Source organism: Janthinobacterium sp. BHSEK (assembly GCF_056174685.1).
Genome location: NZ_JBWBYV010000001.1, coordinates 1 through 111,125 on the forward strand (window position 1 = coordinate 1; position 111,125 = coordinate 111,125).

Genomic DNA, 111,125 nt, shown 5'->3' on the forward strand with positions numbered 1-111,125 from the left:
GGACCTGCGGATGCTCGCGTGCTTAGGTTTTTTCGGGCTTTGCGATGAGAAGCCAGGGAATGGCAAACGGGCCTGTCAGAGCGACTATCATGTCCCTGACCGCAGGTCTTTTCAGAAGGCGTCGTGTGGCAATCAGGTGGCAAGCCACTGCCGAAAGCAGCCAGATCAAAGCGGGTATGTATGCCGTCACTGTGAACTCCGATCATAGTTGCGTTGCATGCAGGCGATGATAGCAGGCTCATCTTGGCGGTGCAATTCGGGACCGGACATCGTCCTGGCTGTTGGCTCCTGGCCGGACCCGCTTCTTAATCAAAGACAAGTCGCTGCCCTACCTCGAATGCATTCTCATGGCAATAAAATACGATAAGAGGCGTGTCGTTCGAATAGACCATCGCGTCGTCACGCGAAGGGACAAAAATATCCGACCAATTCTCGACCAGGAACACACTGCTGCATACGAAGCATTCGTCTTCTCCAAACACAACTACGACCTGCTGACTTCCCTGCATACGGGCACGTAACCATTTGGTCGCGCTGGCCACATCATCGCCGAATGCGAACCGTTCGATGGAGCCAACGGTGTTAGCGTCCAGGCCGGGATGCGTCTTCGAATCATGAAGGCGCACTACATCATAGGCACGGCGAGCACCCTCGGTATCAAGCCAGACGATATCCGCCGCGTGATGTTTTAGCTCTTCAACCCTCCAGTGTGTTGCTTTCATCATTTCTCAATATTCAAGGTGCTCACGGTCAGCGTTTTTAGGATAGCATCGTGCCCAGGTGTAAATGCATGCATTGTCATTTTTTATCAGGTGCGCGCCTGCTTAATGGCATGCCGGTTCAGCCTGGCTCGTCATGGCCCCGCTCTGTCTGTGGCAAGTACCGCCAGAATTCAATGATATTGATATGAATAGGGAGAATCCCCATTGATGCAAATCGAAGAAACCATCCACATTGCAGTCCCGCCCACGGTTATCGACCAAATCTGGAGCGAGGTCGACCGATGGCACCTGTGGGATCCGGATACAAAGCAAGCCCGGCTCGATGGGCCGTTCGCAGTTGGCACACACGGCAGGATAGTTCCCAGCAAGGGGATGGGGATTCCGCTGCTGGTCACGGAGCGCTCCGCAGGCCGCTCGTTCACCGTCGAGGGCTACATCCCGCTGTTCCGCATCCACTTCGAGCACACGGTTACTGCCGCAGATGGCGGATCGGAAGTCGTTCACCGCGTGTGGTTCACTGGAGCGCTTGTCTTTCTGTTCGGCCCAGGCGTTGCCAGACAAGTTCGGGAAGGCCTTCCGAAAACGATGCGCTCGCTCAAGGCCTATGCCGAGAAGCGCAACGAAACGCTCCATGATGGCGAGGCGGGCAGGGCTAACGCGGCAATAGCCTGATAGATAGTTTCCCTTAGTCAATTCCTTGCAAGGCACCGCGTCAAATTAACGTGCCGTTCCCGTCATGATGGAATACAATTCTTGCGTGGCAGCCAGCTTGCCTGGCAAGGCCGGGCACGGCGTCACGTTTTGACCTCGGAAAGATGTTGGCTTATGACTCTGCAGTTCCCCCAGCGAACGGCGCCCTGCGCGCCATCCACGCTCCGCCTTTCACGCAAGCCCCTCGTTTCCCTGTTCGTCCTGACGTTTTCGGCTCTGCTGCTCACGGCGCCAGTCATGGCTGCCGCGCCTGCCAGCAGCAGCGTGATGCTGGAAGAGCTGACCAGCACGGAGCTGCGCAGCCGTATCGACCATGGCGCCACGACCGTGCTGGTGCCGATCGGCGGCGTCGAGCAGAGCGGGCCGTATATCGCGCTGGGCAAGCACAATGTGCGCGCCGGCTTGCTGGCGCGCCAGATTGCGCAAAAGCTGGGCAATACCATCGTCGCGCCCGTCGTTTCCTACGTGCCGGAAGGCGCGATTTCGCCGCCGGCCGGGCACATGCGCTTTGCCGGCACGATTTCGATACCGCCCGCCGCCTTCGAAGCCGTGCTGGAAGGGGCCGCCGCCAGCCTGCGCCAGCACGGTTTCCGCGACATCATCTTCCTCGGCGATCACGGTGGTTACCAGAAGAACGAGCAGAACGTGGCGAATAAACTCAACCGCGCCTGGGGCAAGACACCTGCGGGCAAGGAAGCGCGCGCCTACGCCTTGCTCGACTACTATGACATCACGCAATCGGCCTATATTGCCGAACTGCAGAAGCGCGGCCACAGCAGCGCCGAGATCGGCCTGCATGCGGGCTTGGCGGATGCCGCCTTGATGCTGGCGACGGACCCGTCGCTGGTGCGCAGCGAGGCCATGGCCCACGGAGCGAAGCCCGGCGTGGCGGACGGCGTGCGCGGCGACGCGACGCGGGCAACAAAGGAGCTGGGCCAGATCGGTATCAAGCTGCAGGTGGACACCTCGGTGGCCGCCATCAAGCAATTGCTGCAACGAAATAAGTAAATCTTCCGCTGGGAGTGTCGAACTTCCGGCTTTTGCAACGAAATGACGCGAAAACACATGAAAACATCTCAACGACGCACCATCGTCACCTTGTCCGCCCTGGCTGCCGCACTGGCCGGCCTGGGCGTGGCCAGCCAGGTCATCGGCGCCAGCACGCCGGCCCCGGCCGCTGTCGCCGCGGCGCCGGCGGCAGTCTATTCTCCACTGCCGGGCATGCCGCCGCTGGCGGACCCGAAAAACGTGTACGGCAGCATCGGCAGCAGCAATATGAGCCCCGTCGTCAAGGATCACTTGCGCCGCGTCTATGTGCCGAACCTGCGCTCGAACGACGTCTACGTGATCGATCAGGACAGCCTGAAAGTGGTCGACAAGTTCAAGGTCGGCAGCGGCCCGCAGCACGTGGTGCCGTCGTGGGACTTGCGCACCCTGTGGGTGGCGAACAATGCCGAGCGCACGGACAAGGGCAGCCTGACGCCGGTCGACCCCTTGACGGGCAAACCGGGCAAGGAAGTGCCCGTCGACGATCCCTACAATATGTATTACACGCCGGACGGCAAGTCGGCCATCGTCGTGGCCGAAGCGCGCCACCGCCTCGATTTCCGCGATCCGAAGACCATGGCCGTGCAGTATTCGATCGACACGCCCCAGTGCGGCGGCATCAACCATGCGGATTTCTCGAATGACGGCCGCTACGCCATGTTCACCTGCGAGTTCGACGGCACCATCGCCAAGATCGACCTGGTGGGCCGCAAGGTCGACGGCTACCTGAAACTGCAGATGCCGGCCAAGCGCTTTGCCGAGTCCGGCCCCGTGGGCGGTCCGGCGAATGAAATCTGCAGCGTCAAGAAGGGCATGCCGCAAGACATACGCATCTCGCCGGACGGCAAGAAATTCTTTATCGCCGACATGGACGCGGACGGCGTGCACATCGTCGATGGCGCCACCCTGAAGGAAATCGGCTTCATCCAGACGGGCGTGGGCGCACACGGCCTGTATCCGAGCCGCGATGGCAAGAAATTGTACGTGGCCAACCGCGGCACGCACCGCATCCACGGCAAGCCGAAGGGCAAGGGCAGCGTCAGCGTGATCGATTTCGCCACGGAAAAAGTCGTGTCGAACTGGCCGATTCCCGGCGGCGGCAGCCCCGACATGGGCAATGTGAGCGCCGATGGCAAGTATCTGTGGCTGTCCGGCCGCTTCGACGATGTGGTCTACCGCATCGATACGAACAGCGGCGACGTGTCCAAAGTGAAAGTCGGGCAGGAACCGCACGGCCTGACCGTCTGGCCGCAGCCGGGCCGTTATTCGCTGGGGCATACAGGCAACCTGCGCTAGACATCCGCATGGCGCTCCCTGGAGCAAGTGGGCCGGATATGCAGCGATGATTGCCTAAAAGGCAATGTTGATGCATACTGCATTTTCTATTTCACGACCTCCAGGGAGCGCCATCATGATTCTTGATCACATCGGTTTGAATGTCAGCGATGCACAGGCCAGCAAGGCCTTCTTTTCGGCCGCCCTGGCGCCCCTGGGCGTATCGGTGGTGATGGAAGAGCAGGGCTGGATCGGCATGGGCAAGGATGGCAAGCCCGATTTCTGGTTCGGCGTGGGCGGCACGCCGCATGCCGGCATGCATCTCGCCTTCGCGGCGGACAACCGCGCCCAGGTCGATGCGTTTTACCAGGCCGCGCTGGAAGCGGGCGGCAAGGATAACGGCGCCCCCGGCATCCGCGCCCTGTACCACCCGAATTACTACGGCGCCTTCGTGCTGGGACCGGATGGCCACAATGTCGAAGCCGTTTGCCACCACCCCGAGCCTTGAGGCCGGTCATTACCTGAAGAGAGCAGCATGAAGCACAGCGCCACCCTGTTTGCCGACGATGCCGGCCGCTATGCCTACGTCAAAGCGGGTTTTTCCTGGCCGGCCCTGTTCCTGGGCTCGTTCTGGGCCGTCGCCAAGCGCCGCTGGTGGCTGTTGCTGCTCATGCTGGCGATGGATGCATGCCTGTGGTTTGGCAGCCATCTGGCCAGCGAATTGCGCATCGGCCCGATGATGCTGCTGATGGCCGGCGCGGAACTCAGTTACCTGCTGGCGCGCGGCTGGTACGGCAACCGCTGGCTGGAAGCGTCGCTGCGCAGCCATGGCTACAAGCCTGTCGTGCCGGGCACGGGCACGGGCGCCGCTGGCTGAGCCTGCCTGGCACAGATTTTCCTTTCCGTTACTGACGTTTGCCAAGAGCAAGCCGTCCAGCCCAAACTTTTTGCGCAGCCTCGCGCACCTTTGATCCAGATCATGCCTCACCTGCGGTGCTCACGTAGCCTTGGGACTCGCGTTGCAAAGCATCTTCCCACCAATCGGATATGTTTTTTCGCGTTTCGTGGCGTAGCCCGGCCGTCTGCCTCACCGTTCGACAGCCGGTGGTGTCGCCATCTGTTTATGTCCACCCAACCGCTATTTAATGAGGAACTCCATGTATCCATATTCCCGTAGTGTTACCCCCGCCGCCAAGAACCACCTGGAAGCGCAACTGGCTTTCTTCAATGGCCTGTCGAAGTCGCTGTTTCAGTCGATGCAGCACTTCAGTGACCTGAACATGCAGCTGGCACAAGGCTTGCTGGAAGAAAGCACGGTCACCAGCCAAAACCTGTTGACGGTCGAGCGCGCTGAAGATGTGTTCCAGGTGGCTGCCGCCTCGGGCCAGCCTGCCGCCGAGCAATTGCGCAAATACCAGCAACAGGTGTCGCGCCTCGCGGCCGATACGCAGGTCGAACTGGCCAACGTGGCAGAGCGTCATGTGAATGAAACGAGCCGTACCGCCAAGGCCCTGGCCGAAGAAGTGGCCCGTACGGCGTCGGAAGAAACGGAGAAAAACGTGCGCAAGCAGCAGGAAGCGATGCAGCGCATGGCCGAACCGTTCCAGGCCTACCAGCAAAACGGCGCCAGCCGCGACCAGCAGCGTGGTGCGCAAAGCCGCGACGGTCAAAGCCTGCAAAGCGCCAGCCACCAGGGCAGCCAGCAGTCGTCCGGCAGCGAAAGCTCGGCCAGCGGCAGCGCCTCGCAAGCAGGCTCCGCACAAAGCAAGAGCAGCAGCGCCAGCCGTAAAGAGTAAGCACGAGACTGCTTGCGGCTGATGGCCCACTCCGGAGGCCGAGCTCCGGGGGAAGGCCAGCAGCGTCATGCGGCATCATGCAGGCTGGTTTGGGCAGAGCGCCCGCCCTTCACGGGGCGGGCGTTTTGTCGTATGCGTGCAGCTCTGGGGCCGGTGTGGCCGCGCCAGGTGCGCGAGGCGGCAAGGCTATGCTTGCCGGCAAGGCCGTATCGGAAAAGTCCGCAGACGAGACGGCGTCGCCGCTCCCGCTGTTGGCATCGATGAAAGCGCTGACGGCATCCAGCGTGGGTGCCAGCCTGCGCAACGGTGCAGCCAGCGTGGCGACCAGGGTGGCGTGGCCCACGTGGTCGAAATAGGTTTCCGTCACGGGCCGGTGCAGCGCGCGCAAGGCGCTGGCCAGGCCACCCGTGTTGCGTCGCGGATCGACCAGCTTGTCCTGGCCGGGCTGGGGGGCGATCAGCAGGACGGGCGGGGCATCGGCCGTCACGTGGTGGATGGGCTGCGAAGAGGCGGGCGTGTCCGGGTAAAAGAAGACGGGGCGGGTCGTGGTGTTTTCGATGGGCAGGAAATCATACGGGCCGGCCAGGCCTATCCAGCCCCGCAAGTCCTGCGGACGCATGCCGTGGCGCGCCAGCAGGCTGGCGTCGAGCGCCAGCATGGCCGCGTTGTAGGCGCCGGCGCTATGGCCCATGACGAACAGACGCGCGGGGTCGCCGCCATGGCGGCTCGATTCCATCGCGGCCCAGGCCACGGCGCGGGCCGCATCCTGCAGGATTTCGGGGTAGTGCACGTCCGGATACAATCGGTAGTCGACGATCACGGCCAGGTAGCCGCGCGCGGCGAGCGCGTGGCCAACGAAGGCATAGTCGGCGCGCTCGCCCGTCGTCCAGTTGCCGCCGTAAAAGAACACCACCACGGGCACGGGCCCCGTGCGGGTCTTGGGAGCATACACATCGAGCTTTTGCCGTGGCAGGGGGCCGTACGCCAGGCCCTGCGTCACGTGCGAGGCGTTGCCGGAAGATAAGGCATTGATGGCCATCAAGGGCGAGCAGGCGGCCAGGCCGGCAGCGAGCGGGATGGCCGCCAGCAAACCGAGCAGGGTGGTGCGCAGGATCGTCATGCGGGCTCCCGATGGTGATGGTGGATGCTTGCAGTGTAGGCCAGGCTGGGCAGGGCGCACATGGGGACGTTGCTCTTTATCATAGATAACTGTCGCATGCGTCAATCAATCCTGCAACAGCCATTTGCGCGCAGTGGCGATGACGGCGTCCGACAGGGTGCGCGTGAGCGGCGTCTGGATATCCCAGGCATGCCAGGTCAGGGGCACGTCGAGCGCTTGCCCCGCCGCCACATCGACCAGCCGGCCGGCGGCCAGCGCCGTTTCCGCCTGCAGCAGGGGCACCATGCCATAGGCATAGCCCGCTTCGATGAAACGCACGAAGTCGCGCGCCGAACCGAGCACATGGTGCGGATAGCGGCCCGTGTAGCCGAGGCGGTGCTGCAGATAGCGTTCGTGCAGCGCATCCTTGCTGCCGAACGTGATGGCGGGCGCCTGGCTGACGGCTTCCACCGTAAAACCATGGGGAAACCATTGCCGGGCGAATGCGGGCGAGGCCACGCACAGGTAGCGCATGCCGCCCAGCGGCGTGGCCGTGGTGCCGGCCACCAGGTCGTTGGCGCTGGTGACGCAGGCAAACACGCGCCCTTCGCGCAGCTGGCTCAAGGTATGGTCCTGGTCGTCGAGGCGGATGTCGAGCAGGCACGAGGGAGGCGAGAGCAGCGGCCCCAGCGCTTCCGGGATCCAGGTGGCGGCGCTGTCGGCATTGACGGCGATGGCCAGCGCCGGCAGGTGCGTCGTGGGTCCGGGCTGGGCATCGAGCGCCGCTTCGAGCAGCTTGACTTGCCGGTAGTGGGCGATCAGGCGCTGGCCCGCTTCTGTCGGCAGGGGCGGGTGGCTGCGGATGATCAATAAAGTGCCTTCCAGGTTTTCCAGGGTGCGGATGCGCTGCGACACGGCCGGCTGGCTGATCGCCAGCGCCTGCGCGGCCTTTTCAAAGCTGCCCAGGCCGATCACGGCGTCGAGGGCGGCCAATCCACGGTAATCGACGACGCGCATAAGTTTCTCTTATATATGGTTAGAATCATTCATTATACTTATATTTACTTTTTCTTTACACTGTTGAAATAGGGTAACAACTCCACTCTCCCGCGCGGTCCCCCAGGTTCCGCACCACCCTCCACCTACCTCTGATGACTTTGCCGTTGCCGGCAGAGCGTGGGCGGCCGTGCGCGTGATGGAAAGCAATGGAAAGGAATCGGTATGGACAGCGCAATTTTCTTGAAAGGCATGGGGCTCGGGGCGAGCCTGATCGTGGCCATCGGCACGCAAAACGCCTTCTTGCTCAAGCAGGGCTTGAAGCGCCATTACGTGCTTACTTGCATCCTGGTCTGCCTGGTGTGCGACGCGATTTTGATCACGGCCGGCGTGGCCGGCATGGGCACCTTCATTGCCGACAACCCCAATTTCCTGCTGTGGGCCAAGGCTGGCGGCGCCACCTTCCTGATCGCCTATGGCTTGCGCGCCGCCAAGTCGGCCTGGCGCCCGACGGCCATGACGGTGTCGGCCGCCAAGGCCCCCGAAGGCTACTGGGCCGTGATCGGCGCGGCGCTCGCGTTCAGCCTGCTGAACCCGCACGCCTTCCTCGACACGGTCATCCTGCTCGGCTCGATCGGCGGCCAGCATGAAGGCGTGGGACGTTTCTACTTCGCCGGCGGCGCCATCATGGCCTCGGCCCTGTGGTTCTTCCTGCTGGGCTTTGGTGCCCGCTACCTGGCGCCCGTGTTTGCCAAGCCCATGGCCTGGCGCGTGCTCGACGGCATCATCGCCCTCGTCATGTGGGCCATCGCCGCCTCGCTGTTCCTGTAATCAGCGGGTCAGGAAGTTCAATACCCGGCTGGCCAGCTTGCCGTAAGGCGGCCGCAGCAGCGTCAAAGGGCTGTAGCGTGCCTGGTAGAATACGGGCCGCAGCTTGCTGAAAGTGTGAAAACCTTCGACGCCGTGGTAGTGGCCCATGCCGGACTCGCCCACGCCGCCGAAGGGCAGGTCGTGCTGGCCCACGTGGAACAGCGCGTCGTTGACGGACACGCCGCCCGACATCACCGTGTCGATCAGCAGCTGCACGGTCTGCTTGTCGTTGCTGAACGGATAGATGGCCAGCGGGCGCGGCCCCCCGTTGATACTGGCGATCACGGTCTCCAGCTTCGTATAGCCGCGCAGCGGCAGGATGGGGCCGAAGATTTCCCGTGTCAGCAGCAGGCTGTCTTCGGGCGCGCCCAGCACGATGTGCGGCGCAATCTTGCGCGTGGCGCGGTCGTACGCGGGTCCCGGCAGCAGCGAAATCACTTGCGCGCCCCGTTCCCGCGCTTCGTCCAGCGCCTGCAGCAGGCGCTCAAAGGCGGCTTCGTCGATGATGGAAGTATAGTCGGGCGTATCGAGCCGTGGGTAGCGCGTGGGCACGATCCGGCGCGCATGCTCGACGAAGGCTTCGATGCCGGCCTCGGGCAGCCAGGCGTGGTCGACGCTGGTGCAGATCTGGCCCGCATTCAGGTACTTGACGAACAGGATGCGCTCGGCAGCCGTGCGCAGGTCGAAATCGGCGCAGACTATGGCCGGCGCCTTGCCGCCCAGTTCCAGGGTGACGGGGCACAGATTCTGTGCGGCGGCCGCCATGACGGCCCGGCCCGTCTGGCCGGAACCCGTAAACAGCAGGTGGTCGAATGGCAGTTGCGAAAAAGCCATGCCTACGCCGCCCGTCTCGTCAAAAAACTGCAGCTTTTCCGGGGGGAAATAGGCGGGCATGGTGTCGATCAGCAGCCGCGCCAGGTGGCGCGAGTTTTCGCTCATCTTGACCATGGCGTGGTTGCCGGCGGCAAAGATGTAGCTCAGGGGCACCAGGCTCAGGTTGACGGGGAAATTCCACGGCACGATGACGCCCACCACGCCCAAGGGCTGGGGCAGCACGCGGTTGCGGGCGCCAGGGAAACTGCGCCAGTCCACGCTGCGGCGCTGCGGCTGCATCCACTTCTTCAATTTTTTCAGTACGTGATCGATGCCGTCGATGGCGGGGAATATCTCCGCCAGCAAGGTTTCGTGGTGAGAACGGTTGCCATAATCGGCGCTGATCGCCGCGCACAGCGCTTGTTTGTGGTCGCGCAGGTAGCGCCGCAGGGTTTGCAGGTCGCGCTTGCGCTCGGCGAACGTGGGCACGGGGTGGGCCAGACAGGCGGTGCGCTGCAAGGCCAGGGCGGCAGCGAGTTCGGCGTTCTGCGCCATGTTTATGGTGACATCAGGCATGTTTCTCCTTGGCTGGCCGGGCAATATGCGCACCGTTCCAGCGCACTATAGGCGAGTATGTGCAAATGTGCCGCCAGCGAGCCGGCGCTGCCGCGCGATACGCCGTAAAATGTCCGTCAACTTGATGCTACGCTTTCCAGGAATGCCATGACCCCGACCACGCCAGACTCCCTGCACATCGTGTGCCCCCATTGCGACGCCGTCAACCGCCTGCCGGCCGCCCGGCTCACGGAGCAGCCCACCTGCGGCAAGTGCCAGAAGGAGCTGTTCACGGGCCAGCCCGTGGACCTGGCCAGCGCCCGTTTCCTCAAGCATATCGAGCGCAGCGACATTCCCGTGCTGGTGGACTTCTGGGCGCCGTGGTGCGGTCCGTGCCGCAGCATGGCGCCATTCTATGTGCAAGCGGCCAGGATGCTGGAACCGGCCTTTCGCGTCGTCAAGGTGAATACGGAAGCGTCGCCGGACCTGGGCAGCCGTTTCAATATCCGCAGCATTCCCACCCTGGCCCTGTTTTTGCGCGGCGTGGAAGTGGCGCGCCAGCCGGGTGCCGTCGACGCCAACGCCATCATTGCGTGGGCGAGGGACAAGGCCCGCTTCTGAGTCCAAATGGAAAACCCCTGAGGTTTTCCATTTGACATTTAATATGGCGCCATATTATATTGCGCCATATGATAGAACTCGAACAGAAATACACGGCCTTGCTGGGCGACGTGCAGCGCCGCGCGCTTGGCCCCGACATGCCGGCATCCATCGGACGCCTGCGCCTGTGCTTTGAAGTGCTGGGCCTGGCATCGGCCATCGATGGCGATTGCGCCGCGCGCCTGGGCCGGCATGGCTTGTCCGAAGGCAAATTCGTGCTGCTGGCCCTGCTGCGCGACGTGCCCGATGGACTCTCTCCGCACGAGCTGGCCGAGCGCGCCGGCGTGACGCGCGGCACCATCACGGGCTTGCTCGATGGTCTCGAGCGCGACGGCTTCCTGGCACGCCACGCGGACCAGCTCGACCGGCGCAAGCTGCTGGTGCGCCTGAGCGCCAAGGGAGCAGCGGCGGCCGCCACCCTGGTCGACGAGCACGCGCAATGGATCGCCAGCCTGTTTGCCGATTTCACGCCGGACGAGATGCAGTTGTTGAGTGGATTGCTGGAAAAAGCCTGGCGCAAGACGGATAAGGGTGAAATGCAGGGTGCAGCATGAGCCGTGGCGTCGCCGATATCGCCCCCGCCCGCCTGGCCCTGCTGAACCAGGGCGCGGTGGCCAGCGCCACCCTGACGGAAGGGCTGGCCATCGATTTTGCCCAGCTGCTGGCTGCGGCCGTGCCCGCTATCGGCGGGGCCCGGCTGGAACAAATGCGGGCCCAGGCCGCCGCCGGCATCACCGGGCGCATGGTCTTGGCGGCGCAATTGCTGCTCGATGCCGACGCCGACCTGGCGTTGCTGCAAGCGCACCCGTCCGACACGGTGCGGGGCTGGGCCTGCTTTGCCATCGCCGCCCAGGCGGGCTGGCCCTTGCCGCGGCAGCTGGCCGCCATGCGGCCGCTGGCCGACGATGGCCACTTCGGCGTGCGCGAATGGGCCTGGCTGGCGCTGCGGCCCCATCTGGCGGCGCGTCTTGACGCAGCCATTGTCTTGCTGGCGCCATGGACGGCGGACCCGTCGGAAAGAGTGCGCCGCTTCGCCTGCGAGGCGCTGCGCCCGCGCGGCGTGTGGTGCGCGCATATCGCCCAGCTAAAGGAAGAGCCGCAGCTGGCCTTGCCCCTGTTGCAGCCCTTGCGCGCCGACCCGGCCGTCTACGTGCAGGATTCCGTGGCCAACTGGCTCAACGATGCGGCCAAGAGCCGGCCGGACTGGGTGCGCAGCCTGTGCGCGCAATGGCTGCTGGACAGCCCCGTTGCCGCCACGGCACGAATCTGCAAGCGGGCGCAGCGCTCGCTGGCCTGACGTTTCAGCGCCAAGCCGATTGCCTGGCGCTGAAGCGGCGCTTTTCCCGCGCATAGGGTAAAGTTTGCTGTATTGCCACAATTACTTGACTGTCATGCCGTTCAAACTGCTGTCCACTGTGTTATTTGCCTTGTTGCCATTGGCGCTGCACGCCGCGCCGGCACCCGGCCCGCAAGCCCTCGTCGCCGCCGCCCGCAGCCAGGTGGGCGTGACCCTGCAGTACGACCCGCGCTACGAACGCCTCGCCTATCCGGGCGGCGACGTGCCGCTCGAGCGCGGCGTGTGCACGGACGTGGTCGTGCGCGCCTACCGCCAGCTGGGGCAGGATTTGCAGGTGCTCGTGCACGAAGACATGCGCAAGGCGTGGCAGGTGTACCAGCAGCAGGGACGCTGGCAGATGAAGGGGCCGGACCGCAATATCGACCACCGCCGCGTGCCGAACCTGGGCACCTACTTTGCCCGCCACGGCACCAGCCTGCCGCCAAGCAAGGAAGCGAACGCTTACCGCGCGGGCGACATCGTCACCTGGCGCCTGCCGCGCAACCTGACCCATATCGGCATCGTCAGCGACAAGCAGTCGTGGAGCGGCGTGCCGCTGATCATCCACAACATCGGCGAGGGCGCGCGCGAGGAGAATATTTTATTCAGCTATCCGATCACGGGGCACTATCGCTGGCAACCCCGTTGAGGGGCAGGGGCGCCATCTCTTGCAGGATCGCCAGCACGATGGCCAGCGCCGTGTCGATATCGAGCTTGTCGATGGCGCCATAGCCGAGAAACAGGCCTTCGTGGCGGGCGGGGCCATGGTAAAAGCTGGCCAGCGCATACAGGCTGACGTCGGCCAGGCGCGCGCGGCGCAGCAATTCGGCGATATCGAGTGGCGCCTGCGCCAGCGCCGCCACGTGGAAGCCGGCGCTGGCCGGCACCAGGCGGAACCATGGGGCCAAGGGGCCGTTGAACCAGTGCTGCAGCCGCTCGCGCCGCCCCACGTAGATATCGTGGCAGCGGCGGATATGGCGCAGCAAATGGCCATCGCCGATGAATTTGGCCAGCGCATGCTGGCCCAGGCTGGCCGTATGGCAATCGCTCAGGTATTTCACCGTCTGCATGGCGGCCACGATGGCTTGCGGCAGCACCACATAGCCCAGGCGCAATTCCGGCAGCATGATCTTGGAAAAGCTGCCCACGTGCGCGACGATGCCGTAGCGGTCCATGCTTTGCAGCGCATCCTCGGGCCGGCCCTCGTAGCGGAAGGCGCTGTCGTAATCGTCCTCGATGATGATGGCGCCCAGCTGCTGCGCCCGTTCCAGCAGGGCATGGCGGCGCGCCATGCTCATCGGCATGCCGAGCGGAAATTGATGGGCGGGCGTGACATAGATCAAGCGCGTGCCGTCCGGGATTTGCGCGACGATCATGCCATCCTCGTCCACTTCGACGCCCACCACGCGCGCGCCCTGGCTGGCGAACACGGCGCGTGCCACGGGATAACCGGGTTCTTCCACGGCAACCGTGTCGCCCGGCTCGAGCAGGGTCAGCGCCAGCAGATGCAAGGCTTGCTGCGCGCCGCTGGTGACGAGCACTTGCTCCTCGGTGCAATGGATGCCGCGGCTGAAGGCGGCATGGCCGGCGATCGCCGCGCGCAAGGCGGGCAAGCCTTCCGCGGGGCCATAGCGTCCCCGCGCCTGACCGCCCTGGCGCAGTGCATGCAGCATGCAGGCGCGCCATTCATCCTGCGGGAAGTGCGCGGGCGTGGCGCGTCCGCCGATGAAGGCGTAGCGTGCCGGCGTTTCCTGGCTGGCGCGGCGCAGGGGCGTGGGCGTCGCTTCCCAGCGGGCGATGCGCTGCGCGCTGGCCAGCGGCGCGCTGGCATGGCGGCGCTGCGGCGAGGCATGCGGCGTCTGCACGAAGCTGCCCACCCCGACTTTTCCTACCAGCAGCTTTTCATAGCCCAGCTTGTCATACACATCGGACACCGTCTTGCGCGACAGGCCCAGCTGGCTGGCCAGCAGGCGCGAGGGCGGCAACTGCTGGCCGTCCGTCAGCCGACCCGAGCGGATGGCTTCGCTGAGCTGGCGGTACAGCTGGCCACCCAGGTCGCGCGTGCCGTCGATCAGGATATGTAATTCCATGGTGTGTCTGCTGGTGGTCTGCTGTTTTTCGGTGAGATTGGCCTGCCGCGCGCTGTTGTCGCGCTTCTACAATGATGCATCTCTCAACATCAAGGAATGCATCATGACACAGCAACGACTCGATTTTACACAAGCTTCGCCGGACGCCGTCAAGGCCATGTATGCGCTGGAAGCGGCGATCGCCAAACTGGGCGTGGAACACGCACTGCTCGAGCTGATCCGCCTGCGCGCGTCGCAAATCAATGGCTGCGCCTTTTGCGTGGACATGCACACGAGCGATGCGCGCAAGGCGGGCGAAACGGAGCGCCGTCTGTATGCCGTGTCCGTCTGGCGCGAAACGCCGTTCTTCACGCCGCGCGAGCGGGCCGTGCTGGCCTGGACGGAGGCGCTGACCCTGCTGCCGCAAAGCCAGGCGCCCGATGACGTGTATGCGGCGCTGGCGGAGCAATTGACGCCGGCGGAAATGGTCAACGTCACCCTGGCCATCGGCTCCATCAATACCTGGAACCGCCTGGCCGTGGGTTTCCGCAAGATGCCTGAATAAGCTCTTTGTTCGTTCGCGAACAGACGATAGGCTGGTCCCTGCGTAGGCTGGCAGGACGATTGATCAGCCAGGGAGCAGCCGTGCAAGTACATATCGGGGAAGGCGCCGAAAAGACGCCGCAGCAGGAGGAAGAGGCGCGCCGCGAATTCATCGCCGAACTGTGGCGGCGTTTCGAAGCCTTGCAGGAATGGGCCGTCAGCCACTGGCCCGATCAGCAGCATCCCCTCAGTTCCGCCGACTTCGTCGAGACGCGCAAGGAGATATTGAGTTTGCGTTCGCCGGCCGGTTCCTTGAACCAGCCATCGCAGAACAATGAAGCGGAACCGGAGCAGGGCGGGGCGCAATACCAGGATGTGACGCCTGCGCCGTGGCCGTAGGTCGGATTAGCGCTTGCGCGTAATCCGACGTCACCCGCCAACAATGTTGTCGGATTACGCGCTTGCGCGCCTCGGCGGCCCCGCTAATCCGACCTACGTTTCTGCTTTGCCCTGTGCAAACACCCAGCAAACCAGACTCACCAGCAGCCCCGCCATCACGCCATACGCCAGATTCAGGGCGCTGTCGAACAGCAGCGGCGCCACCAGGCCCGACACCAGCGCGAACAGCAGCATCTGGATGAACGACTGCATCGACGACGCCAGGCCGCTGTTGTTGGGGAAGTGGTTCAGGGCCATCAGGGTCATCGGCGGCATGGCGATCGACAGGGCGAACGAGTAGAAGAACAGGGGCAGCACGGCCCACGGCACTTCTGCGGCAAAGAAGTAGTTATAGCCGATATTGGCCAGCGCGGCGACCAGCATCAAGATGAAGCCGGCCCAGATCATCTGGCGCTGGCTGTAGCGGTGGGCGATCTTCGCCGACAGCGCCGAACCGAACACCATGCCGCTTATCAGGGGAATGAACAGCCAGGCAAACGCCGTTTCGGGCAAATGCAGGATGTTGATGATGAAGTAGGCGGCCGAGCCGATGTACAGGGCGAAGCCGCCAAACGCGGCGCCGATGGCCGTCGACAGCAGCAGGAACTGGCGGTGGCACAGCACTTTCCAGTAATTGACGGCGATGTCGCCCAGGTGGAAGGCGTGGCGCTGCTCCTTCGGCAGGCTTTCCGGCAGCGCGCGCCAGACGACGACGAACATCAGCACGCCGAAAGCCGTCAGGAACCAGAAGATCGCCCGCCAGCCCAGGCTGACCTGCAGCCAGCCGCCCAGCACGGGGGCGATGGCCGGCGCCAGCGCGAACACCATCATGATGTGCGAGAGGATTTTCTGTGCGGCGGCGCCCGCATAGCGGTCTTGCACGATGGCGCGGCCGATCACGGAACCGGCGCCCGCGGAGAGTCCCTGCAGCACGCGCCAGGCCAGCAGCCAGCCCAGCGACGGCGCCAGCGCGGCGCCCACGGAGGCGATCACATACAGCAGCAGCGAGACCAGAATCACGGGACGGCGGCCGAACGAGTCGGACAGGGTGCCGTAAAACAGCATCATGAAGGCGAACGTGAACAGGAAAAAGCTCAGGGTCTGCTGCACCAGCAGGGGGCTGGCATTCAAATCTTGCGCGATGGCGGGGAAAGACGGCAGATAGGTATCAATTGCAAGCGGTCCGACCATCGCCAGGCCCGCCAAAATCCAGGTTAATAATTTAGTCATGTTGAAGAGTGTTTTTGTTAGTCCGTCATTTTACGCTAGTGATAGCAAACGGGTTGGCGGCCGGGATAGTTCTGCATGTATATGCGTTTTTCGCATATGCAAGCTTGAAATTCTTCGTTTGCATCGCTTGCCGCCACCGCTAAGCTGGGGCGACCCGGCCTGTTTGCCGTTTTTTGGAAGTGATACGCCATGCACAGCATTTATCCCGCGGCGCCCGCCGACGACACGGCCCAGTGGAACCTGGGGCCCGTGATCCAGGCCTTGCGCAGCTCGCGCGAAGACAAGCACAAGATCCGCCATAACGGCAGGGTGCGCGAATTGCCGTCGCGCGAAGCGCTCACCACCATCGTCAACGGCCTGTCGGCGGCCCTGTTCCCCACGCATTACGGACGTCCCAACCTGACCGATGAAAGCATCGATTACTTTGTCGGGGATACGCTGAACACCACCCTGAACCGCCTCAGCGAGCAGGTGCGGCGCGGCTTGCTGTTTTCCGCTCCGGCGCACGCCGTGCCGGCTGGCGAAGAAGGCGAGGGCGCCGGCGACGACGCGGCCCTGGCGCAGCAGGCGCGCGACATCACGCGCGCGTTTGCCGCCAGCCTGCCCGACATCCGCGCCCTGCTGGTGTCGGACGTGCAGGCCGCCTATGCGGGCGACCCGGCCGCCACCTCGGTGGCCGAGATCATGCTGTGCTATCCGGGCACCATCGCCATCCTGTACCACCGCCTGGCGCACCAGCTGCACGCGCTCGGTGCGCCGTTCCTGGCGCGCCTGATCGCCGACATCGCGCACACCCTGACGGGCATCGACATCCACCCGGGCGCGCGCATCGGCGCGTCGTTCTTCATCGACCATGGCACGGGCGTGGTGATCGGCGAGACGGCCATCATCGGCCAGCGGGTGCGCCTGTACCAGGCCGTCACCCTGGGCGCCAAGCGTTTTCCGGCCGATGCTTCCGGCGCGCTGATCAAGGGAACGCCGCGCCACCCCATCGTCGAGGACGACGTGGTGATTTACGCGGGCGCGACCGTGCTGGGGCGCATCACCATCGGTGCGGGATCGACCATCGGGGGGAATGTGTGGCTGACGCAGAGCGTGCCAGCGAATAGCAATGTATCGCAGGCGCAGATGCGCAACGATTGAAGAGTGGCCGAGAAAACGTCCATGGCGGCGTTACAGCGCCTGGCCGTACTAGCGTACTGCCTGCGGCGCTGCGCCTTGCCCTGAACGTTTTTCGGGCACTCTTCAAGCCGGGCGTGGCGCCTGGCTTTGCAAAAACCTTACTTCACCGTCAGCGCTTCATACCGCGCCACGGGCACGCCATCCTTCAGCAGTAGCAATTCCTGGTCCGCGTAGCGGTAGCCATTGACTTCGCCCAGGGTGGTCAGGAGTTCGCGTTCGAGGTCCATGTCCTGCGGCTGGCACATCATCATGGTGCCGGCCAGCTGCGAGAAGGCCAGGGTGCTGACGCCATCGCTGGTATAGCCCCCCATCATCTGGTTGCAGCCGCTGTTGCCGCTGGCGCGGCCTTCGGCCAGCAGCAGCGTGACTTCGCGCTGCTCGGGCGCCTTGCGCACGATCTTCTTGCCCTTCAATTCCTTCAGTTTCCACTGCGTGCCCGTCAGCTTCGGCGCCGGCTTGGCGGGCGAGGTGGCGCCTGGCGCGGCGGCGGCAGCATCGCTGCGCACGGGCGTTTGCGCGCAGCCGGCCGTGATGGCGACGATGGCGGCGAGGGGGATCAGTCTGGCGATCTTGAACATGGCATTTCCTTCTTCAAATGAATGGCGCCAGATTAGCAGATACGCGCCGCGCCGGCGTGCACGGTTGACAAGTTCACGGCTGCTTTTCCTGCTCCAGCCGCGCCTCGAGCAGGGTGCGCGCCGCCGCTACGTAGACGCGGCAGGCCTGCGGGTCGACAAAGGCGTCGCTGCCGGCCGTGGCGCTCGCTTCCAGGCGTTCCCACAGCTGCGACGCTTCCGGATGCGCCGAAATGAGCACATCGCAGGGCAGCTTTTCCAGGGTCTCGAAGCTGTGGCGCAGGTCCGCCACCGCGTTCGGATACTCGCTGCTGGCGCTGAACCTGAAGCCGGGGCGCGAGACGGCGTTGATGCTGTCCGCGTAGACCATGTTCAGGCAGCGGGGGCCGTCGCACGATTGCCACGTCCAGCTCAGGCCCCCGGGCGTGTGGCCCGGCGTGGCGTGCGCCGTCAGTTGAATGGGGCCGACGTTGAACTGGCCGCCGTCGCGCGCCAAACGCATGTCCTTCACGGGCGGGTACTTGGGCAGCGCGTGGTATTGCGGGTCGTCCGGCCCCACTTCGCCCGACGCCAGATCCAGCGCGGCCGACGGGCTGGCGGCCACCAGCGCATTGCTGCGCCGCTGCAGTTCGGCCAGGCCGCCCGCATGGTCGATATGGCCGTGCGAATTGAGGATCAGCTTGACGTCCTCGATGCGAAAACCCAGCGCGCCGATATTGGCGATGATTTTCGGCGCCGATTCCGGCAAGCCGCCGTCGATCAGCACATGGCCCTGCGGCGACGTGATGAGCACGGAACTGAGGCCCTTCACGCCCACATAATAGGTATTGCCGAAGATGCGGAACGGCGCCTGGTCGGCATTCCAGGCGGCGCAGACTTCGCAGCCAGGCGTCGGCGGCGTGCCCAGCGCCGGTGAACCATGACCGGCCAGCAGCAGGCCCAGGGCCAGCGCGCGTAGGGGAGTGGGGGGCATTGCAGTCCTTATCCGTGTTGCCAAGGTGGCGTATGCTGACACGGAACGGGCCTGGATGCAAATGCCCGCGGGGACGCGGGCGGCGTTCAGGCCGCGGCGAGCGTGGCCTCTTCTGGCGCGATGCTGACCTGGCGGCCCGCGTGATCGGCGGGCAGGCGCGGGCCCTGGCCGAAGACCTTGTGGCGCAGGCTGCCTTCCTCGTAGCTGGTGCGGTAGCGGCCGCGCCGCTGCAGTTCCGGCACGATGTGGGCCACCACGTCGGCCATGCTGTCGTGGGCCACGGCGAAGGCGAGGTTGAAGCCGTCGATGTCCGTTTCGTCCAGCCAGCTTTCCAGCTGGTCGGCCACCTGGCGCGCATCGCCGACGATGACGGGGCCGCGCCCGCCCAGGCCGATGTATTCGGCTGCCTCGCGCACCGTCCATTGCCGGTCCGGGTCGGCCTGGCTGAACGAGGCCAGCGCCGAGCGGCCGGCCGGGGAATCGATGTAGTCGATGGTGGCGTCGAGCGGGTAGCGGCTGAAATCGACGCCCGTCCAGCCCGACAGCAGCACCAGCGCCGCCTCGATGTTCACGTGGCGCAGATAGTCGGCGTGCCTGGCGCGCGCTTCCGCTTCCGTGGCGCCCGTGATGACCAGCGCCTGCGCGTAGATCAGCAGCGCATCGCCATCGCGCCCCGCTTGCCGCACGGCGGCGCGCAAGTCGTCCGCGTAGCGTTTGACGACCGTCTTGCTGGGGCCACTGACAAACGTCGCTTCCGCGTGGCGCGCCGCGAAACGCGTGCCGCGCGGCGAGGTGCCCGCCTGGTACAGCAGCGGCGTGCGCTGCGGCGACGGCTCGCACAGATGGATGCCGGGCACCTTGTAGTGGCGCCCGGCATGGTTGATCGGATGGACCTTGGCCGGATCGGCATAGATGCCGCGTGCCTTGTCGTTGACGACGGCGTCGTCGTCCCAGCTCTTTTCCCATAGTTTGTAGACGACGTCCAGGTACTCGTCGGCCAGGTCGTAGCGCTCGTCGTGGCCCAGCTGCTGTTGCAAGCCCAGGTTGCGCGCCGCGCTGTCGAGATAGCCGGTGACGATATTCCAGCCGATGCGCCCGTCGGTCAGGTGGTCGAGGGTGGAGATGCGCCGCGCGAACGTGTACGGGTGTTCGTAGGTGAGGGCGCAGGTGACGCCGAAGCCCAGGTGCGTGGTGGCTTGCGCCATGATGGGCACGAGGGCCAGCGGGTCGTTCAGCGGTACCTGCACGCCGTGTTCCAGGGCCGCATCGAGGCTGCCCCGGTACACGTCGTACACGCCCAGCACGTCGGCGAGAAAAACCGCGTCGAACAGGCCCGCTTCCAGCAGCTGCGCCAGTTCCGTCCAGTGCGCAGGATCCGTGTAGCGGTGGCTGCGGTCGCGCGCATGCGTCCACAGTCCCGGTGACTGGTGGCCCACGGTATTCATCTGGAAGGCGTTGAAGCGTATCGTCTTGGCCATGGCTTATTTTGCCGCCGTCTGCAAGGCTTGCTGGTAATCGGGTTTCGAGTAGCCGGCAAAGTGTTTGTTCGTGATGTCGAGGAATTCGCGCGAACGGTAGGCGGCCGCCAGGTCCTTGGCGAACGGCTTGTCCTTGTCCGCCGTGCGGATGGCCACCAGGTTGATGTAGTTGGGCGAGATCTTCTCGGCCACCAGCGCGTCCGTCAGTTTCAGCCCCGACGCCAGCGCGTAATTGCCATTGATGAAGGAGTAATCCGTGTCGCCCAGCGAGCGTGGCAGCTGCGCCGCTTCCAGCGGCAGCAGCTTGATTTTCTTCGTATTGACGGCGATATCCTTTTCCGACGCGCGCACGGGGTCGAAGCTGGCGCGCAGCTTGATCCATCCCAGCTGGTCGAGCAGCACCAGCGCGCGCGCCTGGTTGGTCGGATCGTTCGGCAAGCCCACCGTCGTGCCTTCCTTCACGTCGTCCAGGGTCTTGTGCTTCTTGCTGTAGATGGCAATCGGCGCCGTGGGTATCGTGATCAGGTCCGTCAGGGCCAGCTTGTGCTCCTGCGCGAATTTCTTCAGGTAGACGATGTGCTGGAACACGTTGGCGTCCAGCGAACCCTCGGCCAGCGCGAAGTTCGGCTGGATGTAGTCATTGAATTCCACCAGCTTGACCTTGTAGCCCTGCTTTTCCAGGATAGGCTTGATGCCCAGCTTGATCTGGTCCGCGTACGGCCCGGCGCTGGTGCCGATGGTGATCTCTTTCGGGTCTTTGGCGTGGGCGAAGCTGGCCGTCAAGGCCAGGGCCAGGGCGGTGAGGACGATGCTGCGGCGGGCGATGGTCATGCTGGCTCCTTGGTGTGTGAATTATGAATATGCCGTCGGCTCGGGCACCGTGCCGGTCAAGGCAAAGCGTCCCAGGTCGCGCAGCTTGTAGTCGATGGGGTCGTGCAGGGTATGCACGCGCACGTTGCGCCAGTAGCGGTCGAAGCCATATTGGGCCGAGGTGGAACGGGCGCCCGTCAGTTCGAACATCTGGCTGCTGATCTCCAGTCCCGCCTTGTGCGACAGGCATTTGGCTTCGGCCACGGCCACGGCCAGCAAGCCCCGTTCGCGCGCCGTGACCAGCGCGCCCTTGCGGAAGACCTTTTCCAGTTCCTGCGCCGCCGCGTCGGCCAGCACCTGCGCGGGGCGCAGCAAGAGCCACAGCTGGCCGTAGCGGTGCTGCACCAAAGGGTCATCCGTCGCTTGCGCCACGCCCGAGGCAAACCAGGCTTTCGCCTGCTCGTCCGTGTAGCGGCGCGCCGCCTCGAACGCGCCTTCGGCGATGCCCAGGTAGAGATTCGCCATGATCAGCTGCGCGATCTGCGAGCGCACGGTGGCTTGCGGCGTGGCCGCCTGCGCGGGCGCCTGCAGCACCAGCTCGCGCGGCAGGGCGACTCCTTCAAAGTGGACATTGCCGCTGTCCGTCTGGCGCTGGCCGAAGGCGTCCCAGTCCGCCTGCACGGTCACGCCGTCCTGGCGCGTGGGCAGGGCGGCGATCAGCGCCGTCTGCGTGGGCGCATGCCAGGCGGAGACGGTCAGCCAGTCCGACCCCACGGAACCGGAAGAAAAGCTCTTGATGCCGTCGAGGAGATAGCCGTCATCGCTGTCGCTGGCCGTGACCCGTTTGTCGAGGGGATTCAAGGCATTGCCCCAGAACAGGCGTTCGTCGACGGTCAGGGTGAGCAGGCGGCGCTGCTGCTGCGCGCTGCCGTACAGCTGCAGGCCCGCCAGTTGCAGATGGTGGAAGCCGAAGACGTGCGCCAGCGCGCTGTCGGCCCGCGCCAGGATGCGGATCACCTGATACACGAGGGGCCACGACGCGCCCTGGCCGCCGAATTCCACGGGAATCGACAGGGTCAGCAGACCTGACTCACGCAGCCATTCGCGTTCCTGCGCCGCATGGCCGCCGGCCTGGTCGCGGGCATTGGCCGTTTCGGCCAGGCGCGCGGCCAGCGACGTGGCGATGCTGATGGCGTCCCGCAGGGGTTCCTGCACAGGCGGCTGGGGACGGGCGGCATGGAGAAAAACGCTAGACATGAGTGACATTCCAGAAAGACGATGAGGCCGATATTGCACCGCTTCGCGTGCGCCGTACACGAAGAAAACCGCGCATGGATATGCGAAAAAAGCCGCGCGGCTGCCGGCGCCATGGCGTGCGGGGCGTCAGGCCCGGATAGACAAAAAACGCATATCGAAGCGCGAAAGCATTCGTTTTATCGGGCCGCTGATGGCGATAGGCTGCAGGCATCCAAGTAGCCAAATCAAACCATCACGTACAGGGACGGGCATCACATGAGCATCTTGTTATTGGGCGGCAGCCCGCAACTCCCATCGAGTTCCAGCCGCCTGCTGCTGCATATCGGCGAACAGCTGGCGCTGCAGGGCCACAGCTACGCCAAGCTGCATGTGCGCGACCTGCCGGCGCGCGCCTTGCTGCTGGCCGACTACGACGACGCGGCGATTGCCCGCGCCGTGCGCGCCGTGGCCGATGCCGACGCCATCGTGATCGCCACGCCCATCTACAAGGCGTCGTATACAGGATTGCTGAAAGCCTTCCTCGACCTGCTGCCGCAAGATGGCCTGGCCGGCAAGCTGGTGCTGCCGCTGGCCACGGGCGGCGGCCATGCCCACACCCTGGCGCTCGACTATGCGCTGCGTCCCGTACTGCATGCGCTGGGCGCCAAGCAGGTGTTTACCAGCATTTATGCCAATGCGCAGCAGCTGGCGTGGCACGAAGAAGGGGGCCTGAGCCTGGACGCGCCGATCGCCGAACGCGTGCAGGCCGGCATCGAGGAGCTTTCTGCCGGCCTGTTCGTGCTGCAGGACCGGCGTCCGCCCGCGCCGGCAGAAGTCCCGCACCCCGTGCGTTCGCTGCAAGACCAGCCTTACGCGCGCCACTATCAAGCCGCCTGATTATTCACCGACCAAGGAACCGCCATGACACACCGCCACGCACAACGCCTCTCGCGCCGTACCACTCTGGGCCTGCTGTTTGTCGCCGCCGCCGGCGTGATGGCGGCCGGCATGCCGGCCGCTGCGCAGGCACAGGCCAAGGAGGAGATACAGGTGCAGGTGCGTATCGGCTACCAGAAATACGGCACCCTGACCTTGTTGAAGGGACGCGGCACGCTGGAAAAACGCCTGGCAGCGCAGGGCGTGGGCGTGAAATGGACGGAATTTCCGGCCGGCCCCGTGCTGCTGGAAGGCCTCAACGTGGGCAGCATCGATTTCGGCACCGTGGGCGAGGCGCCGCCGATCTTCGCCCAGGCGGCCGGCGCCAACCTGGTGTATGTCGGCAATGAGCCGGCGTCGCCCGCCAGCGAAGCCATCGTCGTGCCCAAGGGTTCGGGCCTGCGCACCCTGGCCGACTTGAAGGGCAAGAGGGTCGCCCTGAACAAGGGCTCGAACGTGCATTACCTGCTGTTGAAAGCGCTGGAAAAGGCCGGTGTCGCCTATGCCGACATCCAGCCCGTCTTCCTGCCTCCGGCCGATGCGCGCGCCGCCTTCGAGCGGGGCAGCGTGGATGCCTGGGCCATCTGGGACCCGTTCCTGGCGGCCGCCGAAAAGCAGCTGGGCGCCCGCGTGCTGGCCGACGGCAAGGGCCTGGTGGCGAACTACCAGTTTTACCTGGCCTCGCGCACGTATGCGGAAAAGCATCCCGAGATCCTGCGCATCGTGCTCGATGAAGTGGCCAAGGTCGATGACTGGGGCCGCAACAACCCGGAGGAAGTGGCGACGATTTTGTCGGCACAGACGGGGCTGGGCAAGGAAGTCGTGGCGCTGGCCGCCTCGCGCTACGCGTACGGCGTCAAACCCGTGTCGCCCGACGTCATCGCCTCGCAGCAAAGGGTGGCCGATGCCTTTTCCAGTCTGAAGCTGATTCCGAAACCGATCGTCGTCAAGGATGCGCTGCTGCCGGCGCGCCAGCTGGCTACCAGCTCCAAATAACGAAAGAAAGAAACGTCATGTCATTGAATGTCTTCTGGTTTATTCCCACCCACGGCGACAGCCGCTACCTGGGCACCTCGCAGGGCGCGCGCCCCGTCGATGCCGATTATCTGCGCCAGGTGGCCGTGGCCGCCGACACGCTCGGCTACGATGGCGTGCTGCTGCCCACGGGCCGGTCCTGCGAAGACGCGTGGGTGGTGGCGTCGTCCTTGATCAGCGTGACGCAAAAACTCAAGTTCCTCGTGGCCGTGCGGCCCGGCCTGTCCACGCCCGGCCTGGCCGTGCGCATGGCGTCCACCTTCGACCGCCTGTCGAACGGGCGGCTCCTGATCAACGTCGTCACCGGCGGCGACCAGGGCGAGCTGGAGGCGGACGGCCTGTTTGCCGACCACGCCAAGCGCTATGAAATTTCCGATGAATTCATCAAGGTGTGGCGCGCCACCCTGGCGGGCGAGGGCGGCGCGGCCGGCTACGATTTCGAGGGCAAGCATATCCAGGTGAAGGGCGCGAAAACCCTGTATCCGCCCGTGCAGAAGCCGTATCCGCCCCTGTATTTCGGCGGTTCGTCGGAGCCGGCGCATGAACTGGCGGCCGAGCAGATGGACGTGTACCTGACGTGGGGCGAGCCGCCCGCCGCCGTTGCCGAGAAGATCGCCGACATTCGCGCGCGCGCCGAAAAAAAGGGCCGCACAGTCCGGTTTGGCATCCGGTTGCACGTGATCGTGCGCGAGACGAACGAAGCGGCCTGGCGCGCGGCCGATGAACTGATCAGCCACCTGGACGACGACATCATCGCCAAGGCGCAGGCGGCGTTCGGCAAGATGGATTCCGTCGGCCAGCAACGGATGGCGGCCCTGCACGGCGGGCGGCGCGACAAGCTCGAAGTGTCGCCCAACCTGTGGGCCGGCGTGGGCCTGGTGCGCGGCGGCGCGGGCACGGCCCTGGTCGGCGACGGTCCGACCGTGGTGGCGCGCATGCAGGAATACGCGGACCTGGGCATCGACACCTTCATTTTCTCGGGCTACCCGCACCTGGAAGAGTCGTACCGTTTCGCCGAACTGGTGTTTCCGTTGCTGGGCAAGGGCAAGGCCGTGGGTGAACAATCATTGAGCGGCCCCTTCGGCGAAGTCATGGCCAGCAATATCGTGCCGGCCGCGCCGCAGAAGAAGGCGGCCTGACATGGCGGCCAGTATCGTCAAACGCGCGCCCGGCACGCCCTGGGGTTACGCGCTGGCGCCATGGGCCTTGCCCGTGGCGCTGCTGCTGGCCTGGCAACTGGCGGCGCAGTGGGGCTGGCTGTCGAGCCGCATCCTGCCCGAGCCGTGGGCCGTGGTGAAGGCCTTCTGGCATCTGGCCGCATCGGGCGAACTGTGGCTGCACCTGAAAACGAGCTTGTGGCGCGCGACCGTCGGTTTTGCCGTCGGCGCGGGCCTGGGCTTGCTGCTGGGCTTATTGACGGGCAGCTTCCGCCATGCGGAAACCCTGCTCGACACGACATTGCAAATGGTGCGCAACATCCCGGCATTGGCCCTGATTCCGCTGGTGATCCTGTGGTTCGGCATCGACGAGACGGCCAAGCTGTTTCTGTTGGCCGTCGGCGTCTTCTTTCCCGTCTACCTGAATACCTTCCACGGCATCCGTTCTGCCGACCAGGGCTTGATCGAAATGGCGAAAAGCTACGGCTTGTCCGGCTGGCCCTTGTACCGCGACGTGATCCTGCCGGCCGCCATGCCCTCCATCCTGGTCGGCGTGCGCTTTTCGCTGGGCCTCGTGTGGGTGCTGCTGATCGTCGCCGAAACCATCTCGGCGCAGGCCGGTATCGGCTACATGACCATGAATGCGCGCGAATTTTTGCAGACGGACGTGGTGCTGGTGGGGATACTGCTGTACGCCCTGCTGGGCAAGCTGGCCGATCTGTTCTCGCGCCGGCTGGAACGCCACTGCCTGCGCTGGAATCCCGCCTACCGCTAATGAGGAAAGAAAATACCATGCTGCTCGCCCCCATCCAGATCGAAACGGACTTTTTGTCGCATTTCGTGCAGTACGACCCGGCCAGCGCGCCGCCGCAGGCGAAGACGGCGCCATCCGCTCCTTTGCAACGGCGTGGCGTGCCGCTGGAACTGACGAAGCTGAGCAAATCCTACACCAGTCGCCCCGTGCTGAACAACGTCGACCTGCAGCTGGAAGCGGGCGAATTTGTCGCCATCGTGGGGCGCAGCGGCTGCGGCAAGAGCACCTTGCTGCGCGCGATTGCGGGCCTGGAAAGCGCCGATGACGGCAGAATCGCCATCGGCAGCGGCATCGGCGCGCCGGACATCCGCATCATGTTCCAGGAACCGCGTTTGCTGCCGTGGAAGACGGTGCTCGATAACGTGGCCCTGGGCCTGCCCTGTTCCGTCGGCGCGGCGGCCGCCTCGCTGTGGACGGTGGGCCTGGCCGAGCGGGCGGACGACTGGCCATCGGCCCTGTCGGGCGGGCAGAAGCAGCGCGTGGCGCTGGCGCGCGCCCTCGTGCACGAACCGCAGTTGCTGCTGCTCGACGAACCCCTGGGCGCGCTCGACGCCCTGACGCGCATCGAGATGCAGCAGCTGATCGAGTCGCTGTGGCTGGCGCGCGGTTTCACGGCCGTGCTGGTGACGCACGACGTGGCCGAAGCCGTGGCCATGGCCGACCGCGTGCTCTTGATCGAGGATGGGCAGATCACCATGGACGTGAGGGTGGACTTGCCGCGCCCCCGCCAGCGCGGCCATGCGGCTTTCGCCGCGCTGGAGCAGGCTATCTTGTCGCGGGTGCTGCAGCCGCAGGGTCAGATGACTGCGCCAGCACGATGAAGCCGTCGCCATCGACGGTCGCCACGATGCCTTCGTAGCTGGCGATGGCCGGGTGGCGCGTGGCCAGCGGGTGCGCATGCGTGGCAGTGACGACGATGACCTTCGCGCCGGCCGCCTCGCCCGCCTCGATGCCGACCGAGGCATCCTCGAACACCAGGCAATCCATGGGCGCCACGCCCAGTTTTTGCGCCGCCAGCAGGTAGCAATCGGGCTTTGGTTTACCCGCCTTGACGTCTTCCGCCGTCACCATGATGGCGGGAATGGGCATGCCGGCCGCCTTCAGGCGCGCCGTCGCCAGCGCGCGCGGCGCCGAGGTGACGATGGCCCATTGCGCCGGCGGCAGCGATTGCAAAAAGCGCAGCGCGCCCGCGATTTCAATAATCCCTTCCACGTCGATGATTTCCGCATCCGTGATGCCCTGCGACTCGCGCTGCGCATCGACGCCGGGCAAGCGCAGTTTGGCGATGGTGTCGACCGAGCGCGCGCCATGGATGGTGGGCAGGAAGGCCGCCACGTCGAGGCCCTGGCGCTGCGCCCAGGTGCCCCAGATGCGTTCGGCGGCGGCGATGGAATTGATGACGGTGCCGTCCATGTCAAAAAGAAAAGCCCGGTAGCGGCCGGCGGCCGATGGTGTTGGGGATGACGACGGCGAGGGCAGTGCGGACATGGCTTCCTTCCAATTGATGGGCTGGAAGCCATTGTAACGGCAGCCGGTTTTTATTTCACAGGTAGACCGATTCAAACTTGGCCACGGGCGCGCCATCCTTGAGCAGGATCAGGTACTCGCCTTCGAAACGGTAGCTCGTCACGCCGTTCAAATTGGCCAGCACGGCGCTTTCCAGCTGCATCAGCGGCGGCGGGCAGGCCATGCGCGTGCCGGCCAGCTGCGTGAAGCGCAGGGCCGTGCCGGCCAGCGTGTAGCCGCCCATCACGCGGTTGCAGCCCGTAAAACCATGGACCTTGCCATCGTCGGTGAGGGTGATGCGCACTTCGCGCTCCTGCCCCGGCGCCATCGTCATGTCGGCGCCAGCGAGCTGCGTCAGCTTCCAGTAGGTATTCGTCAGGCTGTACGTGGGCGTCAGGCCCGTGTCCGGCTTGGCGCTGCCGGAGGTGGCGGCGCAGCCGCCGGCCATGGCGATGGCGGCGGCGAGGGGCAGGTATTTGAGGTGATGCAGCATGGAAGGCTCCTGTGAGGGGTGGAATGCCCGCAGACTAGCAGGTTTTCCGTGCCGTTCAGCGCACGGCAGCGGCGATTGTTTCCATTTTGCCAGCACTGGTATTAAACTCATGCTTTCTATTGTTTTAACCTTGATCGGGGAGCCGGGCCGATGTTGCAAGCGCAAGCGCTGGATAATCGACTGGTCGCCACCAGTGCCGACGACGTGCTGGTCGACCGCATCGTGCCCGGCGCGCCGCTGGTCATCGCCTTCGGCTTCGTCTCATGGACCACGCGTCCCGCCTTCGATTTCTACGGGCGCCTGAGAAAGCTGGAGCAGGCCAGCGGCCAGCATCTGAACAAGATCCTCGTGCGCGATTCGGGCAATGCCTGGTATCACCGCCGCATCGCGGGTCTGGGCAGCCATGTCGATGAATCGGCGCAAGCCTTGCGCGATCTCGTGCGCCGCATCGCGCCAGGTACCGTCACCACCCTGGGCCAGTCGATGGGCGCGTACGCGGCCGTCATGTATGGCTTGCTGCTCGATGCGCAGCAGATCGTCGCCTTCGGCCCCTTGTCCTTCCTCGACGTGCAGCAGGCGCGTTTGTACCACGAGCTGCGCTGGTTGCCCGTGATGGAATCGCTGGCGCAGGACCCGCCAGCCTCCGGCTATTACGACCTGGCGGCCCTGTGCCGCGCCAGGGCGACGGAGCATACTCAGCTGCACCTGCTGTTCGGCACGCGGCCCGACGCGGTCAATCCGGGCGCCAGCGCCAGCGAATCGGTCAACCTCGATGCCATGCACGCGCAGCGCCTGGCACCGTTCGGCCGCTGCACCCTGCATCCGTTTCCCCAGTCGGGCCACGCGGTGGTGCAGCACCTGATCGACACGAAGCGCATCAACGGCTTGCTGGCCAGCTGCATACTCGGTCTCACGCTGGAAGATGAACCCATGCCGGAGATCGGCGCCGCCTGGCTGGACTGGGTGGCGGAAAACCTGCGCCTCGGCTGCGCCGGCGAACAGCTGGTGGCGGTGCTGCAGCAGCACGGCTTTTCGCTGGCCAGCAGCATGGCGGCCGTGGATGCGGCCCGCGCCAAGGCCATATGACGCTGCGGTTCGAACTCGACACCCTGAAGATCCGCCTCGCCGCCCCCGAACTGGCGGCGCTCGACTTGCGCGTGCGCGTGCAGCGCGCGCTGCGCCAGCTGATACTCGACGGCGTGCTGGCGCCCGGCCTGCGCCTGCCGGCCACGCGCGCGCTGGCGCAATCGCTGGGCGTGTCGCGCGACACGGTGGAAATGGCGTATGCGCAGCTGCGCCTCGACGGCTATCTGCGGCGCCAGGCGGGATCGGGCAGTTTCGTCTCGCCGACGATAGGCGCGAGCTTGCTGGGCAAGCCTGCGACGACGCTGCAACCCTTGTCCGCGCAGCCGGTGGCGCTCAGCGCGCGCGGCGCGCACATTCTCGCCAGCGGCGGCGTGGCCGACCAGCAAAGCGTGCAGGCCTTCGCCACGGGCTTGCCGGAAACGCGGGCCTTTCCGCTCGATGTGTGGGAGCGCCTGCGGCGCCAGGCCGCCGGCGAACACCATGTGCTGCTGCACGGCGACCCGCAAGGGGCCGAGCCGCTGCGCCAGGCCATCGCCGACTATGTGAACCTGGAGCGGGGCGCGCGGGCCACGGCCGGCCAGGTGCTGGTGCTGAGCAGCACGCGCCAGGCCCTGTACCTGTGCGCGCAGGTGCTGGCCGACGCGCATGGCCCCATCCTGATGGAGGATCCCGGCTATTTCGGCGCGCGCAAGGCGTTCGAGATGGCGCAATTGCAGGTCGTGCCCGTGCCCGTCGATGCCGATGGCTTGTCGATCGATCACCTGCGGGCCGACCGCAGCGGGGCCAACACGGTGTACGTCACGCCGTCGCATCAGTATCCGACGGGCGCCACCCTGGCGCTCGGGCGCCGCCTCGCCCTGACCGCCTGGGCCGCCGAGCGCCAGGGCTGGATCATCGAGGACGACTACGACAGCCAGTTCCACTATGCCGGCTTGCCGACGGCCTGCGTGCAGGGGCTCGACACGCGGCAGCGCACGATTTACCTGGGCACCTTCGCCAAGTCGCTGTACCCGGGGCTGCGCATCGGCTACATGGTGCTGCCGCCCGCGCTGGTGAAACCGATGACATATGCGCGCAGCATTCTCGATGGACACACGCCGCAGCTGGACCAGCTGACACTGGCCCGTTTCATCGCCGATGGCCATTTCGCGGCCCATGTGCGCGCCATGCGCAAGGTCTACGCCGTGCGCCGCGATGCGATGGCGCAGGCCGTGCAGCGGCATTTGCCGCACGTGGTCACGGCGCAGCTGCCGCCGGGCGGCTTGCAGATGCCATGTCTGCTGCACGAGGGCAGGGACGAGCTGGACACGATACGCCTGGCGGCGCAGGCGGGCATCGTGCTGCCGGGCCTGAGCCGCCTGTACGCGACGCCGCCGGCGCGCGGCGGCTGGCTGCTGGGCTTTGCGGCGCTCACGCCGCACGAGATCGACAGCGGCATCGTCCGACTGGCCCGCGCGCTGGGGTGAGCGCACAAGTGGTCTGTTGTATGTGAGTAAATTGGCCTGCCTGGGCAGTCCATGCGCCCATTAAGATGCTTCCTTTCAATGGCAGGGGCATACACATGACAGCAACCAACACCACCACCGCGATGGACGACCGGGCGCGCTGGCGCGACCTGGCGCCCCCCATCATGGCGGCCTTCATCTCCGTCCTCGTCAACTATGGCGGCACCTTTGTGCTGGTGTTCCAGGCGGCCCAGCTGGCCCAGCTGAGCGCGGCGCAGACGGCGTCCTGGGTCTGGTCGCTGAGCATCGGCGTGGGCGTGACGGGCATCTGGCTCAGCTACCGCTACCGCGCGCCCGTCATCACGGCCTGGTCCACGCCCGGCGTGGCCTTCCTGGCCACCGTCATGCCGCACACGCCGTATGCCGAGGTGATCGGCGCCTATATCGTGTCCGCCATCGCCTTCATTCTGCTGGGCATGTCCGGCGCATTCGAGCGCCTCGTGCGGCTGATACCGGGCGGCATCGCGGCGGGCTTGCTGGCCGGCATCCTGCTGCAGTTTGGCGTCAACGCCTTCGGCGGCGCCAGCGCCGACCCGGTGCTGGTGGTGGTCTTGCTGCTGTCGTACGCCGTGCTGCGCCGTTTCACGGCACGTTTTGCCGTCGTGGGCATCATGCTGGCCGGCCTGGTGCTGCTGCTGGCGCAGGGGCGCATCGATGTCCAAGGCATCGAACTCGCCCTGGCCGCGCCCGTGTTCGAGATGCCGCGCTTTTCCATGGCGTCGCTCCTGGGCGTGGCGCTGCCCCTGTTCCTGATCACCCTGACGGGACAATACATGCCCGGCATGCTGGTGCTGCGCAATGACGGTTACCAGGTCAGCGCCAATCCGATTTTGACGGTGACGGGGCTCGGCTCGCTGCTCATGGCACCTTTCGGCGCGCACGCCTTCAACGTAGCCGCCATCACGGCAGCCATCTGCACGGGCAAGGATGCGCATGCCGACCCGTCGAAACGCTACGTCGCCGGGCTGGCGTGCGGCGTGCTGTACATCCTCGTGGGCATCTTCGGCGTCACCCTGGCCAGTCTGTTCATGGTCTTGCCGCGCAGTTTTATTACGGCGCTGGCGGGACTGGCCCTGCTGGGCGCCATCGGCAACAGCCTGGCGCAGGCGATGGCGGACGTGCGCATGCGCGAAACGGCGCTGATCACGTTTCTCGCGACGGCCGCGAACGTGACCCTGCTGGGCGTGGGCGGCGCCCTGTGGGGGCTGGCGGCGGGACTGGCCGCGCATGGGCTGATGCATGGCTGGCGCAAGGCGGCTTGACAGCGGCATCGTCAGATAGCTTGCCCATGTTGCCAGCCGCCGCATACAATTGCTGCGCCCGTGCCCGTCGGCACCACCGAACGATATGACCGATGCCCGGGATCACTTCCCTGGCCCATGGCCTGGCGATTTTTGCGCCGGCCGCCGGCCGGGTGGGAAACCTGTTGTTTAATATTGAAGAAACGAGAAGACGATGCCTGTCAGTTCCTACCTGAATACCCGCCCCGTGCTGGGCGAACGAGTCTACCTGCATGACACGGCGCAAGTGATCGGCGATGTGCGGATCGGCGACGACTGTTCCATCTGGTGCAACAGCGTGCTGCGCGGTGACGTCAACCGCATCGTCATCGGCGAGGGCAGCAACATCCAGGACTTTTCCATGGGCCATGTGTCGCACAAGAATGCAGCCAAGCCCGACGGGTCACCTTTGACCATCGGCAAATACGTGACCATCGGCCATTCCGTGATCTTGCACGGCTGCACGATTGGCGACGAGTGCCTGATCGGCATGGGCAGCATCGTCATGGATGACGTGGTGGTGGAGAAACACGTGATGCTGGGCGCGGGCAGCCTGGTGTCGCCGGGCAAGGTGCTGGAAAGCGGCCACCTGTACGTGGGCCGCCCCGCCGCCAAGGTGCGCGCACTGACGGAGGCGGAAATCGCCTACCTGCGCTATTCGGCCGAGCACTATGTGCGCGTCAAGAACAATTACCTGGCCGGCGGCGACGCCGCCTGACCGCCAGCGCCATCAAGGCGGCGCAGTTCCGGCCGCGGCGCCAGGTCCTGCGGCAGGCGCAGGGCGGATACCAGGCCCAGGCGCCGCAGGAGCAGCAGCATCCACCAGCCCGGGTCCCATTCGCCCGGCAGCAGGCCCAGCCTGGCCGAGCCCGGATACGCATGATGGTTGTTGTGCCAGCATTCGCCCATGGTCAGCAGCGACGTCAGGCGGATATTCTTGCCTTGTGCGGCGGCGCCGTCGACATGGAAGTGCATTTGGCCATGGTTGTGGGCGAAATAGCCGATCAGCCAGTGGCCGAGCACGCCGGCGCTGACCCGCGCGCACACGCCCCAGCAGACGAAGCCCCAGCCGCCCCAGACGAAGCACAGCATGGCCCACGGCAGTTGCTGCAGCATCCAGGTGGTTTCCAGAAAACGGTAAAAGCGGTCGTGCGCGATGCGCGGCTCGATGGCGATGTGCGGCGGATGGTCGAGGTCGAGGCGGCAGTGCAGTTGCCACCAAGCATCGCGCCAGAAACCGGCGCCGTGGCGCAGATAGGCATGGCAAGCGGGCAGGCGCTGGGCGTAGTCGCGCAGTTCGTGCTGGCGCAGCAGGCCCAGCGGGCCGCTGAGTCCCACCAGCACGCCCAGGTAGACGAGTACATATTCCAGCCATGGCGGGCAGGCAAAGCTGTCGTGGATCAGTTTGCGGTGGCTGCCCAGCGAATGGCCGAACAGCAGGACGCTGGCCGTGCCGGCCGCAAACAGCAGCAGGCCGGCCCAGCTGAAGAAGCACAGGGCGCCCGTCACGGCGCCGGCCAGCATGGCCGTCAGCCACGCCGATTGCAGCGGCGCGTAGCGCACCGTGCCGTCCAGCACGCTGCCCGCGTGGGTGGCGCGGGCGCGGTGGCCGTCCAGGCTGGCTGTGGACATCAACCCTTGGGGGCCGACGACGGTTGCGTGTACTTGTCGAAGTTGGTGATGTAGTCGTTGAAGTTGTCGGTCAGCATGCGCTTGTACTGTTCCGTGAAGAAGGCCACGGCGCCTTCCTTCTCAGCTTGCATCTTGGCCACGTCGTTGCTCTTGCTGGCGACGAGGAAGGCGTTGAAGCGGGCGGCCGCGTACAGCAGCGAGGTGGCCACTTCATTGCCGCCGCTATGCATGCATTGTTCATTGGCCAGGGCGATGACCTGGTCGGCGCGCTCCCAGAATTCCGGGCCCGGTGCTGGTTTTGTCGTTGGTGTGCTCATAGAAATCCCTAATGAAAGTGCGCGCCAGTCTACACAGGGGGCCGCGGGCTGTCCAGCCGCGCGGCTGCCTGTCAGGGCGCTTGCAGGATCTGTGCGACCAGCACGGCTAGCGGCTGGCGGATGTCGAGCACGATGCCGGCTTCGTCCGCCTGCAGGGGCTGCAGGGTGGCCAGCTGGCTGTCGAGCAGGCTGGCCGGCATGAAATGGCCGGGGCGCCGCAAGCGGCTTTCCAGCACGGCGCGCGGGCCGTCCAGGTGGGCAAAGCGCAGGGCCGGATCGCCCTCGCGCAGCACGTCGCGGTAGGCGCGTTTCAGGGCCGAGCAGGAGACGACGAGGCCGTCGCCCTGCGCGCGCGCCGTGGCGATGCGCTCGCGCAGGGCGGCCAGCCAGCCGGCCCGGTCGGCATCGTCGAGCGGGATGCCGGCGGCCATCTTGGCCACGTTTTCCGGGGAATGCACGTCGTCGCCTTCCACGTAGGGCACGTGCAAGGCGTCTGCCAGCAGGCTGCCGGCGGCGCTCTTGCCGCAGCCGGACACGCCCATCACGACCCAGCGCACGGCGGGCACGCCCATGTTCAAGGCGCCGAAACGATGACGGTGACGCGGCGGTTTTCCGCCTTGCCCGTCTTGCTGGCGTTCGAGGCCACCGGTTTGCTCATGCCCAGGCCCTTGACGCTGATGTTGTCGCGTGGAATGCCCGATGCGCTCATGGCGTCGGCCACCACGTTGGCGCGCGCCAGCGACAGCTTGTTGTTGTACGCTTCCGTGCCTTCGTTATCCGTATGGCCTTCCACGCGCATGTGCGTGATGCCCACTTTCAGCAGGGCGGCGCTGATTTTCTGGATGGCGTTGCGGCTCGGCGGCGTCAGCTTGGCGGCGTCGAATTCGAACAGCAGCTTGTCGGTAAAGCTCAGCTCCCAGCCTTCGTCCGTCTGGTTGAAGCCTTGCTCCTTCAAGGCGGCGACTTGCTCGGCATTGAACAGCGGTTTGGTCTCTGGCGTGCTCTGGCAGGCGGCCAGCAGGCCCAGCATGAACAGGCCGAGGATGCCGCGGCATAATTGCTTGTAGATAAATTGCATGGTGTTGCTCCTTGGTTCAGGGGTGAGTGTGGGGGTGCGGCAGGCGCGCCACCTGGCGCGTGCCGCGCTGCGCCTGCTTGGCGCGGTACATGGCTTCGTCCGCCGCACCGACCAGCGAGACGGCGTCGATGGCGTGATCGGGGAAGACGGCCACGCCGATGGTCAGCGAGCTGACGATGCTGTTGCCGGTGGGCAGTTCAATGGCTTGCGCCATGGCGGCGATGATGTTGTCGGCGATGTGCATGGCGTCGCTGCTGTTGCGCAGCGGCTTGAGCAGGATGGCGAATTCGTCGCCGCCCAGGCGCGCCACCAGGTCGCCCTCGCGCAATTGCTGCTTGATGCGCGCGGCGATCGTCACCAGCACGCGGTCGCCCGAGGCGTGGCCGAAGGTGTCGTTGATGTATTTGAAACGGTCGCTGTCGAGGAACAGCACGGCCACCTTGCCATTGCCGACCCGCGCTTCGAGGATGGCGCGTTCCAGTTCCGCTTCCATGAAGGCGCGGTTCGACAGGCCCGTCAGGCTGTCGTGGTTGGCGCGGTGCGACAGCGAGGCGTTTTCCTTTTGCAGATGGCTTTGCCATGCTTCCAGTTCGTCGAGCAGGGCGTTGAAGTCGTCATTGATCTGGTTCAGTTCGGCGATGTTGGCAGGCGGCACGCGCAGTTCGAACGAGCGGTCGCGCCGCACGCGGTGGGCCGTTTCCGCCAGGTGGCGCAGGGGCGACGTGATCTCCGTTTCCATGCGGCGCGACAGGCGCACGGCGACGACCAGGCTCAGCACCAGGCAAGCCAGCAGACAGGACAGGCCGCTGAGCAGGAAGGGCAGCAGGCTGCGGCTGTGCGGCACCAGGGTGATGCTGCCGATGGCCTGTTCATTGCGCGTGATGGGGAAGGTCAGCGAATCGGGCAGCATCCAGCCCGTCAGCGCGCGTTCGATGTAATAGCGGGTGCCATGCTGGCCCCGTTCCCAGCGGGCCAGGACCTTGCCGGCCGTGTCGCTCACCTGCGCCTGGTCGATGTCCTCATTGACGCCGATCAGGGCCAGCGCTTCCTTGGCGGCCATGGAGTCGCCAAAGACGACGGCCCCTTCCACCGTGTAGCTCATCGAGCGGGCCACCAGGCGCAGGTTCTGGTCCGAATACACGCGCAGGGCCAGCAGCGCCACGGCCGTCAGGGTCAGGCCGGCCGCCAGCACGGCGATCAGCGACACGCTCAGGTGGGCGCGCCGCAGCACGCTGTCGAGCGTGCGCCGGGGCAGGCGGGCAGGCTTGTTGCTCATGCGGGCGTTCATGGCGGCGGTCCCTTGCGACGTGCAATTTGCAAGGCGTTCGGATGCACGCGCAGGCCGCTGCGGGCAATGGCGTCGAGGTTGACGTCAAAGCCGATCTGCGCCTCGTTCAGGCGCAGGCAAAACATGGTGCCCACGGCGCACGACGTGCCGGGCTCGGCGACCGAGAGGATGGGTTTGCCGATGATCTGCGCCAGCAGATGCTCGCGTTCGCCCTCGGGCAGGCTGCCCAGGTAGGCGACGTCGCATTCGCTGGCCGCGCTTGCCGGCGCCGGGATTTTCACGCGGATGCGCGGTCCCAGGCTGGAAGCGGGCGTGTCGACGATGGCCGCCCCGTAGCGTGGCGTACCGAGCATGCAGATGCGCACTTCCTGGCGCGCCACGGGCCAGCGTACATAACTGATGATGCCAAACAGGACCTGGGCCACTTCGGCGGGACGCCTGGCGTCGGCCGCCGCGCCCGTTTGCGCCCACGCCGCGCACGGCGCCAGCGCACTGCAGGCGAGCAGCGAGGCCAGCAGCACAACGGCAAGCAGGACGGGCGGCGCGGAGCGCTGCCGGTGGCGGGGGAAGGAAGGCACGGCGTCGGTGTCTTTATGCAGGTGGGGTGGCTATTCAAATAGTTACTCAACAACACAGACTGTACGGAAGTCCATGTTGAAAGTAAATCACGGCATGACGCCATCAACCTTGCATTATAAACACGAATGTGAAAACTTGCATTCTTTGCCATGAGAATTACTTACCAACACTGCGGTGGCGCGCCAATGTGTTGCTATTCTTCCAGTGTCGCCTCCAGCAAGTCGATTTCGCGCAGCAGGCGCAAATGGATGGTGTCGTCCAGTTCGCCCGAAATGCGGCGGCGGAACAGCTCATCGCGCTCCGCATTGAGCGCTTCCAGGCGCAGCGCCCGCTCGGCCTTGGCCAGTTCCTGCAGCCGCATCGCCTCGTCGTTGCTGCTTTCGCCATACGCCAGGCGGCGCCGGTAGGCTTCGATCAGGCGGTTGGCCGCTTCCGTGACGACTTGCTGCTTGTCATTCTTGTCGATGCCTTCGCACACTTTTTCCAGCCGCGCGATGGCCGCTTCGGCGGCGGCGGCGCGGGCATTGCGCTCTTCCGTCGAACGGCGCGCGGGCGGCGCGAACACCAGGCCCTTGGTCAGCAGGGGCAAGGTGACGCTGGCCAGCAGCAGCGACAGCAGAATCACGCCCATGGCCAGGAAGATGACGAGGTCGCGCGCCGGAAAGCGCGTGCCGTCGGGCAGGAACAGCGGCAGGGTCAGGATGCCGGCCAGGGTCAGCGCGCCGCGCACGCCCGCGAACGAGGCCACCAGCAGCAATCGCAGGCTGGGGCGCGCCAGCAGCGCCGCATCCTTCGCTTCGCCCGCCACCTTCTTGTGGTGCTTGAACAGGGTCAGCTTCATCGAGATGAAGACCCAGAGGAAGCGCATGAAGGTCAGCCCCACCGTGATGGCGATGACGAACAGGGGCAGCTTCCAGGCGCTGCCGGCGCCCACTTCCATGGAGGCGGCGGGCAAGCCGGCCACGGTGGCGGGCAGCTGCGCGCCCAGCATGACGAAGATCACGCCGTTCAGGACCAGTTGCACGGTATCCCACACGGCCTTGCGCTGGGTGCGCGTGGCGGCCAGCGGGCGGCCGATCAGGTCGGCGTAATGCATGGACACGCCCGCCGTGGCGGCGGCCAGGATGCCCGAGCCGTGGATTTGCTCGGCGCCCAGGTAGGCGGCGAACGGGATCAGGATGCTGATCAGGATTTGCAGGCCCGGCTCTTCGCCGACCTTGCTCACCAGCCATTTATTCGCCAGGCCCACGCCCCACGAGATGGCCAGGCCGATGACGATGCCGCCGCCTGCTTCCTGCAGGAAACTCAGCGAGGCGGCGCCGATGGAAAAGCCGCCCGTCATCATGGCGCCCACGGCAAACGTGAAGCAGACCAGGCCCGAGGCGTCGTTCAGCAAGGACTCGCCTTCGAGGATATGCATCAGGCGCGGCGGGATCGGGTTGCCGGCCGCGATCGCGGAGACGGCCACGGGGTCCGTCGGCGACAGGATGGCACCGAGCGCGAAGGCGACGGCCAGCGGCACGCTGGGGATCAGCCAGTCGATGAAGAAACCCATGCCCAGCACGGTAAACAGCACCAGGCCGATGGCCAGCATCAGGATCGAGCGCGCGTCGGAAAAGAAGGCGCCCTTGGGAATGCGCCAGCCATCGAGAAACAGCAGCGGCGGAATGAAGAGCAGGAAGAAAATGTCGGGATCGAGCGGCACTTGCACGCCAAACACGGCCAATCCCGTGCCGCCGGCGATCTGGATCAGCGGCAGCGGCAGCTTGACCCAGCGCGAGCGGGCGAGAAAGCCGCACAGGACGACGGTCAACACGAGGATGAGGATGATGGTAACGGTATGCATGAAGAAGCGGCGGCGTGCTGAAACGCTGATTATAAGGCGCAGCCCGCCTGCGGCACGACCTGCGTGTCATTGCGTACATACAACAAGTCACAATCGCGGTAAGATTGTCGCAATCGCCTGCCGCCGCCGTCCGTGCGCGGCAGGTGCGTACCCAGCCTTTTACCGGACTCCTGTTTTGCTCAAGAAAATCTTCACCGGCCTGCTGCTGTCGCTGGCATTGCTCGTCGTGGCGGCGCTGGCCGCCTACCTGTATTACTGGCGCCCCGCGCTGGCGCCCATCGATCCGCCCGCCGCCACGGCCTTTTCCCCGCAAGCGGTGGAGCGGGGCCGCATCCTGGCCGGCATGGGCAATTGCGCCGCCTGCCACACGGCCAAGGGCGGCGCCGAGTACGCGGGCGGCCACGGCCTGGCCACGCCGTTCGGCACGATCTATGCGACGAACATCACGCCCGACCGGCAAACGGGCATCGGCCGCTGGTCGCCGGCCGCCTTCCAGCGGGCCATGCGCGAAGGCGTGGGCCGCGATGGCGCGCATTTGTATCCCGTCTTTCCGTACACCCATTTCAACCTGGTCTCGGACGCCGACCTCACGGCCCTGTACGCGTATTTCATGACGCGCCCGCCCGTGTACGCGGCCGCGCCCGCCAACAGCGTGCCTTTCCCTTTGAGCCTGCGTCCCTTGCAGGCGGGCTGGAAGCTGCTGTTTTTCAAGCCGGCCAGCTATCAGCTTGATCCCGCTCAAGGGCTGGACTGGAACCGGGGCCGCTACCTGGCCGAAGGCCTGGCCCATTGCGCCGCCTGCCACACGCCGCGCAATGCGCTGGGTGCCGAGCTTGCCGGCTCGGCCTATCTGGGCGCGTCCATCGACCACTGGTATGCGCCGGCCTTGACCAGCGCCAATACGGCGCCCCTGCCGTGGACGCAGGACGAGCTGTACGCCTTTTTGCGCACGGGGGCGACGGCCCTGCACGGCGTGGCGGCCGGGCCCATGTCGGCCGTCGTGCACGAAGGCATGGGCGCTGCGCCCGATAGCGATATCCGCGCGCTGTCCGTGTATTTTGCCGGCGTGGCCGGGGCCGAGCAGCGCAAGGTGGATGCGGATGCCGTGATCAAGGCAGGCATCGAACGCTCGCAGCGCGTCAGCCTGGTCGACAACGACCGTGGCGCCAGCCTGTACGTGGCCGCCTGCGCGGCGTGCCATTCGAACAGCGATGGCCGGCCTGTGGCCCTGCGCCCGGAACTGAGCCTGAACAGTGCCGTCAGCGCGCCCGACCCCGCCAACCTGATCCAGGTGATATTGCACGGCATCGGCAAGGACGCCGCCATGCCCGGCGTGCTGATGCCGGGTTTTGCCGCTTCGCTGACGGACAACGACGTGGCCAACCTGGCCGCCTATCTGCGCCGCAGCCGTAGCCACCAGCCGGCCTGGACGAACCTGGAAGCGGCCGTGGCGCGTACGCGCGCCGGCAAGTAAGCATGAAAGTTTCTTATGTATGATACTTATCTATAACATTTATGTATAACATCACCGTGAATGGCCAGCCCTTCGGCACCGAGGCCGATGCCGGGACGCCCCTGCTGTGGGTGTTGCGCGACGAAGTCAACTTGAAAGGCACGAAGTTTGGCTGCGGCATCGGCATGTGCGGCGCCTGCACCGTGCACGTGGATGGCCGCGCCATGCGCTCGTGCATCACGCCGATTGCCGCCGTGGCCGGTTGTGCCATCACCACCATCGAAGGCCTTTCGCCGGACGGCACGCATCCGCTGCAGCGGGCGTGGCTTGCCACGCAGGCGCCCCAGTGCGGCTATTGCCAGTCGGGCCAGATCATGCAGGCGGCCACCTTGCTGCGCGACTATCCGCAGCCGACCGACGCGAATATCGATGCCGTCATGAGCGGCAACCTGTGCCGCTGCATGGCGTATGTGCGCATCCGCAAGGCCATCAAGCTGGCGGCCGGCATGGGGGAGACGCCCGGTGTTTAAGTTGCCTAAAGAAAATTCTTCCGCTCGTCCCCCGTCGCCGGGCCGGCGCGGTTTCCTGATCGCCGCCGCCGGCACGGGGTTTACGCTGGCTTTCCTGCGCGCCGACAGTACCTTGGCCGCCGGCAAGGCGCCGCCTGCGCCGCCCGCCAAATCTGCCGCGCCCGTGTTCGATCCGACCATCTGGTTCGAGATCGACCGCGACGGCATGATCACCGTCAATATCGCCAAGGCGGAAATGGGCCAGCACATCGGCACGGCCCTGGCGCGCATCGTCGCCGAGGAGCTGGAAGCGGACTGGAGCAAGGTGCGCCTGCATTACGTGGACACGGATCCGAAATGGGGCTTGATGGTGACGGGCGGCAGCTGGTCCGTCTGGCAGAATTTCGATCCGCTCAGCCGAGCCGGCGCGGCCGGCCGCCTCGCGCTGGTCGAGGAGGGCGCGCGCCTGCTGCGCGTGCCCGTGTCCGCCTGCCACGCCCGGCTGGGCGTCGTGCATGGCAGGGGGCGCTCGATCGGCTATGGCGACATCGTGCGCCGTGGCAAGCTGGCGCGCCAGTACACGCCCGGGCAACTGAACGCCATCGTGCTGAAAACGCCGCAGCAGCGCAGCCTGATCGGCCAGCAGGTGCCGGCGCTCGACATCCCCGCGAAAATCAATGGCACCGCCGTGTACGGCATCGATGCGCAGGTGGAGGGCATGCTGTTTGCGCGCCCGAAGATCCCGCCCACGCGCTACGGCGCCAGGGTGCTCTCCATCGACGACTCGGCGGCAAAAAAGGTGAAGGGCTATTTGCGCTCGTTCGCCTTGCAGGACCCCAGCGGCACGGTGCCCGGCTGGGTCATGGTGGTGGCCGACACCTATGCGGCCGCCATGCGCGCGGCCGACCTGGTGCAGGTGAAATGGCGGGCCGGCGCGGCGGCCCACGTGTCGGAGCAGGATATCGTCAGCTATGCGGGCAAGCAGCTGGCCGACGCCAGCCTGGGCGCCCGCGTGGTCGACGATGATGGCGTGGAGCAAGCGTTCAAGGATGCCAGCCTGCAATTGGAACGCCATTACACGACCAGCACCGTGCTGCATTTCCAGCTGGAACCCGTGAATGCGCTGGCGCAGGAGATCGACGGCGTCTGGCATATCCATGCGGGCAATCAATGGCAATCGCTGATCCTGCCCGTGCTGGCGCAGGCGTTGAAGGTGCCGGAGAGCAAGGTCATGCTGCATACCTATCTGCTTGGCGGCGGCTTCGGGCGGCGCCTGAACGGCGATTATTGCGTGCCGGCCGCGTTGGCGGCGCAAGCCGTGGGGCGCCCCGTCAAGATGATCTGCACGCGGGCCGACGATGCCCGTTTCGATTCGCCCCGTTCGCCGTCCGTGCAGCATGTGCGCATGGCGTTCGACGAGGCCGGCAAGGTGTCGGCGATGGTGCACGAGGCCAGCGCGGGCTGGCCCACGCAAGCGCTGATCCCCGCCTTGCTGGCCAAGGATAGGCAAGGCCATCCATACGACCCGTTCGCCATCGCCGGCGCCGACCACTGGTATGCGGTGGGCGCGCAGCGCGTGCGGGCCGTGTCGAACGACCTGGCCAACAGCAGTTTCCGCCCCGGTTGGCTGCGCTCCGTGGGGCCGGGCTGGACGAATTGGGCTGTGGAAAGTTTCATGGACGAGGCGGCGCAGGCGGCCAAGGTCGACCCGCTGGCGTTTCGTTTGTCCTTGCTGCAGGCGACGGGCCGCAATGCGGGCAGCGCGCCGAACGCCGTCGGCGGCGCTGCGCGCCTGGCCCACGTGCTGCGGCGGGCGGCGGACAAGGCGGGCTGGGGCACGGCCATGCCGCCCGACACGGGGCTGGGCATCGCCGCCACGTTCGGCCAGGAACGCGACATGCCCACCTGGACGGCGTGCGTGGCGCGGGTGAAAGTGGACCGCAGCACTTGCATGGTGAAAGTCGAAAAACTGTTCATGGTGATCGATGCGGGCAGCATCGTCGACCCCGATGGCGCGCTGGCGCAGGCCGAAGGGGGCGCCCTGTGGGGCGTGAGCATGGCCTTGCATGAAGGCACTGCCTTCCTGAATGGCGAAGTGAAGGATACCAACCTGAACACTTACACGCCGTTGCGCATGGCCGACGTGCCCGAGCTCGACATCGAATTCGTGGCCAGCACGGCAACTTCGACGGGCATGGGCGAGCCGCCCACGACAGCCGTGGCGCCGGCCATCGGCAACGCCATCTTCGCCGCCGTGGCCTCGCGCGTGCGGCATTTGCCGATCCGCCCGGAAGCGGTGCTGAAGGGGCTGGACCGGCACGGCGCCGTCTGATGCGGGTGTGTGGCGAATTTGACGTGCGCCGCGCATGAACGGACGCAGGCTGGTACACTGAGGTCTGCCGCTCAGGGCGCGCAGGCGGTGCCCGTTCCGGCAAGATCAACGCAACAGCAGCTTGATGTCAGTCCGATTTCAGCTCGATAGCGGAGGCAGCCATGCAAGAACAATTTGTCAGCATCACGGCCGATGAACTTCAAATGGACGGCGTGCTTGAAATGCCCGAGCGGCCCGTGGGCATCGTCCTGTTCGCCCACGGCGCGGGCGCCGACAGCGACTACCTGGGCGCCTCCAGCCATGCCACTTCCCAGGATTTTCTGCGGGCGGGCATCGCCACCTTGCGCTTCGACCAGGGCGGTGTCGGGCCTGGCGGCGGCAGCAATGGCCATGCCTATTTCGTGCGCAGCGATATCGTGCTGCTGGCGCGCCAGCTGGAAAAAGCCCTGGGCTGGCTGCAAGTCGACCCGTCCACGCGGCGCTTGCCCTGCGGCCTGTATGGCTATGGCACCAGCGCGGCCGTCGTGATGCAGCTGGCGGCCTGGCGCAGCGCGGAGATCGCCGCGCTGGCCGTCTGCGATGGCCAGGTGGAGATGGCGGGCAAGGCGGCGCTGGAAAACGTGCGCGTGCCATCGCTGCTGATCGTGGGCGGGCGCGATCCCGACGTGGCGGGCCTGAACCGCATGGCGTTTGCCACCTTGCGCTGCGACAAACAACTGGAACAAATTGCCGCCCCTGGCGGCCCCGACACGCGCCACCAGGCGGCCCTGCTGGCCACGGACTGGTACATGCGCCATTTCAACGGGCATACCAGCACGGCGCAGTAGTTCAATCAGGCAGGTGCGTCAGGCAAGTGCGTCAGGCAAGGGCGCGCAGATTCCGCGCATGGAAGCGCACGTGCTCGTCCATGAAGCTGGCGATGAAGTAATAGCCATGGTCGTAGCCGGCATGGCGGCGCAGCCGCAAGGGCTGGCCGGCGTCGCGGCACGCCGCTTCGAATACCTCGGGGTACAGTTGCTCGGGCAGGAATTTGTCGGCCAGGCCCTGGTCGATCAAGATGCCTTCGGGGAATAGTGGCGGCCGGCCCCGCAGGCCGCGCATCAGCGCGCTCGCGTCGTACTGCTGCCAGCTGGCCGCGTCGCTGCCCAGGTAGCCCGTAAACGCTTTCTTGCCCCACGGACATTGGCTCGGCGCGGCGATGGGGGCGAAGGCGGAGACGGAGCGGAACAGCGCAGGATTGCGCAAGGCCAGCACCAGCGCGCCATGGCCGCCCATCGAGTGGCCGAAAATGCCCGTGCGTTGCGCATCGATCGCCAGTTCCTGCTCCAGCAAGGCGCGCAATTCCAGGATATAGCTGTACATGCGGTAGTGGCTGCTCCAGGGCGCCTCGGTGGCGTCCACGTAAAAGCCGGCGCCCGCGCCGAAATCCCAGGCATCCGTCTCGCCCGCGATATTCGCGCCACGGGGGCTGGTGTCGGGGGCGATCAGGATCAAGCCTTCTTCGGCCGCCACGCGCTGCGCGCCGCCCTTGATCATGAACGTTTCTTCCGTGCAGGTCAGGCCCGCCAGGTAAAACAGGGCGGGGCGTTTGGCGGTGACGGCGCTGCCCGGCGCCGTGTCGGGAATGAAGGCCGAGAAACGCATGGGCAAGCCGATGGCTTGCGCGTCGTGGCGATAAAAGCGTTGTACGCCGCCAAAACAGGCGTGTTCACTCAACAGTTCCAGCATGAATTCTCCTCGTTAATTGCACAGTATAGCCAGAGCGGCGCGCGGCCGGCACGCACTCAGCCCAGCATGGCCGCTAATGCAGGCAGGATGTCCTGTGCCGGGGCATCGGTCTTGAATGCCAGCAAATGGTCGGCGCGCGTCTTGCCCATGTTGATGGCGGCCACGGGCTTGCCCGTTTCGGCCGCCATGCGGCACAGGCGAAAGCTCGAATACACCATGACGGACGAACCCACCACCAGCAGGGCGCTGGCCGCATGCATCTTGCTTTCGGCCTCGGCCGCGCAGGCGGCGGGTACGCCATCGCCGAAAAACACCACGTCGGGCTGCAGGGTGCCGCCGCAGCGGGGACACGCAGGCACGTGGAAGGTGGCCAGCTGCGATGGCTCCAGCAAGGCGTCGCCGTCGGGCGCCGGCGTGGCCGTGGCGCCCAGCATCTGGGGATTGTCGCGTTCGAGCTGATCCTGGATCAGACGGCGCGTGTGGCGGGCCCGGCAATCGAGACAGATCACACCATGTATGCTGCCATGCAACTCCGTGACGGCGGCGCTGCCTGCCTGCTGATGCAGGCCATCCACGTTTTGCGTGACCAGGCCGCCGATGCACTGGCGCTGCGCCAGTTGCGCGATGGCCAGGTGGCCGGGATTCGGCGTGGCGCGCGCCAGGGTGGGCCAGCCCACCATGCTGCGTGCCCAGTAGCGGCGGCGCACGGCTTCCTGGCGGCGAAAATCGGGGCCTTGCACGGGGGCATTGCCGCGCCGCACGCCGTCCGCGTCGCGGTAATCGGGTATGCCGGACGCCGTGCTGATGCCGGCGCCCGTCAGCAGCAGCACGTCGGGATGGCGCCGCAGGAACTGCGCCAGCTGCTCGAGGGCGGCATCGTCGCTGGCGGGCTGCTGGCTGGATGAAGGAAAGTTGTGCATGATGCGCCATGCTAACCGAAAAGCGCGGCGCCGTTGCATGGGCAACATTTACTCCAGCTTCATGCCGAAACGCTGCAGCCGCGGCTGCCAATGCTCCTGGATATCGGCCGAGACGAGGATGCGCTCGGCCTTGCCGATCAGCAATGCACGGGGCACGAAGCCGAAGTAGCGCGAGTCGGCGCTGTTATCGCGGTTATCGCCCAGCATGAGGAAATGGTCGGCTGGCACCGTCACGGGGGCGAAGCTGCGGGCGGCGCCTGTGATTTGCGGCAAGACCTGGATGCGGTGCTGCTCGGTTGCGTTGCGCTCGCTGATGCGCTGCGCCGTCAGCTGGCCCAGGTGGGCGATGGTTTCGGGCGCCGTGTCGAGCGCCGTGTACTGGGCGGGCTGGCCATTGATGACCAGCTGTTCATTGCGCATTTCCACCGTGTCGCCGGGCAGGGCGATGATGCGCTTGATCAAGCGCGTGCCGTCTTTCGGCGAGGAAAAGGTGACGATATCGCCGCGCTGCGGTTCGCCCAGGCGCTGCAGCACGATATCGGTAAGCGGCACTTTCAGGTTGAAGGCGAGGCGGTTGACGAAGACCACGTCGCCCTCGAGCAGGTTGGGACGCATGGATGCCGACGGGATGGGATTCCAGTCCGCCACGGCCGTGCGGAACACGCCGAACAGCAGGAGAAACATCAAAAAACCTTTGTTGGCGCGCATCCATGTGCTCATGTCGGCTCTTTCGCTGGGCTGTGCCCGTGATGGGGAAGGAAGGCGCCCTTGCCGCTGGCGCCATATCACGATGCACGGCGAGACTGAAGCCAGTCTTAAATGCGCCGCATGCGCTGGCCGATGTTGCGTGCAGGCGTCACCCCGTCAGTCTCATGGGTGCCGGCATGGCGCATGCGTGTCGTCGCTGCCGTTGTGCAGGCGCTTGCCGTGCATTTCATCCCACAGTTCGCCCAGCGCCACCAGCAAGCCGCCGGCCACGAAGGGGATTGCCACCAGCCATGGCATGCTGTCGAGCCAGGGGCCCAGCAGGATGGCCGAGGCCACGGCGATGACGATGGCGCTGTACCAGAAGCGGTGCGGGTGCTGCAGGGTCAGCAGGTACTGAAAGTTGTTCATAAATCCTCCTTGGTGAGCAAGTGGAACAGCCTGACGGCCAGAATGGTGCTGACGGCAACGACGATGCAGCCGTCCAGAAAAAACAGCACTTTGCCAACCAGATGCATGCCCTGCACGAGATAGGCCGGCAGTTCCTGCGTTTCCGCCCACAGTGTGATGCGTGCCAGCACGATGGCGGCGAAGAAGATGGCGATGGCCAATGCCAGTATCAGCAGCACATGTGCGAACAGGTGTCGATGCAGTTTCATGTTGGACTTGGCAAGATATTAAAAATTCCCGAACCTTGACGTTATCAGTCCAATATCGTCCTGCTTTGCGCTGTGACAAAGTCGCGCCCAATAGGGGGAAAGTCGCGTTGACGCAGGAAAATGCCGCGTGTCAGCCCTTGGCGTTGTCGTTGCGCCGTTCAAAATACAGCAAGTCCGACCAGTCGCCCTGGAAAAGCATGGCTTTTTCCGAGCGCCCGTACTGGTGAAAGCCGTTGCGCTGCATGACGGCGACCGAGCCCAGGTTTTGCGGCCGCGCCGTCGCTTCCAGGCGCCACAGTTCCAGTGGGCCGAACGCTTCTTCCAGCAGCAGGGCCACGACGCGCGTGGCGTAGCCGCGTCCGCCGAACCGTTCGCCGATGCGGTAACCGAGCGCCGCCTTGTTGAAATAGGGACGCGTGACGGCCGTCAGGTTGACCCTGCCGATGATCTGCCCGTCCAGCTTGGCCAGGTACTGGTAGGCGCGGTCTTGCTCGCGCTCGCGCTGCGCCTGTTCAATGGCGGCGGCGATGGCTTCCTCGTGGTAGTAGGACGGCGCGCGGGCCGTGACCCAGGATTCAAAATAGGCGCGGTTGTCCAGTTCGAAGGCGAGCAAGCCGGGGAGGTCGGCGCTGGTAGGGGGAAGCAGTTGGAGGCGGTCGAGGTCTGGCATGGGATCTGGTCCGAAAGAGATGCGCCATTATAATCAGCTGGCGCATTCCGCCGCACACCCGCTTGCATTCATGAAGGAGCAGCATGCTATCCCATCTCTGCCTTGGCACCAACGACTTTCCCCGCGCCTACGCCTTCTATACGGCCTTGCTGGGAGAACTCGATCTGATCGAAAAATTTCATGATCCGGCCAAGCCCTGGGCGGGCTGGATGGCGCGGCAGGCGCCGCGTCCCCTGTTCGTGCTGACGGCGCCGCACGACGGCTTGCCGGCTACGTCCGGCAATGGCCAGATGACGGCCTTGCTGGCCGCCAGCCGCGCGCAGGTGGACCGCTGCTACCAGGCCGTGCTGGCGCTGGGTGCCGTGTGCGAGGGGCCGCCCGGATTGCGGCCCCATTATCACGCCCATTACTATGGCGCCTACTTCCGCGACCTCGACGGCAACAAGCTGTGCGTCTGCTGCCACGCCGAGGAGTGACTCAGCGCGGGCCCCACACCTCGTCTTCCGTCCAGCCCAGTTCCGCAAAATCCTGCGCCCGCTCGTGCGCTTCGCCGGCGCAATAGAACTCGTCGAGCTGGGGCGGCGCGACGCGCGTGCCGGCCAGCATGGCGTGCACCTGCCCCCGGTGGTGGATCTGGTGCTGGAACACATGCGCCAGCAGGCGCAGGCGCGTGTCCACTTGCGGCGTGTCGCGCAGGATCGTCACGTGCCGCGCCAGGTCCGCGTCGCACAGACTGCGGCAATGGGCGATCAGGCGCAGGTCCGAGGCCCGCTGCGCCGCGTGCAGGGCCGCGCAATCCGTGTACGGCTCGTCCTGTGCAAAGAAGACATAGCAGTCGGCATGGGGCGCTTCGCCGCGCAGCTCGCGCTCGAGCGCGTCGAGATAAAACCAGTCGCATGTGAGGATGTGGTTCAGCGTGAACTGGATGGTGGGAAAAAAACTGACGCGCGTGGCCTGGAACTCGGCCAGGGTCAGCTGCCCGCACGCTTTCAGCAGGCGGTGGTTGGCCCAGGCGTTGTTGTACGCCTGGCTGGTGAGGTAGTGCGCAAATGGATTGTTCATGCTGGATCGCTGGTTGGGCAGGGCAGGGTTCATGTCGTGCCACTTTAGCATGTTGCGGCAGATGGACAAGGCCGGCCACGCCCGCCGCACCGGCGCTGCCGTCATCAAGTAAAATCGCGCAGCGGATTTCGCGATAGTGATGCACATAGGGCTGGAAGAATAACATGGGTTGGATAGGAAAATTACTGAACGGCGGCGACGACAAAAACAAGGCGGCGCCCCTCACGGCAGCGGCGGCGCCCGAGATGGCGCGGCAGCCGGCGACCATCGCCGAAATCGATGCCGTCTACTACCGCTGGCTGGCGGCCGCCGGTTCGGCGCAGGCGCCGGCGGAGGCGGAACGGCAGATTCTGGACGAATTGGCGCGCCTGGTCCGTGAACCGGTCGCCGGCGCCGCGCTGATACCGCGCATTCCGGCCATCATTCCCCAGTTGATGCGGACCTTGCAAGATGAAAACATGAGCGCGGCCAAGCTGTCGGCCCAGCTGGCCCAGGACGTGCTGCTGGTCGCCGAGGTCTACCGCGAAGCGAACCGGCCCTGCTACCATTCGCGCTACAACGCCAGCCCGTCGATCAACAACATGGAAGGCGCCATCATGCTGCTGGGGCAAAACGGCATGCGCATGCTGCTTGCCCGCGTCGCCTTCCGTCCCATCGTCAGCATGCAAAGCGGCGGCCTGACCATACGCACGGCGCCGCTGATCTGGCGCCAGTCCGAGAAATGCGCGCTGGCGGCCAACCTGGTCGCGCCGGCCATGCAGGCCAACGCCTTCGACGCCTATCTGGCGGGATTGATGGCCAATGTCGGCCTGGTGGTGGCCTTCCGGCTGATCGACCAGATGCATGCGCCGGATGCCTTTCCGCAATCGGACGCCTTCATTGCCCAGGTATTTGCGCAAGCGCGCATCCTGTCGGTACGGATCGCCGAACTATGGGAGTTTCCCGAGTCCGTGACGCGCGCGATCGGGCAGGCCGACGCCGATCCCCAGGCGCAGGCGCTGGCGCTGGGCGAGCGCTTGAGCAAGCTGCGCATGCTGGTCGATACGGGCCGCTTTCCCGCCGATGATCCCTTCGTGATGACGGGACTGAGCAAGGCCGAGCTGCAGGTGTTTGACAAGCTGGCCGACGACGAGGACGACGACGAGGAGGAGTGATGGCCGCAGGCCGCTCAGTGCGCGAAATACAGTGCATGCAGATGTTCGAGGTCGACATCAACCGCCGCCTGCGACAGCGCCACCTTACCGCTTTGCATCAGGTAGACGTGGTCGGCCACGCCGACGGCGCGCGCCGTGTTCTGCTCCACTAAAATGATGGTGCGCTTGCCATCGTTCAGGCGCGCGAGGATCTCGAACAGCTCGTTGACCACCAGCGGCGCCAGGCCCAGCGACGGTTCGTCGATGATCAATAATGACGGGTCCGACATCAAGCCCCGCGCCATCGCCAGCATCTGCGCCTCGCCGCCGGAGAGCGAGCCGGCCAGCTGGCGGCGCCTCTCGTGCAGGCGCGGGAACATGGCGTAGGCTTCGGCCAGGCGCGCCGGCATGCGGCTGCGGTGCTCCTTCGGAAACGCACCCATGATCAGGTTTTCTTCCACGCTCATGTCGCGGAACGTCATGCGGCCTTCCGGGATCATGGTGACCCTCGCGTCGCTCATCTTCCACGTGGGCGTGCCGTTGATGGCCATGCCGTCGAGCGCGATGCTGCCCGCGCCCACGGGCAGCAAACCCATGATGGCGCGCAGCAGGGTCGTCTTGCCGGCCCCGTTCGGTCCGATGATGGTGGTCAGCTTGCCCTTCCGGATCGACAGCGACACGTCCCACAGCACGTTGATGGCGCCATAGCCGGCGCGCAGATTTTCTATGTTAAGCATGCGCTGCTCCCGTATAGCTTTCGATGACGGCCGGATCGCGGAAGACGGCATCCGGCGTGCCGTCGGCGATCAGCTGGCCAAAATTGAGCACGGCCACGCGCTGGCACAGATTGCTGATGGTCTCGATATCGTGCTCGATCATGACGATGCCCACGCCAAAGGCGGCATGCAAATCCTTGAGCATGCCCATGAAGCGGCGCTTGCCGTTCGTTTCCAGGCCGGCCAGCACTTCATCTAACAGCAGCAGTTTCGGATTGGTGGCCAGCGCCTTGGCCACTTCCAGCGCTTTGAGTTCCGTCAGCGCCAGTTCGCTGGCCGCGTCGCGCCCGGCCTTGTCCGCCAGGCTCGTAAAATCGAGGATTTCATCGATCTTGCGCATGTCCACCTTGCCGGTGCCGAAGCGCTGCGCCACGACGAGGTTTTCGCGCACCGTCAATTCATGCATCGGCTGCGGAATCTGGAAGGTGCGGCCCAGCCCCAGGCGCGCGCGCTGGTACATGGGCGTGGCCATGATGTCGCGTCCCTCGAAGCGGATGCCGCCGCTGGTGGGACGCACCAGGCCGGAAATGGCATTGAACAGGGTGGTCTTGCCGGCGCCGTTCGCGCCCACCAGGCCGATCACGTCGTGGCTGCCCACGTTCAGGGTGACGCTGTCGACGGCCGTCAGGCCGCCGAAGCGCACGGACACATTATCGAGTTCAAGCATGTGCTTTCTCCTTACCCAGCGCTTTTTTCAGCAGCGGCAGCAAGCCGTTCGGACTGAAGACGATCATCGCCACCAGCAGCACGCCCAGCACCAGCTGGTGCCCGGTGGGGATCAGCGACTTGAAGATCAGCTGGTCGACCAGGTAGACCACGACGGCGCCCAGCACGGGGCCGAGTATGGTGCGGTAGCCGCCGAAGATGGCCGCCACGATCGGCAAAGTCACCCACAGGCTGTTGAAGGCGTAGTCGGGCTCGAGGAAGTTGATGTAGTGGGCGTTGAAGGCGCCGAACAGGCCCGCCATGAAGGCCGACACGAGCAGCATCGCGCCTTTCAGCAAGGTGCTGTTGACGCCGACGACGCGCGTGGCGTCTTCGCTGTCGTGCATGGCGCGCAGGGCGATGCCGTAATGGCTGGCGCGGATGCGGCCGTAGGCAAAGGCGCACGCCACCACCAGGGTCAGCACCACCAGGTAGGCGCCCGTCTTGCTGGCCAGGTCGAAGCCGAAGACGGTGGGTAAAGCCGGGATATTGTTGATGCCGCCGGCGCCGCCCGTCACGGCACTCCATTCCGTGGCCAGGATGCGGAAGATGTGGGCGTAGGCGAGGATGGCCAGCGCAAAATACGGCCCGCGCAGCCGCAGCACGGGCAGCATGATGACGGCGGCGATGGCCGCGCCCGCGCCGCCCAGCAGCATGGCGGCAAACACGGGCAAGCCCAGTTTCACGGTGGCCAGCGCGGAGACATACGCGCCCACGCCGAAGAACGCGGCATGGCCGAAGCTGACCATGCCGCCCAAATTACCGAGCAGGGCCCAGGACATGGCTACGCCGCCGATGATCAGCGCCGCCACCACCATGCTCATCACATACTGGTTTGCGCCCAAGGCCAGCGGCACGGCGACATACGCGGCCAGCAGCAGGCCGGCCGTTGAAATCAGTGTCGAGCGCTTCATCCGCGCCTCCGTTGTGCGCCGAACAAGCCGTTTGGCATGATGAACAACACCAGCAGGAACAGCACCATGCCGGACAATTCCTGCAGCGCGGAGCTGGCCAGGGTGACGGTCAGCGCTTCGGCCACGCCCAGCAGCACGGCGGCGATCAGCACGCCCGGTATCGAGCCGATGCCGGCCAGCACCGTGATGATGAAGGCTTTCACCGTCAGCGCGCCGCCGTAGGCCGGCTGGATCACGCCATAGCTGAACAGGGCCACGCCGGCGAAGGCGGCCAGGATGCCGGCGACCAGGAACGAGACCAGTTCCGTGCGGCCCGGATCGATGCCCATCAGCTTGGCCGCGTCGCGGTTGCTGGACACGGCGCGCACGGCGCGGCCATACCAGCTGGTCGACAGCCAGCGCCACAGGGCCGCCATCAGCACCAGGCTGACGCCAAAGAAGATCACTTCGCTGCGCATGCTGAAAAACGGGCCGATCTCGAAGCCTTCCTGCAGCCAGCTCGACGAGGTCGAGCGGATGTCGGCCTTCCAGACCAGCAAAATGAAATTGGTGAGGATGACGCCGATGCCGTAGGTGAGGATCAGCGAATTGATTTCGCGGTCCTTCTTGATGCGGCTGACGATCAGGTAGACGCCGACCGATGTCAGGCTGACGATCACCAGCGCGATGGGAATGGCGAACATGGGGCCCAGGCCCAGGCCCGATTCCACGCTGTAGGCGATGTAGGCGGCCAGCAGCACCAGTTCGCCGTGCGCCAGGTTGATCACTTTCATGGTGCCGAAGACCAGCGCCAGTCCCAGTGCGATCAGGGCGTAGGAGCCGCCCTGCAGCAAGCCCGAATACAGGGCTTGCAAGATTAATTCTGTCATGTCGTCATCCCGTCAGACAGCCCTGGTGCGTCGCGAAGAGGCACCAGGACCGCCGTTCATCGGTGCGCGTCCTGCGGGCGCGCGCGTGTGCAGCGGGAGGCTGCCTACCAGGGCAGGGCAGGGTAGGCCAGTTTGCCCGTCGCGTGCTCCTTCGGCCAGACGATCACCACCTTCTTGTCCTGGTGCTGCGCCATGCGGTGCACGAAGTTCTGGTTGTCGCCGTTGGCGGCGAACTGCACGCGGCCGATCAGGGTTTCGCGGTCCGTCTTGCGCATCTCGTCGGCCACGCCGCCTTTCTTCAGCGTGCCCTTGTCGGCCGCGCGCGCGATCGCCTCGAACAGCAGCATCGACTGCACGTAGCCGAACTGGCCCAGGTAGTCCGGCTCCTTCTTGTACAGCTGCTTGTAGGCGTCGCTGAAGGCCTTGCCGTCGGCCGTCTTGAATTCGGTCGGGAAGGGCAGCAGGGCCGTGCCGAAGACGTTCGGCATCAGGTCGGGGAAGTCGGACGCCATCTTCGGCGTGGCCAGCGACCACACGCCCACCATGGCCTTGATCTTCGGTTTCAGCACGCGGGCGGCGCGGATGATGCCCACGTAATCGTTTTCGTAGCCGACCATGGCCACCACTTCGGATTTATCCTGCAGCTTGATCTTGTTGATGATGGGCTTGAAGTCCGTGATCGCCGGGTCGAACGAGTGCGTCGTCACCTTCACGCCCTTGGCGGCCAGGGCCTTTTCCACGTCTTTCGCCAGGCCCGTGGTGGCGTCCTTGGTCGAATACACGATGGAAACGGATTTTGCGCCCACGTCCTGCAGCAGTCCCAGCATGGCTTTTTCGTAGCCGGCCGTGTTATTGATGCGGAAAAAATTCTTGCGCCCGCTGGTCACCAGGCTGTCGTCCACGCCGCCCGAGGTGATGTAGACGAGGCCCAGTTTATTCGCCGTGTCCGAGGCGGGCGAGATATTGTTCGAGCCGTAGCCGCCCGTGATGGCCACCACGCCCTGGCTGGCCAGCTTTTCCACGGCGGCGATGGCTTTGGCGGGCGCCGATTCGTCGTCGACGGTGATGATCTTGATGGTGTGCTTGCCGTTGGTCTTGTTGAATACCTCGGCCGCGACCATGATCCCTTCCTGCATGCCGGCGCCGACCCGCGCCAGGTTGCCCGTCAGCGGAATTTCCGCGCCGACCAGGAATTCGTCGGCGCTGGCGTGTGCCATCCAGGCGCTGGCGACCAGCGCTGCCATGGCGATGCGTGTGTAGGTGCGTTTCATCGTGTCTCCTCCGGTGATGTGGCTTGGTTTTATTGTCGGGTCTGGTACTGCATGGTCAACTTATCGTGCATTCTGCGCCATTTGCCGCAGCTGCCCCTTTAAAATCTTGCCCGTGGCGGCCGCCGGCAGCGCTTCCATGACGATGATGGCGGACGGGCACTTGTACGGCGACAGGGTCTGCGCCAGCCAGGCCTGTAATTCTGCCACGCTGGCAGGCTGGCGCGGGTCCAGCTCCACGTAGGCGATGACGTCCTCGTTGCCATCGGCCAGGGTGCGTCCCACCACGGCCGACTGCACCACGGAAGCGTGGGCGTTGAGCGCCGTTTCCACTTCCAGCGGATACACATTGAAGCCGGAGCGGATAATCAGTTCCTTGGTGCGTCCCACGATGAACAGCGCGCCGTCCGGGCCCTGGCGCGCCATGTCGCCCGTGTTGAGCCAGCCGCCGTCGCGCATGGTGGCCGCCGTCATGGCCGGCTCGCGGTAATAGCCGGCCATGATGTTCGGCCCGCGTATCCACAGTTCCCCCGGCTCGCCCGGCGCCACATCCTTGCCGGCCACGTCCACCACGCGTACTTCCACGCCGGGGATCGGCATGCCCACGGAGTCGTCGCGGCGCGGCGTTTCCAGGCGCGTCTGGCTGATGGTGGGGGCGCTTTCCGTCATGCCGTAGCCATTGTGCAGCGCGATGCCCAGCAGTTTCTCCACCTCGCGCTTGAGCGACGGCGCCAGCGGCGAGCCGCCCGCGTACGCAAAGCGCAGCCGGGTCGGCAGCGGCGTGTCGGCGCCGCCCAGGGTTTGCAGCAGCTTGGCGTACATGGCGGGCACGCCCTGCACGATGGTCAAGCCGTCGTCCTTCAGGGCCGAGAGCAGGCCGTCGACGGAAAAGCGCGGCACCAGGTACAGCGCGGCGCCCGCATACAGGGTGCCCAGGGCCACCGATGCCAGGCCGTACACGTGGGAAATCGGCAGCACGCCGTAGGCGCGGTCGGTGCTGCTCAAGCCGCGCAGGGTGCTGGAGACGGCGGCGATGAACAGCAGGTTGCGGTGCGTGAGCATCACGCCTTTTGATTGCCCCGTCGTGCCCGTCGTGTAGATCAGCGCGGCCACCTGTTCGTTGCCGGGCACCGTGTCTTCCGCGATGGCCGCCTCGTTCAAGTCGCCCGCCAGCAGCTCGCCCATGCCGTCGACCGTGGCGCTGGCCGCGCCCAGACGCGCCGCATGCGTGGCCGCTTCCGGCGAAGCGCTGGCCAGGAACAGCACGCGCCGCGCGGAACTGTGCGCGGCGATGGTGTCGATCTCGCGCGCCGACAGCCGTGCATTGACGTTGACGATCCAGGCGTCGATGCTGGCGGCGGCAAAGATCAGCGCCACCTGCAGCGCACAGTTCTCGCCCACCACCATCAGGCGGTCGCCGGCGCGCACCTCCAGTCGGCGCAGCAGCTGCGCGGCGCTGTCCACACTGTGCCGCAGCTGGGCGTAGGTCCAGCTGCGGCCCCCTTCATGCAGCGCGGGCGCGTCCGGCGCGCGCGCCGCCCAATAGATGGGGATGGCCGACAGGCGCGCCGGCAAGTGGGCCAGCAGGGCGGGAATGTCCATCGCGGCCTCCTTCACTTTTGCGCTGCCTTGATCATGTTGCGGGCGATGACGATCTGCTGGATCTGCGTCGTGCCTTCGTAGATGCGGAACAGGCGCACGTCGCGGTAGAAGCGTTCGGCCGCGTATTCGCTGATGTAGCCGGCGCCGCCGTGGATCTGCACGGAGCGGTCGGCGACTCTGCCGCACATTTCGGAAGCGAACAGCTTGCAGCACGACGCTTCCGTCGAGATGTCTTCCTTGTTGTCGCGCCGGCGCGCCGCGTCGAGCACCATGCTGCGCGCCGCATAGATTTCCGCCTTGCTGTCGGCCAGCATGGCCTGGATCAGCTGGAATTCCGCGATGGGCTGGCCGAACTGCTGGCGCTCCATCGCGTAGGCGAGGGCGTCGGCCAGCATGCGTTCGGCCGCGCCCACGCAGACGGCGGCGATGTGCAGCCGGCCCTTGTCGAGCACCTTCATGGCTGTCTTGAAACCCACGCCTTCCTTGCCGCCGATGATGTTCGCGGCGGGAACGCGGCAATTTTCGAAGATGACGTCGCAGGTATGCGCGCCTTGCTGGCCCATTTTCTTATCTATTTTGCCCAGGGAAAGGCCCGGCGTATCCTTTTCCACGATGAAGGCGGAGATGGCCGAGGCGCCGCGCTTGACGGGGTCCGTGCGGGCCATGACGGTAAAGATGCTGGCCTCGGGCGCATTGGTGATGTAGCGCTTGCTGCCGTTGAGGATATAGAAGTCGCCGTCGCGCACGGCCGTCGTGCGCAGCGAGGCGGCATCCGACCCCGATCCCGCTTCCGTCAGGGCGAACGAGCCGATGATCTCGCCGGCCGCCAGCTTGGGCAGATAGTATTGTTTTTGCGCTTCCGTGCCGTCGATGACGATGCCTTGCGAACCGATGCCGTTGTTCGTGCCGATCAGCGAGCGGAAGGCGGGCGAGGTGCGGGCGATTTCAAAGGCCACGCGCACTTCCTCTTCCATGCTTAGTTCCAGGCCGCCGTAGGCTTCCGGGATGGACAGGCCGAACAGGCCCAGTTCGCGCATCTGCGCCACGATGGCGGGCGGGATCGTGTCCGTTTCGGCCACCTGCGCCTCGTTCGGTACCAGCACTTCGCGCACGAAACGGGCGATGCTGTCGAGCAGGATGTTCAGGGTTTCTTCGTCGCGTATCATCGGTTTCCTCGGCGCTTTGAGTTGATCTATCGTTGAGAGGGGGCGCGCAGTCTAACCGCGGCCCAGGTTTTTTTCCACTGTCTTGACCAGGGCCACCAGACGCGGTCCCAGGTCGGATTCGAGTTTTTCGCGCGACAGCAAAAAGGCGGGGCCGCCGCAATTGAAGGCCATCACCTGTTCGCCGTCGGCACCCAGCATGGGCACGCCCACGGCATGCACGTCGTTCTGCCATTCGCCGGCCGAGATGCAAAAGCCCCGGTCCTGGTAATCCTTGAAGCCTTGTTCGATGCCGGCCTTGATGCGCGGCCAGCGCTCCGTCTCGTGCACGCGCGCATGGTCCATCAGGTAGTCGCGCTCGGCCTGCGGCAGGATGCACAGCAGGGCCTTGCCCATGGCCGTCGTCATCAGGGGAATGCGCGAGCCGACGTCGAGGCGCAGGGTGACGTTGGCGCTGCTGCGGCACGTTTCCACGTAGACCATGCTGAGGCGGTCGCGCGTACCCAGCGACACGGACGCCTGCGCATGTTCGGCCAGTTCCTCCATCAGCGGACGCGCCATCTTGCGCACGTCGAGGTTCGACAGCATGCGGTAGCCGAGGGCCAGCACGCCGGCGCCCAGCTGGTACTTGCCCAGGTTGTCCGAATAATTGAGGTAGCCCAGTTTGGTGAGGGTGTAGGTGAGGCGCGAAATGGTGGGCTTGGGGATGCCCGTGCGCTTGGCCATGTCCGCGTTCGACAGATAGATTTCGCCGGGACGAAAGCACCTCAGCACTTCGAGGCCGCGCGCCAGCGCGTTGACGAACTGGCGGTCCTTGCCTTCCTCGTCATCGCTGAAGACGATGATTTCCGGATCCGTTGCGGCCTGAATATTTGTCATATTTGCATTCATTTTCGAACTCCCTGGAAATCAGTTTGCCTAGCCGCATCCTGCATGTCAATCGTTTTGTGAAACATTCGTTCGCACAGCGAAATGCTGCAGTGCATGAAAAAAACGTGAGGAATTGACTTGCGCGAGGGCTTTTGCCCTTGCCGCTTGAGTATCGCTATATACATCTGTATATTGCGCCGTTGGATGACGGCCGCCGCATGCGTGGCCGCTTTTTTTGCATATCGCTATATAAGACGATATATAACGGAAGAGAGCAAGATGACGATGGTGAAACAGGTATTGGCAGGCGCCGTGATGCTGGCGCTGGCGCAGATGGCGCAGGCGCAGCAGACAAGCGGCAAGGATGAGGCGGCGGCGTTCGTGCTGGGCACGGTGACGGTGGTAGGCCAGCGTGAACAGGCAGGCCAGATGGAACAGCAGGTGGGCGCGCAAGTGAGCCGCGCCGAGATGCGCCGCTTTAACCGCGACAACGTGGGCGACGCATTGAATTTGCTGTCCGGCGTGTCGCTGTCGACCAATGCGCGCAACGAGAAAACCGTGGCCATCCGCGGCTTCGATGCGCGCCAGGTGCCGCTGTACATCGACGGCATTCCCGTCTACGTACCGTATGACGGCTACGTCGATTTCAATCGCTTCACGACGTCCGACCTGGCCGCCATCCAGGTGGCCAAGGGCTTCAGTTCCGTGGCCTACGGCGCCAATACCCTGGGCGGCGCCATCAACCTGGTGTCGCGCAAACCGACGGCTTTGATGGAAGGCGATGCGTCAGTGGGATTCGGTTCGGGCAGCGAGCGCCAGGTGTCGGCCAACGCGGGCACGAACCAGGGCCTGTGGTATCTGCAGGCGGGCGTGTCGTATATCGACAGCGACGGCTTTCCTCTGTCGTCCGATTTCCGCCCCACGGCCACGGAAGGCGGCGGCATGCGCAATAACGCCTATCGCAAGGACCACAAGCTGTCGTTCAAGGTGGGCTACACGCCCGATGGTGCGCAGGCGGGCGACGAGTATGCGCTCAGTTACTACAAGCAGCATGGCGAAAAGGGCCAGCCGCCATCGACGAATCCCGTTGGCGCGCGCTACTGGCAATGGCCATACTGGAACAAGGAAAGCGTGTATCTCGTCTCGCAGACGCGCCTGGGCCGGCAGGAACGCCTGAAACTGCGCTTGTACCACGACAGCTATGACAATGAAATCACCTCGTTCACCAATGGCAGCTACAGCACCATCAAGACCAGCGGCCAGGGCAGCGTCAGCGGCGGGAGCAGCATCTATAACGACTGCACGAACGGCGGCGCGGTGGAGCTCGAATCGTTCCGCCTGGCCGCGCACAGCCTGCGCCTTGTGGCCAGCTACAAGGCCGACGAGCACCAGGAACGCGATGGCAAGGGCGTGCGCACCACCTGGTACAAGGACGCGCTGTGGACCCTGGGCGCGGAAGACAGCATCGCCCTCAATGCGGCGACGGAACTGTCGCTGGGCGCCTCGCGCAACGCACTGCGTCCGGACACGGTCTACAGCGCCGGCAATGCCTACACCTTGCCCGATAATCAATCGGCCACCGACCTGCAGGCGGGATTGTTCCACAAGACCGGTCTTGACTCGCGCGTGTATGCCACCGTGGCGCGCAAGTCGCGCCTGCCGACCCTGAAGGACCGCTACTCGCAGCGCCTGGGCACGTATATCGAAAACCCGGCCTTGCGCGCCGAGCAGGCGATGAATTACGAGCTGGGGTATCAAGGAAGCATGCAGGGTGCCAGCCTGGAAGCGGCGCTGTTCTACAGCGACGTGAAGGACAAGATCCAGAGCGTGGCGAACGTGGCGGGCGTGCGTTCGCAGATGCGCAACGCGGGCAGGGCGCACATCAGCGGCGTGGAACTGGGCGTGCGCGGCCGCGCCGGCGCCTGGCTCGATTTCGGCGGCAATTACACGTACACGGAGATGAAGAACGTCAGCGACCGCGCCATCCGCCTGACGGACGTGCCGCGCCACAAGCTGACGGCGCACGCCGTGCTGCACGCGGCGCGCCAGGTCGACGTGGTGGCCATCGCGGAAGCGAACAGCGGGCGCTGGGTCTCGAACACGCTGGAGCTGGGCGGCTTTGCGGCAGTGAACCTGAAGGCTGTGTACCGTCCCCTGCCTGCCTTGACCTTGGAAGCGGGCGTGGCGAACCTGGCTGACCGCAACTACGCGCTGGCCGACGGTTTTCCCGGCGCGGGCCGCACCTGGCTGGCCAATGCGCAATACCAGTTCTGATTTTTTGATTGTTCCATGAAAGGACACAGCATGTTGAAGACCATACTGACGAACCTCGTTTCGGCGGCGCTGCTGGCGGCGGCCCCCGCATGGGCCGGCCCGGCGCCGGCGCGCGAGAACATGAGCCACGCGCTCACCGTGACGGGCAAGGTGGCAGCGCCGTTGACCCTGACGGTGGCCGGCCTGCGCCAGCTGCCGCCGGCCAATGGCGGAGAGATTGCCGTCACGCGCCACAATGGCGACAAGGCCGAAACCATCACCAGTTATCGTGGCGTGCGCCTGCGCGACATCCTCGACAAGGCGGCGCTGGACGCGCCCGGCCACAACGACGTCAAGAAGCTCGCCATCATCGCCACGGCCACTGATGGCTATGCGGTGGTGTTTTCCTGGGGCGAGCTGTATAACGCGCCGGCCGGCGAGGGCGTGATCGTCTATTATGAAAAAAACGGCAAGGCCCTCGACGACAGCGATGGCGAAATCGCCCTCATCTCGGCCAAGGATATCCGCACGGGTCCGCGCCATGTGAAGTGGCTGAACGCCATCGAGGTGCGCAAGCTGGTGGAGTGATGCGCAGCTGATACTAAAAAAACGCGCCGTGGAGCCATCCCCGGCGCGTTTTTTCTATGCCGCCAGCGCTTGCCGCATGGCCTTGCCCGCCACGTCGAACAAGCCGCGCGCCGCTGGCGTCAGGCCCAGCATGTGTATCGATGCATGGATCATGCCGTCGAGCTGCACGCATTGCGCCGCCACGCCGTCGTCGCGCAAATACCGCGCATAGGCTTCGCCTTCGTCGTGCAGCGGGTCGTATTCGCATACCAGCACGGTCGCCGGCGGCAGGTCCTTGAGCGACGCGGCCTGCAGGGGCGCCGCGTAGGGCTGCGCGCCGTCAGCCGGCTCGTTCAGGTAGGCCGACCAGCAAAAGCGCATGGCTTCCCGCGTCAGCGAATGGCCTTCCGCATAGCGCTGGTAGGACGGCGTGTCGAAGGAAAAATCGAGCGCCGGGTACAGCAGCAACTGGTGCGCCAGCGCGGGTCCCGCCTGGTCGCGCGCCATCAGGGCGGCGGCCGCCGCCAGGTTGCCGCCTGCGCTGTCGCCGCCCACGGCCAGCCGTTTCGCATCGATGCCCAGCATCTCCGCCTGCTCGGCGATCCAGCACAGGGCCCGGTAAAAGTCGTTCAGCGGCACGGGAAACTTGTGCTCGGGCGCCAGCCGGTAGTCGACGGAAAAGATCACGCAACCGGTGGCGTTGGCCAGCGCGCGGCAGGGATTGTCGTACAGATCCAGCGAGCACAGACACCATCCTCCGCCATGCGCGAAGACGATGGCCGGCAAGGGCTGGCCCGTGTCCGCGCCGGCGGGCACGTAGGCGCGCACGGTGAGCGCATGCTCGCCCGGCAGCACGTAATCCGTGACGGACGCGACGTCTTCCAATGGCCCGTGCAGCTGGCGCAGTCCCGTTTCCGTGGCCGCGCGCAGGTCCGCCAGCGAGGCGGGCGGCGGCGCATCCCTGGTCTGTTCCAGCCAGGCGGCGATCAGCGGATCGAGGCTCATGCGGGCTCTCCGGCCAGGAACGGCAGCAGGTGGGCGATGAACGCTTCCGGCTGTTCTTCCATGATGAAGTGGCCGCATTCGGCAACGATGGCGCCTTGCAGGATGTCCGCCTTGCCCTGCATGGTCAGCAGCGGCGCGTCGTTGGTGGCGTGGTCGGCGCCGATGGCCAGCACCGGCATGGCCAGGCGCGTCTTCGCCCGTTCGAGGTTTTGCCGGATGGTTTCCGGAATCGCCCGGTAGTAGGCGAAGCCGGCGCGCAGCGCGCCCGGCGTGGCATACGCGTCCGCATACACGTCGACGGCCACCTTGTCGCGGCGGTAGGACCAGCGGTCAAGGATGAAGCGGATGTATTCGCGTTCCTTGCCCGCCGTGAGCATTTCCGGCAAATCGAGCACCTGGTTGAACATGAAGTGCCACAGGAAGATGTTATCCGACGGCGCGACGAAAATCGGCGGCGCGGGCGCCAGACCGGGAATCACGGCTTCCGTCAGCGCCAGTTTCGTCACGGCCTGCGGGAAATCGCTGGCCAGCGCATAGCCGACCCACATGCCGATGTCGTGGCCAACCACGTCGTACTGCGTGTGGCCCAGGGCCAGCATGGCGCGGTGCAGGGTGGCGGCAATGGTGCCCGTATCGTAGCCATCGGCCGGGCGGCTCGAATGGCCGCTGCCCGGCGGATCGATGGCGATGGCCTGGTAGCCGCTGGCGGCCAGCGCCGCCATCACGTGGCGCCACGCATACCAGGTTTGCGGCCAGCCGGGGATCAGCAGCACGGGTTTGCCGGTGCCGGGACCGGCGATGACGCAATGCAGGCGCTGGCCGTCGATGCGCACGTAGTCGTGGGTGTAGCTGTCTTCATTCTGATGCATGGCAAGTCCTTGTATTGATTCAGTTAATTGGTTGATTAGTTGTGCGCGATGCCGAGCAGGGTATTGATCTGCTGCGCGCTGACGGGGGCGCCGGCGAAGTCGTCGAAGATCTTGTCGGTCACGGGAATGATGTGGGCATTGATGAAGGCCACGCCTTCACGCGCACCCACTTCCTGGTCCTTCAGGCAGCATTCCCATTCCAGCGTGGCCCAGCCCGCGTAATCGTTTTGCGCCATCTTCGAGAAAATCGCCTTGAAGTCGACCTGGCCATCGCCCAGCGAGCGGAAGCGTCCGGCGCGGTTTTCCCACGACTGGTAGCCGCCGTAGATGCCTTGCCGTCCTGTCGGATTGAATTCCGCATCCTTCACATGGAACATGCGGATGTGGTCTTTATAAATGTCGATGAATTCCAGGTAGTTCAGCTGCTGCAGCACGAAGTGGCTCGGATCGAACAGCATCTTGCAGCGCGGGTGGCGGCCCACGCGCTCGTAGAACATTTCGAAGCTGATGCCGTCATGCAGGTCTTCGCTCGGGTGGATTTCGTAGCACAGGTTGACGCCCTGTTCTTCGCACACGTCGAGGATGGGCAGCCAGCGGCGCGCCAGTTCGTCGAAGGCCGCCTCGATCAGGCCGGGTGGGCGCTGCGGGAACGGGAATAAATATGGCCAGGCGAACGAGCCGGAGAACGTGCCCATGTCGGTCAGGCCCAGGCGCTTCGATGCCATGGCCGCCAGTTTCACTTGCTCGATGGCCCACTCGGTGCGCGCCGCCGGCTGGCCGTGCAGGTGTGCCGGCGCAAAGCTGTCGCACAGCGCGTCGTAGGCCGGGTGCACGGCCACCAGCTGGCCGAGGATATGCGTCGTCAGTTCGCTGATGACGAGGCCATGGCTGGCCAGCATGGCAACGAGGTCGTCGCAGTATTGCTGGCTGTGCGCCGCTTGCGCCACGTCGAACAGGCGCGCATCCCAGGCGGGGATCTGCAGGGCCTTGAAGCCCATGCCGGCCGCCCACTCGGCGATGGCGGGCAGGGTGTTGAAGGGCGCCGTGTCGGCGGCGAATTGTGCCAGGTGCAGGCTTGGTCCTTGGATGGTTTTCATATCGGCTCCTATTGTTTGTCGATCGACAAAGAATAGGCGAAATTTTCCCTTCTGTCAAGCCCGTGATGCAAAATAAATCGGGAACGCGCCGTGGGCGCCAGGCGTTATACTGGCCGCCACTTCGCAAGCAGAGGATCAAGATGGCAGGAAGACCGAGGGAATTTGACCGCGCGCTGGCGCTGGCAAAAGCGCGCGACGCGTTCTGGACGCGCGGCTACGAGGGTGTATCGATGGCCGACTTGGTGGCGGCGCTGGGCATCGCCTCGGCGCGCATCTATGCGGCGTTCGGCTCGAAGGAGCAGTTGTTCCGCGAAGCCGTGGAATTGTATGAAACGGGCGAGGGCGCCTTTGCCGTGCATGCGCTGGCGGCCAGCCTGAATGTGCGCGACGCCGTGGCGCGCATGCTGGAAGAAGCGGTGCTGCTGTACACGCGCAGCGGCCAGCCGCAAGGCTGCATGGTGGTCACGGCCGCGACGAACACGAGCGCGGAAAACGCGGGCATCGCCGACTGGCTGGCGCAGCACCGCCGTGCACGCACGCAAGCTGTCATCGAACGCCTGCGCGCGGCGCAGCAGGCGGGAGAATTAAAAGGGGAGGCGGACGTGCAGGCCTTGGGCGACTACTATGCGGCCTTGCTGCATGGCCTGTCGGTGCAGGCGCGCGACGGCATTCCGGCCGAACGGCTGCTGGCGCTGATTCAACCGGCGATGGCGCCTTTGGTGCTGGCAATGCAAAAACCGGACTAGCGTGTCGATAGTCGCCGTACTTAAGTCTTGACGTCGATCAGGCTGCCCAAGGCCTGGTCGGCCGCCTTGACGACATTCGCCGATAAATTAAAGCCGGCCTTGTAGACGAGGTTATCCGTCAGCTCGGACGCGAGGCCCACGCCGTTCGGCCGGCTTTCCGCCGCCTTGGCCGCATTCGCATTGGCGCCGCTGACGCTTTCGCTGGCGGCCAGCTTGCGTCCTTCGACAGACAGGGTAACGCCCGTGCCGGCCGGGCTGGCTTCCTGGAACTCGGCTTGTTGCGGCTGGAAGCCCGGCGTATTCGCATTGGCGATATTGTTGGCGGCCACATCCAGCGCGCGCTGGTTGGCGGTCAGCCCCGAGGTACCGGTGGTGAGGGCGGATATGGACATGGCAACTCCTTCAGAATGCGCCCAGTTTACTCCCGCCAGCGGGAAAAGTGGTTGGTGCAAGGCAACATTTTTTCACGCGGGTGCCTGCCGCAAAAAATAGGTGCATCACGTAATTTTTTTATATTGTTCTGTGGCATTTCGCTGCCTAGACTGGCAGGGAAGTCATCCACGGAGTCCGCCATTTTTCACCTGTTTCGTCCTATTTTCCTGGGTTTTCTGCTCAGCCTGCCTTGCCTGCCCTTGAAAGCCCAGCTTGCTCTCTCCCAGTTGCCGCTCGACGTGCGTCTGAACGAGCAGGTCATCATGGTGCCGGCCGGCGATGGCTTGCGCGAGATGCTGGAAACGACGGTGTTCCGTCCAGCCGGCCCCGGCCCGTTTCCCCTGCTGCTGATGAATCATGGCAAGCAGGCCGGCCCGGCCCGGCTGCAGGCGCGCGAGCGCTTCATCTATATGGCGACCGAATTCGTGCGCCGCGGCTATGCGGTGATGCTGCCCATGCGCGCCGGCTTTGCCCGTTCCACGGGCGCCTACCGCGATTTCGGCTGCGACATGCTGGGCAATGCCCAGGGCCAGGCGCGCGACATGCTGGCCGCGCTCGCGTATGCGCGCCGCCAGAGCTGGGTCGACCCGGAACGCATCGTCGTCGCGGGGCAGTCGTATGGCGGCATGGCGGCACTGGCGCTGGCCACCCGGGTGCTGCCCGGCGTGCGCGGTGTGCTCAATTTTTCCGGCGGCTTGCGCGTCGACATGCCCGGCTGCGACTGGCAAGGGGCGCTGGCCAAGTCCTTCGCCACCATGGGCGCCTACAACCACATTCCCAGCCTGTGGCTGTATGGCGCGAATGACTCGTATTTTTCGCCGGCCCTGGCGCGGCGGTTGTTCAATTCCTTTACCGGATCGGGCGGCCGGGCGCAATTGCTCGCCTATGGTCCGTTCAAGCGCGACGCGCACCTGACCCTGGGCAGCCGCGACGGCGTGGCCGTGTGGTTGCCCGCCACCGAGCGCTTCCTGCGGAAGATCGGCATGCCGGTGCGCCAGGTCTACCGCGTGGCCGAGGCGCCGTCGCCGCCCGCTACGCATTTCGCGCCGCAGGACGATATCGCCGCCGTGCCCTACCTGGAAGAGCAGGGGCGCGCCGCCTACCGCGTCTTCCTGGAGAAAACCGCGCCGCGCGCCTTTGCCCTGTCGGCCAGCGGCGCCTGGGGCTGGGCCGAGGAGGGCGAAAGCCCCGATGTGCGCGCGCTGGCCTCGTGCCAGCGCCGGAGCAGCCTGCCGTGCCAGCTGTATTCCGTCGATGAAAGCGTCGTTTGGCCGGTCGCCGGCGCCAGCGCGAGCGCCGCCGGCGGCGCGCAATAGGCGGGCTGCGCACGATAGTTGTCGCCGAAACGGGGGATGGGCGAATATACTAGGCGAAAAGGGAGGCGTTGCGCTTCCCGTCCGCCCTTATCATCAGCGAGAATTCACCCTTATGGCGTCATCCCCAGAAAACCTCAGCATGGCCGTGTTTTGCGACTTTGAAAACGTCGCGCTTGGCGTGCGAGATGCAAATTACGAAAAATTCGATATCAAGCCCATCCTTGAACGCTTGCTGCTCAAGGGCAGCATCGTTGTCAAGAAGGCATATTGCGACTGGGACCGTTATAAAAGTTTCAAGGGCACCATGCATGAGGCGAACTTCGAACTGATCGAAATTCCCCATGTGCGCCAGTCCGGCAAGAATTCGGCCGACATCCGCCTGGTGGTCGATGCGCTGGACCTGTGCTACACCAAGGCCCACGTCAACACCTTCGTCATCATCAGCGGCGACTCCGATTTTTCGCCGCTCGTGTCGAAACTGCGCGAAAACGCCAAGCAGGTGATCGGCGTGGGCGTCAAGCAGTCGACCTCCGACCTGCTGGTGGCCAACTGCGACGAATTCATTTTCTACGATGACCTGGTGCGCGAGAGCCGCCGCACGGCCGCCAAGCGCGACGCGCGCGAAACCCCGGCGGCCAAGCGTTCGCCCGACGAAGAAGTGCGCCGCAAGGAAAAATACGAGTCGCGCAAGACGGAAGCGATCGAAATGGCCGTCGCCACCTTCGACGCGCTGGTGTCCGAGCGGGGCGACAGCGGCAAGATCTGGGCCTCGATGCTGAAGGAAGCGATCAAGCGCCGCAAGCCGGACTTCAGCGAGTCCTACTACGGTTTCCGCACCTTCGGCAACCTGCTGGAAGAAGCGCAAGCGCGCGGCTTGCTGGAATTTGGCCGCGACGAGAAATCGGGCGCCTATGTCTACCGCAGCAGCGGCCTGGTGCCTGTCGCTGCGCCCGTGAACGGGGAAATCGCCAGTGACGTCATCGCCAGCGGCGAAGCCGGCGCGACGGCGGAAGAGGGCAATCACCGCGAAAGCGGCAGCCGCCGCGATTCACGCCGCAATGGCCGTGGCGGCCGCAAGCAGAACGAGCAGCGCCGCGGCGAGTCCGCGCCACAGGCTTTCGTGCCGGTGGCCGACGCCGAAACAACCGTCGTCGATCAATATGCGCCGGCGCCGCAGCCGGAGGTGGTGCATGAAGTGGCCGAAGCCGCAGTCGAGGTCGTAGCGGAAGAGGGCAACGCCAAGCGCGGTTCGCGCCGCAATGGCCGTGGCGGCCGCAAGAATGGCGATGGCGCCCGCGAAGCGCGCGCCGAGGTGGTCGAAGTGGCGCCAACGCCTGAACCGGTGCCCGAGCCAGTCGCCGAAGTGATCGTGGAAGCGGCCGCCGAAGCGAAGCCGAAGGCCAAGCCGCGCACGCCGGCGCGCAAGACGGCAGCGGCGAAAAAGCCGGCCAGGAAGGCGGCCGACGCCGTGGCGGAAGCGGCGCCCGTGATTGAGGCGGCGCCGGTGGAAGTGGCCGTCGTGGCGGAAGACAAGCCGGCCAAGGCGCCGCGCAAGACCCCGGCACGCCGTCCCGCGCGCAAGAAGGCGGAAGCGGCTTGATAGTTTGAGCAGGAACAAGCGGGGCGGCAATCGCATGCGCCCCGGCTTTTCCTGTGCCTGCCTTGCGCAAACCGCGCACCCCGATCTCCCCAAGCGTGTAGGATGAGCCTGTTTTTAACGCAGCGGGCGGTCAAGCATGTACCACGGTGAACGGTTCAACAGTATTTCCCATACGGTGGGCGCCGCGCTGGCGGCCGTCGGCGGCGTCATCCTGATCGTCGCGGCGGCCCGCACGGGCGATCCCTGGAAAATCGTCAGCTGCAGCGTGTATGCGGCCATGCTGCTGACCCTGTACCTGACTTCCACCCTGTACCACAGCGTGCGCGGCAAGGCCAAGGCCGTGCTGCAGCGGCTCGACCATTGCGCCATCTACCTGCTCATCGCGGGCACCTACACGCCCTTCATGCTGGTGACCCTGCGCGGGCCGTGGGGCTGGTCGCTGTTTGGCGTCGTCTGGGGCCTTGCGCTGTTTGGCATCGTGCAGGAATATGTGTATGCGAAAGGCGCGCGCATCCTGTCGCTGGTGATTTACGTGGCCATGGGCTGGCTGATCGTCATCGGCATCAAGCCGCTGCTGGCGGCGCTCGAGTGGAACGGTTTCCTGTGGCTGGTGGCGGGCGGGCTGTGCTACACGGGCGGCATCGCTTTCTATGCCACCGACCACAAGCTGCGCCATGGCCACGGCATCTGGCACCTGTTCGTGCTGGCCGGCAGCAGCTGCCATTTTATCGCCATTTTGTTCTACGTTGCCTGACGTTGCCTGCTTGCTCTCACTGTTGCCATGATTCCATTATAATGGCGGGATATGTGAAATGCAGGCAACAATAAGGCAGCAATGGATATCAATTCGGACGACCTGAAAATTTTCGTCACCGTCATCGACAGCGGCACCCTGAGCGCGGCCGCCGGGCACCTGGGGCAAACCACGTCGGGCGTCAGCCGCGCCCTGTCGCGCCTGGAAGACAAGCTGGCCACGTCGCTGCTGACGCGCACCACGCGGCGCATGGAGCTGACGGAAGAGGGGCAGCTGTTCCTGGACAAGGCGCGCGCCATCCTCGCCTCGATGGAGGACGTGGAAGAGTCGATCCGCATCCGCCGCCAGAAACCGGCCGGGCGCCTGTCCGTCGATGCCGCCTCGCCCTTCATGCTCCATTGCGTGGTGCCCCACGTGGCCGAATTTCGCGCCATGTACCCGGACATCCGCCTGGAACTGACCAGCAACGACCAGATCGCCGACCTGCTCGAGCACCGCACCGATATCGCCATCCGCATCGGCGCCCTGGTCGACTCGACCCTGCATGCGCGTGCCCTGACTGCCAGTCCGCTGCACGTGCTGGCCACGCCCGCCTACCTGGCGCGCCACGGCGAACCGGCTACCCCGGAAGCGCTGTCCGGCCATGCGCTGCTGGGCTTTGCCCAGTACGACCTGGGCAACAACTGGCCGCTGCGCCACGAAGCGGGCAACAGCCTGCAGATCGTGCCCGCGCTGGCCGCCTCCAGCGGCGAAACCCTGCGCCAGCTGGCCCTGCACGACCAGGGCATCGTCTGCCTGTCCGACTTCATGACGAAGGATGATATCGCCGCCGGCCGCCTGGTGAAAGTGCTGCAGCCGTTCTACACGGGCTACCGCCAGCAGATCCACGCCGTCTACTACCGCAACACGCAGCTGGCGCAGCGCATCAGCTGTTTCCTCGAATTCCTGCAGCACAAGCTGTAGGCCGGGCATGAAGGAGACGGAAATGGAGTGTCCTACCTGCGGCGAATACGGCGACCTGATTCTTGCGAAAGTCAGAAAGACGGGGCAGGAGGTGGTCGTTTGCACCGAATGCGACAATCTGTGGGCCGAGCCGGGCAGCGCGCCCGACATCGACGCCGGCGAGGGCGTGGCGGAGTTTCTGGCGGCAGCCGGCCTCGCTGACGACTGGAAGGAACTGGCGCTGCTCGCCAGGCTGTCGGCGGGCTAGCCTGCGCGCACGCGCGTCAGGCCGCGGCGTTCACTTCCTTCGTTTCGGCCCGCAGCAGCAGTTCCACCTCGTGCGCGGGCAGCGGGTGACTGAAGTAATAGCCTTGCGCCTCGTCGCAGCCGTGCTGGCGCAGGTAGTCCAGCTGCTCGGCCGTTTCCACGCCTTCGGCCACCACGCGCAGTTTTAAGTTGTGCGCCAGGGCGATGATGGAGACGACGATGGCCGCGTCGTCCGCGTCGCGCGCCACGTCGCCGACGAAACTGCGGTCGATCTTCAGCACGTCGATGGGGAAGGTGCGCAGGTAGGCGAAGCTGGAATAGCCGGTTCCGAAGTCGTCGATCGACAGCTGCACCCCCAGCGCCTTCATGTCGTGCAGCTGGCTGACGGCCAGCGCCACGTCGTGCATGAACAGGCTTTCCGTCAGTTCCAGTTCCAGGCAGGCGGGCGGCAGGCCCGTTTCCAGCAGCACGTCGGCGATCGAGGCGACCAGGTTCGGCTCGTTGAACTGGCGCGCCGACAGGTTCACGGCCAGGCGCAGCGTGTCCAGTCCCGCCGCATGCCAGCGTTTCACCTGCGCGCACGCCTCGCGCATGACCCAGGCGCCGATCGGCACGATCAGGCCCGTATCTTCCGCCAGCGCGATGAAGCGCTGCGGCGCCACCATGCCCAGGTCCGGGTGCTGCCAGCGCAGCAGCGCTTCCACGCCGACGATGCGCCCGCTGGCCAGGTCCACCTGCGGCTGGTAATGCAGCACGAACTGCTCGCGTTCGAGCGCGTTGCGCAGCGCCGTCTCGATGCGCAGGCGCTCCAGGGTGGCCTGGTTCATGGCCGTCGTATAGAACTTGATGTTGTTGCGCCCCTGTTTCTTGGCGCAGTACATGGCGATGTCGGCCTGCTCGATCAGGTTCTGCGTCTCGCCATTCAGGGTCACGTCGCCGGGGGCGTCGTAGCGCGACATGTCGTAGACGGCCACGCCGATGCTGCAGGTGACGAAGAATTCCTTGCCATCCAACAGTACCGGCTGGGCCACGGCATCCATCACGCGCTGCACGATGGCGGCGCTGAGCACCTCGTCGGCCTGTTCGCACAGGATGGCGACGAATTCGTCGCCCGACAGGCGCGCCACCGTATCGGTCTCGCGCAGGCTGGCCTGCAGGCGCGTGGCGATGGTTTTCAGCAGCAGGTCGCCGGCCTTGTGACCCAGGCTGTCGTTCACGAACTTGAAACGGTCGAGGTCGATCAACAGCACCCATAGGGCGCGGTTCTTGCGGCGCGACAGGGCCATCGCTTGCGCCAGGCGGTCGCGCAGCAGGGCGCGGTTGGGCAAGCCCGTCAGCACGTCGTGGTGGGCGATATGCTGGATTTGCTGCTCGGCCAGCTTGCGCTCCGTGATTTCGGAACCCGTGCCCCGGTAGCCGCGAAATTCACCCAGCTCGTTGAACAGCGGTTCGCCATTGATGCTGAACCAGCGCAGCTGGCCGTCGCGGTCCTGCATCGCATATTCGAGGTTGGAAAAGGGCAGGTGCGCTTCCAGCTTGGCGATATGCTGCTTGCCCCAGCGCGAATTGCGCATTTCCGGGTTGTTGTCCCAGCGCGTCATGCCGATGAAGCGTTCCAGCGGCATGTTCGACTTGTCCGTGAAACCGCTGGTGATGTGGGTGAAGCAGAAGTTGGCGTCCTGTTCCCAGTACCAGTCCGAGGACAGGGCCAGCAGGCGGCGGAAGCGCTTTTCGCTTTCCTGCAGGGCGCGCTCGGTGCGCTGGCGCGCGCGCACGTCGGCGCTGAGCAGCTCGTTGCTGCGCTTGAGGTCGGCCGTGCGCTGCTCCACCAGCAGCTGCACGCGGCGCGAGCGCTGCGTCAGCGACTGCACGAAGGCGGCCGTCAGCATGCTGAACAGCAGACCCATGATCAGCGTGAACAGGGAACCCAGGTGGTCGGCCAGGAAGGGGCGCGGATGGGCCACCACGCGCACATGCCACGGCCGGCCGGCGGAAACGAAGGCCCGGTCATAGTGGCTGTGGTAGGCAAATTGCAGCCAGCGCGGCAGCGATTCCCAGGCGCCGCCCGCTTCGTCTACAGGCGCCTGGCCATGCCGGAAGATCATCTGGCGCGGGTCGGCGCCGGCGTCGGCGTAGACGCTCAGTTCGAGCTGCGGGTCGCCCAGCAGGTCGGCGCCGGCGAGGATCTTCTGCACCAGCTCCCCGGCCCGCACGATGACCGCCGTATCGCCGATCAGTGCCGCGCGCCGCTGCTGCACCGTTTGCAGCGGCACGCCGTGGCGGTACACGGGACGCACGATGACGAAGCCCTGCTGCGGTCCCTGCGCCAGGGCCAGCAGGCCCGTGGCGGTGGTCTGGCCGCTGATGATGGCCTGCTCCAGCGCGCGCGCCAGCACGCCGTTCGGGCTGACATTCAGGCCGAAGGCGGGGCGGTTGCCCTGCAAGGGTTCGAGGTAATCGACCACCAGATAGCTGGCGCGCGTCGTCGCGGGCACGATGACGCCATCGCGCATTTCCGTCATGGCGTAATCGGGTGCGATGCGCCGCAGCTCGGCCTCGAAGGCGTCGCGCTGGGCATGCGGCACGATACGGTGGAAATTGAAGGCCTGGATGAACGGGTGGCGCTGCAGCAGCGGCGTGGTGAAGGCGTGGAACTGCTCGCGCGTGACGGGCACGACGGCGGCAAACAGCTGGTTCGTCGTCGTCAGCACCTCGACGGCGTCATCGAGCCCCTGCTCGATGGCGGCCACCCTGGCGCCGGCGCGCTGCTGCAGGCTCAGGCTCATCTTGTCGTATTCGAGCTGGCTGATGGCGGCGAACAGCACGGCCGTCACGCTGACGCCGCAGGCGAAGGTCAGCGCGGCCGCGGCGGAAATCGACAATGGCAGGCGGCCACGCAGCATGGGTTTTCCTATCTCACTTCATGGACACAATTGCTCGGCAGCACCTGCGGGCCCGCGCAGGCCGTAGTTTGTCATAAACCACATCCATCATGCGAATTTTGCACCAGATCGCTGCTAATAAGCAACAATATCTATGGCCATGGCGGGCGACTATCAGTTGTCGCGTGCGCCTGATTGCCGGCGCAAGCGCCACAACTGCCATGCCGGCAGCAGCCGGTTCAGGCAAGCCAGGCCGCATGCGCGGCGCCAGCGCACCAGGCGCACGACGCGCAGGGCGCGGCCCGCCCCGAGCTTGTCCGGCCTGGCGGCGAAGATGATGCGGTTGTTGCCGGCGATGTCGTCGAAGTGGCATACGGCGCCGCGGAAGGTGAGCATCAGGCGCGCCAGCATGGCGGGATAGTGCTCGTCATAACTGAACAGGTTGGCCACCAGCACGCCGCCGGGCAGCAGCGTGCGCAGGCAGTCCGCATAGAAGCGGGCGCTGCCGAGGGCGGGCGGCAAGCCCGTTTCGTCGTAGCCGTCGAGCAGCAGCACGTCGGCGCAGCCCGGATGCTGGCGGATATAGCTGACGGCATCCGTTTCGATGATGCGCAGGCGCGCGTCGTCGGGCGGCAGCATGAATTGCTCGCGCAGGGCGATCACGTCGGCGCGCAATTCCAGCACCGTGATACGGGTGTCGGGCAGGTGGCGGTGGCAGAATTTCAGCAGCGAACCGCCGCCCAGGCCCACCATCAGGATATGCCGGGGACGCGGCACGAACAGGGTAAAGCACATCATGGCGCGCGCATAGCGCAGCAGCAGATGGTCGGGGCGCGACAGCAGCATTTCGCTCTGGATCATGCCTGGCTGGAATTCCAGGCGGCGCCGGTCGCCACAGGTATGCACCTGCGGGGCAAGCGGGGTGGTGCTTCTGTTTTCCGGCATGGGACGACTTCGCTGAGTGGACTGGGGGAGATGCTTTGTTGCATTCAGAGAAATCTGATAAGCTCCCGTGAGCATACCCGATTAATCCGCGCCGAGCATGCTGCGTATACTATGTATATGGCGCGCGGCGGCACGGCCGCGCAGTCGGGCACCATGGAGACAAGCATGTTTTTGGATCACCCCATCATTACGGCGACGAACAGTTTTACGGAGCCTGACCGCATCGAGCGGCTGACGCGCGTGTACGGTTACGCGGCGGCGCTGGCGGACCAGGCCGCCAATCTCGGCTTCATTGAAAAAGTGGCGCAGATCCACGACCACAAGGGTACCCTCATCGTGTTCTGGCACGAAGCGCCCAGCGAAGTGGAGAAGCAGTATTTCGTGCAGGCGTGGGCCAGCAAGATCGGCGACGGCAGCACGAATGTCGAACACGAAATCTGACACAGCGTGCCGCGGCGGCGCGGCGATGGCGTAGCCCATGGATATCAAGACCCTGGTACTGGCCCTGGCGCTCGGCAACCTGAGCCTGTGCGCGGCCCTGTTCTTCTTCGAATACGAGCGCAAGAAGTCGCTCAGCATGTCCACCTGGGCGGTGGCCAAGCAATGCCAGGCCGTGGCCTGGTGCCTGCTGTATTTCCGCGGCGTGCTGCCCGATTTCCTCTCCATCCTGCTTGGCAACAGCCTGCTGTTTGCCGGCATGGCGCTGGACGCGGGCGCGCTGTGGCAGGCGGCCGGGCGCAGCGGCTGGCGCCGCTACATATTGCCGGCGCTGGGCGCGGCGATCGGGCTGTTTGCCGCCTGCTACCTGTTCGACGTGGCGCCGCTGCTGCGCAGCGCCGGCGGTTCGCTCATCGTGGCCGGCTTTTTCCTCGCTGGCGTGGCCGCGCTGTGTCTGAAATGGCGCGAGGCGAGCATGCTGCGCCGCTTCCTCGTCGTCAGCATGGGTATCCTGTCGCTGCTGATCGCCGCGCGCGGCGTGCTGGCCGCCGCCGTGCCCGGTTTCGATGCGGAGCTGATGCAGCTGGCCGGCTTCGGCGCCCTGTACCTGATGATGCTGACGAACGCCTTCGGCTACCTGCTGCTGTCGCGCGAAAAACTGGGCGGCGAACTGGCGCGCCTGGAAGTGCTGGACGCGGCCACGGGCGTGCCGAACCGGCGCGGCTTTTACCAGGCGCTGGCGCCATGGATGGCGCTGGCGCGCCGGCCCGGCTTGCCGACGGCGCTGGTGGTGCTCAATATCGACCACTTCAAAAGAGTCAACGACAGCTATGGCCATCCGGTGGGCGATGCGGTGCTGAAAACCATCGTCGACACGTGCCGCCAGCAGTTGCGCGACAGCGACCTGATGGGCCGCCTGGGCGGCGCCGAATTCGCCATCCAATTGCCGCGCACGACCCTGGCCGATGCGCTGATGGTGGCCGAGCGCATCCGCGCCGCCGTCGAGGCGCTGCCCGTCAAGACGGAGCGCGCCGTGCTGCAGCTGACGGCCAGCCTGGGCGTGACCACCATCCGCGCCGAAGACAGCACCGTCAGCCTGTTCAAGCGGGCCGACGAGGCGCTGCAGGCGGCCAAGCAGGCGGGCCGCAACAGGGTGGTGGAGGCGCAGGGCGCCAGCACCCTCGATATCTAAACCGGATTATTTCTTGCGCGAGCCCAGCCAGCTGGGTTCCTTGCCGCATTCCTTGGGCAAGAACAGCGCATCGAGGCCGGGATCGCAGCGCCGGTCCGGCGCCTTCATCGGCTCGACGGTGATCCATTCGCTCTTGGGCAGGATATTTTCTTCGCGTGGTTGCACGGGCGGCGCAGGCGGCAGGCTGTCTTGCCAGCGTGCCTGCGCGGCGGGCGCGGGCGGGGAGGCCCAGTTCGCGTCAACCTGCGTTGGCGGCGCTGGCGGTGTGTCCGCGTGCGCGGCGGCGCACAGCAGGCTGCCCGCGAAGATGGCGAATACGGTGCGCACGGCTGCGCTGCTTGCTCGTTTCATGGTGTGTCCTTGGTCGGTGGCGGGAGGGCGTGCCCTGCAGTATGACGCTTTCAGGCAGTAAAAAGACAAGGAAATTGCAACGGCATGTTACCAAAGGGACTATAGTTACTGGTAGCAAGCAGGTGCGCTGTGGCAAAGTGATTGAACAGCGGGCCAGGCGCGGGTCGCCGGCACCCGAAATGTGTATTCCCTAACTTTCATTTAAGCTAAGCAAGTTATGCTGTGGGGTTGCTTAGGGCCCCTCTTGTCGTCCGCACTGCAGTTCCCCTTTTTTACTCTTGCCAGGCCCATAATGAAAATGCTCAAATCCCTGCCTGTTTGGCCGCTTGCCGCCCCGCTTGCCGGCTGGCTGTTCCTGTTCGGTTCCACCTTCAACGTCGGCGGCGCCTATCAGATCCTGCTGGTGGCTGGCCTGATCGGCAGCGTGCTGGCCGCCGTGTACCACGCGGAAGTGGTGGCGCACCGCATCGGCGAACCGTACGGCACCCTGGTGCTGGCGCTGGCCGTGACCCTGATCGAGGTGGCACTGATCGTCTCGCTGATGCTGGCCGGCGGGCCGGAAACGACGGGGCTGGCGCGCGACACCGTGTTTGCCGCCATCATGATCATTTTGAACGGCATCGTCGGCATCTGCCTGCTGCTGGGCGCCGGGCGCCACCGCGAGCAGACCTTCGGCCTGCTGGGCGTGAGCGCGTCGCTGGCCACCCTGGCGGCGATCGCCATCCTGACCCTGGTGCTGCCGAACTACACCTCGAGCGCCGCCGGCCCGTACTACAATTCCAGTCAGCTCATTTTCATCGCCGTCATCTCGCTGGTCCTGTACGGCACTTTCGTGCTGGTGCAGACGGTGCGCCACCGCGACTACTTCCTGCCCAAGGAAGCCGTCGGCGACGAAGAGGTGCATGCGGCGCCGCCCACGCCCGCCGTCGCCTGGGTCAGCGCCGGCGCACTGCTGGTGTGCCTGGGCGCCGTGGTGTTGCTGGCCAAGTCGCTGGCGCCCGCGCTGGAGACGGCGATTGCCGCCATGGGGGCGCCGAAAACCCTGGTCGGCATCGTCATCGCCGCCATCGTGCTGCTGCCCGAAGGCCTGGCTGCCGTGCGCGCCGCGCGCGCGAATCGCCTGCAAACGAGCTTGAACCTGGCGCTCGGCTCCGCGCTGGCCAGCATCGGCCTGACGATCCCCGCCGTGGTGGTGGTGTCGCTGGCCACGGGCCTGACGATTACGCTGGGACTCGATATCAAGTCGACGGTGCTGTTGCTGCTGTCGCTGATGGTGGCTACGCTGTCGCTGGGCACGGGCCGCACCACGGTCATGCAGGGGACGGTGCACCTGGTAATTTTCGCCGTGTATCTCTTTACTACCATCGTGCCGTAAGCCGCCGCACAACTGCCGTTTTGTCACAATCCTGTCACGCCGCTGTCATACGATGAGGGTAGTGTGGTAGGATTTTTAAATCGTTTAAATGATTTATATAGTTTAGCAACTGAATTTGCCAACTTTTTCAGTTGGCACAGTAATGACAAGACAAGAGGCCAGTATGTATGCAGCGGTGGACCTGGGGTCCAACAGTTTTCGTTTACACGTCGGCAAGCATGATGGCGACACCATCCGCGTGGTCAAGAGCGTGCGCGACCCGATACGCCTGGCCGCCGGCCTGGACGCCAATGGCGACCTGACCGAGGCGGCCATGCAGGGCGCGCTGGCCTGCCTGCAGCGCTTTCGCGCCATTCTCGCCGGTTTCGAACTCGATGCCGTGCGCGTGGTGGCCACGTCGGCCATGCGCGTGGCGCGCAACGGCGCCGTCTTCCTGCCGCTGGCCGAGCAAGCCATCGGCTACCCGATCGAGATCATCTCGGGCGAGGAAGAGGGCCGCCTGATCTACATGGGCGTGGCCAATGCGCTGGCGATTCCCGGCGAACGCCGGCTGGTGATGGATATCGGCGGCGGTTCGACCGAACTGATACTGGGGCGCGGCAACGATATCGAACGCGTGGAATCCTTCAGCCTGGGCACGGTCAAGCAAAGCCTGTCGTTCTTCATCGGCGGGCGCATCGACGCGCCGTCGTTCGAGGCGGCCATCCTGTCGGCGCGCAGCCATTTCGAGGATGCCGCCCCGCCGTACCGCCCGCAGCACTGGAAGACGGCCTACGGCTCTTCCGGCACCATCCGCACGATCGCCGACATCATCGCCCGCAACAAGCTGGGCGACGGCTTGCTCACCAGCGTCAGCCTCGATGCGCTGGCGCGCCGCTTCATCGAACTCGGTCACACCAGCCGCATCGACATGCCGGGCTTGCGCCCCGACCGCGCCAGCACCATCGTCGGCGGCCTGGCCATCTTGATCGGCCTGTTCCGCGAACTGGCGATTCCCGCCATGACGCCGATCGAGGCGGGCCTGCGCATGGGCGTGATGTGGGACCTGTACCTGCGTTCGACCAAGCGCGACCGCCGCGAACAGTCGGTGCAGGGCTGCATGGAGAAATTCCATATCGACCAGCAGCGCGCCGGCCGGGTGGCCGAGCAGGCGCTGGCCATGTACGCGCAGCTCAAGCCCACATCCGACGCCCTGGTGAAATGCCTGCGCTGGAGCAGCCTGCTGCACGAGGTGGGGCTGGCCGTGTCGCAGACGGGTTATCACAAGCATGCTTCCTATATCGTGGAAAACGCGGACTTGCCCGGCTTTACCACGCGCGAACAGAAGACCATGAGCCGCTTGATCCTGGCACAGAAGGGCAACTTGCGCAAGATCGGCGAAGTGCTGTCCGACCCCGATTTCGCCAAGGCCGTGCTGGCGCTGCGCCTGTCGATTCTGCTCATGCATGCGCGCATCGAGGCCGACTTCAGCGAACTGCGCCTGCGCATGAAGAGCCGCATCGAACTCGACATCAAGCGCGGCTGGGTGGCGCACCATCCCACCGTGTCGTTCTGGATCGAGAAGGAGCAGGAATTCTGGGATGAGGTCGGGGTCGATTTCACCATCCGCGCCAGTGCGTAGTGGGGCATGACATGCGCATGACTTGATGTACCGCAAGCAAGATTTAAAAAAACAGTATATATTGTTTATATTATTTACCAGATTGGAGAATCCATGACCAAAACCGTCCCGGCGAAAAAGGCCGACAGCGCGCCCGTATCGATGTTCCCGACCAGCGCATCGATCAATGCGGCAGCGGCCAAGGCCGCACCGGCCGCCAAGCCTGCCGCGAAGCCGGCAGCCAAGCCGGTGGCCAAGGCCGCCGTCAAGCCAGTGGCCGTCAAGCCCGTCGCTGCGAAACCGGCGGCGGTGAAACCTGTCGCCGCCAAGCCCGCCGCCGCCAAGGCGCCTGCCGCCAAGCCGGTGGCCAAGGCCGTCGTTGCCAAACCTGTGGCCAAAGCCGCCGCCAAGCCGGTCGCCAAGGCGGCGGTAAAAGCCGTTGCCAAGCCGGCTGCGAAGCCCGCCGCCAAGCCGGCAGCGAAAATCGCCGTCAAGCCCGTGGCCAAGGCGGCCGCCAAGCCTGCGCCAGCGAAAAAAGCGCCGGCCGCCAAGGTCGCCGCCGTCAAGGAAAAAGCCCGCAAGCCGAAACTGGTGCGCGACAGCTTCACCATGCCGGAAGCGGAATACGAAGTCCTGGGCCAGGTAAAAAAAGCCTGCCTGAAGGCCGGCTTCGAGATCAAGAAAAGTGAATTGCTGCGCATCGGCGTGGCGCTGATCAGCCAGATCGACCTGGCCACGCTGCAAAACGTGCTGGCTGGCTTGCCGCAGCTGAAAACGGGCCGTCCGAAGAAGGATTGATGGCGCGGGCGGGGGCCGCCCCCTGCCTGGCCGTTCTGGTTTACCATGGGGCCTGTGATAGTTCCCCCATGGTTGCCATGTCAGAAGATACCAATACCGAACGCGCCGGCTTCGTCGAGCGTTCCATCGTCCGCCACCGCGCGGGCGAATCCACTGCCGCCATCGACCACGTCGCCGAGGAAATCCCCGTCGCGCTGGTCTTCAATGGCATTTCCCACGTCGTCATGATGGCCACGCCGCGCGACCTGGAAGCATTTGCGTATGGCTTCGCGCTGACGGAGGGCGTGGTGGCTTCCGCCGCTGCCATCTTCGATTGCGACGTGTTCCTGCGCCCTGATTCCGCCGAAGTGGCCTTGAGCATCGCGCAGGAGGATTTCATGCGCCTGAAGGACCGGCGCCGCCAGCTGACGGGCCGCACGGGCTGCGGCGTGTGCGGCATCGACAGCATCGACATGCTCGATTTGCGGCCCGCGGCGCTGCCGCCACCCCTGATCCGCGTCGACCTGCCGGCCGCGCTGGCGCGCGCATCCGCCGGCTTGCGCGAACATCAGGCGCTGATGCGGGAAACGGGCGGCGTGCACGCGGCCGCGTGGTGTACGCCCGAGGGCGACATCGCGCACGTGTTCGAGGATGTCGGCCGGCACAATGGTCTCGACAAGCTGATTGGCTACCTGGCGCTGCACGATATCGACATGCGGCGCGGCTTCGTCTTCCTGTCCAGCCGTGGCAGCTACGAGCTGGCGCGCAAGGCGGCGCGCATGCAGATTCCCTTGCTGGCGACCATTTCCGCCCCCAGTTCGCTGGCCATTTCCATCGCCACGCAGGCGGGCATGAAGCTGGTGGGATTCTGCCGCCAGGATGCGTACGTCGACTACACGCCCGGTATCAGTCTTTAAGCAGCACTGCGCTGCAGCAGCACGGGGACGGACTTCGACGTGGGCGTGCCCGCGCCGTCGGCCGTGCTGGCCAGCGGCACCAGCGCGTTCGTTTCCGGAAAATACGCGCCCAGGCAGCCGCGCGGGATGTCGTAGGCGACCAGCCGGAAACCGTCGGCGCGGCGCGCCACGCCGTCGTCCCAGGCGCCAATCAAATCGATCATGTCGCCATCCTTAAAACCCAGCATGGCAATATCGGCCGCATTGGCGAAGACCACCTTGCGCGTGCCATACACGCCCCGGTAGCGGTCATCCATGCCGTAGATGGTGGTGTTGTACTGGTCGTGCGAACGCGTGCTCATCAAGACCATCAGGCGTTCGCCATGGCGCGCGCGGGCGCGGTGCAGCGGCGTGTCGAGGTCCAGCGGGGCGACGAGGAAGCTGGCCTTGCCGCTGGCCGTCTTCCACACGCGTTCGCGCGAGGCCACCGTCAGATGAAAACCGCCCGGCCGCGCCACCCTGGCGTTGTAGTCGTAAAAATCGTCGAATACCTTTTCGATATCGTCGCGGATGCGCGCATAGTCGGCCGCGTACGCGCGCCAGTCGACCAGGCCGCTGCCCACCGCCGCTTCGGCCATGCCGGCCACGATGGCCACTTCCGAGCGCAGCTGCGGCGAGGCGGGCGCATTGCGGCCGTACGAGATATGCACCATGCTCATCGAGTCTTCCACCGTCACGCCCTGCGCCACGCCGTGCTGCAGGTCGATCTCCGTGCGCCCCAGGGTGGGCAGCAGCAGCGCTTCCCTGCCGATGACCAGGTGGCTGCGATTGAGCTTGGTGGCCACCTGCACCGTCAGCGCGCACTGGCGCAGCGCGGCAAAGGTCAGTGGCGTGTCCGGCGTGGCGGCGGCGAAATTGCCGCCCAGCGCGATGAAGACCTTGACGTCGCCGCGCCGCATGGCTTCGATGGTGGCCACCACGTCGTGGCCGTGAGCGCGCGGCGGAGCAAAGCCGTACACCTGGCCCAGGCGGTCGAGGAAGGCGGTTGTCGGCTTTTCCTCGATGCCCACCGTGCGGTCGCCCTGCACGTTGGAGTGGCCGCGCACGGGACATAATCCGGCGCCCGGCTTGCCGATCTGCCCGCGCAGCATCATCAGGTTCGACAGCATGCGGATGGCCGCCACGCTGTGCTGGTGCTGCGTCAGGCCCATGCCCCAGGTGGCGATGATGCGCCGGCCCTTGACGACAATGTCCGTCAATGCCTCGATCTGCGTGCGCGCCACGCCCGATTCCGCCACGAGCAGTTGCCAATTCTCTGCGCGCAGGTCGTCGCGGAAGGCGTCGAAACCGCTGCAGTGTTCAGCGATGAAGGCGTGGTCGATGACGGCGGGCCTGCCGGTCGCCTGTGCCGCGTCGTCATGCTCGACGACGCGCTTGGCGACGGCCTTGATCAGGGCGAAATCTCCGCCCAGGGTGGGTTGGACGAACAGGCCGGCCAGGCGCGTGCTGCCCAGGGTCGCCATTTCCAGCGCGCTTTGCGGGTCCATGAAGCGCTGCAAGCCCCGCTCGCGCAGGGGATTGATGGAAACGATGCTGCCGCCGCGGCGTGCGCACTCGCGCAGTTCGCCCAGCATGCGCGGATGGTTGGTGGCGGGATTCTGGCCGAAGATGAGGATGGTGTCGGCCAGTTCGAAGTCGGCCAGGGTCACCGTGCCCTTGCCGATGCCGACGGTGGCCGGCAAGCCGCGGCTGGTCGCCTCGTGGCACATGTTGGAGCAGTCGGGGAAGTTATTGGTGCCGTACAGGCGCGCCATCAGTTGGTACAAAAATGCAGCCTCGTTGCTGGCGCGGCCCGACGTATAGAAAGCGGCCTGGTTCGCATCGGGCAGGGCGCGCAGGTGGCGCCCCACGAGGGCGTAGGCGTCTTCCCAGGCAATGGGCACGTAGCGGTCGCTGGCGGCGTCGTACACCATCGGTTCGGTCAGGCGGCCGTGCTGCTCGAGCGCGTAGTCCGATTGTTCCAGCAGCTGCGTGACGGTGTGGCTGGCGAACAGCTCCGGGCCGGCGCGGCGGCTGGTCGCTTCGGCGGCGACGGCCTTGGCGCCGTTTTCGCAAAAGGCGAAGGTGGAAGCGTGGTTGCGGTCGGGCCAGGCGCAGCCGGGGCAATCGAAGCCGTCCGGCTGGTTTTGCGCCAGCAGCGCCTTCAGATTGCCGGGCGCGACCCGCTCCTGGCGCAGGCTGATGGCCACGTGTTTCAGGGCGTCCCAGCCGGCGGCAGGCTTGGCATAGGGGGTGATGCGGGGCGCTTCGTGATCGTCCATCGTGGCTTTCCTGTAGGGGAGTGTGGTAATTATGCACGATCCCCGCATGGCATTGACTTGCGTCATGGAAATGACATTCGGCTGTCATTTTCTTGACATATTAGACAAGTACGCTGGAGTCGTCTTGATCACAGGGGGTGAAACCATGCAAAACATAATCGCATCAAACGAAGCCAAGGCCCGGCCGGTCCAACTGGTGCTGAGCCAGGCCACTACAGCGGCGGAATTGCGCGAAGTCCAGCGTTTGCGTTACAAGGTGTTTATCGAGACCATGGGATTGAGCTCGCTGGCGAACGCCGATGGCCTCGACAGCGATGAATTCGACGCGCACTGCGATCACCTGATCGTGCGCGATGCCGATACCCTGAAGGTGGTGGGCACCTACCGCGTGCTGAGCGCGGCCAAGGCGGCCAAGATCGGCCGGCTGTATTCGGAAAACGAATTCGACCTGAGCCGCCTGAAGAACCTGCGCGGCCGCATGGTCGAAGCGGGCCGCGCCTGCATCCACCCGAAATACCGGGGCGGCAGCGTGATCATGCTGTTGTGGTCGGGCCTGGCCGAGTACATGCGCCGCGAGCGCTGCGACTACCTGGTCGGCTGCGCCAGCATCAGCCTGGCAGATGGCGGCCATAACGCCGTCGCCGTGTACCAGGCGCTGGCCGAAAAGCACATGGCCCCAAGCGAGTACCGCGTCACGCCGCACCTGCCTTTCCCCATCCACCAGGTGGAAGCGGCGCACAAGCCGCAGGTGCCGCCGCTGATCAAGGGCTACCTGCGTTCGGGCGCCTGGATTTGCGGCGAACCGGCCTGGGACCCCGATTTCGAAAGCGCCGACATGTTCATGATGATGCCGCTGGCGAATCTGGACGAGCGCTATGCGCGCCATTACGGGGTGGCGCCAGGCTAAGGCTGCCAGGGTTCACGCAGGGCAGCGAGGCTTGCAGCTGGCTGGCCAGCGCCTGCACGGCGCTGCGCAAGCCGGTGTCCGCGCCGTCGGGCGGCAGCAGTTCGAGCAGGAAGCGCAGCGGCGCCGTGATCGTTTCGGGTTCGCCGATGCTGCCGTGGCGCCGCACGGCGTCGTGGTACAGCGCCAGGAAGGCGGCGCGCGCGGGCGCGTCGAAGGGCGGGCCGTCCGGCACCTGCCACAGGGCCGCCAGCAGGGCGGCGCGCACGGGGGCGCCGGCATCGATGGCGCGGTGTTCGTCCGCATGGCGCTGGCGCGCATAGGCGATGGCGTCGTGCAGCAAGTCGCCCAGCTGCGGATCGAGCGCGTGCCAGGCGCCGCCGTCGCCATGGGTTTTCAGCAGCAGCGCGCCTGCCAGCACCTGGAAAATCAGGTCGCAGTCGGCCACGCCGCTGCGCCGCCGCGCTTCCTCCAGCGCGGCCAGGCAGGCGTCCGTCATGGCGCGCAGGGGCGGCGCGCCGGAGTTTCCCGCGCGGCAGGCCAGGCGCGCCTGCAAGGCCCAGTAGCGTCCCAGCAGCGCCAGGCGCTGCGCCGTGGGCGCCAGCGCCACCAGCAGGTCGATATGCTGTTTTCCATCCTGCAGCAGCTGGCGTCCCTGGGCCAGGTCGGGCACGGCAGGCACCTCGATGCCTTCGCCCGCATCGATGCCGCACAGGGCCGCGCCCTGGCGTATCTCCAGTTCCGCCCAGTGCGCCAGCGCGCGCAAGCCCACCTTGCCGTCGGCCGCGCTGTGCGCCGCCCGGTAATGTTCGATGGCGCGCAGGGTGTTCTCCAATCCCCCCAGGCCGGCGCGCGTGGCGGCCATGTTTTCGCGGATGTCGGCGCAGCCGAAGAAGCGCGCGCGCACGGCTTCCTCGATGCTGCCCAGCTTTTCCTCGATGGATGCGCGGCGCCCCGCATCGGCGCCCGCCAGGCGCGCGTGCAGGGTTTCCAGGTCGGCCAGCAGGTGGCCGTGGTAGTGATAGTCGGGCGCTTGCCAGGGCCGGCTCTGGGTGTTGGGAAAGCGGTAGCGGTCGTCGCCGTACGCCTGGTAGGCGCCCCAGGTGTTCGAGGCGGGGAATTGCAGATACGCCGCCTCGCGCGCCAGGCGCACGGCGTCGCCGAAGTATTCGCCGCTCAGCATGGCGTGGTAAAAGCTGTGCGCGAAGATGCTGGCCGCCTGGTCGTCGATGCGCCAGCCGGCCGCGATCACGGCTTGCGAGCCCATTTCAATGAAGGCCGTGGCCAGGCTGGCGGCCAGTTTCGACCATGGCGCGATGGCGTCCGGGCGCATGTCGCCCAGGTGGCAGCAATTGATGAAGACGAATTGCGGCACGCGTTTCAATTTACCCACCTGCGCCGCCGTCAGCCGCGTCTTCGGTCCCAGCACCAGGCCCGTATGCGCGATGCCGGGGCCGGCCACTTCGCCGTGGCCGGCCAGGTGGATGGCGAAATAGCGCTCGTCGAACAGGTGCACCAGCACGCGCTGCGCCTGCGGGCGCAGCAGCTCGCGCACCTGGTATCCGTACGCGCCGAACATGCGCGCCACGTCCTGCGCCTCGGCCTGCGCGGCGGGCAGCTCGGGCAGGCCGGAATCGGTGTCGCCGATCACCAGCACGCTGTTGCTGGGCGGGCTGACGGCGGGCGGCTTCTCGCGCAGGCTGGCCAGCTGGCGCACCATGCCGATGCGCGTCGACAGGGGGCTTTCCTCGCTGCCCGCCTCGTCGCGCATCAGCTCCCACGGGTAGATGGCGGCGCTCTGGTCGACGGCCAGGATCAGGCCGCGCATCTCAGGGATGGCCGCCTTCAGGCCATTGGGCAGCATCAGTTCGTACAGTGCGCGCGACAGGCCCGGCTGGTCGGTGGTGTTGTCGGTGGCATCCATGATCAGGCCATCGACGGCCTGCCGCTGGTTCGGCTCTTCGTCGACGCTGTTGTGGGCGCGGTCCGTCAGCACGGTGAAGCGCAGGGCGCCGGACAGGTCGGCGGCGACGATCTGCACGCGGCGCCAGCCGTTGTCGCCGCTCAGGCTGGGCAGGATGCGCCGGTAGCCGCCGGGGCTGTGGCGGATGCGCCGCTCGAACGTGAAGCTGCCCTGGTAGCGCGCTTCGGCCATGATCTGCTCGATGGCCACGGCGGCGGCGATGGCGCGCGCCTCGGACTGTTCATAGATGGCGATGTGGCCGATGCGGCACGCCATGCCCGCGTCTTCCAGGCGCCGGTTGGCGCTGCGCGCGCCGTCGATCAGGGCCCGCGCGCACAGGGCGATGCTCAAGCCGCCGTAGCCGGAACCGGACAACAGGCTGGCCACGCGCAAGCCGTGGTCTCCCATCGGCGGCGCGGCCACGTGGCCGGCGGCGCGCACCTGCAGGCAGACGCACGCGTATTCGAGCAGGCCGCCGGCAAAGGCGCGCGCCAGTTCGCCCGGCGTCAGCTCGCCCAGCGCGCCCAGGCCGATGACGATGGCGCCGCCGGGCCGGCGCGCCGCATCGGGCTGCAGCACCACCAGGGCGGAGTCGGGGCGCTGCGGAAAGCGTCCCAGCGCGTGGATTTCCTGCAGCTTGCCCGCCAGCAGACGGTCGAGAAAACTCATGCTGCCGCGCAGCGATTCGGACGCGTAGCAGCCGCTCATGACGGGCGCATCGGCCGAGGCCATGCTGCCGTGGATGACGGATAGGCTCAGCTGCGGCGCGCGGCTTTCCGGCGCGCTGGCGGGGCCGGCGGCGCCGATGGCCGCGTCGAGCAGTTCCTGCGGCTGCGGGTACAGCGGCGTGGCGTCGGGCGCATACGGATGGAAGCGGGGCGGGGCGCCGCCAGGCACGTGCGGCGGGTGCCGGGGCAGGGCGGCGCCCTGGCCGCCGTCGAGCAGCTGCGCGATGGCCGGGTAGTATTCCTTTTGCAGCAGCAGGTCGCCATGCGCCACCGGCAGGTAGCAGGCCGCCACGCCGTCCGGCACCGCGCCTTGCCAGGCCGTGCGGCCATCGCCGTCCGGCGACCAGGCCGTCTCGATGCCGCCGTCGCGCAGGCGCAGCGCCACCGGCGTGTCGGCGCAGCCGGCCAGGTAGCTGCAAAGGCGGGCATCGAGCGGGGCCGCTTCCAGCAAGGCCACGGTGGCGCGCGCCGCGGCCAGCGCCGGCGCCTCGGGCGCCTGCCAGCCGCCGGGCAGGCCCGCTTGCGCGTCGCCGGCGGCCAGCTGCGCCCAGGCGCCCGCGTCGAAATAATCGATGCCGCCCGCCTGCGGCCACGGCAGCATGTCGAGCACGCCGGGAAAGGCGCGCACGAAGCCGAGAAACTGGCGCCGCGTGTGCTTCCAGCCTATCCAGCAGGCCAGCATCTGCACCAGCCGGTCGCGTCCCAGCAGCACTTGCACCATCGCCAGCGTGCCCCGGTTGGCCGTGCCCACCTGCAGCAGGCGGCTGCCGGGCAGGGCGCCGAAGCGTTGCCAGCGGTCCTTCAGGGCCAGGCGCGCCACCAGCCCGCCCATGCCGTGGGCGACGATGCGCAAGGGCTGGCCGCGCTCTTCGGCGTCGCGCATGGCGTCGTCGAGCACGGGCAGGAAGGCGCGGCACGACTCCTGCAGCGACAAGCGCCAGTCATAGGTAAAGGGCCGCACTTCCTGGCTTTGCGCGAGAAAGCGGGCGAACGGCTCATAGCAGGACTCGAGCCAGCCGGCGCTGACGATGTGCGGCTGGCCCACGGCCAGGCGTTCGATGCGCCCTTCGACCAGGTTGACGGGGTCGAACCAGATGCGGTTGCTGCCCACTTGCAGGTGGCTGCCCATGATGTCGGGCAGCAGCAGCACGATGGGCGCGTGGGCGCGCCGTTTCGGCACTTCGCCGCCGCGCGCCAGCGGGCCGTGCTCGATGCCGGGCAGCGGCAGGTAGGCGCTCTCGTCGCCGGCGAGCGCCTGCATGGCGGCCTGACTGGAAGGCGCGCGCTCGAAGTAGTTCAGGTGGTGCGTGTGCGGCCCGCGCAGCAGCAGTTGCCGCACGGGCGTGGTGCGCGTGGCGCCGCCGGCCATCGAGGCGCAATTGACCACCAGGTCGTTCTGCCCGCCGTACAGCTGGTCGTCGAGGCAGTCGCCCAGCCAGCCCAGCAGGCCATCGCCGCTGCATGCGCCGGCCAGCACGTGTAGCGGGCTGGCCACGCGCACGTCGGGTGCGTTGAGCAGCGCCACCAGGGGCGAGTCGGGCATCATCGCTTCCAGTCCCGGCAGGATGCGCGCGTCGCAGCGCTGCTGCACCACGGCCAGCAGGAAGGCCATGGCGCCATCGGGAACGCCGCCGTGCAGCAGCAGGTTGAACATCACGCTGGCCCAGCGGTCGAGCCGGCCCGACATCAGGGTGGTGCCGCGCGCGGGGCAAGCCACGCGCACGAAGCGGGCGATGCGGATGGCGCGCGTTTTCAGTTCCACGCTCAATTCGCGCAAACGCGCCGCATCCGCTTCGTGGCCGCCGCGTCCGCGCAGCCGGCCCTGCGCCGTGAAGTGCTCGATATCGTGGCTGTTGAACGCTTCGCCGCCCACCGTGTTTTCGCTCAGCCGTTCCAGGCCGTCGCCGGCCAGGTCGACGGCGCCGCGGCTGTCGATGCGCTGCGCCCGGGCCAGCAATTCACCCACCAGGCCGCCGCGCGAATGCGTCAGCAGGTGCAGCACGGCGCCGTGCGGCAACTGGCGCACGAGGGCCAGCGCGTTCTCGATGGGGCTGTCGCTGAGGCTGCGGTGTTCGTAGCCGTAGATGCGGTTGCCGTACTGCGCCGCCAGCTGCGGCGCCAGGCCGTTGCGCCACAGGCCGGCAAAGCTGCGCTGGGTCGACGAGGCCGTGCCGTGCAACAGCAGCAGCACCGGTTCCGGCCCGGCGGGCAGGCTGGCGACGGCCGTCATGTTGCCCGCCTCGATGCCGCAGCGGTACAGTCCCAGCCGTTGTTCCAGCTGGCGGTCCTGGAAGGTGCCCGCCGCCGCCAGCGCCGTCATGGCGGCGGCGCCGCAGCGGTACACGCGCACGGCCCGCAGCATCCAGGCGCCCAGGCCGTCGCGGCTGGCGCCGGGCGGCGGGCGCGCCGCCTGCGGGCGCAGGGCCAGCCCCACTTCGATGCTGGCGGGCGCGCCGTCGCGCGCCAGCGTGGCCGGCCCCAGGTAGCGTGGCAGGTCGGCGCTGCTGGCCAGCAGCGAGCTGCCGTCGCACAGCAGCAGTTGCACCACGTCGGCCGGGCCGATATCGAGGGCGATGCGGCAGCTGCCGATGCCGCGCGCGCTCGACAGCACGTGGGTCTGGCCATCCCAGCCGGGCGCGGCGGGGCAGTCGCCGGCGCTGGCGAGGGGATCGCGCGTGAGCGTCAGGCGCAGCACGGGCGGCGCAAGGGAATCGCTGGACATGCGGTTGAGATCACTGGTTAAAAGCTGACCTTGATGCCTGCGGGGACGACGCGTGTTGTGTCAGATCAAGTTTGAGTGGAAATGCAGGGGGAGACGCTGGGAGGGCTGGAGCGGCAGGGCAGAGAAACGGTCAGCATGGTTTGGGCTGGGTCTCTTCGCTATCGTGCGCGGATGGTGTGCGGTGAGCGAACTACGCGAATTGTATGGCAAAAGTTCATGGCGCCGGGGACCTGGGTGCCTGGCATGGCATTACAACAGCGGGTGCTTCAATGGACTGGCGTGGCGGACAGTTCCTTCAGTTCGCGGATGGTGATGTCCGATTTTTCATGCATGCGCAATAAAATCGTTGCACCGACCGACAGTTTGCCGTGTCGAATCTTGCTGATGATGGGAGGCTGAACTTCCAGGACACGGCACAGTTCCGCATCATTTTTCAAGTTCAACTTCTCGATCAGCGTATCGAGCAGCTTGTTGGGCACAAAACTCGATGGTTCGAGCGCGCGCGCCCGGTTCATCGCTTCAATCATTTCCAGCTTCTTTTGCCGAACGTTCATTTACTCCTCCTTCAGGTTATGCAAGGGACGAGACCACTTTCTATGGTCCCGGCTATAGTTCGTCATCGCAGTACGGCTGTCTGGGTGACGTGACAACATTCGCGTTACAACATTGATAACCAGGCAAGTGTTTTCAATAATACTACGATAACAAAACTTGTGACAGATGGTCAGTTAAATTAACTGATTGTTTGATCAATTTGGTTGACGATTGTTGTATTTTGTAAGCCGCTTTTCGTCAGGATCATGGTCCGGTCCGCCATTTCGGCGGCGGCCAGCGAATGCGTGACCATGATCGCGCAGCTGCCGTTGGCCTTGATTTCGGCGCGCAGCAATTGCAGGATGCCGTGCGCCGTGTCCGGGTCGAGGTTGCCGGTGGGCTCGTCGGCCAGCACCAGCGCCGGCTTGTGCACGAGCGCGCGGGCGATGGCCACGCGCTGCATTTCGCCGCCCGACAATTGCTGCGGAAAGTCGCCGCCGCGTCCGCCCAGGCCGACGGCCTCGAGCATGCTGGCGGCACGCTCCTGGGGCAGTCCGTTGAGCAGCAGCGGCAGGGACACGTTTTGCAGCAGGGTCAGGTGCGGCAAGACGTGGAACGCCTGGAAGATAAAGCCCATGCGGGCGCGACGCAGCCGGGTGGCGGCGGCGTCATCGAGGCTGGACATGGCAATGCCGTCCACCAGGATAGGGTGCGCTTCGGCACCCGCATCGGGCGTGTCGAGGCCGGCGATCAGGTTCAGCAAGGTCGATTTGCCCACGCCCGAATCGCCCATGATGGCGATGAATTCCCCCGCCTTGAAGCGGCAGGAAATATTCGCCAGCACGGGACGGGCATTGGCATAGGACTTCGACAGATGGCGCAATTCGAGCATGGTGATCTTGATTAATAACGGCTATCGTAAAGGGAGGCACGCGGGGGAGAGGGGGGCCTGGGAACTGCAAAGGGGCGCGGATTGTTTGGCCGGCAATGTGTAGTATACGACAGGCTTATCCTTTTTGCTTGGCAATACCAATTTTGTGTGCACGCCGGCTGTTCGACCTTAAGTTACCTGCCGCACGGCTGGCTTGCGCGGATTCCGCTATGATGGAAAAAAGTCATCGGCAAGGCGCCCGCAAACCGCTATGGCAGGGGCGGCGCGCCCGGTGGCTGACCGTGCAAGCCCTTCGTGAACCTAACATTGACGACGCCAGCCCATGACCATGCCACTCGCGCAACAGCAGTCTGATTTGTATCCCGCCAGCAACGCCGGCGCGGCCAGCGCCACTCCTGCCACGATAGCCGAGATCAGCAGCGGCTTGCTGGCGCGCGATGCCTGGACCTCGCCCAAGTACCTGTACGACGCGCTCGGTTCGAAACTGTTCGAAGCCATCTGCGCCTTGCCCGAGTACTATCCGACGCGCACCGAGGCGGCCATCTTCGCCCGCCACGGCGCCGAGATCGCGCACGCCGTGGGGCCGGGCAGCACCCTGATCGACCTGGGCGCGGGCAATTGCGCCAAGGCCGCCAGCCTGTTCCCCCTGCTGCATCCGGCCCAGTACGTGGCCGTGGATATTTCCTACGATTTCCTCAGTGAATCGCTGAGCCGGCTGCAGCAGCGCTTCCCGCACATCGAGATGACGGGCCTGGGCCTGGACTTCTCCAGCCGCCTGGACTTGCCCGACAGCGTGCGTGACGCGCGGCGCCTGTTTTTCTATCCCGGCTCGTCGATCGGCAATTTTTCGCCTGAACAAGCGACCGCCTTCCTGCGCCGTCTGCGCGCGAATGCGGACGGCGATGGCGGCCTGCTGATCGGCATCGACCTGATCAAGGAGGAGGCCATTCTCGACGCCGCCTATGACGACGCGCTGGGCGTCACGGCCGCCTTCAACCTGAACATGCTGCGCCACGTGAACGGCTTGATCGGCGCCGACTTCGACGTGCGCGCATGGCGGCACCACGGTTTTTTCAATGCCGACGAGAACCGCGTGGAAATGCACCTGGAGGCGCGCAGCGAACAGTTTGTCCGCTGGAAAGGTGGCCAGCGGCGTTTCGCGAAAGGCGAGCGCATCCATACAGAAGACAGCTATAAATACACGCGCCCGGCCTTCGTCGGCTTGCTGGAGCAGGCGGGGTTTTCCACCGTGCAAGTCTGGACGGACCCGCAGCAGTGGTTTGCCGTCATCTACGCGCGCGTCATCCGGGACTAAAAGGCCACGATGCTGATCGATCATTACAACAAGGTGCGCCAGCACTCGTTACGGCTGGCCGAACCCCTGTCCGACGAGGATTGCGGCGCCCAGTCGATGCCGGACGCCAGTCCTGTCAAATGGCACCTGGCGCATACGACGTGGTTTTTCGAAACGTTTATCCTGGAAAGCATGGAAGCGGGGTTCGCGCCGTTCCACCCGGCCTTCCGCGTACTGTTCAACTCGTATTACAACGGCGTGGGCGAGAAGCACCCGCGCGCCCAGCGGGGCTTGCTGACGCGCCCCGGCATGGCGCAGGTGCGCGCCTACCGGGCCAACGTCGATGCACGCGTCGCGCGCCTGCTGGCGGGCGAGCTGGCGCGCGACGCGCGCGAGCGGCTGACCATGCTGCTGGCGCTGGGCCTGGAACACGAGCAGCAGCACCAGGAATTGCTGTTGACGGACGTCAAGCACCTGCTGGCGCAGAGCGCCCTGTTTCCCGCTTACCTGGACAATGCGCTCGACGGCGCGGTGGCGCCAGCGCAAGAACACGCGCAGCCCACGGCCTGGCTCGCCTTCGACGGCGGCCTGGCGCAGATCGGCCACGCGGGCGACGGTTTTTGCTTCGACAATGAATTGCCGCGCCACCCGCAATACGTGGCGCCGTTCGAACTGGCCAGCGCGCTGGTGACGAATGGCGAATTTCTCGCCTTCATCGAGGCGGGCGGCTACCGCATGGCGCATTGGTGGCTGGCTGAAGGCTGGGACTGGGTCCGCACGCAGCAGCTGTCCTGCCCGCTGTACTGGCAGCGCGACGAGGCGGGCCACTGGCAGGAATTCACTTTATCCGGCTTGCGTCCGCTCGACCCGCAGGCGCCGGCCACGCACTTGTCGCTGTTCGAGGCCGACGCGTATGCGCACTGGGCCGACGTGCGCCTGCCGACGGAAGCGGAGTGGGAAGTGGCGGCGCAGGGCGTCGACATGCAAGTGGGACAGCTGCATCCGGCGGCCGGCGCGCCGGGAGCGGGACTGCGGCAAATGTTCGGCCATTGCTGGCAGTGGACCAGCAGCAGCTATGCGCCGTATCCGGGCTACCGAACGGCGCCCGGGGCGCTGGGCGAATACAACGGCAAGTTCATGCTGAACCAGTATGTGCTGCGCGGTTCGTCGTGCGCCACGCCGGCCGGCCATGCGCGCGCCAGCTACCGCAATTTCTTTCCGGCCGGCGCGCGCTGGCAATTTACGGGCATCCGCCTGGCGCGCCAGGTGGAATAAGCAAAGGTGGAATAACTTAGTGCAGGCGCGGGACGGCGGGCGCATCAGGGCGGGGCGGTGCCTTGGCGCTGGCGTTCTGCTCGAGCTTGAACTGGCTGACGAGGGTTTCCAGTTCGCCCGCCTGTTCATGCATGGCTGCCGCCGCGGCGGCCGCTTCCTCGACCAGGGCCGCATTCTGCTGCGTCGTCTGGTCCATCTGCATGATGGCGGCATTGATCTGCTCGATGCCTTCGCTCTGCTCGTGGTTGGCGACGCTGATTTCACCGACGATGGCGCTGACCCGTCCCACGCTGGCCACCACTTCATCCATCGTGGCGCCCGCCTGGCTGACCAGCTGCGCGCCCTGGCCGACGCGGGTGACGGAGTCGGCAATGAGTTCCTTGATCTCTTTTGCCGCCGCCGCCGAACGTTGCGCCAGGTTACGCACTTCGGACGCCACGACGGCAAAGCCGCGGCCCTGCTCGCCGGCACGCGCCGCTTCCACGGCCGCGTTCAGGGCCAGGATGTTCGTCTGGAAAGCGATGCCGTCGATGACGGCGATGATGTCGACGATCTTGCGCGACGACGCATTGATGGCGTCCATGGTGCCGATCACTTCCGCCATGGCCGAGCCGCCGCGCTGCGCGATGGCCGAGGCCGAGCGGGCCAGGCTGTCGGCCTGGCGCGCATTGTCGCTGTTGCTGCGCACGGTGCCCGTCAGTTCGATCATCGACGAGGCCGTCTCTTCCAGCGCGCTCGCTTGCGCCTCGGTGCGGGCCGACAGGTCGGCATTGCCGCTGGCGATCTGGCTCGACGCCACGGCAATCGTGCCCGTGCCGCCGCGCACCTGGCCCACCAGGGTGGCCAGGTTGGTGTTCATGTCGCGCAATGCCTGCAGCAGCTGGCCCGCTTCATCCTTGCCGTCGGCCACGATCTTGCTGCTCAAGTCGCCTCCTGCCACGGCTTGCGCCACGCGCAGCGCATATGCGATCGGCGTGGTGATCGAGCGCGTGACCCACCAGGCGAAGAGCACGCCCAGCAGCAGGGCGGCCGTGCCCAGGCTGGCCATCAGCACATTCGCTGCGGAAATATTGCTCTGGATTTGCTGGCCGCCATGCACGACCACGCCGCGCTGCAGTTCGTTCAGGCGATTGACGGTCTTTTGCAGCTGGTTCAGGGCGGGCAGGGTATCGTCGCGCACGTGCTTGGCCGCTTCCGCGCGCTGTCCCGCCACCAGCAGCTTGTCTGCCTGGCTGAACGAGACGACATAGGCCTTGCGCTGCTGCTTCAGGGTGGCCAGCAGTTCCTTGCCTTCAGGCAGCACGATCAGGCGGTCGAGGATGGCCAGCGCATCGGTGATGGTGGCCTTGTTGGCGTCGATTTCGCCATGGATCGCGCTGGCGCGGGCCGGATCTTCATGGATGAACAGCTCCAGCACCAGTGCCGCGTTCGAACGGGTGGTGCTGCGGATGGTGGCGATGGCGTCGGCCTTGGCCCAGTCTTTTTCGATGATGGCTTCGCTGAGCGCGCCGATCTTGTCCAGCCGGAACAGGCCCGTGCCCACCAGCACTGCCATCAGCAGCAGCACCACGCCAAAGCCGGCGCCCAGGCGCACGCCTATCTTCATGTCCGTCAATTTCATACTGATTCCCTCGGTAGCTAATGATCTGTCCCCGGTGGTCTTATTATGAGTCGATTATACGGCGCGAGATACTTCTTTTGCAGCAACAATTGCCCTACGGAAATGAGAAAGCGGCACGGCGATCAAGCCGTACCGCTTTTTTTCCCTGCGCGAGAGGGAACGCAGTCCTTAGACGGCGCTGGCCGCCATGTCGGCCGCTGTTGTTTTTTCGGCTTCCGTCTGTCCGATGCGGCGGTTCACGGCCGACAGCACGGCCTTGAACGAGGCGGTGACGATGTTGCTGTCGATGGCGGCGCCGAACAGGGTCGGACCGTTATCGAGGCGCAATTCGACGTAGCAGGCCGCCTGCGCGTTGGCGCCCGAGCCGATCGAGTGCTCATGGTAATCCATCAGCTTGATGTCGAGACCGAGCGCGTTGACGAAGGCGTCGATGGGGCCGTTGCCGCCGCCTTGCAGGGCCAGCGGCGTCTGGCGGTGCGACAGGCTGATGTCGATCTGCACGGATTCATCGCTGCTCGTGTCTTCCACCATGCGGTGCGAGGCGTAGGCGTACGGTGCCGTCTGCTCCAGGTACTCCTTCTGGAAGATTGCATGGATATCCTGCGCGGCGATTTCGCGGCCCGTGGCGTCGGCCACGGCTTGCACGGCGCGCGAGAATTCGATCTGCAGGCGGCGCGGCAAGACCAGGCCGTATTCCTGTTCCAGCAAGTACGCCATGCCGCCCTTGCCGGACTGGCTGTTGACGCGGATCACGGCGTCGTAGCTGCGGCCCAGGTCGGCCGGGTCGATCGGCAGGTACGGCACTTCCCAGATGGCGCCAGCTTCTTGCTTGGCGAAACCTTTCTTGATCGCATCCTGGTGCGAGCCGGAGAATGCCGTGAACACCAGGTCGCCCGCATACGGGTGGCGCGGGTGGACGGGCAACTGGTTGCACTCTTCCACGCACTTGCGCACGGTGTCGATGTCGGAGAAATCGAGGCCCGGGTGCACGCCCTGCGTGTACAAGTTCATCGCCAAAGTGACGAGATCGACGTTGCCGGTGCGCTCGCCATTGCCGAACAAACAGCCTTCCACGCGGTCGGCGCCCGCCATCACGGCCAGCTCGGCCGACGCGACGGCCGTGCCGCGGTCGTTATGCGGGTGCACGCTGATGATGATGGAATCGCGGCGCGCCAGCTTGCGCGACATCCATTCGATCTGGTCCGCATACACGTTGGGCGTGCTGCATTCGACGGTCGAGGGCAGGTTGATGATCATCTTGTTGGCGGGCGTGGGCTTCCAGATGGCGCTGACGGCGTCGCAGATATGCTTGGAGAAATCGAGTTCCGTGGTGGAGAACGATTCCGGCGTGTATTCGAAGCCCCATTCCGTTTCCGGATGCTGGGCCACCAACTGTTTTACCAGGGTGGTGCCGGTGGTGGCGATCTGCGTGATTTCTTCGCGCGACATGCCGAACACGACCTTGCGGAACACGGGCGCCACGGAGTTGTACAGGTGGACGATGGCGCGCTTGGCGCCGACGACCGATTCCACCGTGCGGCGGATCAGCTCTTCGCGCGACTGGGTCAGCACGATGATGGTGACGTCGTCCGGGATGCGGCCTTCATCGACGAGCTTGCGCACGAAATCGAAATCCGTCTGCGATGCCGATGGGAAACCCACTTCGATTTCCTTCAGGCCGATGGCGATCAGCATGTCGAAGAACCGCAGCTTCTTTTCCGCACTCATCGGCTCGATCAGGGACTGATTGCCGTCGCGCAAGTCGGTGCTCATCCAGATGGGCGGTTTGCTGATGATCTGGTTCGGCCATTGACGGTCGGTCAATTTAACGGGAGGAAAGGCGCGGTATTTGGAAGCTGGGTTTTGCAACATCATGATCGGGTACTCCTGAAGATAGGGGGAAATCAAGGGTTGTGGCGCAAGCTTGCCGGGCGGCCACGCAACACTAGGCCAGGCAAGCGATCGGTAGCGGTAGCAGAGCGGCCGCGATGCCGGCAGGGGCGGTCGCAGCGGGGATTACGTGTACGTATGGGGATGGTGCAAACATCATCAAACCTTCCAGGGTTTTTGAAACACGCCGGCGTGTGGCCAGGCGAAGCAATGCGGCAAACTTATGCGCGTGCTAGCAGTAGTCGCGATAGCGACAGCAGGGAAGGGGAGGAATGTTTGAAGGAGGACATGCACTCAATGTAAGGGATGTCGGGCGGGGCTGTCAAGCGTTTCCGTTTTACATGTAGTGCACGTGCGCTGCCTCGTTCGGCATTTCCTGCCGCGCGCGTTCCAGGCAGCGCCGCAACAGGGCCGCATCGTGGGGCAGGCGCGCCGCGAATGCTGGCCAGCCGCGCAGCGCCAGCTGTTGCGGCATGTCCACCAGGCCCGTGATGGCATCCCAGAAGGCATCCCAGTTCATGCCATAGAAGGAAGGGAAACCCAGCGCGGCGGCCAGTGCTGCGTGCAACTGGCGCGGCGAGGTGATCTCGCTCAAGTCGATCGTCACCAGGGCCGGTCGATTCACAATATGCCTTTGAGCAGGTTCTGCAGGTTTTGCCGCATGCCGCCGACCACTGCCTCGTGCTGCTCCAGGATGACGGATGCATCCTTGAACGGTGCCGGGTCGAGGTACAGGCGCGGCAGGTCGGCCACGGCCACGCCGCGCGGGCCGCCGCGCAGGATCTCGTCCACATGCTTGTTGATCGAGTCGATGGCAGCCTGGATGCGCGGCGTGGAAGATGCCGCCAGGCAGGCGGCCAGCACGGCGTCGAGTTCGGCGCGCGCGGGCGCCTGCGGCAGCACGGGGGCGGCGATCTGTTCCAGCGGCGACATGTTGACGGCTGGCATGCGGTACGCGAGCAGGGCATCGAGCGCCATCAGCCGGTGCGGGCCGCCCCGTTGCAGCCAATCAACGATTTGCGGCCAGGGCGTGTCCAGCAGGGCCGCTGCCACGCCCCATTGCCCGGCCACGGGCGAGCCGACATTGTTCTCTAGCCAGGCGATGGCGGCTGGATTGCCCGTGTAGGCCAGCAGGATGGCGTTCGACGAGCGCAGCGCGGGTGCCTGCGTGGCGAGGATGGCGCTCAGCCAGGCGAGGGCGCCGTCGGGCGGCTGCTGCGATAACTGTTGCGCAAATGGAGCGTCCAGGGCGCGGCTGTCGGCAAATTGCAATTGTTCTGGCATGGGGGATAACGAGTAAGAGACCAGGCGCCAGTCTAGCAGCCGGCGTGGCGCGCACGAACCTTGTCACTATAATTTAAGGCCGCCTTCAGTGCGGCCGGCCCCGCTTGCGCTACAATCGGCTCTCCTTTATTGCCACTGCCGCGCGCGGTTCTCACTCTCCACCATGTTCCCTAAACGCCTGACCCTGCTTGCCCTGGCCGCCTTCGTGCTGGCCGGCTGCGATACCACCGCCCCGAAACCCGTACAAGTATTGACGCCCCCCGAACCCATCGCCGTCACGCCGCGCAAGATCAAGATCGGCCTGGCGCTGGGCGGTGGCGCGGCGCGCGGTTTCGCGCACATCGGCGTGATCAAGGCGCTCGAATCGCAGGGCATCGAGGCCGACATCGTCGCCGGCACCAGCGCCGGCAGCGTCGTGGGGGCCTTGTATGCGGCGGGCAACTCGGGCTTCGCCCTGCAAAAGATGGCGTTCGAAATGGACGAGGCCGCCATTTCGGACTGGGCCTTGCCCCTGTTCGGCAAATCGTCCGGCGTGCTGAAAGGCGAGGCGCTGCAAAGCTATGTCAACAAGGCTGTCGGCGGCGTGTCGCTGGAAAAACTCAAGATTCCATTCGGCGTGGTGGCGACCGATTTGAAAAATGGCCAGCCGATCCTGTTCCAGCGCGGTAACACCGGCATGGCCGTGCGCGCCTCGTCGGCCGTGCCGGGCGTGTTCCAGCCCGTGACGATCGCCGGCCACACCTATGTCGATGGCGGCCTCGTCGCTCCCGTGCCCGTGCGCTTTGCGCGCGACATGGGCGCCGATTTCATCATCGCCGTGAATATCTCGTCGCAAACGGATACGCAAAAGGCCATCAGTTCGATGGAAGTGCTGATGCAGACGTTCGCCATCATGGGCCAGCGCATCAACCAGTTCGAACTGAAGGATGCGGACGTGGTGATCCAGCCCAGCCTGGGCACCATGAAGGGCAACGATTTCAACAGCCGCAACCAGGCCATCCTGGCGGGCGAGCAGGCGACGTTTGCCGTCATGGCGCAGCTCAAGCAAAAGCTGAAAGCCAAGCGCGAGCAGTAAGCGATCAGTACGCGATCGCACCGCTGCGCATTTCGTATACAATTTTGCTTCAACATAACAAGGATGCACCATGCAATCGAAACCGATTTTGACCCTGGACGATGTAAAGAAAATCGCAGCCGCCGCCGAAGCGGAAGCGGTCAAGAATAACTGGGCGGTCACGATCGCCATCGTCGACGACGGCGGCCATCTGGTATGGCTGCAGCGCATGGACGGCGTGGCGCCGATCTCGTCGCACATCGCTCCATCGAAAGCCAAGACGGCCGCACTGGGCCGCCGCGAATCGCGCATCTATGAAGAGATGATCAACGGCGGCCGCGTGTCGTTCCTGAGCGCGCCGGAAATCGACGGCTTGCTCGAAGGCGGCGTGCCCATCGTGTACGACGGCCACTACGTGGGCGCCGTCGGCGTCTCGGGCGTCAAGTCGGCGGAAGATGCGCAAATCGCCAAAGCGGGCATTGCGGCCCTGACGGCCTAAGTAGTAGCCACAGTTGCAGAACCAGCCGCTCCGCGCAAGCCGGGCGGCTTTTTTCATGGGGCGCCGATTTTATGTTGCTGCGCAAAAAAATGCCGGGCCTTCTGTATTTTCTTCCTTGTGGAAAAGCTTCCTTTTGGTTATAATTCAAAGGTTTAGCCAATCACACATATACCGTAGCGACTACCCATCCCCTCATTCAAAATGACCGTTGAAACACCCTGAGTGCATCTGGCTCGGGTAACTAGACGGTCGGTCTGACGTGGCGCAGCTACGGTAACTTTATCAGGAGTTGCCCTTGCCGCCATTTTTTTCTGGCCCTGCCGTTCCAGCCATATTAGCGCTTGCTGATGGAACGATCTTTAAAGGTTTTTCGATCGGTGCCGCCGGTCATACCACGGGCGAGGTTGTTTTCAACACCTCGATGACCGGGTATCAGGAAATCCTTACCGACCCAAGCTATTGCCGCCAGATGGTCACCCTGACCTATCCCCATATCGGCAATACGGGCGTCAATCCGGAAGACGTCGAATCTTCCAAGGTTCACGCCGCTGGCCTCATCATCCGCGATCTGCCCTTGCTGGCATCCAGTTTCCGTTCCACCCTCTCCCTGTCCGACTACCTGAAAGCTGAAAATATCGTCGCCATCGCCGGCATCGATACACGCAAGCTCACGCGCATCCTGCGTGAAAAAGGCGCGCAGGGCGGTGCCATCCTCGTCGGCACGCAAGGCAACGAGCCATCCGCCGCGCAAGCGCTGGAACTGGCCCGCTCCTTCCCCGGCCTGGCCGGCATGGACCTGGCCAAGGTGGTATCGAGCAAGGCCGCCTACGAATACCGCGAAACGGAATGGACCCTGGGCGAAGGCTACGGCCAGCTGGCTGACGCGGACGCGAAATACCACGTGGTCGCCTTCGACTACGGCGTCAAGCGCAACATCCTGCGCATGCTGACGGCGCGCGGCTGCAAAGTCACCGTGCTGCCGGCGCAAGCGACGGCGGCCGACGCCCTGGCACTGAATCCGGACGGCATCTTCCTGTCGAACGGCCCCGGCGATCCGGAGCCGTGCGACTACGCCATCGCGGCGACCAAGGAACTGATCGAGAAGGGCATCCCGACCTTCGGCATCTGCCTCGGCCACCAGATCATGGCGCTCGCTTCCGGCGCGAAGACGCTGAAGATGAAGTTCGGCCACCACGGCGCCAACCACCCGGTGCAGGACCTGGAAACGAAACAGGTCTTGATTACCTCGCAAAACCACGGTTTCGCAGTCGACGCGGCAACCTTGCCCGCGAACTGCCGCGTGACCCATGAATCGCTGTTCGACGGCTCCCTGCAGGGCTTTGCCCGCACGGACAAGCCGGCCTTCTGCTTCCAGGGCCACCCTGAAGCGTCGCCGGGCCCGATGGATGTTGCTTACCTGTTTGACCGCTTCATCAACCTGATGGCTGCGGAGGAGAAAAAGAAAAATGCCTAAACGTTTAGATATCAAAAGTATTCTGATTATTGGCGCCGGCCCGATCGTGATCGGCCAGGCCTGCGAATTCGATTATTCCGGCGCGCAAGCGTGCAAGGCCCTGCGCGAAGAGGGCTACAAAGTCATCCTGGTCAACAGCAATCCTGCGACCATCATGACGGACCCGGAAATGGCCGACGTGACGTATATCGAACCGATCACCTGGTCGGTCGTCGAACGCATCATCGCCAAGGAGCGTCCTGACGCCATCCTGCCGACGATGGGCGGCCAGACGGCGCTGAACTGCGCGCTGGACCTGTTCAACAATGGCGTGCTGGCGAAATACAACGTCGAGCTGATCGGCGCGTCGCCGGAAGCCATCGACAAGGCGGAAGACCGTTCCAAGTTCAAGGACGCGATGACCAAGATCGGCCTCGGTTCGGCACGCTCCGGCGTGGCGCACTCGATGGAAGAATCGTGGGCCGTGCAGCGCACGCTGGGCTTCCCGACCATCATCCGTCCATCGTTCACCATGGGCGGCTCCGGCGGCGGCATCGCCTACAACGAAGAGGAATTCGAAACCATCTGCAAGCGCGGCCTGGAAGCCTCGCCGACGAAAGAGCTGCTGATCGAAGAATCGTTGCTGGGCTGGAAAGAATACGAGATGGAAGTGGTACGCGACAAGGCGGACAACTGCATCATCATCTGCTCGATCGAAAACCTCGACCCGATGGGCGTGCACACGGGCGACTCCATCACGGTGGCGCCGGCGCAAACGCTGACGGACAAGGAATACCAGATCATGCGCAATGCCTCGCTGGCAGTGCTGCGCGAGATCGGCGTCGACACGGGTGGTTCGAACGTGCAATTCTCGATCAATCCCGTCGATGGCCGCATGATCGTCATCGAGATGAACCCGCGCGTGTCGCGTTCGTCGGCCCTGGCATCGAAAGCGACGGGTTTCCCGATTGCCAAGATCGCCGCCAAGCTGGCCGTCGGTTTCACCCTGGACGAGCTGCGCAATGAAATCACGGGCGGCGCCACGCCGGCATCGTTCGAGCCGTCGATCGATTACGTCGTCACGAAGATCCCCCGTTTCACGTTCGAGAAGTTCCCGACCGCCGACCACCACCTGACGACGCAGATGAAATCCGTCGGCGAAGTGATGGCCATCGGCCGTACCTTCCAGGAATCGTTCCAGAAAGCCTTGCGCGGCCTGGAAGTGGGCGTGGACGGCATGAACGAAAAGACCAAGGACCGCGAAAAGATCGAAGAAGAACTGGGCGAGCCTGGTCCTGAGCGCATCTGGTACGTGGGCGACGCGTTTGCCCAGGGTTTCACCCTGGAAGAAGTGCACCAGCTGACCAAGATCGACCCATGGTTCCTGATCCAGATCAAGGAAATCGTCGACCTGGAACTGTGGCTGGACACGCAGAAGCTGGAAAACCTGGACAAGAACACCCTGTACAAGTTGAAACAGAAGGGCTTCTCGGACCGCCGCCTGGGCTTCCTGTTGCAGACGACCGACACGGCCGTGCGCCAGCAGCGCCATGCGCTCAACATCCGTCCCGTCTACAAGCGCGTCGACACCTGCGCGGCCGAGTTTTCGACCGACACGGCGTACATGTATTCGACGTACGACGAAGAGTGCGAGTCGAATCCGACCGACAAGAAAAAGATCATGGTGCTGGGCGGTGGCCCGAACCGTATCGGCCAGGGTATCGAGTTTGACTATTGCTGCGTCCACGCGGCCCTCGCCATGCGCGAAGACGGCTACGAAACCATCATGGTCAATTGCAACCCAGAAACGGTTTCGACCGACTACGATACCTCGGACCGCCTGTACTTCGAATCGCTGACCCTGGAAGACGTGCTGGAAATCGTCGCCATCGAAAAACCGGTGGGCGTGATCGTGCAGTACGGTGGCCAGACGCCATTGAAACTGGCGCTGGACCTGGAAGCGAATGGCGTGCCGATCATCGGCACCTCGCCCGACATGATCGATGCGGCCGAAGACCGCGAGCGTTTCCAGCAGATGCTGCACAAGCTGGAACTGCGCCAGCCGCCTAACCGCACCGCGCGCACGGAAGCCGACGCTCTGGCGCTGGCGCAGGAAATCGGCTACCCGCTGGTCGTGCGTCCATCGTACGTGCTGGGCGGCCGCGCCATGGAAATCGTCCACGAGCAGCGCGACCTCGAGCGCTACATGCGCGAAGCCGTCAAGGTCTCGCACGATTCGCCCGTGTTGCTGGACCGCTTCCTGAACGACGCCATCGAGTGCGACGTCGATTGCATCTCCGACGGCGAAACGACCTTCATCGGCGGCGTGATGGAACACATCGAACAGGCTGGCGTGCACTCGGGCGACTCGGCTTGCTCCTTGCCGCCATACTCGCTGGCACCGGAAACCATTGAAGAACTGAAACGCCAGACGGCGCTGATGGCCAAGGGCTTGAACGTGGTCGGCCTGATGAACGTGCAGTTCGCGATCCAGAAACAGGAGATCGACGGCGAAATGAAAGACGTCGTCTTCGTGCTGGAAGTCAATCCGCGCGCCTCGCGCACCGTGCCTTTCGTCTCGAAAGCCACCGGTCTGCAACTGGCGAAGATCGCCGCCCGCTGCATGGTCGGCCAATCGCTGGCGTCGCAGGGCATCACGCAGGAAGTCGTGCCGCCGTATTTCAGCGTTAAGGAAGCCGTGTTCCCGTTCGTGAAGTTCCCGGGCGTGGACACCATCCTCGGCCCTGAAATGAAATCGACGGGCGAAGTCATGGGCGTGGGCCTGACGTTCGGCGAAGCGTTTGTGAAATCGCAACTGGGCGCCGGCGTCAATCTGCCAAAATCGGGCAAGGTCTTCATCAGCGTGAAAGCGTCGGACAAGCCGCGCGCCGTGCAAGTGGCGCGCGACTTGGTCGAGTCCGGTTTCACCGTGGTCGCCACCAAGGGCACCGCCGCCGTGATCGCTGCTGCCGGCATCGCCGTCACGCCAGTGAACAAGGTGATCGAAGGCCGTCCGCATATCGTCGACATGATCAAGAACCATGAAATCGTGCTGGTGATCAACACCGTGGAAGAAAAGCGCAGCGCCATCGTCGATTCGCGGGCCATCCGCACGTCGGCCCTGGCGTCGCGCGTGACGACCTATACGACCATCGCCGGCGCGGAAGCGGCCGTCGAAGGCATCCGCCATCTGGATGAGTTGCGCGTCTACGATCTGCAAGGCCTGCACAAGACCCTGCAGCAGGCTTGATAGTCCGCGTGTGATTTGCAGTGGCCGCCGTTAGGCGGTACACTGCATGCTTATCAACCACAGAGTTCCGTGCAGAGCAGCGCGCGGCCTCTGTGGTTTTCACTTGGTAAGTCCGTTAACCGTGGCAAAACATGGACAACGGCGCCGATAACTAGCAGATAGTAGAGATAACATGACCTCAGTCCCATTGACCAAATACGGCGCAGAACTCTTGAAGGAAGAGCTGCATCATTTGAAGACCAAGGAACGCCGCATCGTCATCGATGCGATCGCCGAAGCGCGTTCGCACGGAGATCTGTCGGAAAACGCCGAGTACGATGCCGCCAAGGAGCGCCAGGCTTTCGTCGAAGGCCGCATTGCCGAACTCGAAGGCAAGCTGGGTGCTGCGCAAATCATCGACCCGACCGCGCTCGACGCGGAAGGCCGCGTGGTGTTTGCCTCGACCGTGAACCTGGAAGACCTGGAATCGGGCCAGAAAGTCACGTACCAGATCGTCGGCCTCGATGAAGCCGACTTGAAAATGAACAAGGTTTCCGTGACGTCCCCGATCGCCCGCGCGCTGATCGGCAAGTACGCCGGCGACGTGGTGGAAGTGCAGGCGCCGTCCGGCCCGCGCGAATACGAAATCCTGGAAGTACTGTACATCTGATGCTCAGCCGCGTGCGCCTCCTCGTTGCCGCCCTGTGGGCGGGCAGCCTGTGGACCATCGGCTTCATCGTGGCGCCCACCCTGTTCGGCACCCTGAGCGACCGCGTGCTGGCGGGCAATATCGCCGGCAGCATGTTCCGCGCCGAGGCCTGGCTGTCATTTGCTTGCGCTTTAGTACTGCTGGCCTTGCTGCAATGGGCGCCCGGCGCGCTGGAACTGAAGCGCCGGCGTTTGCTGGCAGCATTGGTGCTGTCCATGCTGGTGTGCGCGCTGCTCAGCCATTTCGGCATTTCGCCGCTGATGGCCGAACTCAAGGCGCAGGCGCCGTCGGGCATCATGGACGAGGCCATGCGCAGCCGCTTCGGCCTGCTGCATGGCGTGTCGACCGTGATCTTTGCCGTGCAAAGCCTGCTGGCGGGCGTATTGATCTGGAAACAGCAGTAATCGGCTGTGGTGTTGTCGGATTACGCGTGGCCTGCGACCCCGCTAATCCGACCTACATGACTGATGGTCGATATCGTAGGTTGGATTAGCGCGCAGCGCGTAATCCGACGATGTCTATGTAATAACAGTAATAAAAAAGCGGAGCAGGGAATATCCCGTGCTCCGCTTCTTGTTTCAAGCCCGGCCGCCTTGCGGTGGCCGGGTGAACAGGCTTACTTGCTACCCAGTGCGCTTTTCTTGGCGCTTTTCTGACGTGGCTTGGCACGCTTGATGGAACCGCCTTCGGTAACGCGCTCATTGCCCTTGATCATGACTTTCGTCACGCTCGGGCGCTTGGTGCCGCTGGCGCTGGCCTTGACGATGGTCACTTCGCGCATGCCTTTGCCGGCGCTGACCTTCTCCTTAACCACTTCTTTTTTCGGACGGTAGATTACCAGCAGTTTGCCAATATGTTGTACCGGGGCGGCGCCGAGATTGCCGCAAATCGTATCGTACATTCCGACGCGGGCTTCGCGGTCGTCGCCGAACACGCGGACTTTAATCAGGCCGTGCGAATCCAGGCCCAGGTCGATCTCTTTGAGGACAGCAGGTGTCAAGCCCGCTTCGCCAATGATGACGATAGGCTTCAGCGCGTGTGCTTCGGCGCGCAGTGCGCTGCGCTCTACGGGTGTAAGTTTTAGCATAATAATATTTAGTAATTCCCTTAAAAGCAGTATTCTACGCGAATGGCAAAGAAGAAATTAAACAAAAACTGGTTGCACGACCACATAAATGATCCTTATGTGAAGTTGGCGCAAAAAGAGGGCTACCGCGCCCGGGCAGCATACAAGCTCAAAGAAATCGATGAAGACGAGAAACTGATCAAACCTGGCCAGGTGATCGTCGACCTTGGTTGCACTCCCGGCAGCTGGGCTCAGTATACGCGGCGCAAGCTGGCCGGCAAGGACGGCGGCGGGGTCAATGGTACCCTGATTGGCCTGGACATGCTGGAAATGGAGCCGATCGCCGATTTCCACTTCATCCAGGGCGACTTCCGCGAAGCGCGCGTGCTGCGCCAGCTGGAAGTGGTGTTGCAAGGCCGCAAGGTCGACCTGGTCCTGTCGGACATGGCGCCCAACCTGTCGGGCATTGCCACGGCGGACGCCGCGCGCATGGAGCATTTGATCGACCTGGCCATCGAATTTTCGCAATTGCACCTGAAGCCATCTGGCGTATTGCTGGTGAAATGCTTTAAAGACATGGGTTTCAGCCAGATCGTGGAGAAATTCCGCGCCGAATTCAAGGTCGTGGTGCAGAAAAAGCCCAAGGCCAGCCGCGATAAATCGTCGGAAATCTTCCTGATGGGCCGTGGAATCAAGAATCCGCTGAAAAATGCCGTAGAAGAAGATGATCCCGCCCTTGATATTTAAGAGGGAATCCGCACATGGGAACGAGAAGTGCAGTAGCGTCTGATGGCATAAAAGCCTAAATTGTTTATACTGCATTTTTTTGCGTGAACGCGGTTTTTTCGCGCGCACGGATCGGCGGGCTTTGGCACGGCCCGCTTATTGCGAGTAAAATCGTGTTTCTAGCTATAGGTAAAGAGATGCGCACTGCATCCAAGGAGTCTTCGTGAATAACATGTTTTCCAAATCTGCCATCTGGGTAGTCGTATTGCTGCTGTTGTTCATGCTGTTCAAGCAATTCGACAGTCATGGCGCCACAGGCGGCAGCAAGGCCATCGCTTATTCCGATTTGCTGGATGAAGTCAAAGCCAAGCGCGTCAAGGATGTCGTGATCGAAGGTTCGTCGATCACCGCCAAGCTGATGGACGACACCAAGGTGCGTACCACCGCCACCAGCCTCGACAAGGGCCTGATCGGCGACCTGCGCGACAATGGCGTGCATTTCGATGTGCGTCCGCCCGAGGAAGCGTCGTTCCTGCAAACTATTTTTGTTTCCTGGTTCCCCATGCTGCTGTTGATCGGCGTCTGGGTCTTCTTCATGCGTCAGATGCAAGGCGGCGGCAAGGGCGGGGCATTCTCGTTCGGCAAGTCGAAGGCGCGCATGATGGATGAAGCCAGCAACACCGTCACCTTCGCCGATGTCGCCGGTTGCGACGAAGCGAAAGAAGAAGTCAACGAAGTGGTCGACTTCCTCAAGGATCCGAGCAAATTCCAGAAACTGGGCGGCCGCATTCCCCGCGGCGTGCTGATGGTCGGTCCTCCGGGCACGGGTAAAACCCTGCTGGCGCGCGCCATCGCCGGCGAAGCCAAGGTGCCGTTCTTCTCGATTTCCGGTTCCGACTTCGTGGAAATGTTCGTCGGCGTCGGCGCCAGCCGCGTGCGCGACATGTTCGAGAACGCGAAAAAGCATTCGCCTTGCATCATCTTCATCGATGAGATCGACGCTGTCGGCCGTCACCGCGGCGCCGGCATGGGCGGCGGCAATGACGAGCGCGAACAGACCTTGAACCAGTTGCTGGTCGAGATGGACGGTTTTGAAGCGAACTCCGGCGTGATCGTCGTGGCCGCCACCAACCGTGCCGACGTACTCGACAAAGCCTTGCTGCGTCCGGGCCGTTTCGACCGCCAGGTCTCCGTCGGCTTGCCCGATATCCGTGGCCGCGAGCAGATCTTGAACGTGCACATGCGCAAAGTGCCTATCGGTACCGACGTGAAAGCCGATATCCTGGCCCGCGGCACCCCGGGTTTCTCCGGCGCCGACCTGGCCAACCTGGTCAACGAGGCAGCCCTGTTCGCCGCACGCCGCAGCAAGCGCCTGGTGGAAATGGCTGACTTCGAAGACGCGAAAGACAAGATCTACATGGGTCCCGAGCGTAAATCGATGATCATCCGCGAGGAAGAGCGCCGCAATACGGCTTACCATGAGTCCGGTCACGCCGTCGTCGCCAAGCTGCTGCCAAAGGCTGACCCCGTGCATAAAGTGACGATCATGCCGCGCGGCTGGGCCCTGGGCCTGACCTGGCAGTTGCCGGAACACGACAACTTGTCCGCCTACAAGGACAAGATGCTGGAAGAAATTTCCATCCTGTTCGGCGGCCGTATCGCCGAAGAGATTTTCGTGGGGCAGATGTCCACCGGTGCGTCGAACGACTTCTCGCGCGCCACCAAGCTGGCCCGTTCCATGGTGACCCGCTTCGGCATGTCCGACAGCATGGGCGTGATGGTCTACGAAGACAGCGAAAACGAAGGTTTCTTCGGTGGCGCCACCAAGACGATCTCGGAAGCGACCCAGCAAAAGGTCGATGCTGAAATCCGCAACATTCTCGACAAGCAATATGCTTTGGCGCGCACATTGCTGGAAAGTAACCGCGACAAGGTCGAAATGATGACGAAAGCCTTGCTGGAATGGGAAACCATTGATGCAGAGCAAATCAATGACATCATGGCCGGCCTGGAGCCGCGTCCGCCGAAAGTCATTCCGCCACGCCGCAATGCGGGCGACAGCGGCACGGGCGGCATCTCGCCGAACGTGACGGCACCAGCCTGATTAGGGCCGCCCTGACGGGCGGCGCGCAAGGGTATGGCAAGAACAAGGGTAAGGAGCAATCCTTGCCCTTTTTCGTTGCCGCCGCAGTTTTTTCCTGACGACTACAAAGATTCACATGCGACACTATTTGCAATTCGGCCGTTTCGGCTTCAACCTGTCCGGCGCGCAGGCGCTGGTGATGGGCATCCTGAACATCACGCCCGACTCCTTTTCCGATGCGGGCCAGTACCAGCACCTGGAATTTGCCCTCTCGCGCGCCGAGCAGATGATACTCGACGGTGCAGACATCATCGATATCGGCGGCGAATCGAGCCGCCCCGGCGCGCCGCCGCTGCCGTTGCACGATGAGTTGCAGCGCGTCATGCCGGTGCTGTACGCCTTGCGCGACTGCGGCAAGCCCCTGTCCGTCGACACGTACAAGCCGGAAGTGATGCGCGAAGCTATCCTGGCGGGCGCCGACATGATCAACGACATCAACGGTTTCCGCGCGCCAGGCGCCATCGCGGCCGTACAGGACAGCGACTGCGCGCTGTGCATCATGCACATGCAAAGCGTGCCGCAAACCATGCAGGACCGGCCGCAATACGAGGACGTGGTGCGCGAAGTCATCGATTTCCTGCGCGAACGCATCGACACCATGACGGCGGCCGGCATCGCCCGCGAACGCCTGTGCGTCGATCCCGGCTTTGGTTTCGGCAAGACGGTGGAACAGAACTACGCTTTATTGCGCGCCACGCGCCAGCTGCGCAGCGAACTGGACCTGCCCGTGCTGGCGGGCCTGTCGCGCAAGTCGATGATCGGCGCCGTGACGGGTCGTCCCGTCGAGCAGCGCCTGGCCGGCAGTGTTGCCGGTGCGCTTGCTGCGGTAGCGCAAGGCGCAGAAATTATTCGTGTGCATGATGTAGCCGAAACCGTCGATGCCCTGAAGGTCTGGCGCATGGCGCACTGAAGCTGTAAGATTCATTATAAACAACAAAAAGAGAAATTTATGACGCGTAAATATTTTGGCACCGATGGCATCCGCGGCCTGGTGGGCACGGCTCCGATCACCCCCGACTTCGTCATGCGCCTCGGTTATGCGGCCGGCAAGGTGCTGGCCAAGTCGCAGGGCGGCAAGGCGCGCCCGACTGTGCTGATCGGCAAGGACACGCGCATTTCCGGCTACATGCTGGAAGCGGCGCTGGAAGCTGGCTTGTCGGCCGCCGGCGTGGATGTGATGCTGGCCGGCCCCATGCCGACGCCGGCGATCGCCTACCTGACGCGGGCGCTACGCCTGTCGGCCGGGGTGGTTATTTCCGCCTCGCACAATCCCTACCATGACAATGGCATCAAGTTCTTTTCCGGCCAGGGCACCAAGCTGCCCGACAGCGTGGAACTGGAAATCGAAGCGGCGCTCGACGAGCCCATGGCTTGCGTGGCGTCGGAAAAGCTGGGCCGCGCCAAGCGCCTCGACGATGCCCAAGGCCGCTACATCGAATTTTGCAAGGGCACCTTCCCGAACGAGCTGGACTTGCGCGGCCTGAAGATCGTCGTCGATTGCGCGCATGGTGCCGCCTACCATATCGCGCCGCACGTCTTCCATGAGCTGGGGGCGGAAGTCATCGCCATCGGCAACAAGCCCGATGGCTTCAACATCAACGCGGGCTTTGGCGCCACGGCGACCAAGGCCATGGCCGAAGCCGTCGTCGAGCACGGCGCGGACCTGGGCATCGCCCTCGATGGCGACGCCGACCGCCTGATCATGTGCGACGCCACGGGCCGCTTGTATAACGGCGACGAGTTGTTGTACGTTATGGTCAAGGACCGCCTGGCGACGGGCCCCGTGGCCGGCGCCGTGGGTACCCTGATGACGAATATGGCGCTGGAAGTGCTGTTCAAGCAGCAGGGCATCGGTTTTGCGCGCGCCAAGGTGGGCGACCGCTACGTGCTGGAAGTCATGAAGGAAAAGGGCTGGATACTGGGCGGCGAGGGTTCCGGCCATTTGCTGTGCCTGGACCGCCACACGACGGGCGACGGCATCGTCTCCGCGCTGCAAGTGTTGTCCGCGCTCAAGCGCAGCGGCCAGAGCCTGCAGCAATGCCTGGCCGAACTGGTGCTGTTCCCGCAAACCCTGATCAACCTGCGCGTGGCGCCCGGTTTCGACTGGCAGAAAAATGCCGCCATGGTGGCCGAGAAAGAGCTGGTCGAGACCGAACTGGGCGACACGGGCCGCGTGCTGATCCGCGCTTCGGGCACCGAGCCGCTGATCC

Annotated in this window: 107 protein-coding genes (1 of these 107 running past the window's edge); 56 read left to right on the forward strand and 51 right to left on the reverse strand. The window is 65.0% G+C overall.

Annotation, left to right across the window (positions count from 1 at the left end):
• Positions 1-305: 305 nt before the first annotated feature.
• On the reverse strand, positions 306-725 hold the full coding sequence (locus AC0V2Y_RS00005; protein ID WP_475416290.1) for a hypothetical protein: 420 nt from the start codon (positions 723-725) through the stop codon (positions 306-308).
• A gap of 204 nt (positions 726-929) precedes the next feature.
• On the opposite strand from AC0V2Y_RS00005, the gene AC0V2Y_RS00010 reads away from it, so the two are divergent.
• The 6 genes from AC0V2Y_RS00010 to AC0V2Y_RS00035 all read left to right on the forward strand — a co-directional run bounded on the left by AC0V2Y_RS00010 (position 930) and on the right by AC0V2Y_RS00035 (position 5,551).
• Positions 930-1,394, forward strand: a complete 465-nt coding sequence (locus AC0V2Y_RS00010) for an SRPBCC family protein (protein WP_475416289.1) — start codon at positions 930-932, stop codon at positions 1,392-1,394.
• A 276-nt stretch (positions 1,395-1,670) separates the two neighbouring features.
• Positions 1,671-2,441, forward strand: coding sequence for a creatininase family protein (locus AC0V2Y_RS00015; protein ID WP_475416288.1), 771 nt, complete (start codon positions 1,671-1,673; stop codon positions 2,439-2,441).
• Between the two features lie 57 nt (positions 2,442-2,498).
• A complete protein-coding gene (locus AC0V2Y_RS00020; protein ID WP_475416287.1) occupies positions 2,499-3,776 on the forward strand; it encodes a YncE family protein in 1,278 nt (425 codons plus the stop codon).
• Between the two features lie 115 nt (positions 3,777-3,891).
• Positions 3,892-4,263, forward strand: coding sequence for a VOC family protein (locus AC0V2Y_RS00025; protein ID WP_475416286.1), 372 nt, complete (start codon positions 3,892-3,894; stop codon positions 4,261-4,263).
• Between the two features lie 27 nt (positions 4,264-4,290).
• Complete coding sequence (locus AC0V2Y_RS00030; RefSeq protein ID WP_475416285.1) at positions 4,291-4,632, forward strand: DUF2628 domain-containing protein; 342 nt, start codon at positions 4,291-4,293, stop codon at positions 4,630-4,632.
• A gap of 280 nt (positions 4,633-4,912) precedes the next feature.
• Positions 4,913-5,551 (forward strand): phasin family protein, encoded by a 639-nt coding sequence (locus AC0V2Y_RS00035; protein ID WP_475416284.1) that lies wholly within the window; start codon positions 4,913-4,915, stop codon positions 5,549-5,551.
• Between the two features lie 109 nt (positions 5,552-5,660).
• Here AC0V2Y_RS00035 and AC0V2Y_RS00040 read toward each other — a convergent pair whose 3' ends face one another.
• Complete coding sequence (locus AC0V2Y_RS00040) at positions 5,661-6,671, reverse strand: alpha/beta hydrolase (protein ID WP_475416283.1); 1,011 nt, start codon at positions 6,669-6,671, stop codon at positions 5,661-5,663.
• Positions 6,672-6,776: 105 nt separating this feature from the next.
• Positions 6,777-7,667 (reverse strand): LysR family transcriptional regulator ArgP, encoded by an 891-nt coding sequence (locus tag AC0V2Y_RS00045; protein ID WP_475416282.1) that lies wholly within the window; start codon positions 7,665-7,667, stop codon positions 6,777-6,779.
• A gap of 204 nt (positions 7,668-7,871) precedes the next feature.
• On the opposite strand from AC0V2Y_RS00045, the gene AC0V2Y_RS00050 reads away from it, so the two are divergent.
• The gene (locus tag AC0V2Y_RS00050; protein ID WP_475416281.1) at positions 7,872-8,477 is read left to right on the forward strand and encodes a LysE/ArgO family amino acid transporter; all 606 of its coding nucleotides are present in this window, start codon (positions 7,872-7,874) and stop codon (positions 8,475-8,477) included.
• On the opposite strand, the gene AC0V2Y_RS00055 is transcribed toward AC0V2Y_RS00050, so the two are convergent.
• On the reverse strand, positions 8,478-9,905 hold the full coding sequence (locus AC0V2Y_RS00055; RefSeq protein WP_475416280.1) for a coniferyl aldehyde dehydrogenase: 1,428 nt from the start codon (positions 9,903-9,905) through the stop codon (positions 8,478-8,480).
• Between the two features lie 147 nt (positions 9,906-10,052).
• Between AC0V2Y_RS00055 and trxC the strand changes: the two genes are divergently transcribed.
• The 4 genes from trxC to AC0V2Y_RS00075 all read left to right on the forward strand — a co-directional run bounded on the left by trxC (position 10,053) and on the right by AC0V2Y_RS00075 (position 12,529).
• Positions 10,053-10,505 carry a thioredoxin TrxC gene (gene trxC / locus AC0V2Y_RS00060; RefSeq protein ID WP_475416279.1) on the forward strand — a complete coding sequence of 151 codons (453 nt, stop codon included), beginning with the start codon at positions 10,053-10,055 and terminating at the stop codon, positions 10,503-10,505.
• A 71-nt stretch (positions 10,506-10,576) separates the two neighbouring features.
• Complete coding sequence (locus AC0V2Y_RS00065; RefSeq protein ID WP_475416292.1) at positions 10,577-11,098, forward strand: MarR family winged helix-turn-helix transcriptional regulator; 522 nt, start codon at positions 10,577-10,579, stop codon at positions 11,096-11,098.
• Positions 11,095-11,841 carry a HEAT repeat domain-containing protein gene (locus AC0V2Y_RS00070; RefSeq protein ID WP_475416278.1) on the forward strand — a complete coding sequence of 249 codons (747 nt, stop codon included), beginning with the start codon at positions 11,095-11,097 and terminating at the stop codon, positions 11,839-11,841. Before AC0V2Y_RS00065 ends, AC0V2Y_RS00070 begins: the two co-directional genes overlap by 4 nt.
• A gap of 94 nt (positions 11,842-11,935) precedes the next feature.
• Complete coding sequence (locus tag AC0V2Y_RS00075) at positions 11,936-12,529, forward strand: DUF1287 domain-containing protein (RefSeq protein WP_475416277.1); 594 nt, start codon at positions 11,936-11,938, stop codon at positions 12,527-12,529.
• Here AC0V2Y_RS00075 and pdxR (AC0V2Y_RS00080) read toward each other — a convergent pair.
• Positions 12,498-13,970 (reverse strand): MocR-like pyridoxine biosynthesis transcription factor PdxR, encoded by a 1,473-nt coding sequence (pdxR, locus tag AC0V2Y_RS00080; protein ID WP_475416276.1) that lies wholly within the window; start codon positions 13,968-13,970, stop codon positions 12,498-12,500. The genes AC0V2Y_RS00075 and pdxR (AC0V2Y_RS00080) overlap by 32 nt on opposite strands.
• 103 nt (positions 13,971-14,073) lie before the next feature.
• Between pdxR (AC0V2Y_RS00080) and AC0V2Y_RS00085 the strand changes: the two genes are divergently transcribed.
• Together AC0V2Y_RS00085 and AC0V2Y_RS00090 are read left to right on the forward strand one after the other, a co-directional pair.
• Complete coding sequence (locus AC0V2Y_RS00085) at positions 14,074-14,514, forward strand: carboxymuconolactone decarboxylase family protein (protein ID WP_070312373.1); 441 nt, start codon at positions 14,074-14,076, stop codon at positions 14,512-14,514.
• A gap of 80 nt (positions 14,515-14,594) precedes the next feature.
• Positions 14,595-14,891, forward strand: coding sequence for a hypothetical protein (locus AC0V2Y_RS00090; protein WP_121671017.1), 297 nt, complete (start codon positions 14,595-14,597; stop codon positions 14,889-14,891).
• Between the two features lie 93 nt (positions 14,892-14,984).
• Here the strand turns inward: AC0V2Y_RS00090 and AC0V2Y_RS00095 are convergent, their stop codons facing one another.
• On the reverse strand, positions 14,985-16,160 hold the full coding sequence (locus AC0V2Y_RS00095; protein WP_475416275.1) for a multidrug effflux MFS transporter: 1,176 nt from the start codon (positions 16,158-16,160) through the stop codon (positions 14,985-14,987).
• Positions 16,161-16,349: 189 nt separating this feature from the next.
• Between AC0V2Y_RS00095 and epsC the strand changes: the two genes are divergently transcribed.
• A complete protein-coding gene (epsC, locus tag AC0V2Y_RS00100) occupies positions 16,350-17,303 on the forward strand; it encodes a serine O-acetyltransferase EpsC (RefSeq protein ID WP_475416274.1) in 954 nt (317 codons plus the stop codon).
• Positions 17,304-17,440: 137 nt separating this feature from the next.
• Here epsC and AC0V2Y_RS00105 read toward each other — a convergent pair whose 3' ends face one another.
• From AC0V2Y_RS00105 to AC0V2Y_RS00125, 5 genes are all read right to left on the reverse strand, one after another.
• Positions 17,441-17,920, reverse strand: a complete 480-nt coding sequence (locus tag AC0V2Y_RS00105; protein ID WP_070311483.1) for an META domain-containing protein — start codon at positions 17,918-17,920, stop codon at positions 17,441-17,443.
• Between the two features lie 73 nt (positions 17,921-17,993).
• Complete coding sequence (gene bla / locus AC0V2Y_RS00110) at positions 17,994-18,890, reverse strand: subclass B3 metallo-beta-lactamase (RefSeq protein ID WP_475416273.1); 897 nt, start codon at positions 18,888-18,890, stop codon at positions 17,994-17,996.
• 86 nt (positions 18,891-18,976) lie between these two features.
• Entirely contained in the window at positions 18,977-20,368 is a 1,392-nt protein-coding gene (locus AC0V2Y_RS00115) for an LLM class flavin-dependent oxidoreductase (RefSeq protein WP_475416272.1), read from the reverse strand.
• Between the two features lie 3 nt (positions 20,369-20,371).
• Positions 20,372-21,199 (reverse strand): MetQ/NlpA family ABC transporter substrate-binding protein, encoded by an 828-nt coding sequence (locus AC0V2Y_RS00120; protein ID WP_475416271.1) that lies wholly within the window; start codon positions 21,197-21,199, stop codon positions 20,372-20,374.
• A gap of 21 nt (positions 21,200-21,220) precedes the next feature.
• The gene (locus AC0V2Y_RS00125) at positions 21,221-22,435 is read right to left on the reverse strand and encodes an acyl-CoA dehydrogenase family protein (protein ID WP_475416270.1); all 1,215 of its coding nucleotides are present in this window, start codon (positions 22,433-22,435) and stop codon (positions 21,221-21,223) included.
• A 255-nt stretch (positions 22,436-22,690) separates the two neighbouring features.
• Between AC0V2Y_RS00125 and ssuE the strand changes: the two genes are divergently transcribed.
• From ssuE to AC0V2Y_RS00150, 5 genes are read left to right on the forward strand one after another with little or no spacing between them, the layout of a single operon-like run.
• Positions 22,691-23,311: an NADPH-dependent FMN reductase gene (ssuE, locus tag AC0V2Y_RS00130; RefSeq protein WP_475416269.1), complete on the forward strand. Its 621-nt coding sequence runs from the start codon at positions 22,691-22,693 to the stop codon at positions 23,309-23,311.
• Between the two features lie 24 nt (positions 23,312-23,335).
• Positions 23,336-24,346: a sulfonate ABC transporter substrate-binding protein gene (locus AC0V2Y_RS00135; RefSeq protein WP_475416268.1), complete on the forward strand. Its 1,011-nt coding sequence runs from the start codon at positions 23,336-23,338 to the stop codon at positions 24,344-24,346.
• Positions 24,347-24,363: 17 nt separating this feature from the next.
• Positions 24,364-25,524, forward strand: a complete 1,161-nt coding sequence (ssuD, locus tag AC0V2Y_RS00140) for an FMNH2-dependent alkanesulfonate monooxygenase (protein WP_475416267.1) — start codon at positions 24,364-24,366, stop codon at positions 25,522-25,524.
• A 1-nt stretch (position 25,525) separates the two neighbouring features.
• Positions 25,526-26,317: an aliphatic sulfonate ABC transporter permease SsuC gene (ssuC, locus tag AC0V2Y_RS00145; protein ID WP_475416266.1), complete on the forward strand. Its 792-nt coding sequence runs from the start codon at positions 25,526-25,528 to the stop codon at positions 26,315-26,317.
• A 17-nt stretch (positions 26,318-26,334) separates the two neighbouring features.
• On the forward strand, positions 26,335-27,177 hold the full coding sequence (locus AC0V2Y_RS00150) for an ATP-binding cassette domain-containing protein (RefSeq protein ID WP_475416265.1): 843 nt from the start codon (positions 26,335-26,337) through the stop codon (positions 27,175-27,177).
• On the opposite strand, the gene AC0V2Y_RS00155 is transcribed toward AC0V2Y_RS00150, so the two are convergent.
• Entirely contained in the window at positions 27,122-27,844 is a 723-nt protein-coding gene (locus AC0V2Y_RS00155) for an HAD-IA family hydrolase (protein ID WP_475416264.1), read from the reverse strand. The genes AC0V2Y_RS00150 and AC0V2Y_RS00155 overlap by 56 nt on opposite strands.
• Before the next feature lie 55 nt (positions 27,845-27,899).
• The gene (locus AC0V2Y_RS00160; protein WP_475416263.1) at positions 27,900-28,355 is read right to left on the reverse strand and encodes an META domain-containing protein; all 456 of its coding nucleotides are present in this window, start codon (positions 28,353-28,355) and stop codon (positions 27,900-27,902) included.
• Positions 28,356-28,505: 150 nt separating this feature from the next.
• On the opposite strand from AC0V2Y_RS00160, the gene AC0V2Y_RS00165 reads away from it, so the two are divergent.
• The 4 genes from AC0V2Y_RS00165 to AC0V2Y_RS00180 all read left to right on the forward strand — a co-directional run bounded on the left by AC0V2Y_RS00165 (position 28,506) and on the right by AC0V2Y_RS00180 (position 32,944).
• Positions 28,506-29,441, forward strand: a complete 936-nt coding sequence (locus AC0V2Y_RS00165) for a hypothetical protein (RefSeq protein ID WP_475416262.1) — start codon at positions 28,506-28,508, stop codon at positions 29,439-29,441.
• The gene (pdxR, locus tag AC0V2Y_RS00170; RefSeq protein ID WP_475416261.1) at positions 29,438-30,907 is read left to right on the forward strand and encodes a MocR-like pyridoxine biosynthesis transcription factor PdxR; all 1,470 of its coding nucleotides are present in this window, start codon (positions 29,438-29,440) and stop codon (positions 30,905-30,907) included. Before AC0V2Y_RS00165 ends, pdxR (AC0V2Y_RS00170) begins: the two co-directional genes overlap by 4 nt.
• Positions 30,908-31,029: 122 nt before the next feature.
• Positions 31,030-32,208 carry a benzoate/H(+) symporter BenE family transporter gene (locus AC0V2Y_RS00175; protein WP_475416291.1) on the forward strand — a complete coding sequence of 393 codons (1,179 nt, stop codon included), beginning with the start codon at positions 31,030-31,032 and terminating at the stop codon, positions 32,206-32,208.
• 193 nt (positions 32,209-32,401) lie between these two features.
• Complete coding sequence (locus AC0V2Y_RS00180; protein WP_475416260.1) at positions 32,402-32,944, forward strand: gamma carbonic anhydrase family protein; 543 nt, start codon at positions 32,402-32,404, stop codon at positions 32,942-32,944.
• Here AC0V2Y_RS00180 and AC0V2Y_RS00185 read toward each other — a convergent pair.
• From AC0V2Y_RS00185 to AC0V2Y_RS00215, 7 genes are all read right to left on the reverse strand, one after another.
• Positions 32,917-33,858, reverse strand: a complete 942-nt coding sequence (locus AC0V2Y_RS00185) for an acyl-CoA desaturase (RefSeq protein ID WP_475416259.1) — start codon at positions 33,856-33,858, stop codon at positions 32,917-32,919. The two genes, AC0V2Y_RS00180 and AC0V2Y_RS00185, sit on opposite strands and share 28 nt — an antisense overlap.
• Positions 33,858-34,175 (reverse strand): DUF3144 domain-containing protein, encoded by a 318-nt coding sequence (locus AC0V2Y_RS00190; RefSeq protein ID WP_092712778.1) that lies wholly within the window; start codon positions 34,173-34,175, stop codon positions 33,858-33,860. The genes AC0V2Y_RS00185 and AC0V2Y_RS00190 overlap by 1 nt, the downstream gene beginning before the upstream one ends.
• A 71-nt stretch (positions 34,176-34,246) precedes the next feature.
• The gene (locus AC0V2Y_RS00195) at positions 34,247-34,747 is read right to left on the reverse strand and encodes a gluconokinase (protein ID WP_475416258.1); all 501 of its coding nucleotides are present in this window, start codon (positions 34,745-34,747) and stop codon (positions 34,247-34,249) included.
• A 2-nt stretch (positions 34,748-34,749) separates the two neighbouring features.
• Positions 34,750-35,253 (reverse strand): outer membrane lipoprotein YfiB, encoded by a 504-nt coding sequence (gene yfiB, locus AC0V2Y_RS00200; RefSeq protein WP_475416257.1) that lies wholly within the window; start codon positions 35,251-35,253, stop codon positions 34,750-34,752.
• A 16-nt stretch (positions 35,254-35,269) separates the two neighbouring features.
• Positions 35,270-36,529: a diguanylate cyclase DgcN/YfiN gene (gene dgcN, locus AC0V2Y_RS00205; protein WP_475416256.1), complete on the reverse strand. Its 1,260-nt coding sequence runs from the start codon at positions 36,527-36,529 to the stop codon at positions 35,270-35,272.
• A gap of 8 nt (positions 36,530-36,537) precedes the next feature.
• Complete coding sequence (gene yfiR, locus AC0V2Y_RS00210; RefSeq protein ID WP_475416255.1) at positions 36,538-37,119, reverse strand: regulatory sequestration protein YfiR; 582 nt, start codon at positions 37,117-37,119, stop codon at positions 36,538-36,540.
• A gap of 194 nt (positions 37,120-37,313) precedes the next feature.
• Complete coding sequence (locus tag AC0V2Y_RS00215) at positions 37,314-38,966, reverse strand: Na+/H+ antiporter (RefSeq protein WP_475416254.1); 1,653 nt, start codon at positions 38,964-38,966, stop codon at positions 37,314-37,316.
• Between the two features lie 175 nt (positions 38,967-39,141).
• On the opposite strand from AC0V2Y_RS00215, the gene AC0V2Y_RS00220 reads away from it, so the two are divergent.
• The 4 genes from AC0V2Y_RS00220 (at position 39,142) to AC0V2Y_RS00235 (ending at position 44,087) form a co-directional block, all read left to right on the forward strand.
• The gene (locus tag AC0V2Y_RS00220; protein WP_475416253.1) at positions 39,142-40,440 is read left to right on the forward strand and encodes a cytochrome c; all 1,299 of its coding nucleotides are present in this window, start codon (positions 39,142-39,144) and stop codon (positions 40,438-40,440) included.
• Between the two features lie 41 nt (positions 40,441-40,481).
• Positions 40,482-40,949 carry a (2Fe-2S)-binding protein gene (locus tag AC0V2Y_RS00225; RefSeq protein ID WP_475416252.1) on the forward strand — a complete coding sequence of 156 codons (468 nt, stop codon included), beginning with the start codon at positions 40,482-40,484 and terminating at the stop codon, positions 40,947-40,949.
• On the forward strand, positions 40,942-43,260 hold the full coding sequence (locus AC0V2Y_RS00230; RefSeq protein WP_475416251.1) for a xanthine dehydrogenase family protein molybdopterin-binding subunit: 2,319 nt from the start codon (positions 40,942-40,944) through the stop codon (positions 43,258-43,260). Before AC0V2Y_RS00225 ends, AC0V2Y_RS00230 begins: the two co-directional genes overlap by 8 nt.
• Positions 43,261-43,421: 161 nt before the next feature.
• The gene (locus tag AC0V2Y_RS00235; protein WP_475416250.1) at positions 43,422-44,087 is read left to right on the forward strand and encodes a dienelactone hydrolase family protein; all 666 of its coding nucleotides are present in this window, start codon (positions 43,422-43,424) and stop codon (positions 44,085-44,087) included.
• A 31-nt stretch (positions 44,088-44,118) separates the two neighbouring features.
• Here the strand turns inward: AC0V2Y_RS00235 and fghA are convergent, their stop codons facing one another.
• The 6 genes from fghA to AC0V2Y_RS00265 form a co-directional block, all read right to left on the reverse strand.
• Positions 44,119-44,988 (reverse strand): S-formylglutathione hydrolase, encoded by an 870-nt coding sequence (gene fghA / locus AC0V2Y_RS00240; protein WP_475416249.1) that lies wholly within the window; start codon positions 44,986-44,988, stop codon positions 44,119-44,121.
• A 56-nt stretch (positions 44,989-45,044) separates the two neighbouring features.
• Entirely contained in the window at positions 45,045-45,908 is an 864-nt protein-coding gene (locus AC0V2Y_RS00245; RefSeq protein WP_475416248.1) for an NAD-dependent protein deacetylase, read from the reverse strand.
• 48 nt (positions 45,909-45,956) lie between these two features.
• Positions 45,957-46,628: a signal peptidase I gene (lepB, locus tag AC0V2Y_RS00250; protein ID WP_475416247.1), complete on the reverse strand. Its 672-nt coding sequence runs from the start codon at positions 46,626-46,628 to the stop codon at positions 45,957-45,959.
• A gap of 150 nt (positions 46,629-46,778) precedes the next feature.
• Complete coding sequence (locus AC0V2Y_RS00255; protein WP_475416246.1) at positions 46,779-47,024, reverse strand: hypothetical protein; 246 nt, start codon at positions 47,022-47,024, stop codon at positions 46,779-46,781.
• Complete coding sequence (locus AC0V2Y_RS00260; protein ID WP_475416245.1) at positions 47,021-47,272, reverse strand: hypothetical protein; 252 nt, start codon at positions 47,270-47,272, stop codon at positions 47,021-47,023. The genes AC0V2Y_RS00255 and AC0V2Y_RS00260 overlap by 4 nt, the downstream gene beginning before the upstream one ends.
• A gap of 130 nt (positions 47,273-47,402) precedes the next feature.
• Entirely contained in the window at positions 47,403-47,942 is a 540-nt protein-coding gene (locus AC0V2Y_RS00265; RefSeq protein WP_475416244.1) for a GNAT family N-acetyltransferase, read from the reverse strand.
• A gap of 83 nt (positions 47,943-48,025) precedes the next feature.
• Between AC0V2Y_RS00265 and AC0V2Y_RS00270 the strand changes: the two genes are divergently transcribed.
• The gene (locus tag AC0V2Y_RS00270; RefSeq protein WP_475416243.1) at positions 48,026-48,418 is read left to right on the forward strand and encodes a VOC family protein; all 393 of its coding nucleotides are present in this window, start codon (positions 48,026-48,028) and stop codon (positions 48,416-48,418) included.
• Position 48,419: 1 nt separating this feature from the next.
• Here the strand turns inward: AC0V2Y_RS00270 and AC0V2Y_RS00275 are convergent, their stop codons facing one another.
• The gene (locus AC0V2Y_RS00275; protein ID WP_475416242.1) at positions 48,420-49,004 is read right to left on the reverse strand and encodes a DinB family protein; all 585 of its coding nucleotides are present in this window, start codon (positions 49,002-49,004) and stop codon (positions 48,420-48,422) included.
• Positions 49,005-49,168: 164 nt separating this feature from the next.
• Here AC0V2Y_RS00275 and AC0V2Y_RS00280 point away from each other — a divergent pair, with 164 nt between their 5' ends.
• A complete protein-coding gene (locus tag AC0V2Y_RS00280) occupies positions 49,169-50,158 on the forward strand; it encodes an HDOD domain-containing protein (protein ID WP_475416241.1) in 990 nt (329 codons plus the stop codon).
• Positions 50,159-50,172: 14 nt separating this feature from the next.
• On the opposite strand, the gene AC0V2Y_RS00285 is transcribed toward AC0V2Y_RS00280, so the two are convergent.
• From AC0V2Y_RS00285 to AC0V2Y_RS00320, 8 genes are all read right to left on the reverse strand, one after another.
• The gene (locus AC0V2Y_RS00285) at positions 50,173-50,874 is read right to left on the reverse strand and encodes an ABC transporter ATP-binding protein (protein ID WP_475416240.1); all 702 of its coding nucleotides are present in this window, start codon (positions 50,872-50,874) and stop codon (positions 50,173-50,175) included.
• Positions 50,867-51,580, reverse strand: a complete 714-nt coding sequence (locus AC0V2Y_RS00290; protein WP_475416239.1) for an ABC transporter ATP-binding protein — start codon at positions 51,578-51,580, stop codon at positions 50,867-50,869. Before AC0V2Y_RS00290 ends, AC0V2Y_RS00285 begins: the two co-directional genes overlap by 8 nt.
• Positions 51,573-52,532, reverse strand: a complete 960-nt coding sequence (locus tag AC0V2Y_RS00295; RefSeq protein WP_475416238.1) for a branched-chain amino acid ABC transporter permease — start codon at positions 52,530-52,532, stop codon at positions 51,573-51,575. Before AC0V2Y_RS00295 ends, AC0V2Y_RS00290 begins: the two co-directional genes overlap by 8 nt.
• Positions 52,529-53,401 carry a branched-chain amino acid ABC transporter permease gene (locus AC0V2Y_RS00300; RefSeq protein ID WP_102298562.1) on the reverse strand — a complete coding sequence of 291 codons (873 nt, stop codon included), beginning with the start codon at positions 53,399-53,401 and terminating at the stop codon, positions 52,529-52,531. Before AC0V2Y_RS00300 ends, AC0V2Y_RS00295 begins: the two co-directional genes overlap by 4 nt.
• Positions 53,402-53,505: 104 nt before the next feature.
• A complete protein-coding gene (locus AC0V2Y_RS00305; protein ID WP_475416237.1) occupies positions 53,506-54,672 on the reverse strand; it encodes an ABC transporter substrate-binding protein in 1,167 nt (388 codons plus the stop codon).
• Positions 54,673-54,732: 60 nt separating this feature from the next.
• Positions 54,733-56,271, reverse strand: coding sequence for a class I adenylate-forming enzyme family protein (locus AC0V2Y_RS00310; RefSeq protein ID WP_475416236.1), 1,539 nt, complete (start codon positions 56,269-56,271; stop codon positions 54,733-54,735).
• A gap of 11 nt (positions 56,272-56,282) precedes the next feature.
• A complete protein-coding gene (locus AC0V2Y_RS00315) occupies positions 56,283-57,437 on the reverse strand; it encodes an acyl-CoA dehydrogenase family protein (protein WP_475416235.1) in 1,155 nt (384 codons plus the stop codon).
• Between the two features lie 51 nt (positions 57,438-57,488).
• The gene (locus AC0V2Y_RS00320; RefSeq protein ID WP_475416234.1) at positions 57,489-58,313 is read right to left on the reverse strand and encodes an IclR family transcriptional regulator; all 825 of its coding nucleotides are present in this window, start codon (positions 58,311-58,313) and stop codon (positions 57,489-57,491) included.
• Positions 58,314-58,583: 270 nt separating this feature from the next.
• On the opposite strand from AC0V2Y_RS00320, the gene AC0V2Y_RS00325 reads away from it, so the two are divergent.
• Together AC0V2Y_RS00325 and AC0V2Y_RS00330 are read left to right on the forward strand one after the other, a co-directional pair.
• Positions 58,584-60,578, forward strand: coding sequence for a TonB-dependent receptor plug domain-containing protein (locus AC0V2Y_RS00325; protein ID WP_475416233.1), 1,995 nt, complete (start codon positions 58,584-58,586; stop codon positions 60,576-60,578).
• A gap of 30 nt (positions 60,579-60,608) precedes the next feature.
• Positions 60,609-61,145, forward strand: a complete 537-nt coding sequence (locus AC0V2Y_RS00330) for a molybdopterin-dependent oxidoreductase (RefSeq protein WP_475416232.1) — start codon at positions 60,609-60,611, stop codon at positions 61,143-61,145.
• A 54-nt stretch (positions 61,146-61,199) separates the two neighbouring features.
• Here the strand turns inward: AC0V2Y_RS00330 and AC0V2Y_RS00335 are convergent, their stop codons facing one another.
• The 3 genes from AC0V2Y_RS00335 to AC0V2Y_RS00345 are packed head-to-tail and all read right to left on the reverse strand — an operon-like array spanning position 61,200 to position 64,095.
• Complete coding sequence (locus AC0V2Y_RS00335) at positions 61,200-62,129, reverse strand: alpha/beta hydrolase (RefSeq protein WP_475416231.1); 930 nt, start codon at positions 62,127-62,129, stop codon at positions 61,200-61,202.
• Positions 62,126-62,998, reverse strand: a complete 873-nt coding sequence (locus tag AC0V2Y_RS00340; RefSeq protein WP_475416230.1) for an alpha/beta fold hydrolase — start codon at positions 62,996-62,998, stop codon at positions 62,126-62,128. The genes AC0V2Y_RS00335 and AC0V2Y_RS00340 overlap by 4 nt, the downstream gene beginning before the upstream one ends.
• Before the next feature lie 35 nt (positions 62,999-63,033).
• Positions 63,034-64,095 carry a sugar phosphate isomerase/epimerase family protein gene (locus AC0V2Y_RS00345; RefSeq protein ID WP_475416229.1) on the reverse strand — a complete coding sequence of 354 codons (1,062 nt, stop codon included), beginning with the start codon at positions 64,093-64,095 and terminating at the stop codon, positions 63,034-63,036.
• A 140-nt stretch (positions 64,096-64,235) separates the two neighbouring features.
• On the opposite strand from AC0V2Y_RS00345, the gene AC0V2Y_RS00350 reads away from it, so the two are divergent.
• Positions 64,236-64,841, forward strand: a complete 606-nt coding sequence (locus tag AC0V2Y_RS00350) for a TetR/AcrR family transcriptional regulator (RefSeq protein WP_475416228.1) — start codon at positions 64,236-64,238, stop codon at positions 64,839-64,841.
• Between the two features lie 20 nt (positions 64,842-64,861).
• Here AC0V2Y_RS00350 and AC0V2Y_RS00355 read toward each other — a convergent pair whose 3' ends face one another.
• Entirely contained in the window at positions 64,862-65,233 is a 372-nt protein-coding gene (locus AC0V2Y_RS00355) for a flagellar basal body protein (protein ID WP_034782850.1), read from the reverse strand.
• Positions 65,234-65,473: 240 nt separating this feature from the next.
• Between AC0V2Y_RS00355 and AC0V2Y_RS00360 the strand changes: the two genes are divergently transcribed.
• From AC0V2Y_RS00360 to AC0V2Y_RS00380, 5 genes are all read left to right on the forward strand, one after another.
• Positions 65,474-66,589 (forward strand): dienelactone hydrolase family protein, encoded by a 1,116-nt coding sequence (locus tag AC0V2Y_RS00360; protein ID WP_475412308.1) that lies wholly within the window; start codon positions 65,474-65,476, stop codon positions 66,587-66,589.
• Positions 66,590-66,701: 112 nt separating this feature from the next.
• A complete protein-coding gene (locus tag AC0V2Y_RS00365) occupies positions 66,702-68,189 on the forward strand; it encodes an NYN domain-containing protein (protein ID WP_475416227.1) in 1,488 nt (495 codons plus the stop codon).
• Positions 68,190-68,325: 136 nt separating this feature from the next.
• Positions 68,326-68,943: a PAQR family membrane homeostasis protein TrhA gene (trhA, locus tag AC0V2Y_RS00370; RefSeq protein ID WP_475416226.1), complete on the forward strand. Its 618-nt coding sequence runs from the start codon at positions 68,326-68,328 to the stop codon at positions 68,941-68,943.
• An 81-nt stretch (positions 68,944-69,024) separates the two neighbouring features.
• The gene (locus AC0V2Y_RS00375) at positions 69,025-69,906 is read left to right on the forward strand and encodes a LysR substrate-binding domain-containing protein (protein WP_475416225.1); all 882 of its coding nucleotides are present in this window, start codon (positions 69,025-69,027) and stop codon (positions 69,904-69,906) included.
• A 22-nt stretch (positions 69,907-69,928) separates the two neighbouring features.
• On the forward strand, positions 69,929-70,153 hold the full coding sequence (locus AC0V2Y_RS00380) for a TFIIB-type zinc ribbon-containing protein (RefSeq protein ID WP_475416224.1): 225 nt from the start codon (positions 69,929-69,931) through the stop codon (positions 70,151-70,153).
• A 16-nt stretch (positions 70,154-70,169) separates the two neighbouring features.
• Here AC0V2Y_RS00380 and AC0V2Y_RS00385 read toward each other — a convergent pair whose 3' ends face one another.
• Both AC0V2Y_RS00385 and AC0V2Y_RS00390 read right to left on the reverse strand, forming a co-directional pair.
• Positions 70,170-73,055, reverse strand: a complete 2,886-nt coding sequence (locus AC0V2Y_RS00385) for a bifunctional diguanylate cyclase/phosphodiesterase (protein ID WP_475416223.1) — start codon at positions 73,053-73,055, stop codon at positions 70,170-70,172.
• Positions 73,056-73,208: 153 nt separating this feature from the next.
• Positions 73,209-73,979 (reverse strand): spermine/spermidine synthase domain-containing protein, encoded by a 771-nt coding sequence (locus AC0V2Y_RS00390; RefSeq protein ID WP_475416222.1) that lies wholly within the window; start codon positions 73,977-73,979, stop codon positions 73,209-73,211.
• 165 nt (positions 73,980-74,144) lie between these two features.
• Between AC0V2Y_RS00390 and AC0V2Y_RS00395 the strand changes: the two genes are divergently transcribed.
• A complete protein-coding gene (locus AC0V2Y_RS00395; protein ID WP_077402750.1) occupies positions 74,145-74,420 on the forward strand; it encodes a hypothetical protein in 276 nt (91 codons plus the stop codon).
• Positions 74,421-74,457: 37 nt separating this feature from the next.
• Entirely contained in the window at positions 74,458-75,609 is a 1,152-nt protein-coding gene (locus AC0V2Y_RS00400) for a GGDEF domain-containing protein (protein ID WP_475416221.1), read from the forward strand.
• A gap of 6 nt (positions 75,610-75,615) precedes the next feature.
• Here the strand turns inward: AC0V2Y_RS00400 and AC0V2Y_RS00405 are convergent, their stop codons facing one another.
• The gene (locus AC0V2Y_RS00405; RefSeq protein ID WP_475416220.1) at positions 75,616-75,960 is read right to left on the reverse strand and encodes a hypothetical protein; all 345 of its coding nucleotides are present in this window, start codon (positions 75,958-75,960) and stop codon (positions 75,616-75,618) included.
• A gap of 292 nt (positions 75,961-76,252) precedes the next feature.
• Here AC0V2Y_RS00405 and AC0V2Y_RS00410 point away from each other — a divergent pair, with 292 nt between their 5' ends.
• The 4 genes from AC0V2Y_RS00410 to fdhD all read left to right on the forward strand — a co-directional run bounded on the left by AC0V2Y_RS00410 (position 76,253) and on the right by fdhD (position 80,629).
• On the forward strand, positions 76,253-77,335 hold the full coding sequence (locus tag AC0V2Y_RS00410; RefSeq protein WP_475416219.1) for a calcium:cation antiporter: 1,083 nt from the start codon (positions 76,253-76,255) through the stop codon (positions 77,333-77,335).
• A 163-nt stretch (positions 77,336-77,498) separates the two neighbouring features.
• Positions 77,499-78,956 (forward strand): Ppx/GppA phosphatase family protein, encoded by a 1,458-nt coding sequence (locus AC0V2Y_RS00415; RefSeq protein ID WP_475416218.1) that lies wholly within the window; start codon positions 77,499-77,501, stop codon positions 78,954-78,956.
• Positions 78,957-79,049: 93 nt separating this feature from the next.
• Positions 79,050-79,733 carry a hypothetical protein gene (locus AC0V2Y_RS00420; protein WP_475416217.1) on the forward strand — a complete coding sequence of 228 codons (684 nt, stop codon included), beginning with the start codon at positions 79,050-79,052 and terminating at the stop codon, positions 79,731-79,733.
• 68 nt (positions 79,734-79,801) lie between these two features.
• A complete protein-coding gene (fdhD, locus tag AC0V2Y_RS00425; RefSeq protein ID WP_475416216.1) occupies positions 79,802-80,629 on the forward strand; it encodes a formate dehydrogenase accessory sulfurtransferase FdhD in 828 nt (275 codons plus the stop codon).
• Here the strand turns inward: fdhD and AC0V2Y_RS00430 are convergent.
• Complete coding sequence (locus AC0V2Y_RS00430) at positions 80,626-82,929, reverse strand: FdhF/YdeP family oxidoreductase (protein WP_475416215.1); 2,304 nt, start codon at positions 82,927-82,929, stop codon at positions 80,626-80,628. The genes fdhD and AC0V2Y_RS00430 overlap by 4 nt on opposite strands.
• A gap of 145 nt (positions 82,930-83,074) precedes the next feature.
• Between AC0V2Y_RS00430 and AC0V2Y_RS00435 the strand changes: the two genes are divergently transcribed.
• Positions 83,075-83,836, forward strand: a complete 762-nt coding sequence (locus AC0V2Y_RS00435; RefSeq protein WP_475416214.1) for a GNAT family N-acetyltransferase — start codon at positions 83,075-83,077, stop codon at positions 83,834-83,836.
• Here the strand turns inward: AC0V2Y_RS00435 and AC0V2Y_RS00440 are convergent.
• The 3 genes from AC0V2Y_RS00440 to AC0V2Y_RS00450 all read right to left on the reverse strand — a co-directional run bounded on the left by AC0V2Y_RS00440 (position 83,769) and on the right by AC0V2Y_RS00450 (position 90,672).
• The gene (locus tag AC0V2Y_RS00440; RefSeq protein ID WP_475416213.1) at positions 83,769-89,246 is read right to left on the reverse strand and encodes a CHAT domain-containing protein; all 5,478 of its coding nucleotides are present in this window, start codon (positions 89,244-89,246) and stop codon (positions 83,769-83,771) included. The genes AC0V2Y_RS00435 and AC0V2Y_RS00440 overlap by 68 nt on opposite strands.
• A 266-nt stretch (positions 89,247-89,512) precedes the next feature.
• Positions 89,513-89,800 (reverse strand): hypothetical protein, encoded by a 288-nt coding sequence (locus AC0V2Y_RS00445; protein ID WP_034757399.1) that lies wholly within the window; start codon positions 89,798-89,800, stop codon positions 89,513-89,515.
• Between the two features lie 179 nt (positions 89,801-89,979).
• Complete coding sequence (locus AC0V2Y_RS00450; protein WP_475416212.1) at positions 89,980-90,672, reverse strand: ABC transporter ATP-binding protein; 693 nt, start codon at positions 90,670-90,672, stop codon at positions 89,980-89,982.
• 322 nt (positions 90,673-90,994) lie between these two features.
• Here AC0V2Y_RS00450 and egtD point away from each other — a divergent pair, with 322 nt between their 5' ends.
• Positions 90,995-91,987 (forward strand): L-histidine N(alpha)-methyltransferase, encoded by a 993-nt coding sequence (gene egtD, locus AC0V2Y_RS00455; protein ID WP_475416211.1) that lies wholly within the window; start codon positions 90,995-90,997, stop codon positions 91,985-91,987.
• Positions 91,988-91,996: 9 nt separating this feature from the next.
• On the forward strand, positions 91,997-93,241 hold the full coding sequence (gene egtB, locus AC0V2Y_RS00460) for an ergothioneine biosynthesis protein EgtB (protein ID WP_475416210.1): 1,245 nt from the start codon (positions 91,997-91,999) through the stop codon (positions 93,239-93,241).
• Positions 93,242-93,257: 16 nt separating this feature from the next.
• On the opposite strand, the gene AC0V2Y_RS00465 is transcribed toward egtB, so the two are convergent.
• The 4 genes from AC0V2Y_RS00465 to AC0V2Y_RS00480 form a co-directional block, all read right to left on the reverse strand.
• Positions 93,258-94,862 (reverse strand): methyl-accepting chemotaxis protein, encoded by a 1,605-nt coding sequence (locus AC0V2Y_RS00465; RefSeq protein WP_475416209.1) that lies wholly within the window; start codon positions 94,860-94,862, stop codon positions 93,258-93,260.
• A 168-nt stretch (positions 94,863-95,030) separates the two neighbouring features.
• Complete coding sequence (gene leuA, locus AC0V2Y_RS00470) at positions 95,031-96,737, reverse strand: 2-isopropylmalate synthase (protein ID WP_475416208.1); 1,707 nt, start codon at positions 96,735-96,737, stop codon at positions 95,031-95,033.
• 352 nt (positions 96,738-97,089) lie between these two features.
• Positions 97,090-97,377: a barstar family protein gene (locus AC0V2Y_RS00475; protein ID WP_475416207.1), complete on the reverse strand. Its 288-nt coding sequence runs from the start codon at positions 97,375-97,377 to the stop codon at positions 97,090-97,092.
• Positions 97,374-98,036, reverse strand: coding sequence for a hypothetical protein (locus tag AC0V2Y_RS00480; protein ID WP_475416206.1), 663 nt, complete (start codon positions 98,034-98,036; stop codon positions 97,374-97,376). Before AC0V2Y_RS00480 ends, AC0V2Y_RS00475 begins: the two co-directional genes overlap by 4 nt.
• A 163-nt stretch (positions 98,037-98,199) precedes the next feature.
• Here AC0V2Y_RS00480 and AC0V2Y_RS00485 point away from each other — a divergent pair, with 163 nt between their 5' ends.
• From AC0V2Y_RS00485 to AC0V2Y_RS00510, 6 genes are all read left to right on the forward strand, one after another.
• Positions 98,200-99,111, forward strand: a complete 912-nt coding sequence (locus tag AC0V2Y_RS00485; protein ID WP_475416205.1) for a patatin-like phospholipase family protein — start codon at positions 98,200-98,202, stop codon at positions 99,109-99,111.
• Between the two features lie 70 nt (positions 99,112-99,181).
• Positions 99,182-99,589: a GlcG/HbpS family heme-binding protein gene (locus AC0V2Y_RS00490; protein WP_070219521.1), complete on the forward strand. Its 408-nt coding sequence runs from the start codon at positions 99,182-99,184 to the stop codon at positions 99,587-99,589.
• A gap of 295 nt (positions 99,590-99,884) precedes the next feature.
• On the forward strand, positions 99,885-101,063 hold the full coding sequence (gene carA, locus AC0V2Y_RS00495; protein WP_475416204.1) for a glutamine-hydrolyzing carbamoyl-phosphate synthase small subunit: 1,179 nt from the start codon (positions 99,885-99,887) through the stop codon (positions 101,061-101,063).
• Positions 101,056-104,292, forward strand: a complete 3,237-nt coding sequence (gene carB / locus AC0V2Y_RS00500) for a carbamoyl-phosphate synthase large subunit (protein WP_475416203.1) — start codon at positions 101,056-101,058, stop codon at positions 104,290-104,292. Before carA ends, carB begins: the two co-directional genes overlap by 8 nt.
• A 172-nt stretch (positions 104,293-104,464) precedes the next feature.
• On the forward strand, positions 104,465-104,941 hold the full coding sequence (gene greA, locus AC0V2Y_RS00505; RefSeq protein ID WP_034757428.1) for a transcription elongation factor GreA: 477 nt from the start codon (positions 104,465-104,467) through the stop codon (positions 104,939-104,941).
• A complete protein-coding gene (locus tag AC0V2Y_RS00510) occupies positions 104,941-105,384 on the forward strand; it encodes a DUF4149 domain-containing protein (protein ID WP_475416202.1) in 444 nt (147 codons plus the stop codon). Before greA ends, AC0V2Y_RS00510 begins: the two co-directional genes overlap by 1 nt.
• Positions 105,385-105,596: 212 nt before the next feature.
• On the opposite strand, the gene AC0V2Y_RS00515 is transcribed toward AC0V2Y_RS00510, so the two are convergent.
• Positions 105,597-106,067 (reverse strand): YhbY family RNA-binding protein, encoded by a 471-nt coding sequence (locus tag AC0V2Y_RS00515; RefSeq protein ID WP_010397237.1) that lies wholly within the window; start codon positions 106,065-106,067, stop codon positions 105,597-105,599.
• Between the two features lie 42 nt (positions 106,068-106,109).
• Here AC0V2Y_RS00515 and AC0V2Y_RS00520 point away from each other — a divergent pair, with 42 nt between their 5' ends.
• The 4 genes from AC0V2Y_RS00520 to glmM all read left to right on the forward strand — a co-directional run.
• Entirely contained in the window at positions 106,110-106,793 is a 684-nt protein-coding gene (locus tag AC0V2Y_RS00520; protein WP_070219517.1) for an RlmE family RNA methyltransferase, read from the forward strand.
• A 202-nt stretch (positions 106,794-106,995) separates the two neighbouring features.
• Positions 106,996-108,876, forward strand: a complete 1,881-nt coding sequence (gene ftsH / locus AC0V2Y_RS00525) for an ATP-dependent zinc metalloprotease FtsH (protein WP_077402824.1) — start codon at positions 106,996-106,998, stop codon at positions 108,874-108,876.
• Positions 108,877-108,991: 115 nt separating this feature from the next.
• Positions 108,992-109,825 (forward strand): dihydropteroate synthase, encoded by an 834-nt coding sequence (gene folP, locus AC0V2Y_RS00530; RefSeq protein WP_475416201.1) that lies wholly within the window; start codon positions 108,992-108,994, stop codon positions 109,823-109,825.
• Between the two features lie 39 nt (positions 109,826-109,864).
• Positions 109,865-111,125, forward strand: the 5' portion of a protein-coding gene (gene glmM / locus AC0V2Y_RS00535) for a phosphoglucosamine mutase (RefSeq protein ID WP_475416200.1). The gene runs 77 nt beyond the window's last position; only the first 1,261 of its 1,338 coding nucleotides appear in the window; its start codon is at positions 109,865-109,867; its stop codon lies beyond the right edge, outside the window.

Excerpts from the sequence above, each read along its gene's own strand:
- AC0V2Y_RS00005 (WP_475416290.1), bottom strand. The coding sequence starts at position 725 with ATGATGAAAGCAACACACTGGAGGGTTGAAGAGCTAAAACATCACGCG.
- AC0V2Y_RS00010 (WP_475416289.1), top strand. The coding sequence starts at position 930 with ATGCAAATCGAAGAAACCATCCACATTGCAGTCCCGCCCACGGTTATC.
- AC0V2Y_RS00015 (WP_475416288.1), top strand. The coding sequence starts at position 1,671 with ATGGCTGCCGCGCCTGCCAGCAGCAGCGTGATGCTGGAAGAGCTGACC.
- AC0V2Y_RS00020 (WP_475416287.1), top strand. The coding sequence starts at position 2,499 with ATGAAAACATCTCAACGACGCACCATCGTCACCTTGTCCGCCCTGGCT.
- AC0V2Y_RS00025 (WP_475416286.1), top strand. The coding sequence starts at position 3,892 with ATGATTCTTGATCACATCGGTTTGAATGTCAGCGATGCACAGGCCAGC.
- AC0V2Y_RS00030 (WP_475416285.1), top strand. The coding sequence starts at position 4,291 with ATGAAGCACAGCGCCACCCTGTTTGCCGACGATGCCGGCCGCTATGCC.
- AC0V2Y_RS00035 (WP_475416284.1), top strand. The coding sequence starts at position 4,913 with ATGTATCCATATTCCCGTAGTGTTACCCCCGCCGCCAAGAACCACCTG.
- AC0V2Y_RS00040 (WP_475416283.1), bottom strand. The coding sequence starts at position 6,671 with ATGACGATCCTGCGCACCACCCTGCTCGGTTTGCTGGCGGCCATCCCG.
- AC0V2Y_RS00045 (WP_475416282.1), bottom strand. The coding sequence starts at position 7,667 with ATGCGCGTCGTCGATTACCGTGGATTGGCCGCCCTCGACGCCGTGATC.
- AC0V2Y_RS00050 (WP_475416281.1), top strand. The coding sequence starts at position 7,872 with ATGGACAGCGCAATTTTCTTGAAAGGCATGGGGCTCGGGGCGAGCCTG.
- AC0V2Y_RS00055 (WP_475416280.1), bottom strand. The coding sequence starts at position 9,905 with ATGCCTGATGTCACCATAAACATGGCGCAGAACGCCGAACTCGCTGCC.
- trxC (WP_475416279.1), top strand. The coding sequence starts at position 10,053 with ATGACCCCGACCACGCCAGACTCCCTGCACATCGTGTGCCCCCATTGC.
- AC0V2Y_RS00070 (WP_475416278.1), top strand. The coding sequence starts at position 11,095 with ATGAGCCGTGGCGTCGCCGATATCGCCCCCGCCCGCCTGGCCCTGCTG.
- AC0V2Y_RS00075 (WP_475416277.1), top strand. The coding sequence starts at position 11,936 with ATGCCGTTCAAACTGCTGTCCACTGTGTTATTTGCCTTGTTGCCATTG.
- pdxR (WP_475416276.1), bottom strand. The coding sequence starts at position 13,970 with ATGGAATTACATATCCTGATCGACGGCACGCGCGACCTGGGTGGCCAG.
- AC0V2Y_RS00085 (WP_070312373.1), top strand. The coding sequence starts at position 14,074 with ATGACACAGCAACGACTCGATTTTACACAAGCTTCGCCGGACGCCGTC.
- AC0V2Y_RS00095 (WP_475416275.1), bottom strand. The coding sequence starts at position 16,160 with ATGACTAAATTATTAACCTGGATTTTGGCGGGCCTGGCGATGGTCGGA.
- epsC (WP_475416274.1), top strand. The coding sequence starts at position 16,350 with ATGCACAGCATTTATCCCGCGGCGCCCGCCGACGACACGGCCCAGTGG.
- AC0V2Y_RS00105 (WP_070311483.1), bottom strand. The coding sequence starts at position 17,920 with ATGTTCAAGATCGCCAGACTGATCCCCCTCGCCGCCATCGTCGCCATC.
- bla (WP_475416273.1), bottom strand. The coding sequence starts at position 18,890 with ATGCCCCCCACTCCCCTACGCGCGCTGGCCCTGGGCCTGCTGCTGGCC.
- AC0V2Y_RS00115 (WP_475416272.1), bottom strand. The coding sequence starts at position 20,368 with ATGGCCAAGACGATACGCTTCAACGCCTTCCAGATGAATACCGTGGGC.
- AC0V2Y_RS00120 (WP_475416271.1), bottom strand. The coding sequence starts at position 21,199 with ATGACCATCGCCCGCCGCAGCATCGTCCTCACCGCCCTGGCCCTGGCC.
- AC0V2Y_RS00125 (WP_475416270.1), bottom strand. The coding sequence starts at position 22,435 with ATGTCTAGCGTTTTTCTCCATGCCGCCCGTCCCCAGCCGCCTGTGCAG.
- ssuE (WP_475416269.1), top strand. The coding sequence starts at position 22,691 with ATGAGCATCTTGTTATTGGGCGGCAGCCCGCAACTCCCATCGAGTTCC.
- AC0V2Y_RS00135 (WP_475416268.1), top strand. The coding sequence starts at position 23,336 with ATGACACACCGCCACGCACAACGCCTCTCGCGCCGTACCACTCTGGGC.
- ssuD (WP_475416267.1), top strand. The coding sequence starts at position 24,364 with ATGTCATTGAATGTCTTCTGGTTTATTCCCACCCACGGCGACAGCCGC.
- ssuC (WP_475416266.1), top strand. The coding sequence starts at position 25,526 with ATGGCGGCCAGTATCGTCAAACGCGCGCCCGGCACGCCCTGGGGTTAC.
- AC0V2Y_RS00150 (WP_475416265.1), top strand. The coding sequence starts at position 26,335 with ATGCTGCTCGCCCCCATCCAGATCGAAACGGACTTTTTGTCGCATTTC.
- AC0V2Y_RS00155 (WP_475416264.1), bottom strand. The coding sequence starts at position 27,844 with ATGTCCGCACTGCCCTCGCCGTCGTCATCCCCAACACCATCGGCCGCC.
- AC0V2Y_RS00160 (WP_475416263.1), bottom strand. The coding sequence starts at position 28,355 with ATGCTGCATCACCTCAAATACCTGCCCCTCGCCGCCGCCATCGCCATG.
- AC0V2Y_RS00165 (WP_475416262.1), top strand. The coding sequence starts at position 28,506 with ATGTTGCAAGCGCAAGCGCTGGATAATCGACTGGTCGCCACCAGTGCC.
- pdxR (WP_475416261.1), top strand. The coding sequence starts at position 29,438 with ATGACGCTGCGGTTCGAACTCGACACCCTGAAGATCCGCCTCGCCGCC.
- AC0V2Y_RS00175 (WP_475416291.1), top strand. The coding sequence starts at position 31,030 with ATGGACGACCGGGCGCGCTGGCGCGACCTGGCGCCCCCCATCATGGCG.
- AC0V2Y_RS00180 (WP_475416260.1), top strand. The coding sequence starts at position 32,402 with ATGCCTGTCAGTTCCTACCTGAATACCCGCCCCGTGCTGGGCGAACGA.
- AC0V2Y_RS00185 (WP_475416259.1), bottom strand. The coding sequence starts at position 33,858 with ATGTCCACAGCCAGCCTGGACGGCCACCGCGCCCGCGCCACCCACGCG.
- AC0V2Y_RS00190 (WP_092712778.1), bottom strand. The coding sequence starts at position 34,175 with ATGAGCACACCAACGACAAAACCAGCACCGGGCCCGGAATTCTGGGAG.
- AC0V2Y_RS00195 (WP_475416258.1), bottom strand. The coding sequence starts at position 34,747 with ATGGGCGTGCCCGCCGTGCGCTGGGTCGTGATGGGCGTGTCCGGCTGC.
- yfiB (WP_475416257.1), bottom strand. The coding sequence starts at position 35,253 with ATGCAATTTATCTACAAGCAATTATGCCGCGGCATCCTCGGCCTGTTC.
- dgcN (WP_475416256.1), bottom strand. The coding sequence starts at position 36,529 with ATGAGCAACAAGCCTGCCCGCCTGCCCCGGCGCACGCTCGACAGCGTG.
- AC0V2Y_RS00215 (WP_475416254.1), bottom strand. The coding sequence starts at position 38,966 with ATGCATACCGTTACCATCATCCTCATCCTCGTGTTGACCGTCGTCCTG.
- AC0V2Y_RS00225 (WP_475416252.1), top strand. The coding sequence starts at position 40,482 with ATGTATAACATCACCGTGAATGGCCAGCCCTTCGGCACCGAGGCCGAT.
- AC0V2Y_RS00235 (WP_475416250.1), top strand. The coding sequence starts at position 43,422 with ATGCAAGAACAATTTGTCAGCATCACGGCCGATGAACTTCAAATGGAC.
- fghA (WP_475416249.1), bottom strand. The coding sequence starts at position 44,988 with ATGCTGGAACTGTTGAGTGAACACGCCTGTTTTGGCGGCGTACAACGC.
- AC0V2Y_RS00245 (WP_475416248.1), bottom strand. The coding sequence starts at position 45,908 with ATGCACAACTTTCCTTCATCCAGCCAGCAGCCCGCCAGCGACGATGCC.
- lepB (WP_475416247.1), bottom strand. The coding sequence starts at position 46,628 with ATGAGCACATGGATGCGCGCCAACAAAGGTTTTTTGATGTTTCTCCTG.
- AC0V2Y_RS00255 (WP_475416246.1), bottom strand. The coding sequence starts at position 47,024 with ATGAACAACTTTCAGTACCTGCTGACCCTGCAGCACCCGCACCGCTTC.
- AC0V2Y_RS00260 (WP_475416245.1), bottom strand. The coding sequence starts at position 47,272 with ATGAAACTGCATCGACACCTGTTCGCACATGTGCTGCTGATACTGGCA.
- AC0V2Y_RS00265 (WP_475416244.1), bottom strand. The coding sequence starts at position 47,942 with ATGCCAGACCTCGACCGCCTCCAACTGCTTCCCCCTACCAGCGCCGAC.
- AC0V2Y_RS00270 (WP_475416243.1), top strand. The coding sequence starts at position 48,026 with ATGCTATCCCATCTCTGCCTTGGCACCAACGACTTTCCCCGCGCCTAC.
- AC0V2Y_RS00275 (WP_475416242.1), bottom strand. The coding sequence starts at position 49,004 with ATGAACAATCCATTTGCGCACTACCTCACCAGCCAGGCGTACAACAAC.
- AC0V2Y_RS00280 (WP_475416241.1), top strand. The coding sequence starts at position 49,169 with ATGGGTTGGATAGGAAAATTACTGAACGGCGGCGACGACAAAAACAAG.
- AC0V2Y_RS00285 (WP_475416240.1), bottom strand. The coding sequence starts at position 50,874 with ATGCTTAACATAGAAAATCTGCGCGCCGGCTATGGCGCCATCAACGTG.
- AC0V2Y_RS00290 (WP_475416239.1), bottom strand. The coding sequence starts at position 51,580 with ATGCTTGAACTCGATAATGTGTCCGTGCGCTTCGGCGGCCTGACGGCC.
- AC0V2Y_RS00295 (WP_475416238.1), bottom strand. The coding sequence starts at position 52,532 with ATGAAGCGCTCGACACTGATTTCAACGGCCGGCCTGCTGCTGGCCGCG.
- AC0V2Y_RS00300 (WP_102298562.1), bottom strand. The coding sequence starts at position 53,401 with ATGACAGAATTAATCTTGCAAGCCCTGTATTCGGGCTTGCTGCAGGGC.
- AC0V2Y_RS00305 (WP_475416237.1), bottom strand. The coding sequence starts at position 54,672 with ATGAAACGCACCTACACACGCATCGCCATGGCAGCGCTGGTCGCCAGC.
- AC0V2Y_RS00310 (WP_475416236.1), bottom strand. The coding sequence starts at position 56,271 with ATGGACATTCCCGCCCTGCTGGCCCACTTGCCGGCGCGCCTGTCGGCC.
- AC0V2Y_RS00315 (WP_475416235.1), bottom strand. The coding sequence starts at position 57,437 with ATGATACGCGACGAAGAAACCCTGAACATCCTGCTCGACAGCATCGCC.
- AC0V2Y_RS00320 (WP_475416234.1), bottom strand. The coding sequence starts at position 58,313 with ATGACAAATATTCAGGCCGCAACGGATCCGGAAATCATCGTCTTCAGC.
- AC0V2Y_RS00325 (WP_475416233.1), top strand. The coding sequence starts at position 58,584 with ATGACGATGGTGAAACAGGTATTGGCAGGCGCCGTGATGCTGGCGCTG.
- AC0V2Y_RS00330 (WP_475416232.1), top strand. The coding sequence starts at position 60,609 with ATGTTGAAGACCATACTGACGAACCTCGTTTCGGCGGCGCTGCTGGCG.
- AC0V2Y_RS00335 (WP_475416231.1), bottom strand. The coding sequence starts at position 62,129 with ATGAGCCTCGATCCGCTGATCGCCGCCTGGCTGGAACAGACCAGGGAT.
- AC0V2Y_RS00340 (WP_475416230.1), bottom strand. The coding sequence starts at position 62,998 with ATGCATCAGAATGAAGACAGCTACACCCACGACTACGTGCGCATCGAC.
- AC0V2Y_RS00345 (WP_475416229.1), bottom strand. The coding sequence starts at position 64,095 with ATGAAAACCATCCAAGGACCAAGCCTGCACCTGGCACAATTCGCCGCC.
- AC0V2Y_RS00350 (WP_475416228.1), top strand. The coding sequence starts at position 64,236 with ATGGCAGGAAGACCGAGGGAATTTGACCGCGCGCTGGCGCTGGCAAAA.
- AC0V2Y_RS00355 (WP_034782850.1), bottom strand. The coding sequence starts at position 65,233 with ATGTCCATATCCGCCCTCACCACCGGTACCTCGGGGCTGACCGCCAAC.
- AC0V2Y_RS00365 (WP_475416227.1), top strand. The coding sequence starts at position 66,702 with ATGGCGTCATCCCCAGAAAACCTCAGCATGGCCGTGTTTTGCGACTTT.
- trhA (WP_475416226.1), top strand. The coding sequence starts at position 68,326 with ATGTACCACGGTGAACGGTTCAACAGTATTTCCCATACGGTGGGCGCC.
- AC0V2Y_RS00375 (WP_475416225.1), top strand. The coding sequence starts at position 69,025 with ATGGATATCAATTCGGACGACCTGAAAATTTTCGTCACCGTCATCGAC.
- AC0V2Y_RS00380 (WP_475416224.1), top strand. The coding sequence starts at position 69,929 with ATGGAGTGTCCTACCTGCGGCGAATACGGCGACCTGATTCTTGCGAAA.
- AC0V2Y_RS00385 (WP_475416223.1), bottom strand. The coding sequence starts at position 73,055 with ATGCTGCGTGGCCGCCTGCCATTGTCGATTTCCGCCGCGGCCGCGCTG.
- AC0V2Y_RS00390 (WP_475416222.1), bottom strand. The coding sequence starts at position 73,979 with ATGCCGGAAAACAGAAGCACCACCCCGCTTGCCCCGCAGGTGCATACC.
- AC0V2Y_RS00395 (WP_077402750.1), top strand. The coding sequence starts at position 74,145 with ATGTTTTTGGATCACCCCATCATTACGGCGACGAACAGTTTTACGGAG.
- AC0V2Y_RS00400 (WP_475416221.1), top strand. The coding sequence starts at position 74,458 with ATGGATATCAAGACCCTGGTACTGGCCCTGGCGCTCGGCAACCTGAGC.
- AC0V2Y_RS00405 (WP_475416220.1), bottom strand. The coding sequence starts at position 75,960 with ATGAAACGAGCAAGCAGCGCAGCCGTGCGCACCGTATTCGCCATCTTC.
- AC0V2Y_RS00410 (WP_475416219.1), top strand. The coding sequence starts at position 76,253 with ATGAAAATGCTCAAATCCCTGCCTGTTTGGCCGCTTGCCGCCCCGCTT.
- AC0V2Y_RS00415 (WP_475416218.1), top strand. The coding sequence starts at position 77,499 with ATGTATGCAGCGGTGGACCTGGGGTCCAACAGTTTTCGTTTACACGTC.
- AC0V2Y_RS00420 (WP_475416217.1), top strand. The coding sequence starts at position 79,050 with ATGACCAAAACCGTCCCGGCGAAAAAGGCCGACAGCGCGCCCGTATCG.
- fdhD (WP_475416216.1), top strand. The coding sequence starts at position 79,802 with ATGGTTGCCATGTCAGAAGATACCAATACCGAACGCGCCGGCTTCGTC.
- AC0V2Y_RS00430 (WP_475416215.1), bottom strand. The coding sequence starts at position 82,929 with ATGGACGATCACGAAGCGCCCCGCATCACCCCCTATGCCAAGCCTGCC.
- AC0V2Y_RS00435 (WP_475416214.1), top strand. The coding sequence starts at position 83,075 with ATGCAAAACATAATCGCATCAAACGAAGCCAAGGCCCGGCCGGTCCAA.
- AC0V2Y_RS00440 (WP_475416213.1), bottom strand. The coding sequence starts at position 89,246 with ATGTCCAGCGATTCCCTTGCGCCGCCCGTGCTGCGCCTGACGCTCACG.
- AC0V2Y_RS00445 (WP_034757399.1), bottom strand. The coding sequence starts at position 89,800 with ATGAACGTTCGGCAAAAGAAGCTGGAAATGATTGAAGCGATGAACCGG.
- AC0V2Y_RS00450 (WP_475416212.1), bottom strand. The coding sequence starts at position 90,672 with ATGCTCGAATTGCGCCATCTGTCGAAGTCCTATGCCAATGCCCGTCCC.
- egtD (WP_475416211.1), top strand. The coding sequence starts at position 90,995 with ATGACCATGCCACTCGCGCAACAGCAGTCTGATTTGTATCCCGCCAGC.
- egtB (WP_475416210.1), top strand. The coding sequence starts at position 91,997 with ATGCTGATCGATCATTACAACAAGGTGCGCCAGCACTCGTTACGGCTG.
- AC0V2Y_RS00465 (WP_475416209.1), bottom strand. The coding sequence starts at position 94,862 with ATGAAATTGACGGACATGAAGATAGGCGTGCGCCTGGGCGCCGGCTTT.
- leuA (WP_475416208.1), bottom strand. The coding sequence starts at position 96,737 with ATGATGTTGCAAAACCCAGCTTCCAAATACCGCGCCTTTCCTCCCGTT.
- AC0V2Y_RS00480 (WP_475416206.1), bottom strand. The coding sequence starts at position 98,036 with ATGCCAGAACAATTGCAATTTGCCGACAGCCGCGCCCTGGACGCTCCA.
- AC0V2Y_RS00485 (WP_475416205.1), top strand. The coding sequence starts at position 98,200 with ATGTTCCCTAAACGCCTGACCCTGCTTGCCCTGGCCGCCTTCGTGCTG.
- AC0V2Y_RS00490 (WP_070219521.1), top strand. The coding sequence starts at position 99,182 with ATGCAATCGAAACCGATTTTGACCCTGGACGATGTAAAGAAAATCGCA.
- carB (WP_475416203.1), top strand. The coding sequence starts at position 101,056 with ATGCCTAAACGTTTAGATATCAAAAGTATTCTGATTATTGGCGCCGGC.
- greA (WP_034757428.1), top strand. The coding sequence starts at position 104,465 with ATGACCTCAGTCCCATTGACCAAATACGGCGCAGAACTCTTGAAGGAA.
- AC0V2Y_RS00510 (WP_475416202.1), top strand. The coding sequence starts at position 104,941 with ATGCTCAGCCGCGTGCGCCTCCTCGTTGCCGCCCTGTGGGCGGGCAGC.
- AC0V2Y_RS00515 (WP_010397237.1), bottom strand. The coding sequence starts at position 106,067 with ATGCTAAAACTTACACCCGTAGAGCGCAGCGCACTGCGCGCCGAAGCA.
- AC0V2Y_RS00520 (WP_070219517.1), top strand. The coding sequence starts at position 106,110 with ATGGCAAAGAAGAAATTAAACAAAAACTGGTTGCACGACCACATAAAT.
- folP (WP_475416201.1), top strand. The coding sequence starts at position 108,992 with ATGCGACACTATTTGCAATTCGGCCGTTTCGGCTTCAACCTGTCCGGC.